The organism is Gordonia sp. NPDC003422, assembly GCF_053588675.1.
Genome location: NZ_JBSFQL010000005.1, coordinates 1 through 113,976, shown reverse-complemented (window position 1 = coordinate 113,976; position 113,976 = coordinate 1). Strand labels below are relative to the sequence as shown.

109 protein-coding genes and 1 pseudogene (1 of these 110 only partly in view) are annotated in these 113,976 nt (G+C 66.6%); 68 read left to right on the top strand and 42 right to left on the bottom strand.

The window, feature by feature from the left end; genetic code table 11:
- The 3 genes in view from cydB to cydC are tightly spaced (at most 10 nt apart) and all read left to right on the top strand, a layout consistent with a single transcriptional unit that may run on beyond the window.
- Positions 1-667 carry the 3' portion of a cytochrome d ubiquinol oxidase subunit II gene (cydB, locus tag ACWDTF_RS06430; protein WP_355273450.1) on the top strand. 416 nt of this gene lie to the left of the window's left edge, so the window shows 667 of its 1,083 coding nt (coding positions 417-1,083); the start codon falls outside the window, past its left edge; its stop codon occupies positions 665-667.
- Between the two features lie 10 nt (positions 668-677).
- Positions 678-2,423: a thiol reductant ABC exporter subunit CydD gene (cydD, locus tag ACWDTF_RS06425; protein WP_355273453.1), complete on the top strand. Its 1,746-nt coding sequence runs from the start codon at positions 678-680 to the stop codon at positions 2,421-2,423.
- Entirely contained in the window at positions 2,405-4,099 is a 1,695-nt protein-coding gene (cydC, locus tag ACWDTF_RS06420; RefSeq protein WP_355273456.1) for a thiol reductant ABC exporter subunit CydC, read from the top strand. Before cydD ends, cydC begins: the two co-directional genes overlap by 19 nt.
- Before the next feature lie 149 nt (positions 4,100-4,248).
- Here cydC and ACWDTF_RS06415 read toward each other — a convergent pair whose 3' ends face one another.
- A complete protein-coding gene (locus ACWDTF_RS06415) occupies positions 4,249-5,742 on the bottom strand; it encodes an aldehyde dehydrogenase (protein ID WP_240862065.1) in 1,494 nt (497 codons plus the stop codon).
- 116 nt (positions 5,743-5,858) lie between these two features.
- Positions 5,859-6,557 (bottom strand): winged helix-turn-helix transcriptional regulator, encoded by a 699-nt coding sequence (locus tag ACWDTF_RS06410; protein WP_240862063.1) that lies wholly within the window; start codon positions 6,555-6,557, stop codon positions 5,859-5,861.
- A 127-nt stretch (positions 6,558-6,684) separates the two neighbouring features.
- Between ACWDTF_RS06410 and ACWDTF_RS06405 the strand changes: the two genes are divergently transcribed.
- Positions 6,685-7,227 carry a universal stress protein gene (locus tag ACWDTF_RS06405; RefSeq protein WP_355273460.1) on the top strand — a complete coding sequence of 181 codons (543 nt, stop codon included), beginning with the start codon at positions 6,685-6,687 and terminating at the stop codon, positions 7,225-7,227.
- Positions 7,228-7,237: 10 nt separating this feature from the next.
- Here ACWDTF_RS06405 and ACWDTF_RS06400 read toward each other — a convergent pair whose 3' ends face one another.
- Together ACWDTF_RS06400 and mhuD are read right to left on the bottom strand one after the other, a co-directional pair.
- Positions 7,238-7,855, bottom strand: coding sequence for an LON peptidase substrate-binding domain-containing protein (locus tag ACWDTF_RS06400; RefSeq protein ID WP_240862060.1), 618 nt, complete (start codon positions 7,853-7,855; stop codon positions 7,238-7,240).
- A 32-nt stretch (positions 7,856-7,887) separates the two neighbouring features.
- A complete protein-coding gene (gene mhuD / locus ACWDTF_RS06395; RefSeq protein ID WP_240862058.1) occupies positions 7,888-8,196 on the bottom strand; it encodes a mycobilin-forming heme oxygenase MhuD in 309 nt (102 codons plus the stop codon).
- A gap of 15 nt (positions 8,197-8,211) precedes the next feature.
- Between mhuD and ACWDTF_RS06390 the strand changes: the two genes are divergently transcribed.
- The gene (locus ACWDTF_RS06390; RefSeq protein ID WP_374247876.1) at positions 8,212-9,078 is read left to right on the top strand and encodes an alpha/beta fold hydrolase; all 867 of its coding nucleotides are present in this window, start codon (positions 8,212-8,214) and stop codon (positions 9,076-9,078) included.
- A gap of 66 nt (positions 9,079-9,144) precedes the next feature.
- Here ACWDTF_RS06390 and ACWDTF_RS06385 read toward each other — a convergent pair whose 3' ends face one another.
- Together ACWDTF_RS06385 and ACWDTF_RS06380 are read right to left on the bottom strand one after the other, a co-directional pair.
- Positions 9,145-10,131 (bottom strand): hypothetical protein, encoded by a 987-nt coding sequence (locus ACWDTF_RS06385; protein ID WP_240862054.1) that lies wholly within the window; start codon positions 10,129-10,131, stop codon positions 9,145-9,147.
- Positions 10,132-10,233: 102 nt separating this feature from the next.
- Entirely contained in the window at positions 10,234-11,136 is a 903-nt protein-coding gene (locus ACWDTF_RS06380; RefSeq protein WP_240862052.1) for an A/G-specific adenine glycosylase, read from the bottom strand.
- On the opposite strand from ACWDTF_RS06380, the gene ACWDTF_RS06375 reads away from it, so the two are divergent.
- Both ACWDTF_RS06375 and ACWDTF_RS06370 read left to right on the top strand, forming a co-directional pair.
- Positions 11,135-11,788: a carbonic anhydrase gene (locus ACWDTF_RS06375; protein ID WP_240862050.1), complete on the top strand. Its 654-nt coding sequence runs from the start codon at positions 11,135-11,137 to the stop codon at positions 11,786-11,788. The genes ACWDTF_RS06380 and ACWDTF_RS06375 overlap by 2 nt on opposite strands.
- Before the next feature lie 128 nt (positions 11,789-11,916).
- Complete coding sequence (locus ACWDTF_RS06370) at positions 11,917-12,675, top strand: hypothetical protein (protein ID WP_240862048.1); 759 nt, start codon at positions 11,917-11,919, stop codon at positions 12,673-12,675.
- A 37-nt stretch (positions 12,676-12,712) separates the two neighbouring features.
- On the opposite strand, the gene disA is transcribed toward ACWDTF_RS06370, so the two are convergent.
- The gene (gene disA / locus ACWDTF_RS06365) at positions 12,713-13,795 is read right to left on the bottom strand and encodes a DNA integrity scanning diadenylate cyclase DisA (RefSeq protein ID WP_240862046.1); all 1,083 of its coding nucleotides are present in this window, start codon (positions 13,793-13,795) and stop codon (positions 12,713-12,715) included.
- 71 nt (positions 13,796-13,866) lie between these two features.
- Between disA and ACWDTF_RS06360 the strand changes: the two genes are divergently transcribed.
- The gene (locus tag ACWDTF_RS06360) at positions 13,867-14,415 is read left to right on the top strand and encodes a PaaI family thioesterase (RefSeq protein WP_240862045.1); all 549 of its coding nucleotides are present in this window, start codon (positions 13,867-13,869) and stop codon (positions 14,413-14,415) included.
- Between the two features lie 295 nt (positions 14,416-14,710).
- On the opposite strand, the gene radA is transcribed toward ACWDTF_RS06360, so the two are convergent.
- Both radA and ACWDTF_RS06350 read right to left on the bottom strand, forming a co-directional pair.
- Positions 14,711-16,090 (bottom strand): DNA repair protein RadA, encoded by a 1,380-nt coding sequence (radA, locus tag ACWDTF_RS06355; protein ID WP_240862762.1) that lies wholly within the window; start codon positions 16,088-16,090, stop codon positions 14,711-14,713.
- 55 nt (positions 16,091-16,145) lie between these two features.
- On the bottom strand, positions 16,146-16,910 hold the full coding sequence (locus ACWDTF_RS06350) for a hypothetical protein (protein ID WP_355273472.1): 765 nt from the start codon (positions 16,908-16,910) through the stop codon (positions 16,146-16,148).
- Positions 16,911-17,216: 306 nt separating this feature from the next.
- Here ACWDTF_RS06350 and ACWDTF_RS06345 point away from each other — a divergent pair, with 306 nt between their 5' ends.
- The 5 genes from ACWDTF_RS06345 to rlmB are packed head-to-tail and all read left to right on the top strand — an operon-like array spanning position 17,217 to position 21,227.
- On the top strand, positions 17,217-17,705 hold the full coding sequence (locus tag ACWDTF_RS06345) for a CarD family transcriptional regulator (protein WP_240862766.1): 489 nt from the start codon (positions 17,217-17,219) through the stop codon (positions 17,703-17,705).
- Positions 17,706-17,709: 4 nt separating this feature from the next.
- On the top strand, positions 17,710-18,399 hold the full coding sequence (ispD, locus tag ACWDTF_RS06340) for a 2-C-methyl-D-erythritol 4-phosphate cytidylyltransferase (RefSeq protein WP_240862767.1): 690 nt from the start codon (positions 17,710-17,712) through the stop codon (positions 18,397-18,399).
- Positions 18,396-18,854 carry a 2-C-methyl-D-erythritol 2,4-cyclodiphosphate synthase gene (ispF, locus tag ACWDTF_RS06335; protein WP_240862769.1) on the top strand — a complete coding sequence of 153 codons (459 nt, stop codon included), beginning with the start codon at positions 18,396-18,398 and terminating at the stop codon, positions 18,852-18,854. Before ispD ends, ispF begins: the two co-directional genes overlap by 4 nt.
- A 22-nt stretch (positions 18,855-18,876) precedes the next feature.
- On the top strand, positions 18,877-20,268 hold the full coding sequence (gene cysS / locus ACWDTF_RS06330) for a cysteine--tRNA ligase (RefSeq protein ID WP_240862771.1): 1,392 nt from the start codon (positions 18,877-18,879) through the stop codon (positions 20,266-20,268).
- Positions 20,268-21,227: a 23S rRNA (guanosine(2251)-2'-O)-methyltransferase RlmB gene (gene rlmB / locus ACWDTF_RS06325; protein WP_240862773.1), complete on the top strand. Its 960-nt coding sequence runs from the start codon at positions 20,268-20,270 to the stop codon at positions 21,225-21,227. Before cysS ends, rlmB begins: the two co-directional genes overlap by 1 nt.
- Positions 21,228-21,233: 6 nt before the next feature.
- Here rlmB and ACWDTF_RS06320 read toward each other — a convergent pair whose 3' ends face one another.
- On the bottom strand, positions 21,234-21,995 hold the full coding sequence (locus ACWDTF_RS06320) for a 5-oxoprolinase subunit PxpA (RefSeq protein WP_449754131.1): 762 nt from the start codon (positions 21,993-21,995) through the stop codon (positions 21,234-21,236).
- A 130-nt stretch (positions 21,996-22,125) separates the two neighbouring features.
- Between ACWDTF_RS06320 and ACWDTF_RS06315 the strand changes: the two genes are divergently transcribed.
- Positions 22,126-23,703: a carboxylesterase/lipase family protein gene (locus ACWDTF_RS06315; protein ID WP_355273480.1), complete on the top strand. Its 1,578-nt coding sequence runs from the start codon at positions 22,126-22,128 to the stop codon at positions 23,701-23,703.
- Positions 23,704-23,709: 6 nt separating this feature from the next.
- On the opposite strand, the gene ACWDTF_RS06310 is transcribed toward ACWDTF_RS06315, so the two are convergent.
- A complete protein-coding gene (locus tag ACWDTF_RS06310) occupies positions 23,710-24,510 on the bottom strand; it encodes an alpha/beta fold hydrolase (RefSeq protein WP_240862779.1) in 801 nt (266 codons plus the stop codon).
- A gap of 236 nt (positions 24,511-24,746) precedes the next feature.
- Here ACWDTF_RS06310 and ACWDTF_RS06305 point away from each other — a divergent pair, with 236 nt between their 5' ends.
- Genes ACWDTF_RS06305 through ACWDTF_RS06290 form a run of 4 tightly spaced genes read left to right on the top strand, consistent with a single transcriptional unit; the run spans position 24,747 to position 31,417 of the window.
- Entirely contained in the window at positions 24,747-26,699 is a 1,953-nt protein-coding gene (locus ACWDTF_RS06305) for a hypothetical protein (RefSeq protein ID WP_449754130.1), read from the top strand.
- Positions 26,700-26,724: 25 nt separating this feature from the next.
- Entirely contained in the window at positions 26,725-28,245 is a 1,521-nt protein-coding gene (locus tag ACWDTF_RS06300; protein ID WP_433258032.1) for a hypothetical protein, read from the top strand.
- Entirely contained in the window at positions 28,242-29,744 is a 1,503-nt protein-coding gene (locus ACWDTF_RS06295) for a glycosyltransferase (RefSeq protein WP_355273488.1), read from the top strand. Before ACWDTF_RS06300 ends, ACWDTF_RS06295 begins: the two co-directional genes overlap by 4 nt.
- Positions 29,741-31,417, top strand: coding sequence for an ArnT family glycosyltransferase (locus ACWDTF_RS06290; RefSeq protein ID WP_449754129.1), 1,677 nt, complete (start codon positions 29,741-29,743; stop codon positions 31,415-31,417). The genes ACWDTF_RS06295 and ACWDTF_RS06290 overlap by 4 nt, the downstream gene beginning before the upstream one ends.
- 19 nt (positions 31,418-31,436) lie before the next feature.
- On the opposite strand, the gene ACWDTF_RS06285 is transcribed toward ACWDTF_RS06290, so the two are convergent.
- Positions 31,437-32,570 (bottom strand): beta-mannosidase, encoded by a 1,134-nt coding sequence (locus tag ACWDTF_RS06285; protein WP_449754128.1) that lies wholly within the window; start codon positions 32,568-32,570, stop codon positions 31,437-31,439.
- A 33-nt stretch (positions 32,571-32,603) separates the two neighbouring features.
- Here ACWDTF_RS06285 and ACWDTF_RS06280 point away from each other — a divergent pair, with 33 nt between their 5' ends.
- On the top strand, positions 32,604-33,098 hold the full coding sequence (locus ACWDTF_RS06280) for a DUF2599 domain-containing protein (RefSeq protein WP_449754127.1): 495 nt from the start codon (positions 32,604-32,606) through the stop codon (positions 33,096-33,098).
- Positions 33,099-33,154: 56 nt separating this feature from the next.
- Here ACWDTF_RS06280 and ACWDTF_RS06275 read toward each other — a convergent pair whose 3' ends face one another.
- Both ACWDTF_RS06275 and ACWDTF_RS06270 read right to left on the bottom strand, forming a co-directional pair.
- Entirely contained in the window at positions 33,155-33,709 is a 555-nt protein-coding gene (locus tag ACWDTF_RS06275; protein ID WP_449754126.1) for a TetR/AcrR family transcriptional regulator, read from the bottom strand.
- Positions 33,706-34,947 (bottom strand): cytochrome P450, encoded by a 1,242-nt coding sequence (locus ACWDTF_RS06270; protein WP_449754125.1) that lies wholly within the window; start codon positions 34,945-34,947, stop codon positions 33,706-33,708. Before ACWDTF_RS06270 ends, ACWDTF_RS06275 begins: the two co-directional genes overlap by 4 nt.
- Before the next feature lie 52 nt (positions 34,948-34,999).
- On the opposite strand from ACWDTF_RS06270, the gene mshA reads away from it, so the two are divergent.
- The 4 genes from mshA (at position 35,000) to ACWDTF_RS06250 (ending at position 39,522) form a co-directional block, all read left to right on the top strand.
- On the top strand, positions 35,000-36,349 hold the full coding sequence (gene mshA, locus ACWDTF_RS06265; protein ID WP_240859504.1) for a D-inositol-3-phosphate glycosyltransferase: 1,350 nt from the start codon (positions 35,000-35,002) through the stop codon (positions 36,347-36,349).
- Positions 36,350-36,353: 4 nt separating this feature from the next.
- Entirely contained in the window at positions 36,354-36,944 is a 591-nt protein-coding gene (locus ACWDTF_RS06260; RefSeq protein ID WP_240859506.1) for a type III secretion system chaperone family protein, read from the top strand.
- Positions 36,945-37,062: 118 nt separating this feature from the next.
- Positions 37,063-38,670 (top strand): 4-coumarate--CoA ligase family protein, encoded by a 1,608-nt coding sequence (locus ACWDTF_RS06255; protein ID WP_240859508.1) that lies wholly within the window; start codon positions 37,063-37,065, stop codon positions 38,668-38,670.
- A gap of 339 nt (positions 38,671-39,009) precedes the next feature.
- On the top strand, positions 39,010-39,522 hold the full coding sequence (locus ACWDTF_RS06250; protein ID WP_355273508.1) for a hypothetical protein: 513 nt from the start codon (positions 39,010-39,012) through the stop codon (positions 39,520-39,522).
- 6 nt (positions 39,523-39,528) lie between these two features.
- Here the strand turns inward: ACWDTF_RS06250 and ACWDTF_RS06245 are convergent, their stop codons facing one another.
- On the bottom strand, positions 39,529-40,950 hold the full coding sequence (locus ACWDTF_RS06245; RefSeq protein ID WP_449754124.1) for an APC family permease: 1,422 nt from the start codon (positions 40,948-40,950) through the stop codon (positions 39,529-39,531).
- Positions 40,951-41,021: 71 nt separating this feature from the next.
- Between ACWDTF_RS06245 and ACWDTF_RS06240 the strand changes: the two genes are divergently transcribed.
- From ACWDTF_RS06240 to ACWDTF_RS06220, 5 genes are all read left to right on the top strand, one after another.
- The gene (locus ACWDTF_RS06240; RefSeq protein ID WP_240859511.1) at positions 41,022-41,666 is read left to right on the top strand and encodes a DUF1361 domain-containing protein; all 645 of its coding nucleotides are present in this window, start codon (positions 41,022-41,024) and stop codon (positions 41,664-41,666) included.
- A gap of 68 nt (positions 41,667-41,734) precedes the next feature.
- Entirely contained in the window at positions 41,735-42,484 is a 750-nt protein-coding gene (locus tag ACWDTF_RS06235) for a phosphoglyceromutase (RefSeq protein WP_240859512.1), read from the top strand.
- A gap of 85 nt (positions 42,485-42,569) precedes the next feature.
- Positions 42,570-42,899: a GNAT family N-acetyltransferase gene (locus tag ACWDTF_RS06230; protein ID WP_240859513.1), complete on the top strand. Its 330-nt coding sequence runs from the start codon at positions 42,570-42,572 to the stop codon at positions 42,897-42,899.
- A 107-nt stretch (positions 42,900-43,006) separates the two neighbouring features.
- Entirely contained in the window at positions 43,007-44,443 is a 1,437-nt protein-coding gene (locus tag ACWDTF_RS06225) for a sensor histidine kinase (protein WP_449754123.1), read from the top strand.
- Positions 44,444-45,130, top strand: a complete 687-nt coding sequence (locus ACWDTF_RS06220) for a response regulator transcription factor (RefSeq protein ID WP_240859515.1) — start codon at positions 44,444-44,446, stop codon at positions 45,128-45,130.
- A 35-nt stretch (positions 45,131-45,165) separates the two neighbouring features.
- On the opposite strand, the gene ACWDTF_RS06215 is transcribed toward ACWDTF_RS06220, so the two are convergent.
- Both ACWDTF_RS06215 and ACWDTF_RS06210 read right to left on the bottom strand, forming a co-directional pair.
- Entirely contained in the window at positions 45,166-46,245 is a 1,080-nt protein-coding gene (locus tag ACWDTF_RS06215) for a hypothetical protein (RefSeq protein WP_355273519.1), read from the bottom strand.
- Positions 46,242-47,081: a hypothetical protein gene (locus tag ACWDTF_RS06210; RefSeq protein ID WP_355273556.1), complete on the bottom strand. Its 840-nt coding sequence runs from the start codon at positions 47,079-47,081 to the stop codon at positions 46,242-46,244. The genes ACWDTF_RS06215 and ACWDTF_RS06210 overlap by 4 nt, the downstream gene beginning before the upstream one ends.
- Before the next feature lie 154 nt (positions 47,082-47,235).
- On the opposite strand from ACWDTF_RS06210, the gene ACWDTF_RS06205 reads away from it, so the two are divergent.
- From ACWDTF_RS06205 to ACWDTF_RS06160, 10 genes are all read left to right on the top strand, one after another.
- Positions 47,236-48,192 (top strand): Ppx/GppA phosphatase family protein, encoded by a 957-nt coding sequence (locus ACWDTF_RS06205; protein ID WP_355273522.1) that lies wholly within the window; start codon positions 47,236-47,238, stop codon positions 48,190-48,192.
- Between the two features lie 62 nt (positions 48,193-48,254).
- Positions 48,255-50,033: a GtrA domain-containing protein gene (locus ACWDTF_RS06200; protein WP_355273524.1), complete on the top strand. Its 1,779-nt coding sequence runs from the start codon at positions 48,255-48,257 to the stop codon at positions 50,031-50,033.
- 88 nt (positions 50,034-50,121) lie between these two features.
- The gene (locus ACWDTF_RS06195) at positions 50,122-51,009 is read left to right on the top strand and encodes a sugar phosphate isomerase/epimerase family protein (protein ID WP_355273527.1); all 888 of its coding nucleotides are present in this window, start codon (positions 50,122-50,124) and stop codon (positions 51,007-51,009) included.
- Positions 51,010-51,072: 63 nt separating this feature from the next.
- Positions 51,073-51,927, top strand: a complete 855-nt coding sequence (locus tag ACWDTF_RS06190) for a thioesterase family protein (protein WP_355273529.1) — start codon at positions 51,073-51,075, stop codon at positions 51,925-51,927.
- A gap of 32 nt (positions 51,928-51,959) precedes the next feature.
- Positions 51,960-52,808 (top strand): pyrroline-5-carboxylate reductase, encoded by an 849-nt coding sequence (proC, locus tag ACWDTF_RS06185; protein WP_355273531.1) that lies wholly within the window; start codon positions 51,960-51,962, stop codon positions 52,806-52,808.
- 210 nt (positions 52,809-53,018) lie between these two features.
- Positions 53,019-53,267, top strand: a complete 249-nt coding sequence (locus ACWDTF_RS06180) for a helix-turn-helix domain-containing protein (RefSeq protein ID WP_240859530.1) — start codon at positions 53,019-53,021, stop codon at positions 53,265-53,267.
- A 191-nt stretch (positions 53,268-53,458) separates the two neighbouring features.
- Positions 53,459-53,560: a 30S ribosomal protein bS22 gene (locus ACWDTF_RS06175; protein WP_003402602.1), complete on the top strand. Its 102-nt coding sequence runs from the start codon at positions 53,459-53,461 to the stop codon at positions 53,558-53,560.
- A gap of 192 nt (positions 53,561-53,752) precedes the next feature.
- The gene (locus tag ACWDTF_RS06170; RefSeq protein WP_240859532.1) at positions 53,753-54,805 is read left to right on the top strand and encodes an NAD-dependent epimerase/dehydratase family protein; all 1,053 of its coding nucleotides are present in this window, start codon (positions 53,753-53,755) and stop codon (positions 54,803-54,805) included.
- A 264-nt stretch (positions 54,806-55,069) separates the two neighbouring features.
- Positions 55,070-56,242, top strand: a complete 1,173-nt coding sequence (locus ACWDTF_RS06165) for a lysophospholipid acyltransferase family protein (protein WP_355273539.1) — start codon at positions 55,070-55,072, stop codon at positions 56,240-56,242.
- A 77-nt stretch (positions 56,243-56,319) separates the two neighbouring features.
- Entirely contained in the window at positions 56,320-57,483 is a 1,164-nt protein-coding gene (locus ACWDTF_RS06160) for a zinc-binding dehydrogenase (RefSeq protein ID WP_240859536.1), read from the top strand.
- Here the strand turns inward: ACWDTF_RS06160 and ACWDTF_RS06155 are convergent, their stop codons facing one another.
- Positions 57,484-58,542, bottom strand: a complete 1,059-nt coding sequence (locus ACWDTF_RS06155; RefSeq protein ID WP_240859703.1) for an HAD family hydrolase — start codon at positions 58,540-58,542, stop codon at positions 57,484-57,486.
- Positions 58,543-58,751: 209 nt separating this feature from the next.
- Between ACWDTF_RS06155 and ACWDTF_RS06150 the strand changes: the two genes are divergently transcribed.
- The 6 genes from ACWDTF_RS06150 to hemB all read left to right on the top strand — a co-directional run bounded on the left by ACWDTF_RS06150 (position 58,752) and on the right by hemB (position 65,021).
- Positions 58,752-59,015, top strand: a complete 264-nt coding sequence (locus ACWDTF_RS06150) for a glutaredoxin family protein (RefSeq protein WP_240859538.1) — start codon at positions 58,752-58,754, stop codon at positions 59,013-59,015.
- A gap of 81 nt (positions 59,016-59,096) precedes the next feature.
- Positions 59,097-59,834 carry a redox-sensing transcriptional repressor Rex gene (locus tag ACWDTF_RS06145; RefSeq protein WP_433259406.1) on the top strand — a complete coding sequence of 246 codons (738 nt, stop codon included), beginning with the start codon at positions 59,097-59,099 and terminating at the stop codon, positions 59,832-59,834.
- Positions 59,831-61,210, top strand: coding sequence for a glutamyl-tRNA reductase (locus tag ACWDTF_RS06140; RefSeq protein ID WP_449754122.1), 1,380 nt, complete (start codon positions 59,831-59,833; stop codon positions 61,208-61,210). The genes ACWDTF_RS06145 and ACWDTF_RS06140 overlap by 4 nt, the downstream gene beginning before the upstream one ends.
- Positions 61,207-62,151: a hydroxymethylbilane synthase gene (gene hemC / locus ACWDTF_RS06135; RefSeq protein WP_355280112.1), complete on the top strand. Its 945-nt coding sequence runs from the start codon at positions 61,207-61,209 to the stop codon at positions 62,149-62,151. Before ACWDTF_RS06140 ends, hemC begins: the two co-directional genes overlap by 4 nt.
- Positions 62,152-62,201: 50 nt before the next feature.
- Complete coding sequence (locus ACWDTF_RS06130) at positions 62,202-63,926, top strand: bifunctional uroporphyrinogen-III C-methyltransferase/uroporphyrinogen-III synthase (RefSeq protein ID WP_240859547.1); 1,725 nt, start codon at positions 62,202-62,204, stop codon at positions 63,924-63,926.
- Positions 63,927-64,043: 117 nt separating this feature from the next.
- Positions 64,044-65,021, top strand: a complete 978-nt coding sequence (gene hemB, locus ACWDTF_RS06125) for a porphobilinogen synthase (protein ID WP_449754121.1) — start codon at positions 64,044-64,046, stop codon at positions 65,019-65,021.
- Positions 65,022-65,189: 168 nt separating this feature from the next.
- On the opposite strand, the gene ACWDTF_RS06120 is transcribed toward hemB, so the two are convergent.
- A complete protein-coding gene (locus ACWDTF_RS06120; protein ID WP_240859551.1) occupies positions 65,190-65,669 on the bottom strand; it encodes a hypothetical protein in 480 nt (159 codons plus the stop codon).
- Between the two features lie 181 nt (positions 65,670-65,850).
- Between ACWDTF_RS06120 and ACWDTF_RS06115 the strand changes: the two genes are divergently transcribed.
- Genes ACWDTF_RS06115 through ACWDTF_RS06105 form a run of 3 tightly spaced genes read left to right on the top strand, consistent with a single transcriptional unit; the run spans position 65,851 to position 67,647 of the window.
- Positions 65,851-66,678: a hypothetical protein gene (locus ACWDTF_RS06115; RefSeq protein ID WP_240859553.1), complete on the top strand. Its 828-nt coding sequence runs from the start codon at positions 65,851-65,853 to the stop codon at positions 66,676-66,678.
- Positions 66,665-67,114 carry a hypothetical protein gene (locus tag ACWDTF_RS06110; protein ID WP_240859555.1) on the top strand — a complete coding sequence of 150 codons (450 nt, stop codon included), beginning with the start codon at positions 66,665-66,667 and terminating at the stop codon, positions 67,112-67,114. Before ACWDTF_RS06115 ends, ACWDTF_RS06110 begins: the two co-directional genes overlap by 14 nt.
- Entirely contained in the window at positions 67,111-67,647 is a 537-nt protein-coding gene (locus tag ACWDTF_RS06105; protein WP_240859558.1) for an EbsA family protein, read from the top strand. The genes ACWDTF_RS06110 and ACWDTF_RS06105 overlap by 4 nt, the downstream gene beginning before the upstream one ends.
- A gap of 100 nt (positions 67,648-67,747) precedes the next feature.
- Here ACWDTF_RS06105 and ACWDTF_RS06100 read toward each other — a convergent pair whose 3' ends face one another.
- Positions 67,748-69,766 (bottom strand): acyl-CoA dehydrogenase family protein, encoded by a 2,019-nt coding sequence (locus ACWDTF_RS06100; RefSeq protein ID WP_374247255.1) that lies wholly within the window; start codon positions 69,764-69,766, stop codon positions 67,748-67,750.
- A 47-nt stretch (positions 69,767-69,813) separates the two neighbouring features.
- Positions 69,814-70,662 (bottom strand): response regulator transcription factor, encoded by an 849-nt coding sequence (locus tag ACWDTF_RS06095; protein WP_355278409.1) that lies wholly within the window; start codon positions 70,660-70,662, stop codon positions 69,814-69,816.
- A gap of 115 nt (positions 70,663-70,777) precedes the next feature.
- Between ACWDTF_RS06095 and ACWDTF_RS06090 the strand changes: the two genes are divergently transcribed.
- On the top strand, positions 70,778-72,466 hold the full coding sequence (locus tag ACWDTF_RS06090) for an AMP-binding protein (protein ID WP_240859564.1): 1,689 nt from the start codon (positions 70,778-70,780) through the stop codon (positions 72,464-72,466).
- Between the two features lie 14 nt (positions 72,467-72,480).
- On the opposite strand, the gene ACWDTF_RS06085 is transcribed toward ACWDTF_RS06090, so the two are convergent.
- Positions 72,481-73,581 carry a hypothetical protein gene (locus tag ACWDTF_RS06085; RefSeq protein WP_449754120.1) on the bottom strand — a complete coding sequence of 367 codons (1,101 nt, stop codon included), beginning with the start codon at positions 73,579-73,581 and terminating at the stop codon, positions 72,481-72,483.
- Positions 73,582-73,747: 166 nt separating this feature from the next.
- On the opposite strand from ACWDTF_RS06085, the gene ACWDTF_RS06080 reads away from it, so the two are divergent.
- Positions 73,748-74,449 carry a TetR family transcriptional regulator gene (locus tag ACWDTF_RS06080; RefSeq protein WP_240859568.1) on the top strand — a complete coding sequence of 234 codons (702 nt, stop codon included), beginning with the start codon at positions 73,748-73,750 and terminating at the stop codon, positions 74,447-74,449.
- Between the two features lie 86 nt (positions 74,450-74,535).
- Complete coding sequence (locus ACWDTF_RS06075) at positions 74,536-75,699, top strand: acyl-CoA dehydrogenase (protein ID WP_240859570.1); 1,164 nt, start codon at positions 74,536-74,538, stop codon at positions 75,697-75,699.
- A gap of 37 nt (positions 75,700-75,736) precedes the next feature.
- Here the strand turns inward: ACWDTF_RS06075 and ACWDTF_RS06070 are convergent, their stop codons facing one another.
- Positions 75,737-76,297, bottom strand: a complete 561-nt coding sequence (locus tag ACWDTF_RS06070; protein WP_449754119.1) for a hypothetical protein — start codon at positions 76,295-76,297, stop codon at positions 75,737-75,739.
- On the opposite strand from ACWDTF_RS06070, the gene ACWDTF_RS06065 reads away from it, so the two are divergent.
- Positions 76,290-76,433: a hypothetical protein gene (locus ACWDTF_RS06065; RefSeq protein WP_449754118.1), complete on the top strand. Its 144-nt coding sequence runs from the start codon at positions 76,290-76,292 to the stop codon at positions 76,431-76,433. The two genes, ACWDTF_RS06070 and ACWDTF_RS06065, sit on opposite strands and share 8 nt — an antisense overlap.
- 428 nt (positions 76,434-76,861) lie before the next feature.
- On the opposite strand, the gene ACWDTF_RS06060 is transcribed toward ACWDTF_RS06065, so the two are convergent.
- Entirely contained in the window at positions 76,862-77,446 is a 585-nt protein-coding gene (locus ACWDTF_RS06060; protein WP_355278418.1) for a YdcF family protein, read from the bottom strand.
- A gap of 75 nt (positions 77,447-77,521) precedes the next feature.
- The gene (locus tag ACWDTF_RS06055) at positions 77,522-79,015 is read right to left on the bottom strand and encodes an NAD-dependent succinate-semialdehyde dehydrogenase (RefSeq protein ID WP_355278420.1); all 1,494 of its coding nucleotides are present in this window, start codon (positions 79,013-79,015) and stop codon (positions 77,522-77,524) included.
- Between the two features lie 66 nt (positions 79,016-79,081).
- On the opposite strand from ACWDTF_RS06055, the pseudogene ACWDTF_RS06050 reads away from it, so the two are divergent.
- The 7 genes and pseudogenes from ACWDTF_RS06050 (at position 79,082) to ccsB (ending at position 86,225) form a co-directional block, all read left to right on the top strand.
- Positions 79,082-79,933: pseudogene (locus tag ACWDTF_RS06050) on the top strand (SGNH/GDSL hydrolase family protein).
- Positions 79,934-79,985: 52 nt separating this feature from the next.
- The gene (gene hemL / locus ACWDTF_RS06045) at positions 79,986-81,320 is read left to right on the top strand and encodes a glutamate-1-semialdehyde 2,1-aminomutase (RefSeq protein ID WP_355278426.1); all 1,335 of its coding nucleotides are present in this window, start codon (positions 79,986-79,988) and stop codon (positions 81,318-81,320) included.
- Complete coding sequence (locus tag ACWDTF_RS06040) at positions 81,320-81,946, top strand: histidine phosphatase family protein (RefSeq protein WP_355278428.1); 627 nt, start codon at positions 81,320-81,322, stop codon at positions 81,944-81,946. Before hemL ends, ACWDTF_RS06040 begins: the two co-directional genes overlap by 1 nt.
- Before the next feature lie 31 nt (positions 81,947-81,977).
- Positions 81,978-82,607 carry a TlpA family protein disulfide reductase gene (locus ACWDTF_RS06035; RefSeq protein WP_240859586.1) on the top strand — a complete coding sequence of 210 codons (630 nt, stop codon included), beginning with the start codon at positions 81,978-81,980 and terminating at the stop codon, positions 82,605-82,607.
- On the top strand, positions 82,604-83,425 hold the full coding sequence (locus ACWDTF_RS06030; RefSeq protein ID WP_240859588.1) for a cytochrome c biogenesis CcdA family protein: 822 nt from the start codon (positions 82,604-82,606) through the stop codon (positions 83,423-83,425). The genes ACWDTF_RS06035 and ACWDTF_RS06030 overlap by 4 nt, the downstream gene beginning before the upstream one ends.
- A complete protein-coding gene (gene resB, locus ACWDTF_RS06025; protein WP_355278432.1) occupies positions 83,422-85,143 on the top strand; it encodes a cytochrome c biogenesis protein ResB in 1,722 nt (573 codons plus the stop codon). Before ACWDTF_RS06030 ends, resB begins: the two co-directional genes overlap by 4 nt.
- Before the next feature lie 44 nt (positions 85,144-85,187).
- Entirely contained in the window at positions 85,188-86,225 is a 1,038-nt protein-coding gene (ccsB, locus tag ACWDTF_RS06020; protein WP_449754164.1) for a c-type cytochrome biogenesis protein CcsB, read from the top strand.
- 196 nt (positions 86,226-86,421) lie between these two features.
- Here the strand turns inward: ccsB and ACWDTF_RS06015 are convergent, their stop codons facing one another.
- The 3 genes from ACWDTF_RS06015 to ACWDTF_RS06005 all read right to left on the bottom strand — a co-directional run bounded on the left by ACWDTF_RS06015 (position 86,422) and on the right by ACWDTF_RS06005 (position 87,472).
- Complete coding sequence (locus ACWDTF_RS06015; RefSeq protein WP_240859591.1) at positions 86,422-86,889, bottom strand: helix-turn-helix domain-containing protein; 468 nt, start codon at positions 86,887-86,889, stop codon at positions 86,422-86,424.
- A gap of 139 nt (positions 86,890-87,028) precedes the next feature.
- Positions 87,029-87,238, bottom strand: a complete 210-nt coding sequence (locus ACWDTF_RS06010) for a hypothetical protein (protein ID WP_240859594.1) — start codon at positions 87,236-87,238, stop codon at positions 87,029-87,031.
- A 57-nt stretch (positions 87,239-87,295) separates the two neighbouring features.
- Positions 87,296-87,472, bottom strand: coding sequence for a BldC family transcriptional regulator (locus ACWDTF_RS06005; RefSeq protein ID WP_240859709.1), 177 nt, complete (start codon positions 87,470-87,472; stop codon positions 87,296-87,298).
- A gap of 220 nt (positions 87,473-87,692) precedes the next feature.
- Between ACWDTF_RS06005 and ACWDTF_RS06000 the strand changes: the two genes are divergently transcribed.
- Positions 87,693-88,022: a DUF4229 domain-containing protein gene (locus ACWDTF_RS06000; protein WP_240859595.1), complete on the top strand. Its 330-nt coding sequence runs from the start codon at positions 87,693-87,695 to the stop codon at positions 88,020-88,022.
- 6 nt (positions 88,023-88,028) lie between these two features.
- Positions 88,029-89,150 (top strand): PLP-dependent cysteine synthase family protein, encoded by a 1,122-nt coding sequence (locus tag ACWDTF_RS05995; protein ID WP_449754117.1) that lies wholly within the window; start codon positions 88,029-88,031, stop codon positions 89,148-89,150.
- 134 nt (positions 89,151-89,284) lie between these two features.
- Here the strand turns inward: ACWDTF_RS05995 and ACWDTF_RS05990 are convergent, their stop codons facing one another.
- The 9 genes from ACWDTF_RS05990 to ACWDTF_RS05950 form a co-directional block, all read right to left on the bottom strand.
- Positions 89,285-90,079, bottom strand: a complete 795-nt coding sequence (locus tag ACWDTF_RS05990; protein ID WP_433258095.1) for an alpha/beta hydrolase — start codon at positions 90,077-90,079, stop codon at positions 89,285-89,287.
- Positions 90,076-90,966, bottom strand: coding sequence for a family 16 glycosylhydrolase (locus tag ACWDTF_RS05985; RefSeq protein WP_433258097.1), 891 nt, complete (start codon positions 90,964-90,966; stop codon positions 90,076-90,078). Before ACWDTF_RS05985 ends, ACWDTF_RS05990 begins: the two co-directional genes overlap by 4 nt.
- On the bottom strand, positions 90,963-92,309 hold the full coding sequence (locus ACWDTF_RS05980; RefSeq protein WP_449754116.1) for a hypothetical protein: 1,347 nt from the start codon (positions 92,307-92,309) through the stop codon (positions 90,963-90,965). Before ACWDTF_RS05980 ends, ACWDTF_RS05985 begins: the two co-directional genes overlap by 4 nt.
- 1 nt (position 92,310) lies before the next feature.
- Positions 92,311-94,407, bottom strand: a complete 2,097-nt coding sequence (locus ACWDTF_RS05975; RefSeq protein ID WP_449754115.1) for a hypothetical protein — start codon at positions 94,405-94,407, stop codon at positions 92,311-92,313.
- A gap of 80 nt (positions 94,408-94,487) precedes the next feature.
- Positions 94,488-95,780, bottom strand: a complete 1,293-nt coding sequence (locus ACWDTF_RS05970) for a glycosyltransferase (protein WP_449754114.1) — start codon at positions 95,778-95,780, stop codon at positions 94,488-94,490.
- The gene (locus ACWDTF_RS05965; RefSeq protein WP_449754113.1) at positions 95,777-97,177 is read right to left on the bottom strand and encodes a polysaccharide pyruvyl transferase family protein; all 1,401 of its coding nucleotides are present in this window, start codon (positions 97,175-97,177) and stop codon (positions 95,777-95,779) included. Before ACWDTF_RS05965 ends, ACWDTF_RS05970 begins: the two co-directional genes overlap by 4 nt.
- 57 nt (positions 97,178-97,234) lie before the next feature.
- Complete coding sequence (locus ACWDTF_RS05960; RefSeq protein WP_449754112.1) at positions 97,235-98,551, bottom strand: lipopolysaccharide biosynthesis protein; 1,317 nt, start codon at positions 98,549-98,551, stop codon at positions 97,235-97,237.
- Complete coding sequence (locus tag ACWDTF_RS05955; protein WP_449754111.1) at positions 98,548-99,774, bottom strand: glycosyltransferase family 4 protein; 1,227 nt, start codon at positions 99,772-99,774, stop codon at positions 98,548-98,550. Before ACWDTF_RS05955 ends, ACWDTF_RS05960 begins: the two co-directional genes overlap by 4 nt.
- 261 nt (positions 99,775-100,035) lie before the next feature.
- The gene (locus ACWDTF_RS05950; RefSeq protein ID WP_449754110.1) at positions 100,036-100,848 is read right to left on the bottom strand and encodes a glycosyltransferase family 2 protein; all 813 of its coding nucleotides are present in this window, start codon (positions 100,846-100,848) and stop codon (positions 100,036-100,038) included.
- 344 nt (positions 100,849-101,192) lie between these two features.
- Between ACWDTF_RS05950 and ACWDTF_RS05945 the strand changes: the two genes are divergently transcribed.
- Genes ACWDTF_RS05945 through ACWDTF_RS05930 form a run of 4 tightly spaced genes read left to right on the top strand, consistent with a single transcriptional unit; the run spans position 101,193 to position 106,302 of the window.
- Positions 101,193-102,257 (top strand): glycosyltransferase family 2 protein, encoded by a 1,065-nt coding sequence (locus ACWDTF_RS05945; RefSeq protein WP_240859622.1) that lies wholly within the window; start codon positions 101,193-101,195, stop codon positions 102,255-102,257.
- 44 nt (positions 102,258-102,301) lie between these two features.
- Positions 102,302-103,087: a glycoside hydrolase family 16 protein gene (locus ACWDTF_RS05940; RefSeq protein WP_449754109.1), complete on the top strand. Its 786-nt coding sequence runs from the start codon at positions 102,302-102,304 to the stop codon at positions 103,085-103,087.
- Positions 103,088-103,777 (top strand): ABC transporter ATP-binding protein, encoded by a 690-nt coding sequence (locus tag ACWDTF_RS05935; RefSeq protein WP_449754108.1) that lies wholly within the window; start codon positions 103,088-103,090, stop codon positions 103,775-103,777.
- On the top strand, positions 103,777-106,302 hold the full coding sequence (locus tag ACWDTF_RS05930) for an FtsX-like permease family protein (RefSeq protein ID WP_449754107.1): 2,526 nt from the start codon (positions 103,777-103,779) through the stop codon (positions 106,300-106,302). The genes ACWDTF_RS05935 and ACWDTF_RS05930 overlap by 1 nt, the downstream gene beginning before the upstream one ends.
- On the opposite strand, the gene ACWDTF_RS05925 is transcribed toward ACWDTF_RS05930, so the two are convergent.
- From ACWDTF_RS05925 to ACWDTF_RS05915, 3 genes are all read right to left on the bottom strand, one after another.
- The gene (locus ACWDTF_RS05925) at positions 106,292-106,561 is read right to left on the bottom strand and encodes a hypothetical protein (RefSeq protein WP_240859630.1); all 270 of its coding nucleotides are present in this window, start codon (positions 106,559-106,561) and stop codon (positions 106,292-106,294) included. The two genes, ACWDTF_RS05930 and ACWDTF_RS05925, sit on opposite strands and share 11 nt — an antisense overlap.
- Positions 106,562-106,802: 241 nt before the next feature.
- Positions 106,803-109,142 (bottom strand): TPR repeat region-containing protein, encoded by a 2,340-nt coding sequence (locus ACWDTF_RS05920; RefSeq protein WP_449754106.1) that lies wholly within the window; start codon positions 109,140-109,142, stop codon positions 106,803-106,805.
- A gap of 1 nt (position 109,143) precedes the next feature.
- Positions 109,144-109,488, bottom strand: a complete 345-nt coding sequence (locus ACWDTF_RS05915; protein WP_240859640.1) for a hypothetical protein — start codon at positions 109,486-109,488, stop codon at positions 109,144-109,146.
- Positions 109,489-109,591: 103 nt separating this feature from the next.
- Between ACWDTF_RS05915 and ACWDTF_RS05910 the strand changes: the two genes are divergently transcribed.
- The 3 genes from ACWDTF_RS05910 to ACWDTF_RS05900 all read left to right on the top strand — a co-directional run bounded on the left by ACWDTF_RS05910 (position 109,592) and on the right by ACWDTF_RS05900 (position 111,346).
- Positions 109,592-110,113: a Uma2 family endonuclease gene (locus tag ACWDTF_RS05910; RefSeq protein ID WP_240859641.1), complete on the top strand. Its 522-nt coding sequence runs from the start codon at positions 109,592-109,594 to the stop codon at positions 110,111-110,113.
- A gap of 88 nt (positions 110,114-110,201) precedes the next feature.
- Complete coding sequence (locus ACWDTF_RS05905; protein ID WP_240859643.1) at positions 110,202-110,462, top strand: helix-turn-helix domain-containing protein; 261 nt, start codon at positions 110,202-110,204, stop codon at positions 110,460-110,462.
- 5 nt (positions 110,463-110,467) lie between these two features.
- Entirely contained in the window at positions 110,468-111,346 is an 879-nt protein-coding gene (locus ACWDTF_RS05900) for a Clp protease N-terminal domain-containing protein (protein WP_240859645.1), read from the top strand.
- Between the two features lie 86 nt (positions 111,347-111,432).
- Here ACWDTF_RS05900 and ACWDTF_RS05895 read toward each other — a convergent pair whose 3' ends face one another.
- Entirely contained in the window at positions 111,433-111,840 is a 408-nt protein-coding gene (locus tag ACWDTF_RS05895) for a hypothetical protein (RefSeq protein ID WP_240859647.1), read from the bottom strand.
- A gap of 88 nt (positions 111,841-111,928) precedes the next feature.
- Positions 111,929-112,798: a 1,4-dihydroxy-2-naphthoate polyprenyltransferase gene (locus ACWDTF_RS05890; protein ID WP_240859656.1), complete on the bottom strand. Its 870-nt coding sequence runs from the start codon at positions 112,796-112,798 to the stop codon at positions 111,929-111,931.
- 355 nt (positions 112,799-113,153) lie between these two features.
- Here ACWDTF_RS05890 and ACWDTF_RS05885 point away from each other — a divergent pair, with 355 nt between their 5' ends.
- On the top strand, positions 113,154-113,843 hold the full coding sequence (locus ACWDTF_RS05885; RefSeq protein WP_449754105.1) for a hypothetical protein: 690 nt from the start codon (positions 113,154-113,156) through the stop codon (positions 113,841-113,843).
- Positions 113,844-113,976 lie beyond the last annotated feature (133 nt).

Below are 113,976 nucleotides of genomic sequence, written 5' to 3'. Positions count from 1 at the left end.
CTCGTGGATTCCGGCCCTGCTCTGGGGAGTGGCCTTCGCCAACGTGATCCGCGGCATCCCCATCGACGAGAAGGCGCAATACACCGGCGGCTTCTTCAACCTGCTCAACCCGTATGCGCTGCTCGGTGGCGCAACCACGCTGCTGGCCTTCCTGACGCACGGCGCAGTGTTCCTGGCGCTCAAGACCAGCGGTGTGCTGCAAGAGGATTCGATGCGCTACGCGTCGCGTCTGGCCATCCCGACCCTGGTGGTCGCGGCGGGCTTCCTGCTGTGGACGCAGTTCGCCTACGGCAACGGCTGGACCTGGATTCCGGTTCTCATCGCCGCGGTCGCCGCGGTGGTCATGGTGTTGGCAACCCAGGTACGACGCGAAGGCATTGCCTTCCTGGCCACCTCGATCGCGATCGCCGGTACCGTTGCCACGCTGTTCTCGGTCCTGTACCCGAATGTGCTGCCGTCCTCCACCAACGAGGCCTGGAACCTCACCATCGACAACACCTCGTCGAGCCACTACACGCTGACCGTGATGACGTGGGCCGCGGTGCTCATCACGCCCGTGGTGATCGGGTATCAGGCGTGGAGCTACTGGGTGTTCCGCAAGCGCATCTCCGTCGAACAGATCCCGGCGCCCACCGGACTCCCGTCGTTGCGGGTGGGCGGCGAATGAGGTTCGTCGAGTGACCAAACGCGCCTCGCGACCGCCGCTGGATCCGCGGTTGCTGCGCTATTCGCCGACGGCACGGACGTATGTCGCGCTGACCGCAGCGTTCGCCATCGCCGAGGTGGTCGCCGTCATCGTGATCGCGGCGATGGTTGCCTCCATCGCCTCCGAACTCATCGTCGACCCCGATGCGCGGTCGCTGTCGGCGCAGACCGGCCATCTGACGGTGCTCGCCGTCGCACTGCTGGCCCGGGCCGCGATGACCTTCGGGCACGATCGCTACGCGCATCGGGCGTCGGCACGCACAATTGCCGAATTGCGTTCGCGAGCACTCGACACGCTGACCGATCCCGACCGCACGACGCCGCGTAACCTGCTGGGCAAACGCGAGCACGCGAGCACCGTCCTGCTCCGCGGTCTCGACGCCATCGGTCCCTACTTGTCCGGATACCTTCCCGCACTGATCATCTCGATGATCGTGACGCCGATCGTGATCGTGGTGATCGCGATCGCCGACCTTCCTTCGGCGCTGATCATCGTCGTCACGCTGCCGCTGATCCCGGTCTTCATGGTGCTCGTCGGGCTCATGACAAGGGACCGGACCGAACGCAAACTGGCCACCATGAGCCGGCTCTCGGCGCAGCTGCTCGATCTGATCACCGGCTTGCCGACCCTGCGTGCACTGGGCCGCGCGCAGGCACCGGCCAAGCAGGTCGCCGAACTCGGTGCGGCACACCGGCGCAGCACGATGTCGTCGCTGCGGGTCGCCTTCCTGTCCGGCGGTGTGCTGGAACTGCTGGCCACCCTGTGTGTGGCACTGGTGGCCGTCGGTATCGGTCTGCGGCTCGTGTACGGCGAGATGAGTTTGTATGCCGGTCTTTTCGCGCTGATCCTGGCTCCGGAGGCGTATCTGCCGTTACGGCGGGTGGGCATGCAGTTCCACAACTCGACCGACGGCATGACCGCCGCGCGCGAGGTGTTCGAACTCATGGAGAGTGCCGTGCCGCGCCCGGGCACCGCCACGCGCACGGTCGCCGTTGCGGGAGCGAAGATCACGCTGCTCGACGTGGGCGTGCACGGCCGCGACGGTTGGGCGCCCTATGGATTGGACGCGGTGGTCGACCCCGGTGTGATCACGCTTTTCACCGGCCCTAACGGTTCCGGCAAGTCGACCGCGCTGGCCACGATCCTGGGACTTGCCGCGCCGGACGAAGGATCGGTCCTCGTGGGTTCGGTTCCGGTTGCCGAACTCGAGCCCGCCGCATTTCATGAGCAGGTCGCCTGGCTACCGCAGCAACCGGTGATCGTACCGGGCAGCGTCGCCGACAATCTCGCGCTGTTCGGTGCACTCGATCCCGACGGTCTCGCAAAGGCCACAGCGGCAACGGGTTTCGACGATGTCCTGGCTGGTCTCGCCGAGGGCTCCGACACCAGGCTGGGCGCCGGGGGAGTCGGCCTGTCGGCCGGGCAGCGGCAACGACTCGCCTTGACGCGTGTGCTCGCCTCGCCGGCGCCACTGCTGTTGCTCGACGAACCGACCGCCCACCTTGACGCTGCCGCTGAGGCGTCGGTGCTTGCCGCACTTGCGGCGCGGGCCCGGGCCGGTGACACCGTGCTCGTCGTCGCACATCGTGACATCGCGCGTGATGTCGCCGACTGTGTGGTCACTTTTCCAGGGGCGAGCGAAGCGACGGGGGATGTCGGGGCGAGCGAAGCGACGGGGGACGATCCGGAGGTGATCTCGTGCGACAAGACCCGCTGATCCGGGCGCTCGGCTTTCTCGGTCTGAAGGGCCGGCCGGTGGTGCGATCGTTGCTGTTGGGTGTCGGCGGAGCGTTGTCGGCGTTGGGATTGGCCGCCTTGTCGGCGTGGTTGATCACCCGGGCCTGGCAGATGCCGCCCGTGCTGTTCTTGTCGGTGGCGATCACCGCCGTTCGTGCGCTCGGAATCTCGCGCGGACTGTTCCGGTATCTCGAGCGTCTTGCCACCCACGACTTGGCCCTCGGTGCGATGGCGTCGGCTCGTGAGCGGGTCTATATCGCCCTGGCGTCGGGTTCGCCGGCCTACTCGGTGACGTTGCGCCGTGGTGACTTGTTGACCCGCACCGGCGACGACATCGATGAGATCGGCAACGCGCTGATTCGCGGCATCATCCCGATCGGCGTCGGGCTCACGACATCGGTTGCGGCGGTGGTCATCATGGCGCTGGTATCGGTGTGGGCGGCGTTGGTGCTCGGTGCCGCACTGATCGTCAGCGGCGTCGTCGCGCCGTGGCTGGCCGCTCGTGGGGCGTCACGCTCGATCGCCGACGCGTCGAGTGCGACCACCCAATCGGCGGAGGCGACCACGACGGCGCTGTGGCACGCACCGGAACTCGTCGTCGCGCGTCGTCGGCCAGTTGTGCTGGATGCGGCGTCCGAGGCCGACCGTGATGCGCTTGCCGCCGCCGACCGCGGGCTGAGGTGGCAGGCGGCTGCGGCCGCGGCGACACCGCTCTCGCTCGGGGCGTCGTTGCTGGCCGCCTGCATGATCGGTATCCACCTGGCCTCGCAGGTGTCGGGGTCCCTCGCCGATGTGTCCTCGGGCCACGGACTCACGCCGATGATCCTAGGTGTGCTGATCTTGTTGCCGCTCTCGGCATTCGAATCGACCGCACCGTTGACGGAGGCGGGGATTCAGATCGAGACCTCGCGGCAGAGCGCGGCACGGGTGATGGCACTCGTCGACGCGGCCGGCACCGACCCCGATGCCGGCGGTGACGCGTCGGTGCATTTCGGCCCGGTTGCTCTCGACCTCGATCGGATGCGTTGGGGCTGGTCGGGTTCCGAGGCGCTTGGCCCGGTGAGCGGACTCGATCGCACCCTGCCTGCGGGGTCGCGCCTGGCCGTGGTCGGGCCGAGCGGATCGGGTAAGTCCACGCTGTTGTTGACGCTCGCCGGTCTGCTGGCTCCGCAGTCGGGTTCTGTGTCGTACTCGGGTTCGGGCGCCGAGTCTGTCGAACCTCGTTCGGCGGCAACCTACTTCGCCGAAGATGCGCACATCTTCTCGACGTCGATCCGGGAGAATCTTCGTGTGGCGCGGGGCGACGCGTCGGAGGGCGAGATGACTTCGGCGCTGGACCGGGTCGGTCTGTGGGCGTGGGTGACGGGACTTCCCGACGGGCTCGACACCGTGCTGGCCGGCGGTTCCGACGCGATCAGCGGTGGTCAGCGCCGCAGGTTGCTGCTCGCCCGTGCGCTGTTGCAGCGGGCGCCGGTGGTGCTCCTCGACGAGCCGACCGAACACCTCGACGCCGACGACGCCGATCCGCTGATGCGGCAGATCCTCGACCCGGCGGACGGGCTGTTCGGCCCCGACCGGACCGTCGTCGTTGTGACACACCAACTTCCGGACGGAACCGGCGCCGATGTCGTGGACCTCGCGGCGGTCGGTGTGTGACCCGAAGATTCCCGGAGTCTTCCACTCCGCCCGCGGAAATCTGTACCTGGGAGATCGGCCGAGCGCACAGTGCATTTGGCCGACCTCCCAGGTACAGCTTTCCTACGGGCGGTGACTCGGCCACCCTCGTCGGATCGGCCGGCTGGAGACTACTTGGGTTCGTAGCCAGCCGGAAGCATCGTCGACTTGTGTTCGAGGAAGGCCTCGAGTCCTTCGGGTCCGCATTCGCGGCCGATGCCGGAGTTCTTGAATCCGCCGAACGGTGACCCGGGATCGATGGCGTAGAAGTTGATTCCGAATGTGCCGGTGCGGATCTTCTCCGAGACCTCGATGCCGCGCTCCACGTCGCTCGTCCAGACGGTTCCGGCGAGCCCGTACTCGGAGTCGTTGGCGATGGCGATGGCCTCGTCGAGGTCGTCGTAGGCGATGACGGAAAGGACCGGCCCGAAGATCTCTTCCTGGGCGATGGTCATGTCGTTGGTGACGCCGGTGAAGATCGTCGGCGTCAGGAAGTAGCCTGCGTCAAGACCTTCCGGACGTTCGCTCTCCAGCGCCGCGGTGGCTCCGGCCTTCTTGCCCGCCTCGATGTAGCCCTCGACGCGGGCGCGCTGTCGGTCGGAGATCAGCGGTCCCAGTTGGGCTTCCGGATCAGAGGGCAGTCCGACCTTCATCAGCTTGGCCGATTCGACCATCGCGGTGACGATCTCGTCCTGGCGACTCCGGGGGACCAGCACGCGGGTCTGGGCGACACAGGCCTGGCCGGTGTTGAACAGACCGAGGAAGGTCAGCATGAAGGCGTTGGCGGCCAGGTCGACGTCGTCGAGCACGATGGCCGCCGACTTGCCACCGAGCTCCAGTGAGCAGCGTTTGAGCGACTCGGCACAGGCTGCGCCGATCGCCTTGCCGGCCGCGGTGGAGCCGGTGAAGGTGATCTTGTCCACCAGCGGATGCGCCACCAAGGCCTGCCCGGTCTCGGTGCCGCCCGGGACCACCGAGATGACCCCTTCGGGCACACCGGCTTCCACGAAGAGTGCGGCGACATAGTTTGCGGTGAGCGGGGTTTCGGGTGCGGGCTTGACCACCACCGAGCAGCCTGCGGCGAGAGCGGCGCCGAGCTTGTTGCAGGTGAGGAAGAGCGGCACATTCCACGCGCAGATCGCGCCGACCACACCAACCGGTTCGCGGGTCACGCGGGTGGTGCCGAACACTCCGTTGCGATACTCCACCCAGTCGTAGTTGCGGGCCGCGTCGGCGTAGGCGCGCAGCACCCCGGTACCCGGCAGTTGCTGCAGCATGCTGACCGCACTCGGCGGCGCACCCATCTCCGACGACACCAATGCCGCGACCTCGTCGTTGCGTTCGTCGAGCAGGTCGGCGACCTTGGCGACGATGTCGGCCCGTTCGGCGGGCGACTTGCTGCGCCACACGCCCGAGTCGAACGCGGCACGGGCGGTGCGGACCGCGGTGTCGACATCGACCTCGTCGGCCAGAGGCACCGAGCCCACGCGCTCACCGGTTGCGGGGGAGAACACCTCGAGCGTCTCGGTGGAGTGTGGGTCGGCCCAGGTGCCGCCGATGTAGAGCTGAGCATGGTCGCCGCCACCGGCGAGAGTGTCGACGCGGGACTCGACGGTTTCGGTCATGAGTTGAGTGCTCCTGTTTGGTCGCGGATCGTGTCGGGTGGGCCTGGTTGCGGCTCGCGGTGTGAACCACCGCACACTCCGATACTAGAACACGTTCTAACTCTGGGGCCAGTGGCTCACGTCTGATCGATCAGTCCGGAGTCGATCGTGATGCGCTCGGGCAGCGCCTCGACCAGCAGTGCGGCGGCCGAAGCGTTGCCGTCGAAGACGATGCGGCCGTCGGTGACGGCTTCGGTGAGCGACAGTCGTCCGGCACTCACGTCGACGATGGTCGCCGCATCCATGGTGATGTCGACGTCGACATCGCCATCCGGGTCGTCGGCGTCGGACTCGGTGACGCTGACCTCGCCATCTCGCAGGCGAATCGTGGCGCTGGAGCCATCGATGTGGAATCGGTAGGTGTACCGGGCATCCCGTGTCACATCCCCGTCGATCAGTTGCGCGATGAAGACGAGTGGCCATTCGGCCCGAAACATGTCGTCAGGCTGCTTGGGTGCGTGCGTCTGGTGGCGAACTCCCCACAGCGCCAACGGCAGCAGCGCCCGAGAGAGCTCGCGGCCCGATTCGGTCAGTTGATAGACCAGCGACGCCGACGGCTTCGGGAGTCGGCGTTTGAGGACCACCTCGGCGTCCTCGAGTTGGCGGAGCCTCGACGCCAGCAGGCTGGTGCCGATGCCGTCGAGGGCCTCGAGCAGGTCCGAGTAGCGCTTCGGTCCGGCCATCAATTCGCGAACGATCAGGAGGGTCCACCGTTCGCCCACGACGTCCAGGCCCATCGCCAAGCCGCAGAACTGTCCATACTGTCGCCGCGTCATGCCTCGGAGTCTACCAATTCATCGATTTCTGAACACATTGCTTCAGAAAAATGCTTGAGTACTTCTAAATCTTATGTTCCTATGGATGAGCAGTGGTTTTCCGTCCGGTCAGATAGGAGTTCCGGCCATGAACAACGAGCGAGTGCCGCGGGTCGTCCTCGGTGTCAGCGGTACCGATGCGTCGGCGAATGCGGTGGCATATGCCTCGATGGTCACCGGTGTGCGCGGTGAGATGATGCTGGTCAGCGCTGTGCGACGCACCCGGCGCAGCGCCTGGTCCCGACGCGAGGAACACGCGTGGGCCGACGCCTTGGGCGCCGACGCCCATCAACTGGCGGACGCATGGCAGATCACGGAGATTGCGCGTGAGGCCCGCGAAGCCGCGCAGGCGCACGGCCCGGTATCCACCCATGAAGTGATCCGGGAGGGCGACCCCTTCACCGTTCTCCGTGATGTCTGCGACGAGATGCGCGCAGATCAGCTGGTGCTCGGTGGAAACGGCGGCCCGTCGCGCCTCGCGCGCCGGCTCGGAAAGCAAAGCGGGGTCGATGTTGTCGTCATCGACAGCGCATCAGGTCTTGTCATCCCGGTGGAGCCGGCCCGAGCGCGTCGAGCGACGGCGACGTGGTCGCCCGTCGGACGCGTGTCGATGGCACCCGAGCGTGCGTGAGGCGGTCGGCCTAGGACCCGAACGCCATGCGCGCCTCGAAACCGTCTGCGGCGTCGGCGAGTATGTCGAGACCGGCGTCCACGTCGCGCGCTTCGAGCAGCCGCTGACGGTCGAGCGGTCCGGTCGGCAGACTGGCGACCCAGCGGTAGAGGGTGGCAACCGGTTCGGTGTCTGCGTCGTTCCCCCCGAACACGTCTTGCAGTTGGGTCGGATCGACGCCGCGGGCGCGCGCGAAGTCACCGACGAGGTCACGGATGCGCATGCCCAGCATGGAGAGACGCGCCCGCTGCCCCGCGTCGAAGACGAAATCGGGGAGAACCTCCACGCGGGCGCGCGGGTAGGGGTCGTCGGACAGCCACTCCAGTACCCGAAAGCGTCGTGCGCCGAAGGCCACGAGCGTCGCCCGGCCGTCCGGAAGCCGATCGACGGAATCGATCTCGGCGAACGTGCCGACATCGTGGCGTACATCACCGCCGCCGACCTCCGACCCCCGCGCAATCAGCACGACGCCGAATCGGGCGGGATCGCCGGCCGCCAGGCAGTCGCCGAGCATCGTTCGGTATCGCGGCTCGAAGATGCGCAGCGGCAGTGGTTCGCCCGGCAACAATGCGGTGCCGAGCGGGAACATCGGCGCGATGAGCGCCGAATCGGATTGGTCTGTCAGGAGCTCGGACGGGCGTCGAGCACGACCTCGAACTCGAGGAGGTCGGCCCCCGACGCGACCGGCTTTGCGCGTTCGCCCGCATGCGCTTCACGGGCCGGGCCCGACGCCCACGCCTGGAAGTCCTCCTCGGATTCCCATTGCGTCACAACGAAGTAGCGCTCATCGCCCTTGACCGGACGGAGCAGCTGAAAGCCCAGGAAGCCCTTGGAGCCGTCCACCGCATGCGCGCGATGGGCGAAACGCTTCTCGAGTTCAGGGCCCGCACCCTCGGGGACGGAGATCGCATTGATTTTCACAACAGCCATGGGTCCAGCTTACTGATGTCGACCGGTTGCAATAGGGTTCTGCCCGTGACAATTCGTCGGGCGTCGGAGTTCGTCGACCTCGGCCTGCGAGATCATGGCGGACCGCTGCCGATCCACGACGCGAGCGGCGCCGTCATCGACACCGGGGTCGGGCCGATCGTGTTGCTGCACGGCCTGATGGGGCGCGGTCGGACGTGGCGCCGGCAGGTCCCGTGGCTGCGCCGATACGGGCGGGTGTTCACCTTCGACGCCGCGTTCCATACCGGTGCCGACGTCGAAATCCCGGACGACCCCGCCGAACTCGCCACCGAACGGTTTGTCGCCGATCTCGCCGAGATCCTCACCTGGATCGACCTCGGTCCGGCGGTGCTCGTCGGGCACTCGATGGGTGCACTGCACGCCTGGTGTGCCGCCGCTGCCTACCCGGAGCTGGTGTCGGCGCTGGTGGTCGAGGACATGGCACCCGATTTCCGCGGTCGCACAACCACCAGCTGGACGCCGTGGTTCGAGAGTTGGCCCGACCGTTTCGCTTCCGTCGATGCGGCGCAGGAGATGTTCGGGCCGGTGGCGGGCCGCTACTTCTACGAGGCGTTCGACGACGGTCGGCTGCACGGCCAGATCCCGGTGTGGGCGGCGATCGCCGAGGAGTGGGGCGGCCGCGACTTCTGGGCGCAGTGGTCGGCCTCGTCGGTGCCTGCGTTGGTGATCGAAGCCGAACACACCGTCACGCCGCCCGGGCAGATGCGCAAGATGTGCGCGGTCCGCGACCGGGCGTCGTATCTGCGGGTACCCGGTGCCGGTCACCTGGTCCACGACGACGCCCCAGAGGTGTATCGCGGTGCGGTGGAGGCGTTTCTGTCCGGGCTGGACCTCAGCAGATAAGCAGAGGTCAGATAACCAGAGAGGCCGACCCGCTGATGCGGGCCGGCCTCGAGTGGACAGGGAATCTCAGGCGGGATCTGGGGGCGCGATGGGCGCACCGTTGAGTCGACGCCAGCAGTGCACGTAGAACAACTGTGCCAACGGAGCCGAGACGATGAGGCCGATGTAGCAGACGATCGCGCCGACCAGGTTGATCGCGTAGGCGACGAGAAGTGCGATCAGCGAGTCACCGACCTTCGTCTTCGCCAGTTCGAACGACGTCTTCATCGCATCGACCGGCGAGAGCTGCTTGTCGATCGTCGCGACGATCGAGAACTGCAGCAGGAAGATGGCGATCAGGCCCGGGATGACGCACAGCACCAGGCCGATCGAGGTGATGATGCCGACCAGGATCGCGGTGAGGATCGTCGGCCCGAAGCGCGTCGGCTTCAGGAACGACGCGGACGTGACGGGTTCACCGTTCGCGACGCGCAGTGCTCCCGAGATGATGCTGATCTGGATGTAGAAGATGCCGACGAGCAGCACCAGATACAGCAGGAACATCAGGAACAGGCCGCCGCCGCCGATGGTGGTGGTCTCGTAGCTGTAGGTGTAGCCGCTGCCGTAGTCCGATGTGTGGGTCTCGGTGGTTCCGAAGATCGCCGTGGCGAACACTGCGAGCAGGGTGACGATCAGGATGAGCGCGAACGCGATGACACCCGGCAGGATCATGGCGCCGACATTGTTCTTGAATTTCCCCCACGCCCAGCTGAAGGCCTCGCCGACGTCGACCTTGGTGGGGTCGGTGCCGAACTGGCCGGCCGGCGGCGGCCCGCCGGGGTAACCACCCTGCGGCTGACCGTACTGGGGTCCGGGCGGCGGCGGAGGCGGCGGAGCCTGGCCGTATTGCGGTTGCGGCGGGGGTGTCTGCCCGTACTGGGGTCCGGGTGGTGGGGGCGGTGGCGGTGTTTGACCGTACTGCGGTGTCTGACCGTAGTCGGGCGGCGGAGTCTGGCCGGGCTGCTGCCCACCGGACGCGGGATTGGGTTCAGGTGGGTAAGGCGGCTGCGTCATGGCTCGGGACATTAGCAACGTTTGCGCCGATGCGGGAGGTATCAAACGGACGACACATGTAAGCCCGCGTGTCGTGTAGGTACCGAGGCACAGAACGGGGGGTCAGAGGGTGCCGGATTCGCCTGCCAGGCAGTAGCGCCCGTCGTCGGTGAGTTCGACGAGACCGTCGACGAGGAGGGAGTCGAGCGCGCGATCGCGCTGCGCTGTGTCCGACGTCCACGCCAGGTCCAGTCGCGCACGTTCGACGGGATCCTCGGTGCCGCGCAAGACGTCGAGGAGCAGCCCGCGCACCTGACGATCGGTCCCGGCGAACTTCTGCGTCTTGCGCGGCGGCCCGGTGTGGGCGGGGCGTCCGCGGCGCACCCAGAGGCAGTCGGGGATCGGGCACCGATCGCATCGGGGGTTGCGCGCCGTGCACACGAGCGCCCCAAGTTCCATCAGCGCGGCCGAGAAGCGCGGCGCCGACTGTGCATACGACCCGTCGTCGGCTCGCGGGAGGAGCGCGTCGGCGTCGGCGAGATCGGCGCGGGCAGGATTGCCCGGATGCTCACGGCCGTGCTCGGCGCGGGCGATCACCCGACGGACATTGGTGTCCACCACCGGAACTGCCTGCCCGAACGCGAAGCAGGCCACCGCACGGGCGGTGTAGTCACCGATCCCGGGCAGCGTCAGCATCGTCTCGACGTCGGCCGGAACCCGGTCGTCGTGTTCGCGGGCAAGCACTTTCGAGCACTCGTGGAGGCGCAGTGCGCGTCGTGGGTAGCCGAGTTTGCCCCACGCGCGCAGGACTTCGCCGGCGGGCGCGGCCGCCATGGCCGACGGGACCGGCCAGCGGCGTACCCAATCGCGCCACGGCTCGATCACCCGCGACACCGGGGTCTGTTGCAGCATGATCTCGCTGATCAGGATGTGCCACGCCGTGCAGTCGGGGTCGCGCCACGGCAGATCACGTTCGTTGAGGTCGAACCAGCCGAGAACCGCGGCAGATGGCAGACTATTGCTCATGGCTGGAGTTACACCGCGACAGGCGTGGCGCATCTTGCGCGAAGGTAATGACCGTTTTGTGGCGGGGGATTCTCAGCATCCCAGCCAGGGTATCGAGGACCGCGCCCGACTCGCGGCGGGCCAGCACCCCAAATCGGTGCTGTTCGGCTGCGCCGACTCCCGGCTCGCCGCGGAGATCATCTTCGACCAGGGTCTCGGCGACATGTTCGTCGTACGTACCGCCGGTCACGTGATGGACTCGGCTGTGCTCGGGTCCATCGAATACGCCGCCGAAGTGCTCGAGGTGCCGCTCATCGTGATCCTCGGCCACGACAGCTGCGGTGCGGTCAAGGCGACCCTCGACGCTCTCGACGAACTGCAGATTCCCGGCGGCTACATCCGGGACGTCGTCGAGCGAGTGACGCCGAGCATCCTCGCCGGTCGCAGCGAAGGTCTGACCCGGGTCGACGAGTTCGAAGCGCGGCACGTGGTGGAGACCGGGCAACTGCTGATGCAGCGCAGCCGGATCATCGCGGACCGCGTTGCGACGGGCAAGCTGGCGATCGTCGGGCTCACCTATCAGCTGAGTGATGGCCAGGTGCAACTGCGCGGCGCCTACGGCGACATCGGCGAGACCACCGTAGGTGTCCTGCGCCAGGTGGAGTCGGCCTGATCGAAGGCCGATACCGACGCATGTCTGGACCTGAACTCTAGACTTTGCGCCATCGGTGACGCTTTCTGTGAGCGACACGCCGACCTTGATCGGCCGAAACGTCCGAATCGGCCGTTAGCGTTGTTTTCGTGATCGAACCCCAGGGCCCACTGCCACCGGAGATCTACTGGCGCCGACGTGTCGTCGCTGCCGGTGGTGGTCTCGTGGTGCTCGCCGTGGTGGTCGGTCTCATCGTCTGGATGACGTCCGGCAACGACGCGGCGAAGAACACCGCCGCAAACGCGCCGCTGTCGTCTGCGGCCGCCACCACACCGCCGGTCGTTCCCTCGGAACCCAGTTCGCAGAACCCCGGTGGGCCGGGCGGCCCGGCTCCGAACGGCGGGAATCCCGCGGGCACGACGACAACACCGCCGACACCTGGCTCGTCGACCGCCGCGGTGCCCACCACCGGTCCGGCAGGACCGGCGCCCGTCGGTGGCCTGTGCCCCGACGAGAGCATCTCGGTGGTGCTGCTGATGGACAAGCCCACCTACACCGTCGGGCAGCGTCCGGTGTTCACGCTGGTGACCACCAACGCCGGTGTGGCGGCATGCACGCGAGACGTCGGCAAGGCATCGCAGAACGTCGTCGTCCGGACACTCGACGGCACGCGCACGCTCTGGACCGCTCGCGATTGCTCGCCGCTGCAGACGGTGAACAACCAGCTGCTTCAGCCGGGCCAGCAGGTCCGCGACACCATCGTGTGGTCGGGCACCACCAGCAACCCCGGATGTGACAAGCCCCGGGTGCAGATCCCGGTCGGCGCGTACAAGGCGGTCGGCAAGATCGGTGAACGGGAGTCCTTCCCGCAGACCTTCAACGTGGTCGCGCCGGCGCAGCAGCCCTGATACATCCGGCCCGCTCGCTACGCTCCCGGCGCCTGATCTAGTCGTAGCGTTCGATGCTGGTCTCGGCCAGACGCGACAGTCCCTCGCGGATGTGGCGGGCCCAGATGCTGCCGATGCCTTCCACCGCCTGCAGGTCGGCCGCACTCGATGCCAGTAGCGTCTGCAGGGTGCCGAAGCTCCGGACCAGACGGTCGATGTGGGCGAACTGCAGTCGCGAGATGCGCGCGAGCATCCGGTAGCCGCGCGGGCTCATCGCGGTGTCCTGCGCGTCGATCGTGGTCGGATAGCCGAACGCGCCCGCCAGCAGCGTGAGGTCCAGCAGATCGGTGTCGCTGAGGTTCTCCACGATCTCCAGGGACTGTCGCACCTCCTCGGTGGTCGCCGGCTCGGGGCTCGCGTAATAGTCGCGGACCAGCAGTTCGCGCATGGTGTCGTTGTCGGAGATCAGTTCCTCGAGCTGCAGGCTTACCTGCCGCCCGTTGACGCCCAGTTCGAGGACGTACTCGTCGATCTCCACCGACACCCGACGCACCATCTCCATGCGCTGGGCGGTCGACATGGCGTCGCGCAGCAGCACGTAGTCTTCGATCTCCGCGCGCGACAACGCCGAGATCACCTCGTCGAGGCGGGTCTTGTACCGCTCGAGGGTGGCCAGTGCGACATTCGCGCGGGACAGGATGGGGTCCGGGCTCTCCACCACGCGTCGAGCGCCGTCGACGTACACCGACACGATCGACATCGACGCGCTCACCGAGATCACCGGATGCCCGGTCTGGATCGCGGTGCGCTCGGCCGCCCGATGCCGCGTTCCGGACTCCTCGGTCGGGATCGACGGGTCGGGGACCAGCTGCACGTTGGCCCGGACGATGCGCTTGCCGTCGGTCGAGAGCACAACGGCGCCATCCATTTTCGCGAGCTCGCGCAGCCGGGTGGGGGCGAACTCCACGTCGAGGTGGAATCCGCCGTCGCAGATCTTCTCGACGTCGGAATCGTGGCCGAGCACGATCAGCGCGCCGGTACCGCCACGCAGGATGCGTTCGAGGCCGTCGCGCAGGCCGGTGCCCGGCGCCACCCGGGCCAGTGTCTCCCGGGCCAGCTCGGATTTGGCGAACTCCGGCATGCGTCGTCCCTGTCTACTCGTCGGCGAACCGCCGTGTGTCGATGCGAGTTACCGCACTAGGGTATCGGGACGTGAACACTCCATTCGTGGTGCCTGCCGACCTGGAACCCCTCGAGCGCCACCCGAAGGCCGTTTCGCCGGGCGAATCGATCGGCCGCCACAACCCCGCGTGCTTCGGCTGCGGACCGGATTCGCCGCGGGGACTGCACCTCGACGTCCGTGCCGGCGAGGGTTTCACGGCGTCGGCGTCGATGCACGTCGAGCCGTGGATGGAAGGCGGTCCCGGCATCATGCACGGCGGACTGGTGAGCAGTGCATTCGACGAGGTGATGGTGAAGGTGCCGATGCTGGTGGACCCTGCGACGGTGACCGCGCACCTCGAGGTGAACTTCCGCGCCCCGATTCCGGTGGGGTCGACGCTGACCGTCGAGGCGACGCTGCTCGGCCGGCAGCGCCGCAAGGTGTACGCCGAGGGCATCGCGCACCTCGGCGACCCCGACCGTCCCGTCGCGTACGGGAAGGCGATGTTCGTGGCCATCAACGCCCGCGAACACTTCGCCGATCACGTCCACAAGAGCCAGATGGACGACGATTTGAAGGATCGGATGTCGCGGCCGTAGTTGTCGGTTCCGCCGCCCTCGTTGACCTGCGGAAATGAGCCAGCGTCCTGCCCGCAAAATCTAGGGGAAGGGTTTCTTCCGCGGGTTTCATAGTCGTCCGCGAGAATTTTCTGGGGGAGGACTCCAAGGTTAGGGGACGAAGTTTCTTCCCCGACTTTTTGTGGGCGCCGGCCCACCCCCCGCCGCCACCGTCGGCTATCTGTACGCCACAGCCCGACCACGTGCACTGTGCATCTGACTCGGCTCCCAGGTACATATTTCCGCAGTTCAGGAGGCCGAAGGCAGTACGTTTCGCTCAGAACGGCGCGTCGACGACTTTGCGCTTCGCGGCGTCCTGCGCTTGTTGAAGGTTGCCGACCTTGGAGATGCGGATGCCGCTCGGCAACTTCTCGTCGGTGCCGACCGGAATGATCGCGTGGGTGAAACCGAGCCGCTTCGCCTCGGCGATCCGGCGCCCGACCGCGGACACCCGGCGCACCTCGCCGGCCAGGCCGACCTCGCCGATGGCGACCGTCGTGTTGGGAATCGGCTTGCCGTCCATGGCGGAACTGACGGCCAGCGCGATGGCGAGATCGCCGGCCGGTTCGGTCACCCGCATCCCGCCGACGGTGGCGACGTAGATCTCGTTCTTGGCGATGGCCTCGATCTTGGCGCGGCTCTGCAGCACGGCCAGCACCATCGCGACCCGGGCCGAGTCGAGCCCCGACACCGCACGCCGCGGCGTGGCCATCTGAGATCCGTTGGCCAGCGACTGTACTTCGCCGACCAGGGGTCGCTTGCCGTCCATGGTGACCAGCGTGGCGGTGCCACTCACCGTCGAATCACGTTGGTGCAAGAAGATTCCGGACGGATCGGTGACCTGGTGGATGCCATCGTCGCGCTGCTCGAAACAGCCCACCTCGTCGGCCGCACCGAACCGATTCTTGATACCGCGCACCATGCGCAGCGTCGAATGCCGGTCGCCTTCGAAGCTCAGCACGACGTCGACGAGATGCTCGAGTGAGCGAGGTCCGGCGACCGCGCCGTCCTTGGTGACGTGCCCGACGAGGATGACGGCGATTCCGCGGTTCTTCGCCAGCGACACCAGAGCCGTTGTGACGGAACGGATCTGGGTTACTCCGCCGGTGACGCCGTCGGCGCCGGTGGCCACGACCGTCTGTACCGAGTCGACGATCATCAGCGACGGTCGGACCGCGTCGACGTGGCCGAGAATGGTCGCGAGATCGGATTCGGCCGCGAGATAGACGTTTTCGTGTACAGCGCCCGTGCGTTCGGCCCGCATACGCACCTGCCCGGCCGACTCCTCGCCGGTGATGTAGAGCGCCGTACGACCTTGCCGGGCCCAGTGTTTGACGGCTTCGAGCAGCAGCGTCGACTTGCCGACGCCCGGCTCGCCGGCGAGGAGGATCACCGATCCGGGAACCACGCCGCGCCCGAGTACGCGGTCGAACTCGCCGATGCCGGTGGCCACCGCGGCCGACGATGCGGAATCGATCTCCGTAATGCGACGGGCGGGACTGCTTGGTGCGACGGCAGCGGTGGTCGAGGTGCTCGACGGCAGTGCCGTCACTTCGTCGACGGAACCCCATTCGCCGCAATCCGGGCACCGGCCAACCCATTTGGCGACTTGATGCCCGCACGCGCTGCAGCGGTAGGTGTTCTTCGGCTTGGCCACAGGTGTCAGGGTAGGCAATCGGACCGACAGTCGGCCGACGTCACGGCCGGGAAGGTCAGTGACCGCCCTCGGGGTGAGCGCCCTCGGTGCTGCTGGGGGAACCGGTCTCATGGCCGCCCTCGTGGTGCTCACCCTCGGCGGCATGCTCGTCGCCGTGGACGTTGTGTTCTTCGGCAGGGACCTCGGCGGAGTACGCCGCACCCTTACGCGCGTACCCGGGGTCGGTGTCGACCGGTGTGAGAACTTCCTTGCTGCCGGCATCAACCCAGGCGCCGTCGGCGTTCTTGATCTCGAAGACGAAAGTGAGATTGGTGGTCAGGCCGGCCGCGACCGACTTACCGGCGCCATTGAGCGTCGCCTTGATCCGGCTCTCCTTGGTCGCACGTTCGGCGACGTCCTCGGTCAGTCCCACGGGACTGCCGGCGCGCAGAGCGATCTCGGGCGTGATCTCGAGCTGCGGCCCGGCGGCGGGCGACAGCGTGACGGTGCCGCCCTGCGGAGCCTTGATCTCCTTGAGCCGGTAGTACTCGGTCGGATTGTTGCTGCTGATGACGAAGGACAGCTCGAACGGCCCACCCGCGGCGAAGACCTCGTCGGCCTTGTCGTTGGGGTAGATGATCTGGACGTTGCGCAGCGTCAGCGACAGGTGATTCGCATTGGCGCCGTTGACGGCCGGAAGTTGATTGGCGGTCTGCGAGGTCTGGCCCGCGCCACACCCGGTGACACCGAGGGCGACGGCGGCGCCGAGCGCTGCGATCGCTGCCGCGAGGCGAGTCCGCGTACGTACCGACCGACGTGCGGATTGTGGAAGCACTGACACCCGTTCCTCCCAGGTCAACGAAGCCAACTGCGCGGGTTGCGAACCCTGCACTACGCAGCGTAGTGGGCGCGGGTCGGAAAAGTCCGCCGGGGTGCCGTTTTGGTCCCGGGAAAGCACTCCGCAAAGCTGTCGTCCACACCGCGAAATGGTGGGTGTTGCGTTGTGGGTCACGGCCTGCTAAGGACAGGCTCACTACCTCGCAAAACGCCGTGGACACCATGCGTTCAGGGCGTTGACCTGCACCGTTGTCTACAGCCCCTCGAACGCCCGTGCTAGACTGGCGATACTCGAAAGGGGCAAGGAACATTGAATTTCAAAGTTGGCGACACCGTCGTTTACCCCCATCACGGTGCTGCCCGGGTCGAAGACATCGTGACCCGGACCATCAAGGGTGAGCAGATCGAATACCTTGTTCTCAAGGTTGCCGACGGTGACATGACCGTTCAGATTCCCTCCACCAAGCTCGAATACGTCGGTGTTCGCGACGTCGTCGGCGCAGAGGGTCTCGACGAGGTTTTCCAGGTGCTCCGCGCTCCGCACACCGAAGAACCCACCAACTGGGCACGCCGATTCAAGGCGAACCAGGAGAAGCTGATCTCGGGCGACATCATCAAGGTCGCCGAGATCGTTCGCGACCTGTGGCGTCGCGAGCAGGACCGCGGCCTGTCCGCGGGTGAGAAGCGCATGCTGACGCGCGCCCGCCGGGTGCTCGTCGACGAGCTGTCGCTGGCACAGAACACCGACGACGAGAAGGCGACCAGCATTCTCGACGAGGTTCTCGCCGCCGCATCCTGACGCGTTGCCGATCAACGTTGGTGTGATCGTCCCGGCGGCCGGATCGGGGACGCGGCTCGGTGAGCCGGTCCCCAAGGCGTTCGTCGACCTCGGCGGTGCGTCGATCTTGGAGACGTGTGTGTCTGGGGTCGTGGCTGCCGATGTGGCCGAGCGGATCGTCGTGGTGGTCCCGTCGGAGTTGGTCGACGAGGCGCGCGATCTGGTGCCCGAGGCGATCGTCGTCGCGGGTGGCGCGCACCGGTCGGACTCGGTCCGGGCGGGACTCGCCGCCGTCGACTCCGACATCGTCCTGGTGCACGACGCGGCTCGTCCGCTCACCCCACCCGCGGTGTTCAACCGTGTCGTGGCGGCGGTGCTCGCCGGTCATCCCGCCGTCGTGCCCGGGCTTCCGGTGGCCGACACGCTCAAGCAGATCGACGTCTCGCCGCCAACCGAGCCGGGCGTCGAACGCGTCGCCCACACCGTCGACCGTGAGCTTCTGCGTGCGATCCAGACACCACAGGGGTTCACCCGTGACGCGCTGGTGCGTGCGCATGCCGACGACTCCGGCCTGGCCACCGACGACGCCGGACTGGCCGAGCGGTGCGGGATCGACGTGCACGTGGTCCCCGGGGACCCGCTCGCCATGAAGATCACCACTGGCTGGGATCTGCGCATCGCGCGGGACATCATCGCCGAGGGAGGACGCTTGTGAGGGTCGGGATCGGGTCGGACGCACACCGCGTCGACGAGGACGCCGACTGCTGGATGGTCGGTCTGCACTTCCCCGACACGCCCGGCTGCGAGGGGCATTCCGACGGTGACGTCGGCGCGCACGCGCTGTGCGACGCTGTGCTCTCGGCGGCCGGTCTCGGCGACGTGGGTTCGGTATTCGGTACCGGTCGCCCGGAATGGGCGGGGGTGTCGGGTGTCGCCATGCTCCAACACGTGCGTCACCTGGTCACCGAGGCCGGGTTGCGCGTCGTCAATGGCGCGGTGCAGGTGATCGGCAATCGGCCCAAGATCGGGCCGCGTCGAGACGAAGCCCAGCGGGTGCTGTCGGAGGCGCTGGGGGCGCCGGTATCGGTGTCGGCGACCACCACAGACGGTCTGGGCATGACCGGTCGGGGTGAGGGTGTGGCCGCGGTGGCAACGGCGCTGGTCGAGTGAACGACCTGTAAGATCGCACGTCGTGACCCTGCGCCTGTTTGACACCGCCACGCGAGAGGTGCGCGACTTCGTGCCGCTGCACCCCGGACAGGCGTCGGTGTACCTGTGTGGCGCGACGGTGCAGGGCGTTCCCCACATCGGGCATGTGCGCAGCGGTATCGCTTTCGACGTGCTCCGACGGTGGCTCGAGTATTCCGGGCTCGACGTGCTCTTCGTCCGGAACGTCACCGACATCGAGGACAAGATCCTGCGCAAGGCCGCCGACGCCGGCCGGCCTTGGTGGGAATGGGCGACGACGCACGAGCGTGCGTTCACGCAGGCCTACGACGCACTTGGCGTACTGCCGCCCTCGGGTGAACCGCGGGCCACCGGGTTCGTGACACAGATGGTCGAGTACATGGAACGGCTCATCGAACGCGGGCATGCGTACGCGGCCGACGGCAACGTCTACTTCGACGTACTGAGCCTGCCCGATTACGGTTCGCTGTCCGGGCACAAGCTCGACGACGTGCATCAGGGCGAGAGCGCGGGCACCGGCAAGCGGGACCCCCGCGACTTCACGCTGTGGAAGGCCGAGAAGCCCGGCGAGCCGTCGTGGCCGACGCCATGGGGCCGCGGCCGGCCGGGCTGGCACCTGGAATGCTCCGCGATGGCCACCGGACTTCTCGGGCCCGAGTTCGACATCCATTGCGGCGGAATGGATCTCATCTTCCCGCACCACGAGAACGAGCTCGCGCAGGCGCATGGCGCGGGTGATCCGTTCGCGCGGTTCTGGATGCACAACGGTTGGGTCACCATGGGCGGCGAGAAGATGAGCAAGTCGCTGGGCAACGTTGTGTCGATCCCGGCCATGCTCGAACGGGTGCGGGCTGTCGAACTGCGCTACTACCTCGGCAGCGCCCACTACCGGTCGATGCTGGAGTACTCCGACGGCGCGCTCACCGAGGCGGCTGCCGGTTACCGTCGTATCGAGTCGTTCGTGGAGCGGGTGGCCGCCCGGGTCGGCGAGGTGACGATCGGCGAGATCGAACCCGAGTTCGCGGCGGCCCTCGACGACGATCTCGGTGTGCCGGCCGCACTTGCCGTGGTGCACAACGCGGTTCGGCAAGGTAACACCGCACTCGAATCCGGGGATGGCGCAACCGCATTGGCGGCCGCGTCGTCGGTGCGGGCGATGACGGGAATCCTCGGGGTGGACCCGCTCGATCCGCTGTGGGCGTCGGATGGCGACGATTCGGCCGCCACCGCGGCGCTCGACGTCCTCGTCCGTGCCGAACTCCAGCGCCGTGCCGATGCGCGGGCCGCCAAGGACTGGTCGACGGCGGACGCCGTTCGCGACCGCCTCGCCGAGGCGGGTGTCGAGGTGACCGACACCCCGGACGGGGCGCAATGGGCTCTCAAGGGTGAAGGCTGATGGCGGGTAATTCCAAACGTAAAGGCGCAGTTCGCAAGTCGGGCTCGAAGAAGGGCCAGACGGTGGGCTCGGGTGGGCAGCGTCGTCGCGGACTCGAGGGTCGGGGTGCCACCCCGAAAGCCGTCGACCGTCCATACCATCCGGCGCACAAACGCGCCAAGGCCGCCACGAAGACGCCCGCCGGGCGCGGTGGGGGGGCGCGGCGCAAGGACGAGGGCGGCCCCGAGTACGTGCTAGGCCGAAACCCCGTGCTGGAGTGTCTGCGTGCCGGGGTGCCCGCGACAGCGCTCTATGTGGCAACAAATTCCGAGCCCGATGATCGGGTCGCGGAGTCGGTCAAGATGGCCGCCGACGCGGGCATATCGATCCTGGAGGTCGGCAAGCCGGAACTGGATCGGTTGTCGGCCAACGGATTACACCAGGGCGTCGCTCTGCAGGTGCCCGAGTATCAATATGCCCATCCCGACGATCTGATGGCGCAGGCGCAATCGAGCGGTGCCCCGGCGCTGCTGGTTGCGCTCGACAACATCACCGACCCGCGCAATCTCGGTGCGGTGATCCGGTCGGTCGCCGCCTTCGGTGGTCAGGGGGTGCTCATCCCGGCCCGTCGAAGTGCCAGCGTCACCGCGGTGGCCTGGCGCACCAGCGCCGGTGCGGCAGCACGACTTCCCGTCGCCCAGGCGACGAATCTGACTCGCACGCTTAAGGATTGGGCCGCTTCGGGCGCGCAGCTGGTGGGGCTCGACGCCGACGGCGACGTCACCCTGGACGACTACGACGGCACCGGTCCGACGGTCATCGTGGTGGGTTCCGAAGGCAAGGGGCTGTCGCGGCTGGTCCGCGAGAGTTGCGATTCGATCCTGTCGATCCCGATGGCCGGCGACGTCGAAAGCCTCAACGCGTCCGTCGCCGCCGGCGTCGTGCTCGCCGAGTTCGCACGCCAACGACGTCAGGCCTGACGCCGGTCAGGAAGCGCTGATCGCGATGTCCGCGTCGGCCAGCGCGGCCCGCACGGCGCGAGCGTGCACGACGGACCCGGGGGTGTCGCCGTGTAAGCAGATTGATTGCGCTGCAACGGATATCGAACTCCCGTCGATCGCGGTGAGCCGACCGTCGAGCGTCAACTCGACCACTCGTTTGGCAATCTCGGCGCTGTCGGAGAGCACTGCGCCCGGCTCGGAACGCGGAACGAGGGTCCCGTCGGGGCGGTAGGCGCGGTCGGCGAAGGCCTCCAGGATGACCGGCAACCCGGCCCGTTCGGCACGGCCGATCACTTCCGCACCTGGCAAACCCATCACCGCGAGTCCGGGACCGGCGGCGGCGATCGCGGTGACCACGGCCTGCGCCTGCTGCTCGTGGTGGACGATCGTGTTGTACAGCGCGCCGTGCGGCTTCACGTATGACACCTTCGCACCCACGGAACGCGCGATCGCCTCGAGGGCTCCGATCTGATAGATGAGGTCGGCGATGAGGTCGCCGGCGTCGATGTCGAGGAAGCGTCGTCCGAATCCGGCGCGGTCGGGGTAGGACGCCTGGGCGCCGATCCGAACACCCGCCGCTGCCGCCGCACGACAGGTCGCGAGGATGTCGCTGGGATTGCCGGCATGGAATCCGCATGCGACGTTGGCGCTGGTGACGATCTCGACCATCGCCGCGTCGTCGCCGACACCTTCGCCGAGGTCGGCGTTGAGGTCGATGCTCGAGACGGATCCCGGTCGGCGACTCATGGGAACAGTCTAGTTTGCGCCCGGTCAACGGTTTGGGACGCCCAGTCAACGATTTGGGACGCACGGTCAACGAGGGAGGGGGCACACGGGGTGGACCACGCAATGGGACGTTTGGTCTACCGTGTGTCTTATGACATTGCTCGATAGCAAGGTGACAACGACCAACGGCATCGTTGCCGGTGCGCGGGGCAAGCGCACACGGCGCGGAACCATCAGCTGGCGAGGGATTCCGTTTGCCGCGCCGCCGGTCGGCGCGAAGCGGTTCCGCGCACCGGAGCCGGCACCGGCGTGGCCGGGGGTGCGGGATTGCACGCAACTCGGCAAGGCCGCGATCCAGGAGAAGCGGTTCACCGCGGTCGCTCCCGGCAAGTTCGCGCCGATGGGTGAGGACTGCCTGTCGCTCAACGTGTTCTCGCCGGAGGAGTCGTCGTCGACGCCGCGACCGGTGATGGTGTTCATCCATGGCGGCGCCTTCATCCTCGGAACCGCGGCCACCCCGCTCTACGACGGTTCGTTCCTGGCCCGGTCGCGCGACGTGATCGTCGTGACCGTCCAGTACCGATTCGGTCCGTTCGGCCTGCTCGACTTCGGGGCCTACGCCACCGACGACCGGCCGTTCGACGTCAACTGCGGGCTCCGCGATCAGGTGGCCGCCCTGGAGTGGGTGCGCGACAACATCGCGGCCTTCGGTGGCGACCCGGCCCAGGTCACCGTCTTCGGTGAGAGCGCAGGCGGGTCGTCGGTGCTCTCGCTTCTGTCCACGCCGGCAGCCGCCGGGCTGTTCTCGCATGCGATCGCCCAGAGCCCCGCCGCCGAGCTGGCCGTGGAACAGAACGAGGCGCGGATCTACGCCGACGAGTACCTGCGCCTCCTGCGCGACCCGCAGCACCGGAGCGCCGGAGTCGAGCGCACCGAAGCGCCCATCGACCCCGAGGAAGCGCAGCGGCTGCTGTCGCGGGCCAACCCGGCCGAACTCCTGCGCGCGGGCGACCGACTGATGAAGTTCACCGTGCAGACCGGTGCGCCCGACCCCATCCCGTTCTGTCCTGTCGTCGACGGTGAGTATTTTCCGCGTTCACCGCTGGCCGCAGCACGCGCGGGCACGACTCTCCCGGTCCCGCTCATCATCGGTACCAATCGTGAAGAGGGCCAGCTCTTCGCCAAGCTGTGGAACGTCATGCCGGATTCCGAGAAGGCACTGATGCGGATCACCGACGACGAAACCCGTCGCGACCTCGCAGCGCTCTACCAGGGTGGCGACCGTGATCTGCTCCGGCTGGCCGGCGACGCCATCTTCTGGGCTCCGATGACCGCGTTCGCCGACGGTCACAGTGCCGTCGCCCCGACCTACGTGTACCGCTACGACTTCGAGCCGGCCGTGCTGCGGACGACGGGCTTCGGCGCGACTCATGCCACCGAACTGTTCGCCGTGTTCGGCGCCTACCGAGCGCCCATGGGCGCAGGACTCGCGGTGGGCTCCTGGAAGTCGACCGGCCGGGTGATCGACGACGTGCAGTCGCGATGGGTCAGCTTCGCCCGGACCGGCGATCCCGGCGTGGGCTGGCCGGCCTACCGCACCGACGATCGCAAGGTGCTCGTGATCAACGATCCCGACCGCGTGGTCACCGACCCCGACGCCCAGCGTCGGGACGCGTGGTCGAAGGCGCACAACCCGGCCGTGCCCGACCAGAGTGAGCGAGTGAGCTGATTCGGGTCAGGGCCGCCACACGGCAGGCGGGTCGGCGGTCAGGAACGACGACACGAGCGGGTTGAACAGCTCAGGTGCCTCGACGGGCAGGATGTGTGTGCCCGGCAGAATCGCGAGCCGACCGTTCGGTAGCGTCCGGGCGAGTTTCAGGCTGTGTTCGAGGCTCACGACGCCGCGGTCGGCGGCAATCACCAGCGTGGGAGCGGTGACCTCGGAGAAGCGTTCGACATCGAAGTCGGGTTCGTCGCCGAGCCACTGCACCAGTTTGTCGAACACGACCGGGAAGTGCGACGGGCCGTCGGGCGACATGGTGTCGTAGTCGGTCCGCAAGAACTCGACGATGTCGGGTCGTCGGCTGCGCACCCGTTCGAGGAACTCGTCGTCGTCGCGTCCCCGGCCGTCGACATAGTTTCCGAAGAGGACCATGCGGTTGACGAGGTCGGGTCGTTCGCGGGCGACGAGCAGAGCCACGACCGCACCGTCGGCCCAGCCGACGAGATGCGCCGGCGCCCCGACCACACCGTCGAGATACTCGATGGTCTGATCGACCAGAGCCGCAAAGGAATACAGGCCGGCGGTGTCTGGGCTGTGGCCGTGACCGCTGCGTTCGGGCACGTAGACCTGCATGCCGTCGGCGAGTAGCCCCGCGATCTGTGCGCCCCAGGTCGACGCCGCTGCGAAGGCCCCGTGCAGCAGGACGGTCGGGGCCCCGTGACGGTCGCCGTCGTGGAAATGCCAGATCACCTGGCCGCCGACCGAGACGTACTCGCCGCCGTCGATTCGATCCCCGACATGCACCTGGGACATCTGTGTTCTCGTCCTACCTTGTCTTGCTTCTGGGGCCGTAAACGATCGATCGCGCAAGCGCCATCGTGTCAGACATTGTCTCGGCAAGGGGAAACAGTTGTGACTCGAATCCGCAACGGCGTCTCGGAAGAGGAATCGCCGCCCCAATAGCCGCGTGCGGGGCTGTTTGCTCCACTAACTTTGGAGGTCGGGGATACGAATGCGCACTACCGGGGGCCTATCCGAAGGGTGGTCTGATGCAGCGGTGGCCGACAGCGCACCTTGCCCGTGTGTTCGTGATCCTGCTGGTCGGCATGCTTATCGGTTCGCCGTTGATTGCGCCGCAACTGTCTCCTCGAGCAGGTGCGGCACCCGGTGATCCGCCACCGCCGATGAGTCTGCGCGACGTCGGGTCGTCGTCGACCATCACGTTCGTGGGGCAGCAGGGGGCGGTCAGTCTGTCGCTGCCGGTCCCGGAGAACCTGACGCCCAGCGAGATCCGCGGCACCGCGCAGCTGCCCGCCTTCGTCACCGGTGGCAGCGTCGACGTGATGCAGGGCGACCGGCTGCTCTCCCGCAATCCGATCCCGTCGACCCCGAACGCGCCGATCACCCTGTCGTTGCGGGGTGTCCGGGTCGACCGCCATGCCGCCGACATCGTGTTGCGCTCCTATCTGCGGGCCGACGGTTTCTGCCAGTTCGACCCCGCCAACGCCTTCCGCATCGTCAACTCGACGCTGACCTACACCGGTCGGGAACAGCGCCCGACGGCGGTTGCCGACTTCCTGCCGCCCGTCTTGCGCAAGCTGACGATCTATGTGCCCGATGACGTGCAGCAGGCGGAAGGTGCTGCCGCGGTGAACCTTGCGACCGCGGTGGTCGCCAATTACGGCTCGGCACCGGTGGCCGTGGAGACGCGCTCGTTGCCGCGGAACAACCTGGTCCCGGCCACCCCCGTCGGACCACTCGAACGTCAAGTGGTGATCAGCACGTCGGCCCCGGCCGGGCTCAGCCTGCGCGACGGGCCCGGCTGGCCGTTCCTGCAGATCGGCGGGCCGGCGCAGGATCTCCTCGCGCAAGTGCAGTTCCTCGGCTCCGACCTCTCGTCGATCGCGATGAGCTCGTCCGCGGTGGCCGGGCCGCTGCGCAATGCGCCGCAGTTGGCGCCGCAGGTGCAGACCCTGGCCGACCTCGGTGTCGGTGATCAGTTGGTGACGTCGAGCGCGTGGCCGACCGTCTCCTTCGGGATCGACCAGACCCGGCTCGGCCGACCGTCGCACAACGTGCGGGTCCAACTGGTCGGCTCCTACAGTTACGGCGGCGACTCTGCCGGTCAGCTCTCGGTTCGGGTCGGCAACCGCGTGATCGACTCCTGGGCCGCCGGCTCGTCGGGCGCCTACAACCGCTGGGTCGACATTCCCGACGGCGTGCTCAGCCGCTTCACCCAGGTCGTCGTCGCCTACACGCGGTCCGGGGTGCCCGAGGCGTGCGGAAACGGCACTCGGGGTTCGCTGAGCCTCGACTCGTCGGGCGAGGTGACCTCCGACGCCGCGGATCCGCCGGTCCCGGCCGGATTCCAGTCGCTCCCACAGTCGTTGATGCCGCGAACCCAGCTCGCCTGGACCAAGGGCGACGTCGGCGACGTGGCGCGCGCGGTGGCGATCATGACCGGGATGCAGCGCATGTCGGCGATCCCGCTCGGCGTCGACGTGGTGTCGATCTCCGACGCCACGGGTGCGCAGTCACCGGCGATCCTGATCGCCGCCGACGGGCAGGGCCTGCCGGATCTGGACCTCCCGGTCACCTCCGACGGCAGCACCATCACCGTGACCAACACGGCGGGGCAGACGTCGCAGGTCACGCTGACGCCGGCCACCCGGTACGGAACATTGCAGGTGGCGCGCGACGACGACCGCACCGTCCTCGTCGCAACCTCCACCGACGACACGGCCGACCTCGACGCGATCCTGGCGTGGCTCGGCGACGATCCGGACCGCTGGGCGGCGATGTCCGGCGACGCGGTGTTGCAGGTCGCCGACCGTGAGCCGGTGTTCGTCACCGTCGACGACGCCGTGCCGCCGTCGGAGTCCTCGGATTCCGGGCTGTCGAAGACGGCGGCCGCGGCGGTGGCGGTGGGTGCCCTGTGCGCTGCGGGAGCGGTGGCGGCGATCATCGTCGTGGGCCGGAGACGGCGAGGGAGACAGGGGTGACGGGAGCAGGGGCGACGGGGTCGCGATGACCGTCACCGAAAAGTCCTTCGCGTCGCATCACCGCCCGACGATCGCGGAGTGGACGAGTGCACATCCGGGCTGGACCGTCGTGATCCGGTGGTCAGTGTTGCTGGCGCTGACCGGGATTGCGTTCTGGAACACGATCGTGGCGATCGTCGAGGAGATGTACGCGCAGACACTCATCGGCTATGTGCCGATTCTCCTTCTCCTGTGCGCCATAGCTGCCATCGGTGTGTCCTGGCGGCGTCATCTCGAGCCGCCGATCTACGACCGCCAGACCGACGTGATTGTCGGGCTCATCGTGCTGTCGCAGGCGATCGTCATCAAATACCTTGTGACTCCGCGTTATTCGCAGGCCTACCTCACTGCCCACATGGATCTGCTGGCACTGTGGGTCTTTGTGCTCGGGGCGGCGATCATGATGTTCGGTCTGCGTCCGGTCGCACGGTATCGGTGGGTGTGGTTGATCTTTCTGGCCATCTGGCCGATCCCGACCCGGGTCATCGTTCTGACGCTGGGTGGCTCGTCGTTTGCCGAGGGCGCCGTCACGGTCCTCTACGCCGCCGGTGCGACAGCGATCGCGGTGGGCCGTACGTGGCGGCGTGCTGCGGCCGGGGCCGCGATGACGATGGCCGTCGGCCTCGTGACGCTCGTCGGCGCGGTCGCGGTCGGCGGCTCGCGCATCTCGATGGTCACCATCCCGGCGTTGGCGGCCGCACTGGCCACGTCGACCGTCATGTACATCGACTACCGCCATCGCGGCGGGCATCCGTGGTCGCCGCTCGGGCGGGATGTGTTGCCGCCGACGCTCAAGCAGGTGGGCCGGCCCGGCGTGGTCGTGGTGCTGGCGGCAGCGTGTCTGGCGTTCATCCCGGTTCCGCCGGTAGGGACGTGGCCGTCCGCGTACATCGCGGGTATGCCGATCGGGCAGCCGCAGGTGATGCCGCCCGGTTGGCGTCAAGAGTCCATCACGCGATATGACTGGGTCACACGACTTTACGGACCCGAGTCGGTTCTGATCAGGCAGGCCGTGGTGCAGTCGCGCGGCGACGTCGCCTACGACAAACAGGGCCGGCCGCGGCGGGTGATGGTCGACAGCGTCGACACCGAACGTCCACTGGCACTTGAGGTGTACCCCTACATCTTTCGCTACGACCTCGTCGGTGACCGCTTCAGTCCGGCGGTGGAGGTGAAGCTTCCCGAGGGGGTGCGGTCGTGGATCTGGACCGTCGTCGACGACGTCCGCTACCTGACCTACACCGTGCTGTCCTGGTGGTGGAACAACGGCGACCGCACCCAGCAGATGATGCTGTGGTCGGTGGACAATCATGAGCCCGACGCTCGATTCCCGGCGCCGGAGATGACCGTTACGGCCAACCTCAACACGATGTTCACGGTGATGTTCCGCGGTAACGCCGTGATCCAGGCGGTCGACCAGCCCACCAAGGACCGTGATCTGCTGGTGTCGCTCGGTACCGCTCTGGTGACCGCGCAGGCCGATGCCGCCGCACGGAGTGCGACATGACCCCACGTGGCGACCTGGCCCGCGTCACTCGACCCCAGCGCGATGTGGCGGAGCTGCTCGCCGACCCCGACTATCGGGCGGCGGCCTTGGAAGACGCGGTCGGCCGGTTACGCGAGGCCGACGTCGATCGGTCGGCGTCGGTGCCGTTCAACCGAATACAGAAGGTGATCGGCGCTGTTCTGGCCACGGTGTCCGTGGTGGCGCTGGTGTTCTTCACGGTCCCCGCGCTCGCGACCTTCGTGTCGATTGCGACCATCGTGTACGTCGTCACCATCCTCGATCGGTTGGTGATCTTTCGTCGTGGTCTGGTCAACGGCGCGATCGGCGTGACCGACGAGCAGGCCCGGTCGCTGGCCGACGACGACCTACCGCCCTATACCGTTCTCGTGCCCGCCTACGGTGAGCCCGAGGTGGTCGGCGATCTGATCGCGGCGGTCGAGTCCATCGAGTATCCGCGCGACAAGCTGCAGGTGTTGTTGCTCCTGGAGGAAGATGACCAACCGACGATCGACGCGGCGCGGGCGGTCGAGGCGGGTGGCCTGGTCACCGTTGTGCTCACACCGCCGGCGCAGCCACGCACCAAGCCCAAGGCGTGCAACTACGGACTGCACTTCGCGACCGGCGACATCGTCACCATCTTCGACGCGGAGGACAAGCCCGACCCGCTCCAATTACGCAGGGCCGTATACGTTTTCACCACCATCGGCGACGACTCCGTGGTGTGTGTGCAGGGCAAGCTCAGCTTCCACAACTCGCGCGACAACATCCTCACCGAATGGTTCACCGCCGACTACGGCATCTGGTTCGGCTTCCTGCTGCCCGGGATGATGGTGAGCCGGGCGCCGATCCCGTTGGGCGGCACGTCGAATCACTTCAAGCGTGACGTGCTCGACCAGATCGGCGCGTGGGACCCGTTCAACGTCACCGAGGATGCCGACCTCGGCGTCCGGATCGCCGACTCGGGCTACCGCACCGCCGTGCTGGATTCGGTGACGCTGGAGGAAGCCAACGTCGATGCGATCAACTGGGTCAGGCAGCGCTCGCGGTGGTACAAGGGGTATCTGCAGACTTGGCTGGTGCACATGCGCCATCCGGTTCGGCTGTGGCGAATACTCGGCGCGATGGCGTGGTTGCGGTTCACGCTGCTGATTGCGGGAACTCCGCTGATCGCGTGCGTCAACATGCTGTTCTGGCTGATCATGCTGTTGTGGATCGCGGGGCAGCCACCGGTGGTCGCCGAGTTGTTCCCGGGCCCGATCTACTACTTGTCGTTGCTGTCGCTGATCTTCGGCAACGGCGCGGTGATCTACATGAATCTCATCGCGATCCGCGAGAACGGTCGCAGTGATCTGGTGGTGTCGGCCCTGCTGGTCCCGGCGTATTGGGTCCTGATGAGTGTGGCCGCGATCAAGGGCGTGTGGCAGATCCTGGTCAATCCGTCGTACTGGGAAAAGACATTTCACGGTTTGTCAGAGTCCAATAAAGGCACGTCCAAATGAGGCGCGCCTCGCGTGGTCCGGGACTGGCCATCTTCGCTGCGACATTCGTGTTGTATCTCGCTGTCGGGGTGTATCTGGCCTCGGGCCTGCATGTGTACGTGGGTGATTCGCTGTCACGGGTGCAGTCTGCACAGAGTGTGCTGTTCAGCCGAGACCCACACCTGGCCGCGATCGGTTTCATCTTCACCCCGCTGACCGCGATCGTGCAGTTGCCGTTGACCGCGCTCACGCCATGGTGGCCGGAGCTCACCACGGAGGCGATCTCGGCGGCGGTGATGTCGGCCGCGTTCATGGCGGGATCGGTGGTCCAGATCTCCGGTGTGGCCCGCGACCGCGGATTGCCCGGGTGGATGGGCGGTCTCATCACCGTCTGCTACGCCATCAACCCGATGATCGTCTTCTACGGCGCCAACGGGATGAGCGAGGCTCCCTATCTGTTCTTCCTCGCGTGGGCATCGCGACGCCTGATCCGCTGGGTCGACACCGACGACGTGCACGAACTCGTTGTCGCCGCAATGGCATTGGGATTCGGGTATCTGACCAGATACGACGGTGGCGCCGCCACGATGGCCGCCGCGCTGCTGGTCGGGTTGGTGTCGTTCCGGCGGGCCGAGAAGGTCGGGACACCGCCCTCGACGCGGTGGTACCGCACCATTCTCGATGTCGGGTTGGTGGTGCTGCCCAGTGCGGTGGCCTTCGTCGGCTGGGCACTGACGAGTTGGCTCATCACCGGAAACGCCTTCGCACAGTTCAGCTCCGAGTACGGCAACGCGAGCATCATCGAGCAGTCCGGGGGAAGCGGCTCGGACACCGCCGAAGCGGCCCTGCGGTTCTCGATGACGGAGCTGGCGATCCTGGCGCCGCTGTTCCCGCTGTTGCTCGTCGCGGTTGTCGTCACCCGGGCGACGCGGCGCCGTCTCTACCCCTTGCTCCCGACGGTGTTGCTGATCGGTGCGGTGCTCGCCTTCCAGATCCTCAGTTACAGTCGCGGTTCCACCTTCGGTTTCCTGCGGTTCTACATCACGGTGATCGCGCTCGCGGCGATCGTGGCCCTGCTCGCGGTGCCGGCCCGTCGGACGGCTCCGGTCCGCCGGCCCGGTGTGTACGCGGCGATGCCGGTGGTCGAGTCCCGGCGACGGCCGGTGACCATCATGGGAATCGCGGCCGTGGTGACCATGCTGGTGGCCATCCCGGTCACCGCGTGGGGAATGACCTCGCCCAAGTATGCGCCGCAGGAGTTCGCCCTGACCGCGGTGGTGGCGCCGCGGCCCGACTCCACCGAGCGCAAACACCTTGACGCCCAACGGGTCCTGCGCTCCTTCTCCACCGAACGGGCGCTGGCGCAGTACCTGGACAGCCTCGACCTCCCAGAGGGCAGCGTGCTGTGCGACACCGTGTACGGATTCGCGGTGGTGGTGGCGTCCACCCGGCCCAAACAGTTTGTGATCCCGTCGGATCAGGATTTCACCACCATCCTCAACGACCCGGCCGCGCATGGTGTCCAGTATCTCCTGTCGGTGCCCAACGAGGGCCGGGGAAGCGCCGACGCCCTCAACATCCGGTACCCGACCCTGTACGACAACGGTTCTCAGATATCGGTGCTCGTTCTCGAAGCCCGCAACGATGGCGCGAATCTCCCTGACTGGCGGATCTATCGAGTGATCCCGCGATGAGCTCGCCTTCTGCGACGCATCACTTCACCGTGTCGGCGACCACTTGCCAAGCCGGGTCGATCGGCCCGATGTCGTAGGTGCACTCCGACGTTCGGGGGTCGGGCACGAATGCCCAGAGCAGGGCGGCCGCTGTCCCGTCGGACCGTTGGCTCGTGATGAGTTGCCGGAACCGTGCCGCCCGCGCGTCGAGCTTCAGGCAGGATCCGGCCTTGATGCCGATTTCGTTGACCACCAGGGGTTTACCGATCTCTCGCGATTGCCGGATGCGGGCGGGCAGGTTGCTGCCGTGCGGGCCCGACTCGTCGACCGCGGACAGGTAGTCGTGGAAGTCGAGGACGTCGACGCCGGGGGAGCGGCCGACGGTCACGTAGTCGCGGCCGGCGGTACCGCACTGGTCGCCGCCGACGAGGCCGGAGAAGATCGGACGATTCGGATCCAGCGTCCGCAACTGCGCGCCCGCGTCGTCGAAGAACTGGCGCAGCACGCGGGCCGCGTTGGCGGGGCATCTGCGCTGCTGCCAGTCGCACGATGCGCCGCACACGCTGGGTTCCGGTTCGCCGACGAGTTCCCAACCGGCGATGGTCTTTTCGCCATGCCACCGGTTGACGGCAGTTTCAAGCCACTTCGAGTACGTCAAATTGCCTGCGCTGGGCGTGGTGCGCCAGCCGGAGACGTACCACGCATGCTCCTTGAAAACCTCGTCCTCACAGGCGCCTTCGCCACTCGTCAGAACCGGAAGCACCATCTGGCCGTGCCGCGCGGCCGCTGTGAACACCGCGTCGAGCGGCGCGAAGTTGAGCAGGCCGGTACGTTTGTCGACCGCGAACGAGGCGTAAAGGTTGAACCGGGTGAGCGACCGCTGCGGGAGTCGGCCGAAATAACTGTCGAGGTCGACTGCCGCACCGCAGCCGCGATTGACCGCCCAGTCGGTGCCGAGTTGGTAGGCGTTGAAACCGGTCGGCCACCACGCTTTTCCGTCGAGCAGAAGGCCCGTGGGGGTGGTCTCGACCCGCGAGGGCCGCTGACCCGTGCTGGTGCTCTCCGGGGCAGTGCGCTTCGAGGTCGACGAGCATGCCGTCATGAGCACGGCGGTGAGCACCGCAACGCCGATCAACACCGATGCCCGGAGCAGGGGGCCGCGACGCGTCGTCACAGCGCAAGACTACGCGCCACTACTGTGCACGGTATGGCGATTTCCTTCGCGCGGTTCGGGTGCGGGGCCGCAGTGGCCGCGGTCCTGCTTGTCGGTGCCATCGGCTGCGGATCGGATGATGGTGACAGGGCGCCGTCGTCGACGGCCCTCCAAAGCACGTCGTCGACGCCGCTGAGCACCTCGATCCCGCCGGCACCGACGAGTACCGTCACCTATCGTCCGCCCTACATCGACCACGTCGAATGGGTACAGACCGATGTCGGTCCGAGTCTGCAGGTGCACCCGACCACGTCGGGCAGGTACACGACCGACGAATCCGCGATGGCGCAGGCGTGGTCGGAGGTCGTGCGCCTCGACGCGTCGGCGAACAGCCCGGGTATGCAGGCGCAGTTCGACTGCCACTGGCGATTCGCACGCATCGTCGACCCGGAGAAGGCGAGCTGGAATCTCGAGCCGCGGCGGCCCGTCGTCGACGAGCAGACCATGATCGACACCCGCTGCAATCCCGGTTTCGCCGAAGAGAACTGACGGTTCCGCAAGTGGTTGCCATCGCGCTCGGAAAGCGAGTGCGATGGCAACCGGAATCAGGTGAGGATCACGGGCAGCACGAAGCGGCGGATGAGGGCTTCCTCGTTGTCGGGGTCCGGGTCGGTGAGCAGCGACACGATGACACGCACGAGCCACTGCGCGCGCAGGGCGCGCTCCGCATCGGTAACGCCCAGGTCCTGCAGGAACGACCCGGCGATCGATTCGATGGCCGGTGACAGCAGGGCAAGTCTGGTCGACGTGCCGGCGGCGTCGGGGGTGAACCAGGCCAGGAGTGCGGGGTCGGCGCGGACCCCGGTCAGCGCCGTGGTGATGGCGGCGGTGAGACGGTCGGCCGGACCGCCGATCTCCCGAATCTGCTCGGCGATCGACTCGGCCACGCGCGTTGCTGCGCGGTCGACGTAGGCGGCGTGCAGTTCCTGTTTGCCGGGGAAGTAGCGGTACAGCGTCGCTCGGGAGCACCCCACCGCTGAGGCGAGGTCGCGCATGGTGACCGATGCGACGCCGCGTGCCGCGAAGAGTTCCTCGGCGACGTCGAGGATGCGCCCGGCCGCGAGTTCGGCGCGCTCGTCGGTCAGCCAGCCGGTACTCATCGACCTGCCGGGTAGAACGGCACAAACGTGGGTCGGCGAACGTAGTTACCTGCTGCCCAACGAATTCCGTCGGAGTCCACAGCGAAACCCGGATACCGTCGGAGCAACTCGGTGAGCGCTGTCCGAGCCTGCATGCGGGCAGCAGCGGCGCCGAGACAGTGGTGATTGCCATGGCTGAAGGTCAGGATGTTTCGGGGTCGGCGGTCGATGTCGAGGACCTCGGCGTCGGGGCCGTAGGCGGCGGGATCACGATTGGCCGCGGCATAGCAGAGCAGGACCTTGCGCCCGGCCGGGATGGTGACGGTCCGCCCGGCGTCCGCGCCCGGCAAGGTCACCTCGCGCGTTGTCGTTCGCGCGAGGTTCTGGACCGGTGAGGTGAGCCGGAGCAACTCGTTCACGGCGTCAGGGATCAGTGTCTCGTCGTCGATGAGGCGGGCGCGCTGATCGGGGTTGCGATGCAGAAGGTCGACGCTGCCGCCGAGCATGCCGGTGGTGGTGTCGTTGCCGCCGGCGACCATCGTGAAGGTGAACGCAAGGATGGACAGGAGACCGGGCGGGTCGTCGGCGAGGCCGGCGGCCACCAGGTGCGAGACGGTGTCGTCGGCCGGATGCTCGCGGCGGTGCTCGATGAGCCCGGTGAAGTAGCCGAGCATGTCCATGGTCGCGGCGCCCGCCTGCGCCTCGGTGCCTGAATTGTCGAAGTTGCCGGTGGTGGCGCCGACTATGGCATCGGTCCAGCCGTCGAACTGCGATCGATCCGACTCCGGTACGCCCAGGTAGTGCGCGACCACCATGCTGGGCAGCGGTTTGAAGAGTTCGCCGACGATGTCGGCGGGTGCCGACCCCGAGTCGTCGATCCGGTCGAGTCGTTCGCGGACGAAGTCGCGGACCTGCGGTTCTAGCGTTGTGACCTGGCGTGGCGTGAATCCGCGCGACACGAGCCGACGGAACTGTGTGTGCACCGGCGGGTCGGTCATCACCATCGGTGGGTTGTCGGCCATCCCGATCGCCTCGAGTTCGCCATAGGCCACCGTGAGTCCGTCCGACGAGGAGAACGTCGCCGGATCCGACGCTGCCGCGATGACATCGGCGTGGCGCGTGAGCACCCAGTAATCGCCATCGTCGACGTGATGGACCGGCGATTGCGACCGGAGCTGTGCGTACATCTCGAAGGGGTCGGCCCAGGTCGTGCCGGACCGCAGCACAAACACGGGCCGATGAGACGTCTGAGTCCTCATGTAGCCAATATGAGACACTTGTCGAAAAGTGTCAATCTTCTATGGTGGAGGGATGACCTCCAGTCCGTTCCCGCGGCGTGTCGCGCTGATCTCGGTGCACACGTCACCGCTGGCGCAACCGGGCACCGGAGATGCCGGCGGGATGAACGTCTACGTCTGGCAGACGGCTCAGCGCCTCGCCCGACGCGGGGTCGAGGTGGAGATCTTCACGCGCGCCACGTCGTCGAGCGACGCGCCGTCGGTCGCGGCGGCTCCCGGGGTGACGGTCCGAAACGTCGTGGCCGGCCCGTTCGAGGGTCTCGACAAACGTGATCTGCCGGCCCAGCTCTGCGCCTTCACCGCCGGCGTCCTGCGTGCCGAGGCCGCGCAGGAGCCCGGCTACTACGATCTGATCCACTCGCACTACTGGCTGTCGGGGCAGGTGGGCTGGTTGGCCCGCGACCGGTGGGGTGTCCCGCTGGTGCACACCGCGCACACGCTGGCGGCGGTCAAGAATGCCTTCCTGGCCGCCGGTGACACCGCCGAGCCGCAGTTGCGGGTGATCGGCGAACAACAGGTGGTCGACGAGGCCGACCGTCTGGTGGCCAACACCGAAACCGAAGCGAGCGAACTGGTTTCGATGTACCGGGCCGACGCCGACCGGATCGACGTGGTGACGCCGGGTGCCGATCTGGACTGCTATATCCCGGGTGACAAACGTGCGGCGCGGTCCGCGCTGGGTCTCGACCACGACGAGGCGATCGTGACGTTCGTCGGCCGGATCCAACCGCTCAAGGCGCCCGACCTGCTGATCGAGGCGGCCGCCCCGCTGATCCGCGGGGCACGCGAGTCGGGCCGACGGTTGCGCGTCCTCATCGTCGGCGGACCGTCGGGCTCGGGACTCGACCGCCCCGGCGCGCTGATCGACCTGGCCGACGCCGTCGGTATCTCCGACGCCGTCACGTTCTTGCCGCCGCAGCGTTCGGCTGCGCTCGCCGATGTGTATAGGGCGTCGGATCTTGTTGCAGTGCCCAGCTATTCGGAGAGCTTCGGTCTGGTGGCCATCGAGGCCCAGGCGTGTGGCACGCCGGTGATCGCTGCCGACGTCGGGGGTCTGTCGGTGGCGGTGTCGGGCGGGGTCACCGGTGTGCTCGTCGACGGACATGCGGTCGGGGACTGGACGAATGCGCTGGAAAAGGCTCTGGCGCAACCGGATCAGCTTGCCGAGATGGGTCGTAGCGCACGTCTGCACGCCGAACAGTTCTCCTGGGATCACACCGTCGACCAGTTGCTGTCGAGCTACTCGGGTGCGATGCAGTCGTTCGCGGCGCGGTCGCCGGCCGCAGCGGCGCCGGTGTCGCGGCAGCGCAGGCCGTGGCGGCGTCGTCGGACCAGGTTGGCACCCACAATCGGACGGAGTTGAATCGGTGTCCCACACGGACGTGGTGGAACTGCTTGAACGAACCCTCGCGGAACGCGATATCCCGTTCAGCCGCAAGAGTTCCGGCGGTTCGGAGTCCGAGCACGTCGTCCTCGAACTCCCCGGTGAACGCAAGCTCAAGACGACCGTTCTGCTGACCGCGAGTCGCCACGGTGTGCGCGTCGAGGCGTTTGTGTGTCGTCGGCCGGACGAGGATCACGAGGCCGTCTACCGGTACCTGCTCAAACGCAACCGCCGGCTCTACGGCGTCGCGTACACCATCGACAACACCGGCGACATCTACCTCGTCGGCCGCATCTCGACCGACGCCCTGGATTCTGATGAGATCGACCGCGTGCTCGGTCAGGTGCTCGAGGCCGCCGACGGCGACTTCAACACCCTGCTCGAGATCGGTTTTCACACGTCGATCCGTCGGGAATGGGCGTGGCGGGTGTCGCGCGGGGAATCGTTGCGCAATCTGCTCGCGTTCGAGCACCTCATCGACAAGGACTCCTTGCCCGAACCCGGTGAGCCCCTTCCCGATCGCTATGTACCCGGTGTGACCGGGCCGGACGAGCCGGGTGCTTCTGCCGACTGAGGCCCCTTCTGCCCACTTCGCGCCTGTGGTAAACCCGACGATACGGACAGAGGTCCACGTCACATAGTGTCAATGACTGTTGATACGATTGCGCGCGAAACCCACCACTGGAGGTGCCATGAGCTTCACGAGTCCCTTTCCCGACGTCGAGATCCCCGAGGTCAGCGTCTACGACTTCCTGTTCGGCTCCATCGACGACGCGGACATGGACCGCGTCGCGCTCGTCGACCCGAAGTCGGGTGACGAGACCACCTACGCGCGGCTGATCGGCCAGATCCACGCGGCCGCGGGTGCGCTTGCGGCGCGGGGGATCGGCGTCGGCGACGTGGTGGGCATCCTCTCGCCCAACATCCCCGCCTTCGCGACCGTGTTCCACGGCATCCTGCGTGCCGGCGGAACCGCGACGACCATCAACGCGCTCTTCACCGCGCCCGAGATCGCCAAGCAGCTCACCGACTCCAAGGCGAAGATGCTGGTCACCGTCTCGCCGATGTTCGAGCAGGCCGCGGCCGCGGCCAAAGAGGTCGGTATCTCCGACGAGAACCTCATCGTGCTCGACGGTGAGGGGCAGAAGGCGACCGGTCACCCGAACGCCGTCGATCTGCTCGCGCCCAATCTGCCGGCACCCGAGGTGAGCTTCGACCCGGCGACGCATGTGGCCGCGCTGCCGTACAGCTCCGGCACCACGGGTAACCCCAAGGGCGTGGCGTTGAGTCACCGGAATCTGGTTGCCAACGTCGCACAGATCACGCCGCTGCAGGGCGCGAGTCCCGACGACGTCGTCATCGCAGTGCTCCCGTTCTTCCACATCTACGGGATGACCGTGCTGCTGAATGCGGCCCTGCACAACAGGTCTCGTCTGGTGATCATGCCGCGGTTCGACCTCGTCGAGTTCCTGGAGAACATGCAGAACCACAAGGTCACCCACGCTTACATCGCGCCGCCGGTCGCGGTGGCACTCGCCAAGCACCCGATCATCGACAACTACGACCTGAGCTCGCTCAAGACGATGCTGTCGGGCGCTGCGCCGCTCGACGACGAACTCGGGCAGGCCGTCGCCAAGCGACTGAACGTGCACATGCTGCAGGGTTACGGCATGAGTGAACTCTCGCCGGTGAGTCACATGATCCCCGACGACACCAAAGGCATGCTGGGACAGGATGATCCGCCGCTGTCGTCGACCGGCTGGGCAGCGCCCAACACCGAGAACAAGATCGTCGACCCGGCCACCGGCGAGGAGATCGAACTCCCGGCGGAGGGGTTATCGGAGCCGGGCGAGCTGTGGGTGAAGGGGCCCAACGTGATGCTTGGTTACCTCAACAACCCGCAGGCCACCGCAGACACCATCGACGCCGACGGGTACCTGCACACCGGCGACCTCGCGCGCGTCGACCCCACCGGCTGCATCTACATCGTCGACCGGCTCAAGGAACTCATCAAGTACAAGGGCTATCAGGTTCCGCCCGCCGAACTCGAGGCGCTGCTGCTGACACACCCGAAGATCGCCGACACCGCGGTCATCGGCGTCATCGAAGAGGAGAGCGGCGAGGAGATCCCGAAGGCGTTCGTCGTCAAGCAGGCCGACGCCGACCTCAGTGAGGACGAGGTCATCGAGTTCGTCGCCGCCAAGGTCGCGCCGCACAAGAAGGTACGTGCGGTCGAGTTCATCGAGGCGATCCCGAAGTCGGCGTCGGGCAAGATCTTGCGAAAGGACTTGCGCCGGTAGCTGGTTCTGGATGCGGCAAGGGTGTCCTCCCGCCGGCTGAGGTGCGAGCCTGCGAGCCTCGAAGCCCCTGGTGAGACGACATTTTCGTCTCACCAGCGCCCTTCGAGGCTCGCTTCGCTCGCACCTCAGGGAGCGGTGGGAGTCGCTTCGCTCGCACCTCAGGGAGCGGTGGGAGTCGCTTCGCTCGCACCTCAGGGAGCGGTGGGAGTCGCTTCGCTCGCACCTCAGGGGGCGGTGGGAGGCTCTCGGCCTGAGCGACTCAAGTTGGCTCCAAGTCCACCTCAAGGACGCTGGGCGATGGTGAACACCGACCGATCCACGCCAGACAGGAGCCCGAGAATGGGAATGTTCGACCGCTTCACCGGAACCAAACGGCCGTCGGCCGATACGCCGCCGCGCAGTGCTACGGAAGTACGCGCTGCGATCCTCGGGATCAACCGCGACACCGCGCCGTTCGTGATCCGCGACGGCGCTGCCGATGGGGTCGATCTCGTCGCCGAGTGGCGCATCGTCGACGCCCGCTGGTACGAGATCTTCGCGAAAGCGGGACTGTCCAAGGCTTTCCAGATCCTCATGCGGCTCGACGAGAACGAACACGAAGTGCGTGCCGTCGACAAGGAATGGGAGGTCGCGTGGCGGGCCGGAGTGCCCGAATTGAGCCTTGCCGCATCGGGATTCCGCGGGCAGAAGACGTCGATCGAGTTCGGGACGGCCTACGCGTTCACCGAGCATCTCGAATACGGGCAGGTGTACAACTATCGCTTCGCGACCAAGGAACTCAAAGAGCCCATCCAACAGGCTGTTCTCGCGAGCGGCTGGACCTATCGCGGAGTCGCCTTCGGCAAGCTCTGAGACGTCTCAGTTCACGTCCTCGAGATGTCCCTCGGGCACGTGGTGACGTTTGTGGTGCCAGTAGGTGAGTGCCCACAGGATGACGCCGAGGAGCAGTAGCCAGCCCGCGATCACGTACTGCTCGGGGTCACGTCCGGTGATCGGCAGGGTGAGGTAGCCGCAGGTGATCGCACCCAACACCGCGACAACGGTATTGGTGCGGAAGTGTGGGTGGTCGACGTGATCGCGACGCAGTACCAGCACCGAGATGTTGACGACGGTGAACACCGCGAGCAGCAGCAGTGCCGTCGTGCCGCCGAGGAGTCCGACGACCGAACTGTCGGGGTCGGCGCTGACATACACGAGCAGGCAGAGCGCGATGACCGTCGTGAAGACGATGGCCGCGAACGGAGTTCGACGCCCCGGGTGCACGTACGCGAGAAACGCCGGCAACACACCCTGTTTGGCCATGCCGTACAGCAGGCGACTGGCCATCATCATGTTGATGAGCGCGGTGTTGGCGACGGCGAACATCGAGATCCACGGCAGCAGATCGGTGATCGGGAAGTCGGGGGCGGCCGCCTGCACGACGTCGACGAGCGGCGTCTCGCTCTCGGCGAGGACACCGACCGGGACGATCGCCACCGCGCAGATCGAGATCAGCACGTAGACAGTCGCGGTGAGCCCGAGGCCGGTGAGCATGACCTTGGGGAAGATCTTGGTGGGTTCCTTGCACTCCTCGGCCATGTTGACCGAGTCCTCGAACCCGACGAGTGCGAAGAACGCCAACGAGGTCGCCGCGGTCACCGCGATGAAGACGTTCTTGTCGCCCTGGGCCTCGAAGGCCACCACCGCATCCCAGTGCTCGGCATTGCCGCCGACGATGAACCAGTAGCCGATGAAGATCACCATCAGCAGACCCGACAACTCGACAAGGGTCAGAACGACATTGGTGCCGACGCCCTCGGCGACGCCGCGGAAGTTGATGAACATGACCAGCAGCAGGAAACCGATCGCGAAGAACAGCAGCGCGGGATTGGTCGCGTCGGGCTTGTCGCCACCACTGAATGCGGTCAGCATGTTCACCGCGAATGCACGCGACGCCGTGGTCGCCGAGGTGATTCCCGAACACATCACCGTGAACAGCACGATGAAGGTGATGAAGTGGATGCCGAAAGCCTTGTGTACGTACAGCGCCGCGCCGGCCGCCTGCGGGTACTTGGTGACGAGTTCCAGGTAGGAGAACGCGGTCAGCGTCGCGACCGCGAACGCGATGAGGAACGGCAGCCATGCCGCGCCGCCGACCTCGCCGGCCACCTGCCCGGTCAGGGCGTACACGCCGGTGCCGAGGATGTCGCCGACGATGAACAGCAGCAACAGCTTCCATCCGAGAACGCGCTTCAGTTCGGGTTGATCGGTGCGCGTCGCACCGGATTCAGTGCTGGTCATTCTCCGACGCTAGTCCCGACCTGTCTGGTTTGCCGGGTTTGTGGCCGGATTGAGTCCGGCAGAATGGTCAGATGACCAACATGCACCGCGTGGTGCTTGCTGCCTCCTTGCTCGCGACAACGGCGCTCACGATCCTGCTCGGCGTCACCGATCCCGCGACACCGCTCTACTATCCGACGCGGTTCCTGATCTGGAATCTCTTCCTCGCCTGGATTCCGGTGGTGTTCGCCGCCGGATTCGCGGTTGTGCGGCAACGATTCTGGCTCATCCCACTGGGGATCGGGTGGCTCGCCTTCCTCCCCAATGCGCCCTACCTCGTCACCGACCTCGTGCACCTCGGCGAGGGCTACGAACTGTGGCGGCATGTGCTGCAGTACGGGTTCGCGGCCTGGACCGGCATCATCCTGGGCGTCGTGTCGATGCTGTTGGTGCACCGTCGCATCGACCGCGAGTTCGGTCGGGTCGCGGGCTGGGCGACGGTCGTCGTGGCCGCCGGTCTCTGTGCGATCGGCATCGTCATCGGACGGTTCCAGCGCTGGAACTCCTGGGACCTCGTCACCCGGCCCGACGCCGTCGCCGCGACCACCCTGCAGTGGGTGCGATCGCCGCTGGCCCACGTGGAGTCGACGGGGGTCGCGCTGGCCGTCGGCGGGTTCTTCGCGCTGGCCTATCTGACCATCTGGGCACTCGCCGCCGCCGCGCCGGTTCGGCGCTAGGGCGTGTCTCCGTAGAACATTCCCCGCTCGCCGGGAGCGTCGTACCGGCATGTGCCAGACTTGCTGCCATGAGCAACGGCACCCTGATCCTGATGCGTCATGGCGAGAGCGAATGGAATGCGTCCAACCAGTTCACCGGGTGGGTGGACGTGGCGCTCACCGAGAAGGGGCAGGCCGAAGCCGTGCGCGCCGGCGAGCTCCTCGTCGAACATGATCTGCTGCCCGACATCCTTTACACCTCGCTGCTGCGTCGGGCCATCCAGACCGCGCAGATCGCGCTCGACAAGGCCGACCGCCATTGGATTCCGGTGAAGCGCGACTGGCGCCTCAACGAGCGTCATTACGGCGCGCTGCAGGGACTCAACAAGGCCGACACCCTCGAGAAGTACGGCAACGAGCAGTTCATGCTGTGGCGTCGCAGCTACGACACCCCGCCGCCGCCCATCGAACCCGACGCCGAATACAGCCAGTCGAGCGATCCGCGCTACGCCGACCTCGACGAGGTGCCGCTGACCGAGTGCCTCAAGGACGTCGTCGCGCGGATGATCCCGTACTTCACCGAGTCCATCGCCACCGACATCCAGGCCGGCAAGACCGTCCTGGTCGCCGCTCACGGCAACTCGCTGCGCGCCTTGGTCAAGTACCTCGACGACATCTCCGACGCCGACATCGCGGGCCTCAACATCCCCACCGGCAATCCGCTGCGCTACGACCTCGACGAGAACCTGAAGCCGCTCAATCCGGGTGGCACGTACCTCGATCCGGAAGCCGCGGCCGCCGGTGCCGCCGCAGTGGCCGCGCAGGGGCAGAAGAAGTAGTCACGCGCTGTTACGGGACGCGTGTGGCGTCCCGTAACACAATCGTCATGGTGCGCTAGGTGTGACGCGCGCTACATTGGATTCCATGGCGGATCTGGGGACCCTGCGAATTGTTCACTCTCCTGCTCAGGAGCGGTACGAGGCCGTACTGACTGCGGATCCGTCCGATCCGATGGCAGGTGATGCGGTCGTCGGCTACGTCGACTACGTCTCCGAGCCGTATCAGGTGGTCCTGACGCACACGGTGATCCGCGAGCAATACAGCGGTCACGGCTACGCGGCCGAGCTGGTGCAGACGGTCCTCGAAGACATCCGGGCCAGTGGCAAGCAGGTCGTGCCGGTCTGCTCGTACGTGCAGCGTTTCATCGAACGACATCCGGAATATGCCGACATGGCGGTATCCGTCCCACAGTGACCCTCTGACAGCTGTTGCGCCGCGCTACCGGCGAACTCCAGATGAACAGCTGCCGAACTTGCCCGGAGGATGTGCGCTCGACGTTTGTCGGGCCGTAAGCTGCGCTTGTGTTCGTTGCATTCGTTGCCGCAGCGGTCGCGATCGTGATCGTGGTCGGCATCGTGGTGGGTCGCGCCCTGGTCCTGCGGAGCGCATCGCGCGATGGCGCCGACCCTGCGCACATCGGTGGCCAGACGCCGCGGCAGGGTGGTGCGCTCGCGGTTCCGCCGGCAGGTGCGGTGCACTCCGACACATCCACTCACGACCGCGCGAGCGCGCCGCGCGCCGTTCCGGAATCCGCCGAGCTGCGGGTCAACGACGTGCCCGCGACCACCCGCGACGGACGCATGACCAAAGCGGGACTGCTCAGTCTCATCGTGCGCAACTCCGAGACCGCGGTCGCGGTGGTCGACGAATTCCGCGACGTGGTGCTCTACAACCACCAGGCCGTCGAACTCGGTCTGGTGCGCGAACGGCTGCTCGCCGACCCGGTGTGGGATGCCGCCAAGGAAGTGCTCGACACCGAGGTCGAATGCCGCTTCGATTTCAGTCCGCCCGCGTCGTCACTGGGCTTCGTCTCCACCGGGCGGTCACGCAAGCCGACGGTCGAATCGGTGCGCTGCCTCGCGCGGCTCGTCGCCGACGACAACGAGCGCTATGCCGTGGTCTACGGCCAGGACGACACCGAGCACATGCGGGTCGAGGCGACGCGGCGTGACTTCGTCGCCAACGTCTCCCATGAACTCAAGACGCCGGTCGGGGCCATCGGATTGCTCGCCGAGGCGATGCTGGAATCGGCCGACGACGCGGAGTCGGTCGAGCACTTCGGCCGACGCGTGGTCGCCGAGACCGCACGCATGGGCAACCTGGTGTCCGAACTCATCGCGTTGTCGCGGTTGCAGGGCGGCGAGACGTCCGAGTTCACCTCCGTCGACGTCGACGCCCTGATCGCCGACGCCATCGACGCCGGCACGATCGCCGCCGAAGCCGCGGCCATCGAACTGCGCACCGACGACCCGATCCACGTCACGATCCGCGGTGACCGTCCGCTGCTGCTGACCGCGCTCAACAACCTCATCGCCAACGCGATCTCGTACTCGGCCGCCGACACCACCGTGTCGATCAGCCGGCGCGTCACCCGCATCGACGGCCGTCCGATGGTGGCCATCGCGGTCACCGACCGCGGCATCGGCATCGCGCCCGACGATCAGCAGCGCGTGTTCGAGCGATTCTTCCGCGTCGATCAGGCGCGGTCGCGGATGACCGGCGGCACCGGCCTCGGACTGGCGATCGTCAAACATGTCGCCGCCAACCACGACGGCGTCATCGATGTGTGGAGCAAGCCCGGCACCGGCTCTACCTTCACCCTGTGCATCCCCGAGGATCTCTCCGACTCGGCCTGGATCGCCGAAGTTCATGACGCTGAGATCCATGACGCCGAGATCCACGATGCTGCAACAACTTCCCCGGATTTCGAGAACCAACCGAAGAAGGAAATCGATTAGGTGACCCACGTTCTGATAGTCGAGGACGAGGAATCGCTGGCGGATCCGCTGGCCTTCCTGCTGCGCAAAGAGGGTTTCGAGGCGAGTGTCATCAACGACGGCGCACAAGCGCTGGCGACATTCGACCGCGTCAGCCCCGACATCGTCCTGCTCGACCTGATGCTGCCCGGCATGTCCGGCACCGAGGTCTGTAAGGCGTTGCGCTCTAAGTCAAGCGTGCCGGTCATCATGGTGACCGCGCGCGACAGCGAGATCGACAAGGTGGTCGGGCTCGAACTCGGCGCCGACGACTATGTGACCAAACCGTATTCGGCCCGCGAACTCATCGCCCGCATCCGCGCGGTGCTGCGTCGGGGCGGAGACTTCGCCGACGAGGACCTCGACATCGGGATACTCGAGGCCGGGCCGGTCCGGATGGACGTCGAACGGCATATCGTCGCGGTGAACGGCGAGCAGATCACGTTGCCGCTCAAGGAGTTCGATCTCCTCGAGTACCTCCTGCGCAACGCGGGACGGGTGCTCACGCGAGGGCAGCTCATCGATCGGGTGTGGGGTGCCGACTACGTCGGCGACACCAAGACGCTCGACGTCCACGTCAAGCGTCTGCGCTCGAAGATCGAACCGGATCCCGCAAATCCCAAGCACCTCATCACGGTTCGCGGACTGGGTTACAAGCTCGAAGCCTGAGCCCTTCGAGGCTCTCGGCTAGCGCCTCGAGCACCTCAGGCAGCGGTGGAGGGCTCAGGAGGTGGGGAGTCGGCGGGCACCCAATCGCCCTGACCGTCACCCTCGTCATGCCAACGGGTGTCTGCACGGATGCGTAGTCCGTCACGGTTGAACCAGAATGTGTCGTCGGGTGCGAAGCCGGCCATCACCGAAGACCCGGCCTGCACCGGTACCGCACGCCCGGCCGTGGCCAAGTATCCGTCGACGGTGAGGTGTAGCGCGTCGTACTCCACCGCGACCCGACGGTAATCCGGAACGAACCAGCGTGAGTCGACGCCGGTCACCCGAAACCAATCGTGTCGGTAGGACGCGGTCAGCTCGAGTGGGTACTCGTCGACCAGCGCCGCCCAGTCCTCGGGTGACGAGATCTCGTAAACCCTTTGTGGCGTGGTGATCTCGATGTTCCACAGTCGTGCCTCGGGCCAGCCGCCACGGTCTTCGATGTAGTGGAGTCCGGCGCAGCCAAGGCCCGGCAGCGCACGTGAGGTGATCCATCTCGGATGGGGCGACGACCACCACCGGCCGCTCATATTCGAGTGGAGGTCAGAATGGTGCTTGTCGGCCGCCCGGCGCCCTTCGGTGGCGATCTCGTCGTTGCGCCAGCGCTCCCACACGTCGATCGACAACTCGACGTCTGCCGGCTCCGGGTTGTACTTGGATTCGACGTGTCTGTTATGCCACTGCACGTACATCTGGTGACCCGACTGCAGCCCGGTGGACCACCAGTCGGTGGCCGGATTGTCCAGTGCGGCAGACAGAATCGGCAGGAATGGCTCGGGTCCGAGTGCAGCGCACAGCTGGTCGATCTCGTCGGGCGGTTGCCAGTACATGGCCGCGTCGACGGACGCACGCAGTGCCTCATGGACGTGCATGGGGTCAAGTTCACGGATCGCGTCGAGGCTCACCGAGCCGAGTTCGGTTGCGCGGTCGGCCAATCGGTGACCGTACTCGGGTGTGAAGTGCCACATCCAGAGCGATTGGCGACCGGTGGGATCGGCTGCCAGCGACGCCCAGTCGTACGCGAGCCGCCGTCCCCGCGGGCCCTGCGCCAGCAGTGCCTCGCGCCCGCTGGTCACGTGGCCTGATCGCCTTCGATCAACTCGTACTTGATGTCGGTCTCCCGGCGAGTGGTCGCGGCTGCGGTGGCCGGGTGAACGGCGATGAGCCCCAACCCGTTACGGCGTCGGCATGCGGCGGCCAGCGCGTCGTAGGCGGGTTTGCCGATCAGCTCTGTGAGTTCGGGGCCGTAGGACTGCCAGACCTGCGTCGCTCCGATGTGGGCGTCGGGCGAGCCGGAGCAGTACCACTGCAGATCGTGGCCGCCCTCGCCCCAGCCACGACGATCGAATTCGGTGATGGTGGTCTTGAGAACCTGGGTGCCGTCGGGCCGCTCGACCCAGTCCTGTTCGCGTCGTACCGGCAACTGCCAGCAGACGTCGGGTTTCACGGTCAGCGGCTCGAGCCCCTTGCGCAGCGCCATCGAATGCAGCGCGCAGCCCGCCCCACCCTCGAAGCCGGGCCGGTTGAGGAAGATGCAGGCGCCCTTGTGTCGTCGGGTCTTGAGCGCCGGCTCGTCGTCGAGGTCGCCCTCCTCGAGGTAGCCGCGGTTGCCCAGCGGGTCCTTGCCCGACCCCTTCTTGTAGAACTGCCAATCCTTCTCGGTGAGCATCGAGACGCCGTGCGCGAGGCGTTTGCGGTCGTCCTTGTCGGACAGGTACGCGCCATGACTGCAGCAGCCGTCGGTCTCGCGGCCCTCGATGATGCCCTGACAGGCAGGCGTGCCGAAGACGCACGTCCAATACGACAGCAGCCACGTGAGGTCCGCGTTGATGACGTGTTCGGAGTTCGCCGGATCGGTGAATTCGTACCATTCGCGCGGAAAGTCGAGGTCGACCTCGGGCGCGGGCTTCATGCGCCGCTGCGTCGGAGCGGGCGTGGTGACAGACACCTTTCCACGGTAACCGCCGAAGCGGTCAACGCGCCCGACGGGAAGCCGGGTTGGGCGCGAGTCGGCCGATATCGCAACCGCCTGCCGATGCGGATTGCGCAAGCACTATTTTGTAATCGTGCGACTTGGTGTTCTCGACGTGGGCAGCAACACTGTTCACCTGCTCGTGGTCGATGCTCATCGCGGCGGCCATCCGACCCCGATGAGTTCGACCAAGGCGGTGCTGCGCCTGGCCGAACAGATCGATTCCGACGGGCGGCTGTCCGATCGCGCCGCGAACAAACTCGTCGAATCGGTGGACGAATTCACCCACATCGCGACGAGCTCCGGATGTCAGCAGATCATGGCGTTCGCGACGTCGGCCGTCCGTGACGCCACCAACTGCGACGACGTGCTCGCCGAGGTCGCCGCCAAGACCGACGTCCGTGTGCAGGTGCTGTCCGGCCGCGACGAAGCGCGACTCACCTCGCTGGCCGTCCGACGCTGGTACGGCTGGAGCGCCGGGCGGGTGCTGGCCCTCGACATCGGCGGCGGGTCGCTGGAGATGTCCAACGGCGTCGACGAGGAGCCCGACGTGGCGCTGTCGCTGCCCCTCGGCGCCGGCCGACTCACCCGCGAGTGGCTGCCCGACGACCCGCCGGACCGTCGTCGGATCGGGGTCCTGCGCGATTGGCTCGACGCCGAACTGCGCGTCCCCGCCAAACAACTCCTCGGGCCCGGACAGCCCGACCTCGCCGTCGCCACATCCAAGACCTTCCGCAGCCTGGCCCGGCTGACCGGCGCCGCGCCGTCGAGCGCGGGGCCGCGTGTGAAGCGTCAGCTCACCGCCAACGGGCTGCGGCAGCTCATCGCCTTCATCTCACGCATGACCCGCGACGACCGGGCCGAGCTGGAAGGCGTGAGCGCTGATCGTGCTGGTCAGCTGGTTGCCGGCGCTCTCGTGGCGGAGGCGGCCATGCGCGCTCTGCAAGTCGATACACTGGAAATCTGTCCGTGGGCGCTGCGGGAGGGAGTCATCCTGCGCCGACTCGACACCGAACCGGCCGACACCGCCGAAGCCGCGGACGCCGGGTGAACATCTCGGCCCGGGACACGTGAACAACGACCGGGTCATCACAGGGAGGACGGAGAGCCAGCATGGCGAACGAAGCGGGGGCCAACGAAGCGGGACCCGATCCCCGGCCCATCTCGGTAGCCGAACTGCTGGCCCGCTCGCAGGGAACCGACGGTGGCGAGACGACCAGCCGTCGGTCGCGGGACCGCGGACGGCGCCGAGTCGGCCGCGAGGGCACCGTGTCGGTGTCCGAACTCACGGGTGAAATTCCGAAGATCACCGACGCCACGCCTGCCCCGGCCCCGCGCACCGCGCGGACCGCCCCGCAGACCCAGCCGACGCAGACCCAGCAGACACCGGCCCAGCAGCCTGCCGCCCAGCAGACACCGTCTCAGCCGACCCCACCGGCACCGGCACCGACACCGTCGGCCCAGTTCACGCCTCCGCAGACTCCGTCCGGTCGGACGGCCCCTCGGACCGGTCCGTTCCCGACGCCCGATGCCGGCGGCACCGCACCGGTCAGTGGGCCGTTCCCGAGGTCGGCCAATCCGGTCGCACGCCGCGGAGCGCCGGATCGTCCCGTGGCCGATCAGGGTTGGGCGCCGAACACTAGCCCGGCCGGCGGGCGGTCGGCCAGCGGCATGCCCGGCTATCGCGGCACCACGCCGCTCTCGACCCGCGACTTCAGCTCCGACGCGGTTGCCCGGAGACTCGCCGAATCCTCGGCCACCACGGACGCCACCGCATCGAATCAGCCGGCATCGAATCAGAATGACGACGCGGTCGACGAGGTCTCGGCGAATGCGGTGACCGGCATCATCCCGGTCGTCGGCGATGAGGACTCCGATCTCACAGTGGTCGACTCCGACGACGTCGTAGCCTACGACCTGTCGACCACCTCGGGATCGGCCGACGCCGATGCTCGGGTGCGTGACGACAGCAAGTTCGGCGAGGTGATGGACGACTTCGAGGCGTACCGCTCGTTCGCCGACGTCGAGGACGAACCTGTCGAGCCGAAACGCAAGCGCGGCTGGTTCGGGCGGAAGCGGAAATCGGACAAGACACCCGATGTCACCGATGGCCGGTCGTCGAGGCGTGCAGCTGCCGGGGCCGCAGGGGTCGCCGCGGCTGCCGCGGGCGCGACCGCCGCCGTGCCCGCGCTCCACGACCGGGAAGACGTCAACACCGAACCCGACAGCGCTACACCCGACACCGACATCGATTCGCCCGCCGCTATCGACACCGCCACGACCGACAGCCCGGCGAGCTTTGTCGACACCGCACCCGTTCCGGAGGAACGCGAGGTCGAACCGGCACCCGAGCCGACCGTCGAACAGCCCCCGACGACCGACACGGGCGCGTGGGCGCAGCCCGCGGTCGACCTGTCGAAGAGCGACGCCGAACCGAGCGACGAATTCGACAAGGGCGAGTTCGACGGGGATGAGTTCGACAGGGACGAGTTCGAGGAGGTCACGCCGGATCGCGCGCCCTATGTCGCGCCTGAGGCCGTCGACACCGCCGCCGAACCGATCGCGGAGACCGAAACGCTCGACGACGATCTGGACCGCGACGAAACCGACCTGGATGAGGACACCGAACCGTCGCCGATGAAGGCATGGCTGATGGTGATCGCCCAGGTCGTCGCCGGCCTGGCGATCGGCGTCGGCCTGTTCTGGGGATTCACCGAGCTCTGGAAGTGGAGCGTGATCTTCGCGCTCGTCCTCGCGGTGCTGGTGATCTTCGGGATCGTGACCTTCGCGCATCTGCTCCGACGCAACCGGGACCTCCCGACGACGCTGCTCGCGCTCGGTGTGGGGCTTCTGGTGACGATCGGCCCGCTGGTGCTCCTGGCGAGTCGCTGATGTATTCGATGTCGCTGATGTATTCGATGTCGCTGATGAAATCGAGGTTGCTGACGGGCCGGGCGTGGACGGCAAATGCGAGCCGGGCGTGATCGAACGGTTGCCTCGGCCGGAGATCCCGATCGGCTTGTCGACGGCGTCGGTCTATCCGCAGAACACCGAAGCGGCCTTCGCCTACGCCTCCGAACTCGGCTACGACGGTGTCGAGCTGATGGTGTGGGGTGAGGCGGTCAGCCAGGACGTCAAACACGTCGAATACCTGTCCGAGCGCTATCAGATGCCGGTCCTGTCGATCCATGCGCCGTGTCTGCTCATCTCGCAGCGCGTGTGGGGACGCGACCCCCTGATAAAGCTGGCGCGTTCGGTGCGTGCAGCCGAGGATCTCGGCGCGCCGACGGTGGTCGTGCATCCGCCGTTCCGCTGGCAGCGGGCCTACACCGCTGCTTTCGACGACACCGTCGCCGAGCTCGAGGCCGACTCCGGGGTGGCCGTCGCGGTGGAGAACATGTTCCCCATGCGCGCCGACCGGCTGTTCGGCGCGGGCGATCGTTCGGTGAACCGCATGACCCGACGCGGCGGCACACCGGGGGTGTCGATGTCGGCCTTCGGCAAGTCGATCGATCCCACCGACGACGGCTACGCGAACTACACCCTCGACTTGTCGCACACGGCGACCGCCGGTGCCGATGCGCTGGCAATGTTCGAGCGGATGGGGTCTGCGCTCAATCACCTGCATCTCGCCGACGGCCTGGGCGCGGCCACCGATGAACACCTGATCCCCGGCGACGGTTCGCAACCGTGCGCCGAGATCTGCCGGCGTCTGGCCGCGAGTGACTTCACCGGTGCGGTGATCCTCGAGGTGCACACCGGATCAGCGCGGACCAAACCCGAACGCAGCGCCCTGCTGGCACGTTCGCTAGATTTTGCGCGGCGACATCTCAAACGCGAGCTGCACACGGGTCGGGCCACATCCTGAACCGCGCGGCCACGTCGATCGCCGATTGAGTAGTGGGGGACAGACGTGGAGACAAGAGAGAACATGACCGACAAGTTGGCAACAGTGCTGACGCTGGACGAGATCAAGCGCGCCGAGCCCGACCGCATCACCTATCGCGCGGTCATCGACCCGGTGTTCACCATCGGACCCAAGGTGCACGGTGGCAGCCTCCAGATGGTGGTCGCCCATGCTGCCCGGGAGGCGCTCACCGCGCTGACCGCGCCTGACGATCCGAAGGCGGAGGCTGCGGCGGAACAGATCCCGGTCGCCATCTCCAGCGACTTCCTGAACGCGCCGGACGCCGCCGAGATCGACCTCGAGGTGACGCTGCGCAAACGCGGCAAGACGGTGACCGTGATCTCGGTGGATGCAGTCCAAACCGACCGCGTCATGGTGTCGTCGTCGATCACCATGGCCCGACCCGACACCGGGCGCTCGCACCACACCGGTGCGTCGGTGCTCGACGGCGTCCCGGTCGAACCCCCGCCGAGTGCACTGGCGCTCGACGGCTCGCCGCTGGCAAGCGTCAATCACCTTGGACCCGTCCTCGACCTGCGCATCGATCCCGCGACGATGCCCTTCGTCGACGGCAAGCAGGGAGAACCGCTGGTGCGTGGCTGGATACAGCCCAAGGGCGTCGCGCCCGACACCGATTTCGCTGTGCTGGTCTGCGACATCTCGATTCCGGTCGTCGCGAATCTCGGCCTGCATGGCTGGGCGCCGACGGTGCAGCTCACCACCTATGTCCGTCGTCATCCGGCGCCGGGCTGGCTGCGGTTTGCCGCGACCACGGTGGAGGTGGGACCCGGGATGTTCGAGGAGGATCACCTCGTGGTGGACTCGACTGGAACGGTCGTCGCGCAGTCGAGGCAGCTCGCGCTCCTCCCGCGGCGCTGAAAACCCGTACCTACAGGAAGGCGGCAATCCCAGTGACCGAACGCATCGCCATCGTCGGCGGCGGAAAGATCGGGGAGGCACTGCTCGCCGGTCTCATCGCATCGGGCACACCGACCAAGAACCTGGTCGTGGCCGAGAAGGCGCCCGACCGCGCCGCCGAGATCGCCGAGGAGTACGGCGTACTGGTGACCGACGTGCGTGCGGCCGCCGAGAGCGCCCAGTACGTGTTCCTCGCCATCAAGCCCGACGACGTCGACGACGCACTGCGCGCACTCGCCGGCGCCGAGGACTCCGGTGAGAATGAGCGCGTGACCGTGACGTTGGTCGCCGGTCTGCCGCTGATCCGCTACGAGAACGCGCTGCAGGCCGGTTCGCCGGTCATCCGCGTCATGCCCAACACCCCCATGCTGGTCAACGAGGCGATGTCGGCGGTGTCGGCCGGACGCTACGTCAGCACCGAGCAGCTGTCGGCAGTGGTCGGGCTACTCGAGACCGTCGGCAAGGTGACGGTGGTCCCGGAGAAGCAGATGGACGCGGTGACGGCGGTCTCGGGGTCGGGGCCCGCCTACGTCTTCCTGCTCGCCGAGGCCATGATCGACGCCGGGGTGGCGCTGGGCCTCACCCGCTCGCAGGCGTCGGAGATGGCCGTGCAGACCATCCGCGGTGCCGGGATCCTGCTCAGCGACGCCGGGGTGTCGCCGGTGGACCTGCGGGCCGCGGTGACCTCGCCGGGCGGAACCACCGCCGAGGCGATCCGGGAATTCGAGGCCGGTGGCCTCCGGCACACCGTCTATCAGGCCACTCGGGCCGCTGCGGCGGCCAGCGCGCGGGGTGCACGTCGAGTCGATGTCGAGGGTTCTGGGGCGTCGAACAGCGCCTGACGCGTGTCCCGACACTCCGAGAATTGTGGTCGACGAGCGGTTAAACCCCAGGATGTTGTGTCGATATGAGATTGACGCAGGATTTCCTGGCAACTCACGTCGCTTTTTTCACATCTGCCACGCTAAGCTCCTCTAAGCACGTGCGTGTCTGATGTCCGCCGGAGGGGAAGCCGGCGGCCGCGACGCGTGCACCGGAGGTATGAGTGATTCATGGCACCTGCAGACACTCCTGGTGACAGGACAGTAGGAAACAGCGGCAGCTCCGTTGGCAACGCGGCGTCGGGGTCGCAGTTCCTCACGGTCGCCGAGGTCGCATCGCTGATGCGGGTCTCCAAAATGACCGTCTACCGGCTCGTGCACAACGGAGAGCTCCCCGCGGTACGCGTGGGTCGCTCCTTCCGTGTGCATGCGAAGGCCGTGCACGACTATCTGGAGACGTCGTACTTCGACGCCGGATAGTGGTGTGGCTCGGTCCTGACCCGGATTTTTCGATAGCGGGACTCGCCCGGTAGGCTTGACGTTTGGTACCTGGTCGAAGACCACTGGATCAGGTGGTCGAAGACCACCGATCGGCCGTTGACGCTTCGGTGAGTCGGCTGCTGACCAGGATCGAGCACACACAACAGCATCAATCGTGAGGAAGCACCCCGATGGGTTCAGTGATCAAGAAGCGCCGCAAGCGCATGTCGAAGAAGAAGCACCGCAAGCTGCTGCGCAGGACCCGGGTGCAGCGCCGCAAACTCGGTAAGTAGGCGCACTCGTCCAAAGGACCCGCTACGGCGGGTCCTTTGTCGTATCGGTGCCGCGTCGGCCTGCGGAAATCTGTACCTGGGAGACCGGCCAGGTGCACAGTGCGTTTCGTCGGGCTGGGGGGTACAGATAACCGACGGGGTGCGACGTCGACTCGCACGGCGCCCACCAGGCCACGCCCGCTAGCCTGAGGTATGCCCGAGCACACCCCGCAACCCCCGCGGACCGTCCTGGTCACCGGTGCGTCGACCTTTCTGGGCGGCTACCTGGTGGCTCGCCTGGCGGCCAATCCGGAGATCGAGCGTGTACTGGCCGTCGATTCCCGGGTGCCGCGCAAGGATCTCCTGCGTCGCATGGGACGCGCCGAATTCCTGCGCCTCGACATCCGGCGGCCGGCCATCGCCAAGGCGCTCGCCAGCTACGACGTCGACACCGTGGTCCATGCCGCGACGTCGATCATGGACAACGCTCCACATTCGGCGGCGATCAAGGAGTTCAACGTCGTCGGCGCCATGCAGGTGTGTGCGGCGTGTCAGCGCACACCGTCGGTGAAGCGGCTCGTGCTGCGCTCGACGGCGATGGTGTACGGCGCGAGCGGGCGAGATCCGTCACACTTCGCCGAGGAGACACCGGCACGCCGGGAGCCCACTCGCGGCTACGGTCGTGACCTACTTGACGTTGAGGGTTATGTTCGCGGACTCGGCCGACGCCGACCCGACATCGACATCACCATCGTGCGCCCGCAGGCGATGCTGGGGCCGCGCATCAACACGCGGATGGGGTCGTATCTGTCGCTGCCGGTGGTGCCGACGGTCATCGGTTATCAGCCGCGTCTGCAGTTCCTCCACGAGGAGGATGCCCTCGCGGCGATGGAGCATGTGACGTTGGCGGGCAAGGTCGGGACGTTCAACGTCTCCGGCGACGGAGTCGTCACGCTGACCCAGGCGATCCGACGCGTCGGGCACATCGAATTGCCTGTTCCGAGCGGTCTTCTGGCACCGATCACCGGTGTTTTCCAAGACCTGCGATCGGCCCGGCTGCGCAGCTCGCAAACCGAGTTCCTGACCTACGGCCGGGTGCTCGACACCACGCGGATGCGCACCGAACTCGGCTTCGTGCCGCGGTACACCACGCTGGACACCCTCGACGATTTCATCGACCGCGGGGGAGTGACACCGGTGATCTCGACCGACGCCTGGCGCGGTCTGGAGCGTCGCGTCATCAACTTCGCACATCAACTTCAGTGAAGTGTGAGTTGTCGTTGCTCGCACATCTCGGCGGGGACGTGCGCAACGTCACTGCAACCTCTAAGCTTGGACGTCAGACTCACACTGCTCGTGGTTACGATGGGTCAATCGTCTCATTGAAATCGCCGACTACGGCGATGGTGAGACTTGTATCGGTCGGGTTCCGGGCACATGCCGCCTCATCGTTGTGGTGTCGGGGTCGATGGATCGAAGGCATGAGCGGCATGGTCACGAACGACACGGTTACGACGAGACAGGGACGGGGTGAGCATCTTGGGTAGTGGTGGCGCGACCGACGCCCGCACGGCCAAGGTCATCCAGCTCTATGCCACACCCGGGGGTGCAGACGCGGCCGGGCGCCGCGGCTCCCGCGACCAGGGACGCCGCCGACATCCGAGTCAACAGTCGGGCACCAAATCCTCAGGAGCGCAACGAGGTTCGTCGGAGGGTCACCCCAACACCGACGGCTTCCGCCAACCACCGGCACAGGTGATGCCCATCAACGACGAGATCTCGCTGCCCGACGAGGCGCTCGGCGTCGAACATCGCGGTCCGTCGAAGTCGTCGCCGCTGTTCAGCCTTGGTGGCATCCGGGGTGCGGTGGCCGACTCGCTGACCGCCACCGCGGGCTTCATCCGCGAGCGGATGGCCGGCGAGTACGAGGTCGACGAGTTCGGGTTCGACCCGCACTTCACCGAGGCCGTCTGGTTCCCGGCGGTGCGCCAGGTGTACGACAAGTGGTTCCGCGTCGAGGTGACCGGCATCGAGAACCTGCCGGTCGAAGGCGGTGCGCTGCTGGTCGCCAACCATGCCGGCACGTTGCCGATCGACGCGATGATGACGTCGCTCGCGGTCCGCGACAACCATCCCACCGGTCGCTACCTGCGGTTGCTGGCCGCCGACATGGCGTTCGAGGCACCGGCGATCAGCGAGGTCGCGCGCAAGGTCGGCGCCACCGTGGCCTGCAACAACGACGCCGACCGACTGCTGCGCGCAGGCGAGCTCACCGCCGTCTGGCCGGAGGGCTACAAGGGCATCGGCAAGCTGTACAAGGACCGCTACAAGCTGCAGCGGTTCGGTCGGGGCGGGTTCGTGACGACGGCGCTGCGCAACGCCGCACCGATCATCCCGGTGTCGATCGTCGGCTCGGAGGAGATCTATCCGATGCTCGCCGACCTCAAGCCGCTCGCCAAGATCCTCGGGCTCCCGTACTTTCCGATCACGCCGATTTTTCCGCTGCTCGGCCCGCTGGGCATGGTGCCGCTGCCGTCGAAGTGGCACATCCACTTCGGCCGGCCGATCGAGACCGGCAGCTATGACGAATCCTCCGCGGACGATCCGATGGTGGTCTTCGACCTCACCGACCACGTCCGCGAAGAGATCCAGCAGACCCTGTTCCGGATGCTCAGTCGCCGCGGGAGTGTCTACCTCGGCTGACCCGAGCTTGCGTTGACCGTGCGTCGTAAATCGTTGACTGGGTACTGCGGCGGTGCGCGGATGGCAGGATTCACAGCATGCGAGCTGTGGTGTGTCGTGCGGGGGAACTGACGGTCGACGAACTGCCCACGCCGGTGCCCGGTCGGGGTGAGGTGCTGCTGCGGGTCACGCGGGCGGGGATCTGCGGTTCCGACCTCCATGCCCGCCATCACTGCGACGCCACTGCCGACGTCACGGCCGAGGTCGGCTACGACGCCTTCATGCGATCGGATCAGGCTGTCGTGATGGGCCACGAGTTCGCCGGGGAGGTCGTCTCCTACGGCGAGGGCTGCCGCAAACGCTGGAAGCCGGGCACCGCCGTGGTGTCGGTGCCGATGATCAAGCACGGCGACGCTCCGCACCTCACCGGATTGTCGGCGTCCGCGCAGGGCGCCTACGCCGACTTCGTCCTGGCCTCCGAGGACATGACGATGCCGGTGCCCGACGGCGTATCCGCCGAGCGGGCCGCGCTGACCGAACCGATGGCCGTCGCCTACCACGCCGTTCGACGCAGCGAGATCGGCAAGCGCGACGTCGCGGTGGTGGTGGGCTGCGGACCGATCGGACTCGCCGTCATCGCGATGCTGAAAGCGGCGGACGTGCGCACCGTGGTCGCCAGCGATCCGTCCGACGGTCGTCGGGCGCTGGCCCGACGCGTCGGCGCCGACATCGTCGTCGACCCCGCCGTCGACTCCCCATGGGACAAGGCCGCCGAACAGGGCGGCTACATCACCACCGCCGGCGATCTCCTCGGTGCGGCGTTCGCGGGCATGCGGACGCTGCGTCGTATCCCGGTGGTGCCGTGGGCGTCGATGTTCCGGATGGCCGATCGCCTCGGCGCCACACCCAAGGGGCCGGTCGTGTTCGAGTGCGTCGGCACCCCCGGGATCATCGAGCACGTGGTGTCCTCGGCGCCGTTCCGGTCGCGCATCGTGGTGGTCGGGGTGTGCATGGAACCCGACACCTTCCGTCCGGCGATGGCGATCAACAAGGAACTCGAGATGCGGTTCGTCTTCGCCTACGACCCCGCCGAGTTCCACCACACGCTGAGCATGATCGCCGACGGGACCCTCGACGTGGGACCGCTGATCACCGCGACCGTCGGCCTCGACGGTGTGTCCGCCGCGTTCGACGCCCTCGGGTCGGCCGAACATCACGCCAAGGTGCTCATCGACCCGACCAGTGAGGTGTCGGCGCTGTGACTAACGCTGCCGGATGACGCGCACGGCCGCCGCCGCCCCGGCGCTCGCTGCTCCGATCGCGAGTGCCGAACCGACCCCGTATTTCGCGGCCTTGCGGGCGGTGCGGAAGTCGTACATCTCCCAGCCGCGAACCTTCGCTACGTCGCGCAGGTCGGCGTCGGGGTTGATCGCGACCGCCGTCCCGACGAGCGACAGCATCGGCACGTCGTTGTGCGAATCGGAGTAGGCGGTGCATCGCTTGAGGTTGAGTCCCTCTCGGATTGCCAACGCGCGCACAGCATGTGCCTTGCCGGGGCCGTGCAGGATGTCGCCGACGAGGCGGCCGGTGAACGTTCCGTCGACACTCTCGGCCACGGTACCGAGTGCGCCGGTGAGGCCGAGGTGGTCGGCGATGGTCTGCGCGAGTTCCACCGGGGTGGCGGTCACCAGCCAAACCTGTTGTCCCGCATCGAGATGTCGCTGCGCGAGGGCGCGGGTGCCCGGCCAGATCTTGTCGGCGATGTACTCGTCGTAGATCTCCTCGCCGAGCGCGGCGAGCTCTGCCGTCGGGCGTCCGGCGATGAACGACAACGCCTTCTCGCGGCCCTCGGCGACGTCGTTCGCGTTCTCCTTGCCGGTGATGCGGAATTTGGCCTGGGTCCAGGCGAAGTCGAGAATGTCGCTGTAGGAGAAGTACTTTCGGGCCGCGAGCCCGCGGGCGAAGTGCACGATCGAGGCACCCTGGACCAGCGTGTTGTCGACGTCGAAGAATGCGGCCGCGGTGAGGTCGCGGGGCGCCTGCGTGGGGTCGGGGCCGGCCGGCGGGCGGTCGCGGAGCGAGTCGACTGCCGCCTGCGCACTCGCCTCACCGGCGAGGGCTTGACGCAGTTCTTGCGCGGTCTGGCGGAAGCGGCCGGTCGCCGCCGATGCCCGTTCGGAGATCCACGCGGTGACCCGACCGGACTCGTCGTCGTCGATCAGGGTGTGCAGTTCGGCATCCTCGGAGAACTCGTCGTCGGCGCCACTGCTCGCAGCCCAGCCCTCCCAGTCCTCCGGCGACGACGATTCCGGAGTGGGCAATTCGGTCTTCTCGGGCTCGGACGGCGGTGGCGGTGTTCGGCCGTTCTCGACACCGGGTTCCACGCCGCCGGGATCGTCGCGCACAACCGACCTCCTTGCCTGACACTGCCTGACGCTGGTGTGGCTCCCACAGTAGTGTGCCCCGCGTCGAGCAGCCGTCAGCGTGCCCAGATCCCGGTCGGTGGGCCGCGAGTGCGACGATGAGATTCATGACGCTCGAACTGCTCACCCGCGCCGGTTGCTCGGCCTGCGTGACCGCGCGCGCCGACCTCGAGCGGGTCTGCGCCGACCTCGGACTCTCCTACACCGAGGTCGACGTCGACACCGCGGCCGAGCAGGGCAATCGCGAGCTGCGCGCGGAGTACGGCGACCGGCTCCCCGTGGTCCTGCTCGACGGCGTCGAACACAGTTACTGGGAGGTCGACGAACAGCGTCTGCGCGCCGATCTCGCAACCGGTAGGGGCAGAATGTGAACCTCTTCACAAGAGGTATAGGCTGACCCTCACCGAGTGGCCGCCACGACCGACCGGCCCGAGATCTTCGAAGCGAGGTGGGTGAGCGTGAGGCGGAGTGACGCATCCGACGACGCGCACCCACCCCCGGCCATCGACACCACCGACATTCCCGCGCCCGCAGTGGCCCGTCTGGCCGCATATCTGCATGTTCTGCGGTCCTTCAGTGAGCGGGGCGTTCTCGTCGCCTCCAGCGGCGAACTGGCGCGTGCGGCGGGGGTCAATTCGTCCATCCTGCGTAAGGACCTGTCGCACGTCGGCGCGAACGGGGTACGTGGCGTCGGTTACGACGTCGGTCGGCTGACCGCCCGCATCTCCATGGCGCTGCACACCGACAGCGTGCACACCGTCGCGCTCGCCGGTGCCGGGCGCCTCGGACACGCACTGCTCGCGCACACCGGCTTCGGTCGTGGGTTCCGCGTCGCGGCACTCTTCGACGACGACCCGCGCCTGCTCGGCACCGCGCTGGTTGCCGGCGGCCCGCGCATCGCGCCGCTCGCCGACATCGAGAGCGTCTGCGGCGCGTCCGACAGCCCTCCGATCGAGGTCGCCGTGGTCGCGACCGCCGACGCCGACGCCCAGCGCACCTTCGACGCCTTCGCGGCGGTCGGCGTCCGGCAGATCCTCAACGTGACCCCGGTGAGCCTGTCGTTGACCGAGTCCGGGGACTCAGATGTCGTCATCCGACAGGTTGATCTAGCCTTGGAACTACAGGTGCTGGCTTTTCAGGCGGGGCGGCGCCAGGCAAGTGTGATGGGTGAAGAGACGGTGACAGCGTGAGTGTTCTGTTGTTCGGGGTGTCGCATCGCAGTGCGCCGGTAGAGGTGCTCGAGCGGCTGGCAGTCTCCGATCACGACCGACCCAAGCTGGTCGACGACCTGTTGTCCTCCCGTGCGATTTCCGAGGCGATGCTGGTCTCGACGTGCAACCGGGTGGAGATCTACGCCGTCGTCGACGCCTTCCACCCCGCGCTCGAAGCGGTCGGTGCCGTACTCGGCGACCACTCCGGCATGACGATCAACGAGATGACCCGGCACGCCTATGTGCGGTACTCCGAGGCCGCCGTCGAGCATCTCTTCACCGTTGCCGCCGGGCTCGATTCGATGGTCGTCGGCGAGCAGCAGATCCTCGGCCAGATCCGCAACGCGTACCTGAACGCCGACGCCAACAAGTCGGCCGGCCGTGTCCTGCACGAGCTCGCGCAGCAGGCGCTGCGGGTCGGCAAGCGCGTGCACACCGAGACCGGTATCGACCGTGCCGGTGCGTCGGTGGTGTCGGTCGCGCTGCACCGTGCCAAGGCCGTCGGGGCACAGATGCGCCGTGCCGTGGTGGTCGGAGCGGGCGCGATGGGTGGTCTGGCGACCGCTCAGCTCGCCCGAGAAGGCGTCACCGACCTCGTCGTGGTCAACCGGACCGTCGACAACGCGGAGCACCTGGCGGGCAACGTGAGGGCCAACCACGGCGTCTCCGTGCGCGGCGTCGGGCTCGACCAGCTGCCGTCGGTGATGGCGACCGCCGACGTCGTGGTCACCTGCACCGGTTCGATCGGCGCGGTCGTGAGCGTGGGCGAGGTCCATTCGGCGCTGGCCACCCGGACATCGAAGTCGCCGCTGGTGATCTGCGACCTCGGGCTCCCGCGCAACGTCGACCCCGCCGCGGCCCGACTGCCCGGCGTGCACATCGTCGACATCGAGGGCCTGCGCGGCGACTCCGAGACCCAGGCCGCCGAGAACGACACCCTGGCCGCCCGCGGGATCGTCGCCGCCGAACTGGCCGACTACCTGACCCACCAGCGCCAGGCCGAGGTCACCCCGACCGTCGCCGCCCTGCGTCAGCGTGCGGCCGACGTCGTGGAGGCCGAGATCCTGCGCCTCGAGACTCGGCTACCCGAGCTCGACGACCCGCAGCGCGACGAGGTCGCCAAGACGGTGCGCCGCGTCGTCGACAAGCTGCTGCACGCCCCGACGGTTCGGGTCAAGCAACTCGCGTCGACCCCCAACGGCGACCACTACGCCGAGGCCCTGCGCGAACTCTTCGAGCTGAAGCCGGGCGCGGCCGAGGCGGTGTCGGCGCCCGACCACCTCGCATCCGACCAGCTCGGCGACTTCTCGTCCGACCCGATCGGAGATCGCCCCATCAACCAGGCAGATAAGTGAGCGAAACGCTCCCGACCCCGATTCGCATCGGCACCCGGGGTTCGCTGCTGGCCACCACCCAGTCACAGACCATCGCCGACGCCCTGACCGCCGCCGGACACCCCGCCGAACTGGTGATCATCCGGACGGCCGGTGACGAATCCGCTGCGCCGGTCGCCGAGATCGGGGTCGGGGTGTTCACCACCGCCATCCGCACTGCGTTGCACAAACACGAGGTCGACGTTGCGGTGCACTCCTACAAGGATCTGCCCACCGCACCCGAGGACGGCCTGGTCATCGCGGCCATCCCGCCCCGCGAAGATCCCAGAGATGCGCTGGTCAGCAGGGATAATCTGGTCCTCGGCGCACTCCCACCCGGGTCGACGGTCGGGACCTCGGCCCCGCGACGGGCGGCGCAGCTTAGAGCATTGGGTCTCGGTTTGGAAATCCGCCCCCTACGAGGCAACCTAGATTCTCGGTTGGGCAAAGTCGCCAGTGGCGAACTCGATGCAGTCGTGGTCGCTCGCGCCGGTCTCGTCCGTATCGGACGTGCCGACGAGGTCACCGAGTCGTTTGATCCGGTGGTCTTGCTACCGGCTCCGGCGCAGGGTGCTTTGGCTGTGGAGTGCCGCTCCGACGATGCCCAACTGGTGAGAGTACTCGCCGAGTTGGACGACGAGTCCACCCGTGCGGCGATCGACGCCGAGCGGGCTGTGCTTGCGGCTCTGGAAGCCGGATGCACCGCCCCGATCGGAGCGATTGCCGAGGTGGTGGAGTCGATCGACGACGACGGGCGCATCTTCGCCGAACTGTCGCTTCGTGCGGCGGTGGCGGCCGAGGACGGATCCGATGTGATCCGGGCTTCGGTGGTGGGACCGGTCGATCGTGCGGCTCAACTCGGTGCGGATCTCGCCGCCGAACTGCTGGAACTGGGAGCGGGCGACCTCGTCGACTCTCCCTAGTTCCAGAAGGAACTGCAGCCCTCGAGGCGAGGGCAGGAGAGTGCGAACGCATGAGCCGTACGACAACCAAGGCACATCCGGGACGAATTTTGCCTGCGCCGGGAGCGAAGCGAGCGGGCAGAATCCTCTTCGTGGGGTCGGGCCCCGGGGATCCCGAGCTGCTCACTGTGCGGGCGCGGACCGTCATAGCGAACGCGACGACGGCCTACATCGACCCGGACGTTCCCGCCGCGGTGGTGAACCTGATCGGCAGCGCACACCGCGAGGAGCCGGCCGCCGACAACCGTCGGGCCAAGTCTCCGCTCCCTGAGGTGCGAGCGGAGCGAGCCTCGAAGGGCGCCGATAGCACCGACACGGAGAACAGCACCGCGCCGGTCGACAGCGACGAGACCACCGACGACGCGGATGCGATCGTCCACCCGGCCCTCGGTGATCCCACCGAGGTCGCCAAGACCCTGGTCGCCGCTGCCAAGGCCGGCGACGACGTGGTCCGTGTGGTCTCCGGCGATCCGCTGACCACCGATTCCGTGCTCACCGAGGTCAACGCCGTCGCCCGCACCTCGATCGCGTTCGAGGTGCTCCCCGGCCTGCCCGCGGCATCCGTGGTGCCCAGCTACGCCGGTATGCCGCTCGGCTCCACCCACACCGAGGCCGACGTGCGCGGCGAGGTCGACTGGGCCGCACTGGCAGCCGCCCCCGGTCCGCTGGTGCTGCACGCGACCTCCGGCCATCTCGCCGAGACCGCGAGCGCGCTGACCGAGCAGGGTCTGGCCGCCCAGACGCCGGTCGCCATCACGATCAACGGCACCACCTGCCAGCAGCGCACCATCGAGGCGACGCTTGCGACGCTCAACGAGCAGGGCAACGCGCTGACCGGTCCGCTGATCCTCACCATCGGCAAGGTCGTCGCCTCGCGCGGCAAGCTGTCGTGGTGGGAGTCGCGGGCGCTCTACGGCTGGACCGTCCTGGTGCCGCGCACCAAGGACCAGGCCGGCGACATGAGTGACCGTCTCGTCAGCCACGGCGCGGTCCCGAAGGAAGTCCCGACCATCGCCGTCGAACCGCCGCGCAGCCCCGCGCAGATGGAAAGGGCCGTCAAGGGTTTGGTCGACGGCCGCTACCAGTGGGTGGTGTTCACCTCCACCAACGCGGTCAAGGCCGTGTGGGAGAAGTTCGCCGAGTTCGGGCTCGACGCCCGGGCGTTCTCCGGCGTCAAGATCGCCTGTGTCGGTGAGGCAACCGCCGAGCGGGTGCGTTCCTTCGGCATCAACCCGGAGCTGGTTCCGTCGGGTGAGCAGAGCTCGCTCGGCCTGCTCGACGAGTTCCCGCCGTACGACGACGTCTTCGACCCGGTGAACCGAATCCTGTTGCCGCGAGCCGACATCGCCACCGAAACCCTCTCCGAAGGCCTGCGTGAACGCGGCTGGGAGATCGACGACGTCACCGCCTACCGCACCGTGCGCGCGGCCCCGCCGCCCGCGCAGACGCGCGAGATGATCAAGACCGGCGGCTTCGACGCGGTGTGCTTCACCTCGAGCTCCACCGTCCGCAACCTGGTCGGTATCGCCGGAAAGCCGCACGCGCGCACCATCGTTGCCTGCATCGGACCCAAGACCGCCGAGACCGCAACCGAATTCGGTCTGCGGGTGGACGTGCAGCCGGAGACGGCGTCGATCCCCGACCTCGTCGACGCACTCGCCGAACACGCCGCGCGTCTGCGTGCCGAAGGCGCACTGCCGCCGCCGCGCAAGAAGTCGCGACGGTCGCGGTCGTAGTAGCCGCTCCCTGAGGTGCGAGGAGCGCTAGCGACGAGACGACCACCGGTCCCTGAGGTGCGAGGAGCGCTAGCGACGAGCCTCGAAGGGCCGGCAACACAACAGCAAGGAGGCGTCATGGCACCGGTGATCCGCCCGCGGCGGTTGCGCACCAGCGCGGCCATGCGTCGACTGGTGGCCGAGACCACCTTGGCGCCAAGGCAACTGGTGTTGCCGATGTTCGTCGCCGACGGCCTCGACGAGCCACGTGAGATCTCGTCGATGCCCGGCGTCGTCCAGCACACCTTCGACTCGCTGCGCAAGGCGGCCGACGAGGCCGTTCGCGCCGGGGTCGGTGGCCTGATGCTCTTCGGGGTGCCCGCGACTGCTGACAAGGACGCCACCGGGACGGGCGCCGACGCCGACGACGGAGTCCTCAACCGCGCGTTGCGCGTCCTCTCCGACGACCTGGGCGACGACACCGTCCTGATGGCCGACACCTGCCTCGACGAGTTCACCGACCACGGGCACTGCGGCGTCGTGGATGCGCGGGGTCGGGTCGACAACGACGCGACCCTGGAACGCTACGTCTCGATGTCGTTGGCGCAGGCGCGAAGTGGTGCGCATCTGCTGGGACCGAGCGGCATGATGGACGGCCAGGTCGGCGCCATCCGCGCCGCGCTCGACGACGCCGGCTTCGCCGACACCGGCATCCTCGCCTATGCGGCCAAGTACGCGTCGGCTTTCTACGGTCCGTTCCGGGAGGCCGTCGGCTCCAGTCTCCAAGGCGATCGTCGGACCTACCAACAGGATTCGGCGAATCGGATCGAGGCCCTGCGCGAGGTGCGGCTCGACCTGGACGAGGGCGCCGACATCGTCATGGTGAAACCGGCGATGAGCTACCTCGACATCGTGCGCGACGTCGCCGAGATCGCCGACGTCCCGGTGGCCGCCTACCAGATCAGCGGCGAGTACTCGATGATCACCGCCGCCGCCGAACGCGGCTGGATCGACCGCGACGCCGCGATCCTCGAGTCACTCACATCGATTCGCCGCGCCGGAGCGTCGATCATCCTCACCTACTGGGCTGCCGAGGTGGCAGCTCGCCTGGGCTGAGCGCAACTTCTTGGGACCGCAACTGAAACGGTCGCCGTGATGTGTCTCCGAGGGCAATATGCCCTCGGTGGCCCCTGAGGAGGACCGTTTTGGACGGCTATCCTCTTCTCGCCGCCGACGACCTTCTTGCTGGCCCATGATCGTCGGCAAGGCCGGCGCCGGCGCCGGTCAGCGCCGTACGAAGGTGAGCAGCGCGCCACCCGCGGCGATCACTAGGCAGCCGACGACCGCGACGTATACGCCTGCCCCCGACGCGGAGATGCCGTCGGGAACCACCGCCAACGACACCAATGCTCCGCTGAGCGCCGACAGGACGGTCACCATCGCGACCGGACGCGTCTCGTCGATCGTCCGCCCGCAGACCAGGCCGACGACGATCGTCACCACCAACACGACCGCCAGCACCGGCAACAGATGCAAGAGACTCAAGTCGACGTCGTACCCGGATTCGCTCGCACCGCCCCACCCGGTGATGGCGACCGACGCGTCGACGTCGGGTCGATACCAGACCAGACCGTAGGAGATGGCGACCAGCAGGGCCCCCGCGGCGGCGACCACAGCACCCGGGGTGCGCCACAGGGGCCGTGCCGATGGGTGGAGAAAGCCGGGCGTGGTTACCTCATCGGACCGACGATCCGTCTGTGTCATGGCCGGTCCCTCGCTCCCTGGTGCTACCCGGATGACCTGGTCGATTGGCCGAGTCAAACACGCGGCGGATCGGCTGTCGACGCGGAGACCGCACCCGGGCGCCAAGACAGACCGAACGAATGACAGTGCGAAGCCGCATCCTCCCAGGTTGCGCACAGGTGCCGTTCATTACCCTGGTGGCATGTCTGCACCGTTCGACCCGACGTCCGGGGGGTCTGCCGGGCCGGGGGACTCCGGTGCGCCGGTTCGTCCGAAGCTGCCCGACTCCATCAAGATCGCGTCCGAATTGTGGATCGTCGTGGTCCTGGGGCAGATCGTCGCGTTCTTCGCCCAGTCCTCGGCACTCGCGAAGTCGATTCGCGACTCGGTGCACGAGGGGTCGGCGGGTGTCCCGGCCGACCAACTCGAATTCATGACGTCGACCGGCTTCATCGTCGCCCTTCTGATCGGGGTGGCCGTGGTGCTCTCCGTGCTGCCGCTCGTCTTTGTCTTCTTCACCCGTCGTGGCCACGGATGGGCGCGGGTGATCGCGTCGGCGATGGGCGTGTACGTCACGGTCGACCTGCTCTTGGCCTTCTTCTCCGACCGCGACCCGGTCTGGTCCATGGTGCCGACGGTGATCAGCGGCGTCGCCGCCATCGGGGCGACGATCCTGTTGATGCGCCCGGAATCGGACAAGTACTGCCGCGCGATGGCCGAGTTCCGCAAACCGCGACCGGTCCTCGGGCCACCGAGTCCGTATCCCTATCCCTATCCGCCGGCCGGGTACTCACCCCAGCCCCCGTACCCACCCCAGTACGGCCCGGGACCTCCGCAACCGCAGGTGCCACCGCAGACACCGCCGTATGGTGACGGAGGACCTGTCACCCGGGACGATCAATCGGCATCCGATCACGACGTGGCCGGCCGCGATAACAGGGCGAGCGAAGCGACGGGGAATTACTCCAGGGCGAGCGAAGCGACGGGGAACCAGACAGACGAAGGACGGCGAGCAAGTGACCAATCCTGATCCGGCACAACGACCCAAACTCGTGGTCTGGGCCTACCGGTGCTGGGTGACCGGCGGTGCGTTGCTGGTTCTGCTCGGTGTCGGTTTCGTCATCCTCGGTGCGGTGTCGTCGATGTCGACGCTGGGACCGGTGGCCGTCGGCGTGCTCGTCGCGATCGTCGGTGTCGCCGACATCCTGATGGGGTCCAAAGCGTTTGTCGGTGATGCGCGTTGGCGGTCGTCGCTGGCCGCGTTGACCCTCGTGGTGGTCGCGATGCTGCTGGTCATCAGCTTCCTCGCGCCGCTTCTCGCGTTCGCACTCCTGGCCGGCATCATTGCGCTGTTCGGGTCGCTGCTCGCGTACCGGCCGGAGTCGGAGTCCTGGTACACCGGCGAGCCGATCCCGGAGCCCGTCAAGAAGAACCTGCAGAAGAAGCCGCGGCGGAAGAGCGCGTGAGCGACGCCGAGCCCGACGATCGGGCCGAGGACGAGAACGAGGACCCGGGGGACGTGCTCTTCTACGAGCCCGGCGGCAGTTGGTGGGTGGTGTCGATCGGCCCGTTGTTGGTGATCGCGGTCCTGGTTCTCGAGATCACCGGACCGGGCAGCGTGCACTGGCCGGTGCTGCTCATCTTCCTGGTGATCCTGGTCGGCTTCTCGATGGTTCAGGTCACCGCCGCCCGACGCCACGTCAGCGTCGAACTCACCGAGACGACACTCCGACAGGGTGCACAAACCATCCGTCTCGACGACATCGCCAAGATCTACCCGCCCAACCACGGCGCGGTGCCCGAGGACTGGGAGAGCGCCCCGGCACTTGGCGAACTGCACGGCGTGCCGCGGCGCCGCAAGGGTGTCGGCGTGAAACTGAAGTCCGGGACGGTGAACCAGGCTTGGGCGCGCAACGTCGATCGCTTTCGCTCCGAACTGAACGATGCGCATACCGCCGTGCGGCTGGGCATTCCGCCCAAGGGGAGTTCCGACGACTGACCCGACGACTTTGGCTGGCTGTCCACTCATCCGTTTGAAGTTGGGTCCGGATTCCGGACCCAACTTCAAGCCGATCGTCCGGCGCCTTGGCGCCGTCGCCTCAGCCGTGCTCGAGCATCGGTGCGGCGAGGAGGCTTTCCGGAATGCCGAAGGCGTCCACCAGGGTTCGGGCGTGTGGTCGGAGTTCCTGGCACAGGGTGTTCACGCCCCGCCGGATCGCCTTGGCCCGCTCCACCGAGATGTGCCGGTGCATGAGGAACCAGCCCATGTCCTCTTCGAGGGCGGAGTAGACGAACAGGTCGCACACCTTGCCGAGGAGCTCAGCCGCCGACCGTGAGTCGCAGTCGTTGATCGCCTCGATAAAGGCCTCGAGCACAACGCGTTCGGTGTGTGCCTGCCCGACCTTCAGCAGATGATCTTGCGCGTTGTTGAACACCTCGAACGCGTCGTTGTCGTCGTCGAGGGCCCTACGCAAACGCTGCGCGCACGTGCGAATGAGGTGATCTTCGCGGTTGCGGAACAACCGGATCTGCGTGCCGCGGTTGGTGAGATTCGACTTCTCGGTGTCCTCGTCGGAACTCTCCAGCAGGGTTTGCACCACCTGCCGGACCGCGGTTTTCTCGACCACCACGTCGCGCGCCATCCCGACCACGAACCGTACCCAGCCGCCCGCCGAAAGTCCCTGCACGTCATCGGAATACGATGACAACAACTCCTTGGCGACGAGCTGCGTCATCACCGTGTTGTCGCCCTCGAACGTGGTGAAAACGTCGATGTCGCCGCGGATGATCGACAGCTGGTTTTCGTCGAGATAGCCCGCTCCACCACAGGCTTCGCGACTGACGTTCACGGCGTTCGACGCATGCCAGGTGGCATACGCCTTCAGCCCGGCGGCGTCGGACTCGAGTTGACGCTGCCGCCCGGCATCCGAATCGTCGGGCGAGTTGCTCTGCACCTCGTGCAACTCGGCCACGATCTCGTTCTGCGCAAACGCGATCGCGTAGGATTTCGCTATGAGCGGCAACAACTTTCGCTGATGGCCGAGGTAGTCCATGACGATGATCTCGTCGGTCTCCTCGGGTGCCTCGAACTGCTTGCGGATCAGGCCGTAGCGCGTCGCCATGGTCAGGGCCTTGCGCCCCGCGGCGCCGGCCGTCGCGGCGACGCTCACGCGTCCGCGGATCAGGGTGCCGAGCATCGTGAAGAAGCGCCGGTTGGGGTTCTCGATCGGCGACGTGTACGTGCCGTCGGCCTCGACATCGGCGTACCGATTGAGCAGATTCTCCGCGGGGATGCGCACGTTGTCGAAGACGATGCGCCCGTTGTCCACACCGGCCAGGCCGCCCTTGTAGCCGCAGTCGCTGGTGGTGATCCCCGGCCGGTCGTTGCCGTCCTCGTCGCGGATCTCGACCACAAAGCAGTGCACGCCTTTGCTTTCCGGCTCCTCACCCGGGCCCGCGGTGATGAGTTGCGCGAACACTGCGGCGTATCGCGCATGCAGGGCGGCGCCGCCGATGTAGTCCTTGCGCGCGGCCGCCTTGGTCGAGTGGATGACGAACTCGCGGGTGTCGCGGTCGTAGGTTGCGGTGGTGTCAAGTGCCTGGACGTTGGAGCCGTGCCCGGTCTCGGTCATGGCGAAGCAGCCGAGAACGTCGAGATCGATGATTCCCTTGACGTAGCGCTCGTGATGCCTTGCGGTGCCCAGGTTTTCGACCGCCCCGCCGAACAGGCCCCATTGCACGCCGGCCTTCACCATCAGCGACAGGTCGGCATAGCCGAGCATCTCGATCGCCGTGATCGACGCGCCGACGTCGCCGGTCCCGCCATGATCCGACGCGAAACCGGCCGACGCGAACCCCTGACCCGACAGTTCCTTCAGTTCTTCGAGCATCCGTGTCCGCGCCTCGTCGAGCGTGCGCGACGGATCGGGGAGCAGATCGGCCCGGTCGGAACGCTCACGCACCATGTCGCGGGTGGACCGCCACCGCCCGTCGAGTGCGTACCGTAGGTTCTCCACCAGTAGGGCGCGTTCGTCGGCCGACAGATCGTCGTCGGGAGAAACCGTGGCTACATCGTTCGGAACGTCGGCGTCGTCGGGTGTGGCGGTTTCGGTAGGCATGCTCATGACCCCACGTTACGTATGGCGTGCCTGCCGCGTGGCAACCTTCAGGGCAGAAGTCCCTGACGTCGTGCTTCGACCACCGCCGCGCGCCGGTTGTGCACGCCGAGCTTCCCCATCAGATTGCGCACGTAGGCCTTGACCGTCTCCGGCGCAAGACCCAGGCGGTCGGCGATCTCACGGTTGGGGCACCCAAGAGACAGGTGCGCCAGAACGTCACGTTCCCGTGCGGACAGTTGGGCGGCGGCGGGATTGGTTTCACCGAGTCCGGCGAGCCGAAGCTCGATCCCGCGCAGCCGCTCGGCGAGGGCGGGGTCGGTGGTCGACTCCGCGATCGACCGCAGCTCCAGATAGCTCTCCACGATGCCCTCGGCGACCGCCGGTGCGACCGTCGGGCCCCGTTGACTCCGATCCTGCTCGATGAGCGCGACGCGGCGGTCGACCTCGTCTCGGATCTCGATCTCCCGCGCCAGCTGCGACGCGGCGTTCACCACGCGGGTGATCGCGGCGTCGCCGATCGGATCCGGGCTGCGCAACCCGCCGTAGAGCAGCGCCCTGGTCCGGCCTGCGACCACGGCCGGGGCGGCGACCAGCGACTGGATGCCTTCGGAGGCCACCTCGACGTCGTACTCGTGGGTGATCTCCGTCGAGTTGGCGTAGTCGACGACGGCGCCGGCACGACGCTCGTCGATGGCACGACCGCCCAGGCCACAGCGTGTGCTGATCACGAGATCGCGCAGGTTGCCCGTGCGGGTCCCGACAAATCCCGACAGGACCAGGTCGCGTCCCCGCACCACCCCACCGAAATGCACCGGAAGTTGCGTCGCCCGTTGTCCGGCCCGCAACGCGGCGCGCATCGCATCTTCGTCGCTGGGCCGCCACACGTCGTCGTGCATGGCGTCACCTCCGTGCCGATCACCCCCATTCGGGGGTAGTGATGCTTCCAGTGTGATCCATACCGTCGGACATGGACAGTTGTGACGGTCAGATCAAGAGCACAGGAGAGCAAGCATGTCGGCCCCTACCACCCAGCCCGCAAACGATGCCGACCGATCGGCTGTGTTCACGACCGGCGACTGGGGACTGGCAAACCGCTCGGAACTGAGTCCGCTGCGCTTCCTCGAACGCTCCGCCGCGGTGTTCGGCGACCGCGAGGCGATCGTCTACGGCGAGCGCACCTACAGCTACGCCGAGTTCGCCGACGAGGTGCAGCGGCTCGCTCGCGTGCTGCGGGCCACGATCGCGCCCGGCGACCGCGTCGCCTACCTGACGCCGAACATCCCCGAGATGCTGATCGCGCACTTCGCCGTGCCGTTGGCCGGTGGGGTGCTCGTCGCGCTGAACTCGCGACTGGCCGGCCCGGAGTTGGTGTACATCCTCAACCATTCCGGGGCCACGGCCCTCTACTTCGACGCCGAGTTCCGCCACACGGTTGCCGCCATCGCCGGTCAGTTGCCGGAGCTCGCCACGGTCATCGAGATCACCGACCCCGAGTTCGGTCCGACGCCGGGCCCCGTCGACGCGTCGGGCATCCCCGGTCTCGTCGCCTACGCGGATCATCTTGCGGCTGCCGACGACCTGGACCCGACACCGCTGCCGTGGACGGTCGGCGACGAGAACACCGTGATCTCGATCAACTACACCTCGGGCACCACCGGAAAACCCAAGGGCGTCATGTACACCCACCGCGGTGCCTACCTCAATTCGTTCGGTGAGACCTTCCACAACCAGTTCACCGGCACCACCCGCTACCTGTGGACGCTGCCGATGTTCCACTGCAACGGCTGGTGTACCCCGTGGGCGGTGACCGCCGCCGCTGGCACCCACATCTGTCTGCGCGCCGTCCGCGCCGACGCCGTGTGGGATGCCATCGACGATCTCGGCGCCACACATATGTGCGGTGCGCCGACCGTGTGCACGACGATCGTCGGATCGCCGCGTGCCCACCGCGTCGACCGGCCGTTGCGCATCACGACGGCCGGGGCGCCGCCGTCGCCGACGGTCATCGGCCATCTCGAGGCGATCGGGATCACCGTCGTCCACGTCTACGGACTGACCGAGGTGTACGGCCCGTACACGATCTGCGAGTACCAGCAGGCGTGGGACGACCTCGCGCCCGACGAGCGGGCCGCCAAACTGTCGCGGCAGGGTGTCGGGATGCTGCAGGCCGAGAATGCGCGCGTCGTCGAACGCGATCGGGTGCCGCTCGTCGATGTTGCGGCCGACGGCGAGACTATGGGCGAGATCGTGCTGCGGGGCAACAACGTGATGGCGGGGTATTTCCAGAATCCGGAGGCCACCGCCGAGGCGTTCGCGGGTGGTTGGTTCCATTCCGGCGATCTCGGCGTCATGCATCCCGACGGCTACATCCAGCTCAAGGACCGTGCCAAGGACATCATCATCTCCGGTGGTGAGAACATCTCGACGGTCGAGGTCGAACAGGCACTGGTGAGCCATGACGCGGTGCTCGACGTCGCCGTCATCGGCGTCCCCGACGAGAAGTGGGGCGAGCGACCGAGAGCGTATGTGCTTGTGCGGCAGGGAGAATCGCTGTCCAAGGACGATCTGATCGCACACGCCCGGCGACTGCTGGCCGGCTACAAGGTTCCGCGCGACATCGTCTTCGCCGAGGATCTGCCACGCACACCCACTGGGAAGGTGCTCAAGTTCGAGCTGCGCCAGGAGGCCACCCAGAGCTGAGTCCGGACAGCGGCTCAGGTGTTGCGGTTCGTTCGTACGTGGTCGACGAAGCCGGGCGGCACCATGTCGGCCGGAATGGTCAGCACTGGTGTGCGGCCGTGACACAGATCGATCGCGGCGCGGGTTTCGCGGATCCTGGTGACGTCGGCGAGCGACACCGACGTCGCCACCGTGCCGTAGGTGGCTTCCACTCGATCGGGTGAGTACCGGACGTACAGTTGTGCCCCCACGGGCATCAGTCGCCGAAGGCGGGCGAACAGTTGCCAATACGAGGTCGCCAGCACACCGACGAAAACGACTGCGCCGATGACCGGAGCGGACACCAGGATTCCCGCGCCTTCGGCATCGTCGATGATCGCCCACGCGACGAGGATCGCCACGGCGACCACGCACAGCACCAGCGACGAACCGGTGAACGTCGCGCGGACGAGGCGCATCGGCAGCCCCCGGTCGGCGACCATCGTCGCCACCGTCGTACCGTCGGCGTCGTTGACGATCCGCGCCGAGCCTGGCCCGTCGACACCGGCGTGTTCGGCACCGGACCCTTGAGCCCCGGCGTCGCCCGGCCGATGAACCGCCCTGATCTCCCGATGCCGTTGCACGATGCCCTCGGCCACCTCGTTTGGGACCAATTCGCGGGGAATGATCAGGACCGGTTGCCCGGCAACGAATGCCACGAGATGGGTTCGGCTCACCCGGATGCGGTCGAGTTCGGACAAGCGCAACCGCGTGTGGATGCCGTCGGCGCCATAACCGATCCAGTCGGCGCCGAACTCCGAGGTGAGCAGCGTGCCGTCGGGAATCAGCGTGCGCACTTGGCGGAGCGTCATCCACCACATCAGGACCAGCATCGGGAGGGTGATGACGCCGCCCACGATGACGCCGAGAACCATGGCCAGCGCCCAGTCGAGCAGGGTGTCGAAACCAGGGGAATTCCCGAGGGCGACGGTGGAAAGACTCAGGATCAAACCCGCCACGACGATGGCCGGAATCAGCCAGCGCGCCCGGCGGGCGACGGTGTGGGTCGCGAGGCGTCGGGCGACCGAACGGTCGGCGATCATCGAGGTCTGGACCCCGCCGTCGGGCAGAATCGAATGGGGATGCGGAACAACCATTTTCGGTGGGCCTCGGCGCACTGGTGAACGCGGCTCGGGACGTGACGAGTCGGCACCCCCGAACCGAACCGCCCGGGTTCGGGCGATACAGCGACTCAGCGTAATGGATGACCGATCTGACCCGTCTTCGACGATGGTCAGGCCGCCGCAGGCAATACTGGGTGACATGGCACCGAGTGACGCGGACTTTCGGACGCTGGTCGTGGCGGAGTCGATTCGGTTGTTCTCCGAGGGCGGCTACGAGTCGACGACGGTCGAGCAGATCGCGGCCGCCGCGGGCATCTCGCGGCGCACGTTCTTTCGGCAGTTCGGGTCCAAGGAAGACGTTATCTTCGCCGATCACGAGGCGCTGTTGACGCAGGTCGACGAGTACCTTGCCGCCGTCGTCGACGATCCGTGGTCGGCCGTGTGCACCGCCGCCGAGCTGGTTTTCGCGCATTTCTCGGGCGATCGGACGCTCGCGCTGCGGCGTCTGCAGGTGGTACAGGAGGTGCCGGCGCTGCGCGATCGCGAGCTCGTTACCACCTACCGCTACCAGCGGTTGTTCGAGGACTTCCTGCGCAACCGCAGGCCCGACGAGCCGCCGGTGCGCGTCGTCGCCTATGTGTCCGCGGTGACCGCGGCCCACAACTACCTGCTCCGACGCATGATCCGCGGCGACGCCGACGCCACCGCCGAACGGCTGCGCAGTGAACTCGCGCGCGTGCGGGCGGCACTCGGTGCCGGTGCGGCCCCGACCGTCGAGACTCCTGCCGACGCGGTGGTCAGCGTCGTCACCTATCCGGCCGGCACCCCCGTCGCCGACATCGCGCGTCGAGTCGCCGAACAACTGGGCGAGGCAGGGCCCGGTAACGGACAATCGGAGTAGGCCACATCAGATTGACATGGCACTGAGTGCCGTGATGAACTGGACTTATCCAACGTTTGGCACGCAGTGCCGTGAGGAGTCGACTCATGGGATTCGGAAATCCTGATTTCAACGTCTTCGAGCTGCCGGAGGAGCACGTCGCGCTGCGCGAGGCTATCCGCGCGCTCTCCGAGAAGGAGATCGAGCCGCACGCCGCCGCTGTCGACGAAGAGGCGCGGTTCCCGCAGGAGGCCCTCGACGCGCTGGTCGCGTCGGGCTTCAACGCGATCCACGTCCCCGACGAGTACGAGGGTCAGGGCGCCGACTCCGTCGCTGCCTGCATCGTCATCGAAGAGGTCGCGCGGGTGTGCGCGTCGTCGTCGTTGATCCCGGCGGTCAACAAGCTCGGGACCATGGGTCTCATCCTGAACGGCTCCGACGAGCTCAAGGCGCAGGTGCTGCCGTCGATCGCGTCGGGCGAGGCGATGGCGTCGTACGCGCTGTCGGAGCGCGAGGCCGGCTCCGACGCCGCGGGCATGAAGACCCGCGCCCGCAAGGACGGCAACAACTGGGTGCTCAACGGCTCCAAGTGCTGGATCACCAACGGCGGCAAGTCATCCTGGTACACCGTCATGGCGGTCACCGACCCGGAGCGCAAGGCCAACGGCATCTCCGCGTTCATGGTGCACAAGGATGATCCCGGCTTCACCGTCGGGCCGCTGGAAAAGAAGCTGGGCATCAAGGGATCTCCGACCGCCGAACTCTACTTCGAGGACTGCACCATCCCCGAGGATCGCATCATCGGCGACGAGGGCACCGGCTTCAAGACCGCGCTGCAGACCCTCGACCACACCCGCCCGACCATCGGCGCGCAGGCCGTCGGCATCGCGCAGGGCGCCCTCGACAAAGCCATCGAATACGTCAAGGACCGCAAGCAGTTCGGCAAGCCGATCAGCACGTTCCAGGGTGTCGAGTTCATGATCGCCGACATGGCGATGAAGGTCGAGGCGGCCCGCCTCATGGTCTACACCTCGGCCGCTCGCGCCGAGCGTGGCGAGAAGAACCTCGGGTTCATCAGCTCGGCGTCGAAGTGCTTCGCCTCCGACGTCGCGATGGAAGTCACCACGGACGCCGTGCAGCTCTTCGGTGGCGCCGGCTACACCCGCGACTTCCCGGTCGAGCGCATGATGCGCGACGCCAAGATCACCCAGATCTACGAGGGCACCAACCAGATCCAGCGCGTCGTCATGTCGCGCGCGTTGCTGCGCTGAGCGTTCGACGCAGAAACCTCACTTCTCGTCAGAAACCTCACCTCTCGTTAGAAACCGTAGTCTCGGAGGCGGTTTCCAGCGAGGGGTGAGGTTTCTCGTTGGTGTCCACGTTCTTCAGCATTGCTGTGATGCGGGCAATCAGCCGTGCGGGCGGATCGACATCCCTCCACTTCCAGTGGATCTGGCGGTAGTTCAACTCGGTGATGGCTTCGGACCTGCCCTTCTCATACAAGAGTCGGTCTCTGCCGTCTTCGCCGTTGTATTTCTTATACCCGTCGCATTCGCCCACAAGACCGTGCTTGCGCCACAGGAAATCGACCCGTGCGATCCACTCACCGAAGATGTTGAACAGATCCACTTGCAGTTCGGGCATCGGCAGGCCGGCGTCGACAAACGTCATGCGGCTCCGTGTTTCCAGAACCGACTCCGCCTTTCCGTTGAGTGAGCCCACGACCCGTCTGGCCGCAGCGACGCCCGACATTCCTTCGAGGAGATCGAGTTCGTCCTCGAGTTCGGTTGTGGTGCAGAGGTCGTTGTGCAACGCGGCGTCGCCGACCGCGATCGCTGCGATCCGGTCGGACGAGCGGGCGATGTCCACGACCACCCGGGCGGGTGAGGACACTGTGATGCCGTCATGGACCACGGTCGATGTAGGGCGACGATCCGAGATGACCTTGACCAGCGACGATGTGCGTGATCGCGGGCGGTTGCTGCGTTCGGTGAACACCACGTGACTGGTATCGAGTCCCCACACCGGCAGTCCGAGGACCGCCGCCGCCGAGACGTCAGCGAGTGCCCGCTCAGTCTTGCCTGAACGGCGGAATACGGCGGAGGCGAGTTCGCGGTGCCGTTGCTCGGGCGTGCCGTCGAGAGCGCTTGTGCAGATGAGGATCCCGGATGCGAGTTGCGTGAGTGTCCCACTGCGAATTGCGGTCCGAATCTCGTGGTCGGCAAAACCCTTCGCCAGGAGTTGGGCGCGTGTGGCTGCGCTGGTGAGAGCATCGATACTGTTCATGCAGGTTTAGACGCACCAGAGTGAGTTTCGGTTGCATGCGGCGTGTCGCGTTTTCAGAAACCGCGTGTCGCGTCAGCCACCTCGCGATCGGCAGCGGTTTCTGACCAGAAATGAGGTTTCTGACCAGAAGTGAGGTTCCGGCGAACCTCAGGCGTACGCCGCCCGAAACTCGATGCGTGCGTGCTGTTTCCGCGCAGCTGCGCGGAAGTCGCCGAGGGCGCGGCCCATGTGGAAGCCGTTGGTGACGATGACCGCACCGTTGGCGCCCATCGCCTTCAGCATGCCGACGGTGTTCGACGCGTTCTGCACGGTGGAGGTCGAACGGCCTTCATTCACCATCTGCCACATGGGAATTCCGCGTCGGATGAGCCCGAGGTTCATGAACTGTGCCTCCGATACCGGCAGCCACCAGGTGTTGCCGCCGGAGACGATCATCCGGTTGAACGGATGCTGTTTGGCCATCCGTGCCGCGACGTTGAGACGACGGTCGAGGATGGCCGGCGTCTGTCCGTAGGTGCCCATCTTGGCGCCGAGTACGACGATGTAGCGCGTGGCGATGCCCTGCCAGAGGAAGATGCTGTTCGGCGTGAGCAGGTCGCTGCTGCCGAGGTCCACGCTCCCGAGATCGGTGCTGACCGGTGCCGCCTTCGCCGGGGCATCGGTGAGTACTCCAGCGCCGGTGACGAGAGCGGTGGAGAGGGCGACTGCGGACACGAGGTTTCGAACACGCATGACGACGAGTGTACGGAAGTTACTGGTGAGGTCAATGTGACCAAAGTGACGATCGGATCAAGGGTCGATAAACCCTCATGTGAGAGCGACGTACTTCACCGAAAGGTACTCTTCGATACCCTCGGAACCGCCTTCGCGTCCGATGCCGGACTGTTTGACGCCGCCGAAAGGTGCTGCCGCGTCGGAGATCACGCCGCGGTTGACACCGACCATCCCGGAGTCGAGTGCCTGCGCGACACGCATGCAGCGGTCGAGTTCGCGGCTGTAGAAGTACGCGGCGAGGCCGTACTCGGTGGAGTTGGCCGCCGCGATCCCGTCGTCCTCGCTCGCGAATGTGCTGATCACCGCGACCGGACCGAAGATCTCACCGCGAGTGACGGGAGCGTAGGGGTCCACCTGGTCGAGAACCGTTGCCGGATAGAAGAATCCGGGGCCATCGGGGCGTTCTCCGCCGGTGCGAACCCGGGCGCCGTCGGCGATCGCTCCCTCGACCGCCTCGGCGACCTTGTCGCGCTGGGAGGCGTTGACGAGCGGTCCGAGCGTGACCCCGTCGACATACCCGGGACCCATGCGCACCGCGGCCATCTTCTCGGTGAGTTTGGTGGTGAACTCGTCGGCGACGCCGGACTGCACGAGAAACCGGTTGGCGGCCGTGCACGCCTCGCCGCCGTTGCGCATCTTGGCCGCGAACGCACCCTCGACCGCTGCGTCGACATCCGCGTCGTCGAACACGAGGAACGGTGCGTTGCCGCCGAGTTCCATCGACGTCCGCTGGATACGTTCGGCAGCCTGCTCCAACAATCCTCGACCAACCGGCGTGGAACCGGTGAAGCTGATCTTGCGGATGCGGTCGTCCTCGATCAGCGCGGTGCTCACGCCGCGACTGTCGCTGGTCGGCAACACCGACAGCACACCCGGCGGAAGGCCCGCCTCCGCGAACGCCTCGGCCAACGCGAGCATGGTCAGCGGCGTCTCGTGCGCGGGTTTGACCAGCATGACGTTGCCCGCGGCCAGCGCCGGCGCGATCTTCCGCGTACCCATCGCCAGCGGAAAATTCCACGGCGTAATGGCCAGACACGGACCGACCGGCGCGTGACTGACCAGAATCCGGCCGTTGCCCGCCGGGGCCTGGGTGAAGCGACCGTTCACCCGGACCGCCTCCTCGGCGAACCAGCGCAAGAATTCGGTGCCGTACTTGGCCTCCGCGGCGCTGTCGGGCAGCGCGCGACCGAGTTCGGCCGTCATGAGCAGCGCGATGTCGTCGGCGCGATCGGTGAGCAGTTCAAAGGTGCGACGCAGGATTTCGCCACGCTCGCGCGGGGCGGTCGCGGCCCAGTCCTGAGCGGCCGCCGCCGCGGCGTCGAGAGCGGCGCGCGCATCCTCGACCCCGGCGTCGGCGACCGACACCAGTGGCTCCTCGGTCGCCGGGTCGTACACCGGGAAGGTCTTGCCCGACGCGGACGGAACCGACTTGCCGCCGATCCACAGGCCGGTGGGGACGCCGTCGAGCACGGCGCCGACGTCGAGAACATCGTTGTTGCTGGTTGCAGAATCACTCGAATCGGCCATGACCCCAGTGTGCCTCCCATCGGTACGGTGGGGCTCGTGATTGCCCGTCGAAACTGGTCGGTCGCAATGGCGGTGCTGGTCAGCGCCGTGTGCGTCCTCGCCAGCTGCAGCACGACCGACAACGCGAGCTCCCCCAGCAGTACGACGAGCGTCATCGACACCACGATCGATCAGGTCAATCTGGGCGACAGTTACAGCGCGGGCACCGGGGTCAGCCCGCTCGCGGCAGGGTCGCCGTTCCTATGTCAGCGGTCGTCGCGGAACTTCGCTCAGATCCTCACCGAGCGGCAGCACTACCGGCTGACCGACGTCAGCTGCGCCGGCGCCGACACCGCGGACTTGGCGAACGCCCAATACGACGGCGTCCCAGCGCAATTCGATGCCGTGACACCCGACACCGACCTGGTCACCATGATGATCGGCGGCAACGACAACGACACGTACTCCGGTTCGATCCGCGCCTGCCGCGACGTCGCGTCCAGCGATCCGTCCGGCTCGCCGTGCCGCGACCGCTACGGCGATTCGCTGGAGAAGCCGATCCTCACCACGACCTATCCGAGCCTGCTGACGGCGCTCCGGCAGGTGCAGCAGAAGGCGCCACACGCCCGGGTCGTCATCGTCGGCTATCCGTAGATTCTTCCGGCGACGGGCGGCTGCTATCCGACCATGCGAGTCGCCGCCGGCGACGTTCCCTACCTGCGTCATCTGCAGGCAACTCTCAACGACGCGATCCGACGCGCGGCCGCCCAGACCGGCGCCACCTACGTCGACATGGAAGCGGTGTCCGAGGGGCACGACGCCTGCGCGGGAAGTCATCGCTGGATCGAGCCGATGACCAGGAGCGGGCCTGGTGCCGTGCACCCGAACGCGCGCGGGCAGCAAGCGATCGCCGACCAGGTTGCCAGGTCGCTGGCCTGAGAAGCACCTGAACGATTTGGGTCACCCGGTGCCGTTTGGAACACTGGAGGCCGTGACCCGCACCGCCCCGACCGCCGAGACGTCAGCCGCTCTGTTCGCGCGCGCCGGGAAGGTCATCCCGGGCGGGGTCAACTCCCCGGTCCGCGCGTTTTCCGCGGTCGGCGGGACACCCCGATTCATCGCCCGCGCGCAGGGCTGCCACCTCTACGACGCCGACGGCGCCGACTACGTTGACCTGGTCTCTTCATGGGGTCCGATGATCCTGGGCCACGCCCATCCGGCGGTCGTCGAGGCCGTAGCGCGCGCGGCGGTCGGTGGCCTGTCCTTCGGCGCCCCGACCGAGGCCGAGGTGGAACTGGCCGAGGAGATCATCGACCGCGTCGACCCCGTGCAACGTGTCCGGCTGGTCAACTCGGGCACCGAGGCCACCATGTCGGCCATCCGCCTCGCACGCGGATTCACCGGCCGCAGCAAGATCATCAAGTTCGCGGGCTGTTATCACGGTCACGCCGACGCCCTGCTCGCCGACGCGGGGTCGGGAGTCGCGACCCTCGGCCTGCCGACGTCGCCGGGCGTCACCGGCGCCACCGCCCACGACACCATCGTCCTGCCTTACAACGACCTGAAAGCCGTCGCCAAGGCCTTCGAGGAGTTCGGCGACGAGATCGCCGCGGTCATCACCGAGGCCGCCGCCGGCAACATGGGTGCGGTCGCGCCGCGTGACGGATTCAACGCCGGCCTGCGTGAACTGACCGCCCGGCACGGGGCGCTACTGATCATCGACGAGGTCATGACCGGATTCCGGGTGAGCCCCGCCGGCTGGTACGGCCTCGAAGGCGTCGCAGGCGACCTCTACACCTTCGGCAAGGTGATGAGCGGCGGGCTACCTGCCGCCGCATTCGGGGGTCGCGCCGACGTCATGGAACGCCTCGCGCCGACCGGTCCCGTCTATCAGGCGGGCACCCTGTCAGGGAACCCAGTGGCCGTGGCCGCCGGACTGGCGACCCTGCGCAACGCCGACGTCGACGTCTACGCCGCCCTCGACGCCAACGCCGACCGACTCGGTGAACTCTTCACCGGCGCCCTCACGTCTGCGGGGGTTTCCCACCGCGTGCAGCGTGCGGGCAGCCTGATCAGTATCTTCTTCACCGACGACCCCGACACCGAGATCGTCGACTACGCGGGCGTCAAGGCCACCGACACCTGGCGGTTCGCGCCGTTCTTCCACGCGCTCCTCGACCGGGGCGTGTACGCACCGCCGAGTGCCTTCGAGGCGTGGTTCGTCTCGGCCGCACTCGGCGACGACGCTTTTTCACGAATCGCCGACGCGCTTCCTGCCGCTGCCGAAGCGGCAGGCGCGGCCCGCCGACCGGGGGAGACCGACTGATGCACACGATCGTCCACATGATGCGCCACGGTGAGGTGCACAATCCCGACGGCATCCTCTACGGACGGCTGCCCGGATTCCGGCTGTCGACCACGGGCCGGGTGCAGGCCCGCAAAGTCGCCGACACCCTCGCCGACCACGACGTCACCGCCGTGTTCGCGTCGCCGCTGCAGCGTGCGCAGGAGACCGCGACACCGATCGCGGCCGCGCACGGACTGCCGATCTTCACCAACGACGACCTCATCGAGGCCGACAACGTCTTCGAGGGACTCAAGGTGTCCGTCGGCGACGGCGCGTTGTCGAAGCCGCGGCACTGGCCCAAGATGCGCGACCCGTTCACCCCGTCGTGGGGCGAGCCGTACATCCAGTTGGCCCACCGCATGCTCGCCGCCGCCAACAAGGCGCGCGACGCGGCCAAGGGCCACGAGGCCATCTGTGTCAGCCATCAGCTGCCCGTGTACACGCTGCGCCGCTTCCTGGAAGGCCAGCGACTCTGGCACGACCCGCGTCGTCGGCAGTGTTCGCTCGCGTCGCTGACCAGCCTGATCTACGAGGACGACGCGCTCGTCGACATCATCTATTCCGAACCGGCCGGGGCATCCGACCCGCTGGTGACCGGGGCCTGACCCGGAACAACAGCGAATGACGGCGGTTAAAGTGAGCAGTGTTCAGACCAGTCGGCGATACCGCCGCGTGGCGATCCTGGCTCTCCTGCTCGCCGCTGTCGTCGGCTTCGCCGGGGCGTGTAGCACCGGCGACGACGCGGTCGCGCAGGGTGACACCTTCCAATTCGTCTCGCCCGGCGGCAAAACCGTCATCACCTACGACCCCGACGACCGCAAGCCGATCGGCCCGGTCTCCGGCGAGGACCTCCTCACCGGGCAGCCACTGTCGATCACCGACCCGCGCTATGCCGGCAAGGTCGTGGTGATCAACGCGTGGGCGTCGTGGTGCGGTCCGTGCCGCGGCGAGTCCGACGACCTCGAGCAGGTCTACGAGCAGTTCAAAGCGCAGGGCGTCGACTTCCTCGGCCTCAACATGCGCGACGACCGGCAGTCCGCGCAGGACTTCGTCGGCGACCGCAAGGTCGGATATCCGTCGATCTACGACTACGCCGGAGCCACCGTCGGCGACCTCGGCATCCCGCTGCCGGTGCTGCCGGTGACCGTGGTCCTCGACCGGCAACACCGGCCGGCCGCGGTCTTCATCAAATCCATCACCGCCGAGGAACTCGGTGCCGCGGTGGCGCGAGTGGTCGCCGAGACCTCGGGTCCGGTGGCCGGATGACCACCCTCGCGCTGATGGCGGCGCAACCGCAGGCCGCGGTGGGGGAGAGCTTCCAGAACACCGTGCTCAGCGGACCGCTGCTCCTTGCGTTGGCCGCCTGCCTGGTGGCCGGCCTGGTCTCGTTCGCCTCGCCGTGCGTCGTGCCGCTCGTCCCGGGCTACCTGTCTTATCTCGCCGGGCTGGTCGGGGCGGAGGCCCCGGCGGTGACGGCCGACGAACCGGCCAAACGTGGACGGCATCGTGTGGCGATGGCGGCGGCAATGTTCGTCGCCGGGTTCACTGCCGTCTTCGTCATCGCTACCGCGAGCGTCTTCGGACTCACCCGCAGCTACGTCATCAATCATGATCTGCTGCAACGGGTTGGCGGAGTCATCACCATCGTGATGGGCCTCGTGTTCATCGGACTGGTCCCGATGATGCAGCGCGACTACCGATTCCATCCGCGACTCGTCTCCAACCTCGTGGGTGCACCACTGCTCGGCGCGGTGTTCGCGCTGGGCTGGACCCCGTGTCTGGGTCCGACGCTGAGCGCGATCGTGGTCACCGCGACCGGTACCGAGGGCGTGACCGCGGCCAAGGGTGTGGCGCTGATCGTCGCCTACTGCGCAGGATTGGGAATCCCGTTCGTGGTCTTGGCCTTTTCGTCGGCGTGGGCATTGCGCAGCATGGGGTGGCTGCGCCGGAATGCGCGCGCCATCCAGGTGTTCGGCGGGATCATGCTGATCCTGGTCGGTATCGCACTGGTGACCGGCCTGTGGGATCAGTTCACCGTCTGGGTTCGTGAGGCCTTCATCACCGACACGGAATTGCCGATATGACCGGCGTCGTCGAAACCACCACGCACGACGCGCCACCGCCGGACGCGCCGAAACCCGCTGCGTCCCGACCACACTGGATCAAGCGCCGCGTGCTGTGGCCGCTGCGCAACCTGTGGCGGTCGCTGACGTCGATGCGCACCGCTCTGGTGCTGCTGTTCCTGTTGGCGCTCGCGGCCATTCCCGGTGCGCTGCTGCCACAACGGGATCTCAACGAGCAGAAGACGGTGCAGTACATCGCCGATCACGGAACGCTCGGCGAGCTGATGGACCGCGTGCAGCTGTTCGAGGTCTTCTCCAGCACCTGGTTCACCGCGATCTATGTGCTGCTGTTCGTGTCGCTGGTGGGCTGCCTGACACCGCGCATGGTCGAACACTTCCACAACCTGCGCGCCAAACCGGTTGCCGCGCCGCGGAATCTGTCGCGGCTGCCGCGGCACGTCGAACACACCGTGGACGGCGACCCCGAGGAGATCGCGGCCCGGATCAACAGCAGGCTGCGCGGCTGGCGACGCACCGTGGTGGTGCGCGAACCGAGTGAGCGCTATCCCGACGGCGTGGTCGAGGTGTCGGCGGAGAAGGGCTACCTCCGCGAATTCGGCAACCTGGTCTTCCATTTCGCGTTGCTGGCCTTGCTGGTCGCGATCGCCGTCGGCAAGGTCTACGGCTACGAGGGCACCCGTACGCTCGTCGCCGACGGTGAGCAGGCGCTGTGCAACAACTCGACCGCCGTCTACGACTCGTTCCGCGCCGGCAGCCTCGTCGACGGAACCGACCTGACACCGTTCTGTTTCCGCATCGACAAGTTCTCCGCGACCTTCCTGCCCAGCGGTCAGCCCGACATGTACGACGCGACGATGCGCTACACCGAAGGGCCGCATCCTGGTCCGCCGTCGACCTGGCAGACCACGTCGGTGCGCGTCAACGAGCCGTTGCGCGTCGCCGGCGACCGCGTGTACGTCCTTGGCAACGGATTCGCCCCGACCTTCACCGTCACCTTCCCCAACGGGAAGAACCGGACCCAGACGGTGCCGTTCATCCCCGACGATCTGACGACCATGATGTCGTCGGGTGCCGTCCGCTTCGACACCCCCGCCGGCATGTACCCCGACGAGGATGTGCGCCGCAAGAACCAGATCGCCATCGAGGGTCTGTTCGCGCCGACCGCCACCTTCCACGGCACGCTGCTGCTCTCGGCGTCGCCCGTCCCCGACGACCCGTACGTCGCCATCCGCATCTACAAGGGCGACACCGGCCTGGACACCGGCCGCCCGCAGAACGCGTACGCACTCGACCAGAAACTCATCGACCAGGGACGCCTCGTCCGGCAGTCGCAGGTGAACCTCGCGTCCGGACAGAGCACCACGCTCGCCGACGGCACCGTCGTCCGCTTCGACGGCTACCAGCGGTGGGTGTCGGTGCAGGTGTCGCACGACCCGGCGCAGAACTGGGTGCTGGTCAGCGCAATCGTCATGCTCGGCGGGCTGTTGGTGTCGTTGCTGATTCGTCGTCGGCGCATCTGGGCGCGACTCGTGCCGGTCGCCGCAGACACTCCCGACGGACAGAGCGGCCGAGCACGACGTACTGTAGTAGAAATTGCCGGCCTGGCCCGCACGGATCAGGCCGGTTGGGGCGAGGGCTTCGACGAGCAGGCGTCGGCCCTGGTCACCGATGATCCGGAGAGCGCGCGCACGTCCCGACGCTCCCGGGGGCGGTTGTAGGCGAGCGGGAGAGGACGGCACTTGTGAGCAGTGCAGTTGAGCACATGGCGGCCACCGTCAACGGCGTACCGGTCGACGAGACGATGGCACGCTACTCCGACCTCCTCTTCGGTACCGCCATCACGATCTACGTGCTGGCCATGGCGATGTTCCTGGTGTCGTTGGCCGCGGTGCGCAGCCGCAAGCTGGCCGACAAGTCGCTGGTGGGCGCGGGTGTCGGCACCACGGAGACCGGCGCGCGCACCCCCGGCAAGCTCGAGCAGGCACCGCGTCGCAGCTTCGGCGACAAGCTCGGCAACATGGCCTACCCGGTCGTCATCGTCGGCCTGCTCGCGCACATCGGTTCCATCGTGGCGCGCGGCCTGGCCACCGACCGCGCCCCCTGGGGCAACATGTACGAGTTCATCTCGCTGACCTGCGCGGCCTGCGTGGTCGCCGGACTCGTGGTGCTGCGCAAACCCGAGCATCGCCCGCTGATCTCGTTCGTCCTGCTGCCGGTCACGCTGCTGATGTTCATCGGCGGCCGCTACCTCTACACCGACGCCGCACCCGTGGTCCCCGCGCTGAAGTCGTACTGGCTGGCCATCCACGTGTCGATCATCTCGATCTCGTCGGGCGTCCTGCTCGTCTCGGGCGTCGCCAGCGTGCTGTACCTGATCAAGATGCGCTGGGGCACACAGACCGCCGACGAGCCATACGACTCGCTGGTCGACGGCACCAGGATGAAAGGCTTCGGGGGAGCGGTTCGACGCGTCGTCGCGCACATCCCCAACGCCGATACCCTCGACCGCCTCGCCTACAAATGCGTCGTCTTCGGCTTCCCGCTGTTCGGTCTGGGCGTCATCTGCGGTGCCATCTGGGCCGAGTCCGCGTGGGGCCGTTTCTGGGGCTGGGACCCCAAGGAGACCGTCTCGTTCATCGCGTGGGTCATCTACGCGGCCTACCTGCACGCCCGCGCGACCGCCGGCTGGCGCAACACCGCCGCCGCCTGGATCAACGTCGCCGGCTTCGTCGCGCTGCTGTTCAACCTGTTCATCATCAACCTGGTCGTCTCGGGCCTGCACTCCTACCAGGGTCTCTGATCGGTCGCCACTTTGCTGGCTGGGGCGGCCTTTTCTGCTGGTTGAGTAGCGGCGAGCGAGCGCAGCGAGTCCGACGCGTATCGAAACCTCGTGAGTCAAGCGTATCGGTGACCACGGATTGCGGACATCTTCGCCTCACCGGGTTTCGATACGGCTCGCCCTATGGGGCTCGCCTACTCAACCAGCAGGAGGGGACTCAGCCAGCAGCTGACGACCCACCCGAATCCCGGTTCTCCACCACCTGCGCCCTGACCATCTTCAGCAGGTCGATCATGACGTCGATGGTGTCCGGGCACAGCGAGTTGAGATCGATCCCCGACAGATGCGTGCCGGTGACGGCGAGCATCTCGACGTAGTCCTGCTGTTGCCGGACGCGGTCGAGGTCTTCGTCGGGGTTGGCAAGAAAGTAGGTGACGCTGACCTCGAACGCCCGCGCGATGGCCTCGACCGTCCGGAACGACGGCGTGCGGGCCTTACCTGTGCGGAGCTGCGAGATGTAGGCGTCGGAGAGCGAGTAGCCGAGGGCGTTGGCCTTCTCGGCGATCTTCTTGCCTGTGTAGCGCACGCCGTTCTCATCACGGCTGTGCTCGAAGAGATGTGCCAGCTTCTCGGCGAAGCTGAGGTCGTCGTCGGACGCGGTTGCACCTGCCCGTCCCGGGTTCACCCTCGTCACCCCCTCGCGTGTCGGAAAATCAACCCTACCCCGAGGTATGGCGGTTGCACGCGATGACATTGCGGGAGGGTGTCGCAGGTGCGGAGTGGGTCAGATGATCAGCTGCCGGGGAGATGAGCTATCGAGGCGATCAGCTGTCATCACCGTCGGATCCGTTGGTGCCGCGGGTCTTGTTGTCGAGGTCGCGAAGGAAGTCTTGATCGTCGTCGGGGCCCAGCGGACCCCGCGTCGTCTTGGGGCCCGACGAGACGCCGCCGGTGCCCTCGCTTTGCGGGCCAAAGGCACGCCACAACAGGAAACCGATGGCGATGACACCGATCAGGGCGAACAGATAAGTCATGGCAACCTCCCGTAACCCAGAGTACGTGAGGGTGTCTCGTAACGCGCCAACTGTCGTTCAGTGAGTGCGGCGATTCAGCAGCGCGACGACGTCCTCTTCACGGAAGCGACGGTGGCCACCGGGGGTGCGGATGGAGCCGAGGATGCCCGAGGTCGCCCAGCGCGCCACGGTCTTGGGGTTGACGTTGAACATCGCTGCGACCTGGCCCGGGGTCAGCGTGTGCTGGCTGGCCATGCCCGGAGTGATGAACGCTGCGGCGGGTGCCGGATTGATGGTGGTCACGGATGTTCCCCTCTGTCAGCCGCACCCGAGTCCTCGGGCGTGATGGTTCATGAATACACGCAAATCGCCCAGGTACTCGAACCGTCAGCAGAAGGTAAAGAACCGGCAAAGAAGCCTGTGACCTGCGGACGCGCGGACCGCGGTCCGGAACGCGCCCAGTAGTCTGGTCGTCGTGAGTGCTGCCGAAGACAAGACCGACACCCCCTCCTCGGGCGAGCGTGCCACCGCCGGGTCGCTGGCCCTCGCGCTGGCCGCCTACACCCTGGCCCGACTCGCGTTGGTCGTGGTGGTGGCGGTTGTGATCGTGCTGGGCGCCCGGCTTGTCGACGTCGATGTGCCGCTCTACGTGGCCGCCGTTTTCGGTGTCCTGATCGCCCTGCCCCTGGGCATGGCCTTGTTCAAGGGACTTCGGCTCAAGGTGAACCGTCAGATCGACGCCATCGACCGGGATCGCAAGAAGCGGCACGACGACCTGCAGTCGCGCCTGCGCGGCAGCAAGTGACGCCTCGTGCAGCCCACCCGTGACATCGACCGTCGCGCCGACCGCTCCTGGGCCGACAACGCCGTCCGCCTCATCGAGGCCGACGCCCGACGCAGCGCCGACACCCACCTGCTGCGCGTCGAACTGCCGGAGTGGTCGCGGTGGCGCGACGGTGACGCCGAGGTCGGCATCGACCTCTACCTCAAGGACGAGAGCACCCACCCCACCGGTTCGCTCAAGCACCGGTTGGCGCGCTCCCTGTTCCTGTACGCAATCTGCAACGGCTGGATCACCGAGGGCACCCCCGTCATCGAGGCGTCGTCGGGGTCGACGGCGGTCAGCGAGGCGTACTTCGCCAAGCTGATCGGCGTTCCGTTCATCGCCGTGATGACGGCCGGGACGTCGCCTGCCAAGACCGCGCTGATCGAACGTGAGGGCGGCCAGTGCCACTTCGTCCAGCGTGCCGGCGAGGTCTATGCGGAGGCGTTGCGCCTGGAGGCAGAACGCGGCGGGCACTTCATCGACCAGTTCACGATGGCCGAACGCGCCACCGACTGGCGTGGCAACAACAACATCGCCGAGTCGATCTTCGCCCAGATGGCCGACGAAGAACATCCGATCCCCACCTGGATCGTGGTGGGCGCCGGCACCGGCGGCACCTCGGCAACCCTGGGCCGCTACCTGCGCTACCGCAGGCATCCGACGTGGCTGTGCGTCGTCGACCCGGAGAACTCGGTGTTCTTGCCCGCCTTCGAATCCGGCGACGGAGCACTGACGTCGGACGCCGGGTCGCGCATCGAGGGCATCGGCCGTCCGCGGGTGGAACCCTCCTTCGTCTCCCAGGTCATCGACCGCATGATCGGTGTGCCCGACGAAGCCTCGATCGCCACCGCCCGCTGCGTCACCAACCGCCTCGGCCGACGCGTCGGCGGCTCCACCGGCACCAACATGTGGGGCGCCTTCTCCCTGGTCGCCGAAATGGTCGCCCAACGACGCACCGGCAGCGTGGTCACCCTATTGTGCGATCCCGGAGATCGTTACAGCACAACCTATTTCGACGACTCCTGGCTGGCCGCCCAAGGCTTCGACCTCGGACCCGCCACCGCCGTGCTCGACGAGTTCTTGGCCACGGGTCGCTGGAGTGGCTGAATCCAACGCTGCCTGAGTCCTACCGCTGCCTGAGGTGCGACGAGCGCTAGCGAGGAGCCTCGAAGGCCTGGTGAGACGACAATGTAACCCCACCAATGTCTTCGAGGCTCGCACCTAGCCAGCGGAATGGGATCTCACCGCGACGCCCCTCCCACAAACGCGAGCGCATCATCGCCCTGGTAGCACGTCGGGTCTGCGTGATCCCCACGGCACTCGACGAGTTCGACGTCGGCCACCTTGCCGAACCTGATCGCGAAGGCGCGGGCGCCTGCGCCAGACGGGACGACGGTGTCGGTGGTGGAGTAGTAGAACCGGAACCGCTTGCCCGCGAACCGCTGTGGGTAGAAGGTGAGGGGATCGGCGCGATCGGGAACCGTACCGCCCCAGGCTGCCTCGATGAAATCCACCCCGCGCAGCGTCGGTGGGATTCCGGTGAGTGGCGAAATCCCGATGAGTCCGTTCACATTTCGATAGGCCGGCTCCGCCATCAGCCGCAAGGCGGCGACGGTGCCCATCGACTCCGACGCGAACTGTAGGCGTGTTGTGCCGTAGCGGGTTCGAGCTGCACCGATGAGTGCGCGGTACTCGCGCAGAGCTGCGTCGTTGCCGAAGGAGTTGCCGCCCGCATTGGCCGACACGATGACCCACCCATTGCGCATGAGCGGCTCCGCGAAGTGTCGCTGTCGTGGGTCGTGGTCGAATTCGGTTCCATCGGAATCCATTCCGTGGAACCAGACCAGGATTCCGGCCGGTTTGAGGTTCTCCTGGCGGTAGGCTCGCATGTTCGGGCCCAGTTCGTCGGTCACGATTCCGGCCGACAGGCCGGCGTCGGCGGAGGGCTTGGCGCCGCAGCCAGACACCAACGCCCACACGGCCAGTAGGATCACCATGACTGAGCCGACTCCGAGACTTCGCGTGGTAGCAGTCATGCGTACATCCTCACCCAGTCGATGGACATCGTTGCGGGCAGGGATGATTCGGCAACGGGTCCAGGCCATTCACCGCCCACCGCCAAGTTCAGGACCAGGAAGAACGGCTCGTCGAGCACCCACACCGACGACGGAGGTAAATCCCTGGGCTGCAACGTCATCACCTTGCGACCGTCGATGCCGTACTCGATCAGGCCCGGCTGGCGGTGGATCCAATATGTGTGGTAGTCGCCGGGGCCCGGGGCAGCGTCTGCGGCGATGTCGGTGTGCTTCTTCCACGGGAGTTTGACGGCGAGATCGGTCTGCGGTCCGAGTGCGCCCACCGAGACCTGGCGGTGCGAGTTCACCTGCTCGACGATGTCGATCTCACCGGCCTCCGGATATCCGACCACGTTCAACGACGAACCGAGCATCCAGATCGCGGGATGTAACCCCTGTCCTTCGGGCAGTCGCGCGCGCACCGCGAGCAGACCGCCGGAGGTGTCGAGTTTGCCGAGGGTGTCGATTCGGGCCGAGGTGATTCGTGTCCCGTCACGGCGCGCGGTGATCGTGAGATTCCCGTGGCCGTCGGTCGCTACATTGGCTGTCGATCCGGTATAGATCTGCCTTTCCTTGTTGCCCCATCCGCCGCCGCCGTTACGGATGTTCCACATGGTCGCCGACGGTGCCAGGCCGGCCGGACCATTGAAGTCGTCCGATGCCACGAGACCGAGATCGCTACGCATCCGCGTGAAGTCATCGGTCTGCTCACGGCCGTGCGCAGCGGCATCCAGCGATGTGCAGACGATGAGGAACGTGACGGCTATGCAACCGAACACGACCCAGGCCGACACGCCTCCGGTGCCTCGCGGATTCTGCAGGAGTGCGTGGAAGTATTTGCGGATCATGGTTCTCCGTGGTCGGCGTGACCCGATTCGAGAAGAGTCACGGGATCGTCGGTGGCCATCCGTAACGCTGTGTCGACGGATTCGGTGCTGTGATGCCGGAGGTTGAATGACGCGGATAGGTCGTAGTGATCGCGCATCTTCGGCATGAGGATGGCGATACCCCGTTCGTCGACTGGTTCGGTCAGGGCGCCGAATACGTGAGCGTCGAATCCGCCGATCCAATGACCGTCCGGCATGGTGTCGAGGCCGAGCAGATGACTGAACGACAGCACGGTGCCCACATCGGGGGTCATCGGCCCGGCCGGGCTTGCGCGAGCGCGCCTGCGTCGCAATGACATCCACTGACCGAAGGAACTCGCCAGCATTGCGGCCAGCGGGCGCCCCGAGGCGATCGCGGCAGACAGCTCGGTCTGTAGTGCATCTGGCGAATATGGCTGCGAGAAAGGAAGATTGATCCCGACGGCTGCGTTTCCGAGGTAGTTGCGGAGTCTCGTGTCGTAGCGTCGACCATCGACGACGACGTGTATGTGTGGCGCCAGCGGTATCTCCGCTGCGCGCATTGCGCGGGTCAACACCGCCATCAGGATCACCGCTCCAGAGCAGTGCGGTGCGTACACGTCGCGCCATCGGCGTATCTCGGTGAGGCGGTCGGCCGACAGCCTCGCAGAACGCGTGCACCACCGCGATTCGTCGGGATCGCCGGTGACTGGTGGTGATTCGTCGACCGGTCGCAGTTCGCCAAGGGGCGGCGCAGAGGGAGGTCGACGAACAGTCGCGCGCGTCAGTCCGACGAGAGCGCGCGGATGAGTGGCGACGTATCGCATCAGTGCGGTCACCAGGTGAGGCTCGATCTCGGGCGCCTGCGCCCACTGTGGGGTGACATCCCGTTTCCAGCTGGTGAGATACAGCCACAGTTGTACTACCATCACTCCGTCGAATACGGCATGCGGAATATCGGTGATGAAATAATCGCCCGCGATGTACACGCGAAGACCACTCGGCGTCGATAGAGACGCATGGAGTAACGCCAGCTTTTCCTGGATCGGTAGGTGGTCCGTACCGGGGAAGTCAACAGACCAATCGCGAACGGCTTGCGCGAGTCGGTTCGGATCGAGTGACCATTCGCAACCCGCGGCAGTACGCACGATGCCCAGGCGGTTGCCGCCCGAGATCCAAGCCATCCTGACCAATTCCGACGACAGGTCGGTGACCGGCGGAGTCGCCACCGGCCCCATCGCGACGATGACGCGTGATTCACCGCGTGCGAGGTCGAGGCGCGTAGGCGTGACACGTCGGACAGCGCTCGACGCCGAGGGCGAGATTCGCGTGCGCGTGCGTGTCATCTCACGGACCTGTCTGCTGAGGTGCGGGACGAGCGATGTCGGCCGATTCCGGCACATAGCGGAAGATGATGGTGTCGGCGTCACCGGGAGCTCGTTGCCAGCGTGGCTCGCGATCGAGGCGGACAACCAGGTTCTCGATCGCTCCCTTGCGGAAGTACCCGAAATAATCACTGTAGATGGAGATCTGGCGAGGCAGGACGAGATAGAAGCCGCCACTGCTCATCCTGCCGAGGTTGTTCATGAACTTGATGTCGTCTTCGGTCGGGAAGCCGCGCGACAGCGAGTTCTTCAGGAACACCAGCGGCCGGTCGTAACCCGGGTTTGCCTCGGCGATTCGTACGTAGTCGCCGCTCGGACGCTCCGGCCAGCCGGCCGGAGCCATTCGGACGATGACCGTCGACGGCTCTGCCTGCGCCAACATCTGTCGGCTCAGGGCGACCTGCGACGGCGTGATGACGTTGTAAGCCCAGCCGCTGTAGTAACCGTGAAGAGCGCCCACGGCAACGGCGCCGAGCAGCACGGTGACGATGCCGGTGCGTATCCGCCGACGAGGCACGGTCGCCGGTAGCGGTCGGCCGGAGAGGTCATCCCGGAACGCAGCGGCGATCGCAGCGCCGATCATGATCGAGCACCCGATCACGGAGTAGAGGTAGACACGGAAGATGGCCTCGCCACCGTAGCTTTGGCCGACCAGCAACAGGATCGGCGAGAAGGCGATCACCGGTAGTGCCCAGTCCGGGCGACCCCGGCGCCACAGGTAGAGGAACGCGATCGCCGCGGCGATCCACACGGCGAACGCGACACCACGATCGACCGCCTCGGTCAGGGTTCGAGCCGGCGAATCGCCCGTGGCACCACCGATGTTGGTTTGCGCGTTCTTGACCGGGTTGGAACCGGTGAAGAGCCCGTACTTGATGACCGACGACAGTCGCGGTCCGACATAACCCAGCCAGGTGGCGGCAAGGGCGAGGACAAGCCACAACGGCCTGACTCGGTTCAACGCTGTGAGGAGCGCCCCGCACGCGAGCACCCACATGGGGGTCAGTTGATGGCTCACCGCGATCACCGCGAAGATGGGAATCGCGAAATAGGCTGGAGCCGTGTGCTTTCGTGCGCCGGCGATCAGTGCGAGGACCGCCACTGCCAGCACGAGGGCGATGGCCTGTGGTGAGTAGTAGTCCTGACCCACCCAGTTGACCAACTCGGCGCAGAGCATTGCCGCTAGTGCGGCGCCCGCGGACAGCCGTAGGGCACGCGCCAAGCTCCAGATACCGGCGGCCAGGAGACAATGGATGACCGGCGCGAACCAGTGGGCGACAGCCACTGGATCGACGCCGGTCGCAGAACTGAACCACGCTGCCCCGGCGAAGAATCCGGGCCAGCGGGTGTAGATGTCGATGTAGGGCGCGGGGAGGGCACCGGTCTGGGCGACATAGTCGACCAGACCGATGTGCTTGTATGTCCACGCATAGATCGGCACGTCGGTGAGCACCGTGACCGGAAGTCGGATGAATGCGATGACTGCCACGACGCAAGCTGCGCCACCTTGGGTGTCGCCCGACCGTAGGCACCACACGAACGCGACGATGGTGAGCACCACCGCGCTGCCGATGAGGAGGCCTCCGGGGGTTGCCAGGAGGCCGTAGAGACCCACTGTCGCCGAAGATGATTGGACCAGTCCGACGATCCAGAGAATGATTGCTCCGGCGAGGGGGAGCAGGTGCCGGTTTCGCAGGGCCGCCAGCGATCGCAAGGAGTCGGCGGCCTCAACGGCCAGCGCTCGGCCACTGGTGCGCATATCGTCGAGAGTCCGTAGACCCATCGCCGCGGAGAGCAGGCATACGGTCGCGAGTGTGATGGTCACTGCGACAGGTGAGTAGCTGCGCAACCACAGTAGTGATGTGGCGAGTCCGATGGAAGCCGCCAACCCGATCGCCGGATACAGCGCCGGTTTGAGGTGTCCTGGCGTGTCGACCCAACGCGTCAGTGCTACGCCCAGGCCGACGGTGAGCATCGGTGCCAGCAGCAGGACTCGTGTCACGTCGCCGAACACGGGGAGTGCGGAGAGCAGCGCGAGGACACCGGTGGTGCCCGCCACCAGGGCCGGGCGTGTTCCGAGTCGTTCGGTGGACGCCGACGATCCGGTGCCGGGGCGGCGCAGAGGCAGGGTCAGCGTGGCTATGACGGCTCTCCTTGATCGGTGCCGGGATGGCCGAAGGTACGGAATGGCTTGGGGTTTCGTCCCTGAGCGCGGGCGGTCAGCAGGGCTCTGGGTCCTGCGATGAGCCCGGAGAGTTCGGCACGTGCCGCACCGGCAACGCTGGGTGTGTGGGATCTGAGGCGTGGCTTGGCACGTCCGTAGAACGACGTGACGAGGTGGACCACAGCAGAGCCGGCGCGCGCAAGCGCAAGCGGAGCCAGGTCTCGATCGAAGGCGACCTTGGTCAGCCACGCACCAAGGCCCAACCCGTATCCGTGTGCCTGCGAGCCGAGCGAGTCGTCGTCGTCGCGATGCTGGTGCCACGTGATCGCGTCGGGTTCGAACACGAGGGTGTGGCCGGCCACGATGGTGCGGACGAACCAGTCGATGTCCTCGCCGCCCTTGGTGGGCGAGCCGGCGCCCAGCGCCTCGTCGAATCCGCCGAGCGCGAACGCAACCGACCGGCGGATCGCGAAGTTGGCTCCCGTTCCGTAGTCGCCGACGCGGAACGGAAAGAGCTTCCCGTGGACGGTGTCGTCCTTGCGGTACTCGCGGCGGTCGATGCTGGCCGACCAGCGGACGCGCTGCTCGAAGGTGCACTGCGCTGCTGTCCTGAGCTGTGCTGCCGGCACCAAACCGGTGACGCAGCCGACCTTCGGATCCAGGAACGGTGCCGCGAGGCAGGTCAGCCAATGCCGGTCGACCACCACGTCGTCATCGGTGAAGGCGACGATGCCGTGGGTGGCCGCCTCCAGACCTCTGTTTCGGGCCGCAGCCAAGCCCGGCACCGACGCGTGGATGACCCGTACCCGCGGATCGGCCAGTGAATCGATATGGCGCCAGGTGTCCAAGGTGGTGGCCGCATTGTCGACAACCACTACTTCGAAGTGCGGATAGTCCATGGCCAGGAGCGATTCCACCGCCCGAGCCGCCGCAGCGGTGCGGTCGCGAGTGCACATCACGACAGAGATGCTCGGCGACTGGTCGGCAAAGGTGTGAGCGGAACGTGCCGGGAGCCGTGACATCTCTCTGCTCATCTCGCGGCCGAGGATCACTCCGTCATCGATCCCCACCTCGATGAAGCCCCGAACGGTGAGTCCGTCCCGGACCAATAGGCGTGCCCGTGGATAGCCCGCGGATTCCATGGCTTTCACGGTGTCGGTGTAGCTCTCGGCGAGCTGCACCTCACCGATCCAGAGCGCGTCGTCGGTCGTTGGCGCGTCCTCGCCGGAAATCACCGGGAAGAGCGTGTCGACCTGTGCATTTGTCATCGTTCACCCTCGTTAGTGTTGGTCTGGTTTGCCTGTCCGGTGTTCTCGGTCGAGGTTCTGGCGGTGCCGAACCACTCACATGCCCGACGCCGCAGCGTGTCTCGATGGGATTCGGCAGTTGCGGTAAGCGCACTCCGTGCCTCGGGCGACGTCATCTGACGGGTCAGCCCGGCAACCATTGCTTCGGCGGTCACCTCGGCAAATGCTCCGACGGCCTCGCCCAGTCCGGATGCCCGCATCACCCCCTCGGACTTCGACGAGAAGTAGGAGATTGCGAAAGTCGGTGTACCCGACATGGTTGCGAGAATTGCCGCGTGCAGACGTACCGCGATCATGCAAGCCGCTTCGCCGTAGAGTGCGGCCAGTTCGGCCGGACTGAGGTCATCGTCGACGTAGCTGGCTGGAACTCCGAGGTCAGCCAACAGGGCGTACAGACGACGTGAAACCGGCCGGTCGTCCTCGATAGTGGTGGGACCGAGCGTATGTGCCACCACGAGAACGTGATCGATGAGACCTCGACTGCGCAACTCGTCTACCGCCGAAGCGATCTCGCCCATCGTGCGTTGGTTTGCCGAATCATCCAGTGATGGGTGCGATCTCATCGCGACCACCGCGACTCGCGACATCTGCGCAGGCAGCGATGACGTGAGGGTGCGTACACGGGTGGTCTGGTCCGCGGTGAGCGCGTACGCCATGTCGGGTGCGAGCTCCGGTTGGCTGAGCCCGATTTCGTGCGCAACGGTCAGCGACTTCTCATCGCGCACCACGATGTGAGCGGCCCCGTGGAGCATCCGGCGGGTAAGCCTGCGCGCAGATGGGCGAGATTCGGGGAATGGTCCGATGGTGTGGCCGAGCAGGATCGTCGGAATACCCATGCGCGCGGCCGCATTGAGTGGTGCTGCGACGGTGAACAGCCGGGCCAGACTCACCAATGGTTGCACCGAGGTGTCGGTGTAGAGGTTGGAACCACCAACGCCGACAACCAGATCCGCGCTCGCGAAGATCCTCTTGTAGCATCGCGGGACTCGTCCGATGGTCGTGGTAGCTGCCGCCGGCGCCAAACGCGAGAACCAGATCGGCACGTCGAGAAGTGGGGTCGCGTGGTTGCGTCCGCGCAACTCGGACGGCATCGGGTTGGGTATGAGCGTGGTGTTCGGTCGGTCACGGGCAACGTGTCGCATGGCCGCGGCGCGCTGGTCTGGATTCTCCGTGAGTCCAACGACGCTCACCTGGGCGTCGGGATAGACATGATCGGCGAGATTCAGCACCCCCGAGGTGATCGCGGAATCGCCCTTGTTGTCGTCGTGCCAGGCATTGACCAACACGATTCGTGGACGGCGGGTCGCGGACAGCGAGGTCTTGCCGTGCTCCGACTCGATCTGCTCGACTTCGGTCACCAAGTCACCGACACCCTTCTGCTCGGTCGATCCCGTTCCGCGATGTGTGCGTTTCAGTCATTGCGAACCCGTACCTGCCACGAATGAGGTTGTGCCACGGGTGAGTCCGATGACACCGGCCAGTCCCAGGACCAGCGAACCGAAGCACGCACCCACCGCTGCGCCGACAGCACCCCACGCGATGATCGACAGCACCAGTACGGGCACGGTCAGCACACTCGCAGCAACATTGGTGACGAGGAGTGTGCGGGTCGCCAGTGATGCCCGTAGAACCGCAGCCCAGATGACGAAGCTGACTCGTAGCATCGATCCGAGACAGAGCACCGCGAGCGTGAGCCAGAGGGTCTCGTGGTCATAGCCGTCGCCAAAGAGACCGAACAGCAGTGGCGCGGCGATCAGAACGAGCACGACGGCGAGTCCGATGACAGCGGCCTCACTGATCCACCACATGCGCCGGATCACGCCATCGGGCCGATCGGACGTGGGCAGATGCTTCGTGAGAGCCATTGCTGCACCCGTTGATACGAAGTCAAGGCCCTGTGCGACAGGGAGCATCAGAGCGAGCATCGCGCCCTGAACCGGTCCCGCCAGCCATGTGGTGAGGAATGGAGCTGCCAGAAGGGCGCCCATCGAGACCAGGCTCGCGGTGCCGTCTCGCAGCGAGAAACTGAGAAGCGCGCCACGTTTGTGGGCGCGCAGCGAATCTTCTGAGGGAAGGTGTCGATTGATGAGCGACGGTGCCATCCACGCCACGACGCTGATGCCGATCACGGCCGCAACCAACGACGAGGTGACCGCGCCCATCGGCAGCGTCAGCATCACCGCGATTGGCAGTGCGCCCGCCTTGAATACGCTGATTCCGAGATTCAGGGCGGGGAGTCGACGAGCTGCTGACAGCGCCGTCAGCACGGTGTCCTTGAAGGCGAAGAAGGCGAGGATCATCGATCCGCCCGTGATGAGCAACATGGCGGGGAACGCGGATTCGCCGATAGTCAGAGCGCCCACAACCCCCGCGATCAGCCCTGCGACAAGCGCAACCACACCGACGACTCCGACTCCCTCAACCAATCGCTCGCGGCGTCCGGTTGCGTCGGAGGCCGGGATCATGGCGGTCAGCGCATTTCCTGGGCCGGACGCGGCGATTGCACCGGCTGTCGTCATGAGTGACAGAACCGCGGTCTCGACGCCGAGTTGATGCGGCGGGATGAGCCGAGCTGCCAGGGTCCAGAACGCGATCCCGGTCAACGCCGACAACGCCGATGTCACTATGAGGGCGACGGAGTCGACCGCCAATGCGGTGGAACCCGATGCGGCCAGCGGAATGCGCTCACGCGCGCGGCTGACCAGATGACCCGCTCCGAGCAGAGGCGTCATGTCCGCCGCCTCCTGAGGACGCGGGGGGTGGTCGCCACTTTCCGGAGCAGACTGGCGTTGGCTGCGGCCTGATCGTCGATCCGATGATGGGCGAGGGCGTGGTCGCGAGCGGCGGCAGCGAACGTCCGACGGGTGTCGGCCGAGCCGAGCAGTGCAGTCACGGCCCGAGTGAGGGCGGCGCGATCGCGAGGCGGGACAACGAATCCGGATTCGTTGTCCCGCAGCGCCTCGTCCACACCGGCGGCGCGGTAGGCGACCACCGGCACTCCGGCCGACTGCGCTTCGATCAGCCCCAGCGGCATACCTTCGACGAGACCGGTGTGGACGAAAAGGTCGGCGGCGGCGAGCAGGTCGGCGATGTCGGTCCGAGCACCCAGGAAGAGGATGGACGGATGTGACAATGCAGTTGCACGAGCGAGCATCGCGGACTCGTATTCGGGATATTCACTGGTCGTTCCGGCCACCACGACCGTTGCCGAATGGCCGACCGCATCGGCGAGCACGATGAGATCCTCGATGTGTTTACTCGGATCGATCCGGGTCGCTGCGAGGATGATGCGCCGGTCCAGCGGGAGACCGAGTTCGGCACGAATTCGCTTGCGCCGCGCGTCGTCGGGGGGAGGGGCGAAATGGTCCGTGTCGACGCCGTTGGCGATCACCGTCACCCGGCTCAGCAGGCGGTCGGCGACTGTGTCTGCGACAGATTGGCTCACGGCGATGGTGTGGTGCGCGCCCGCGATCGCGACATCGCGCAAGCCGGCACCAAGCCCGGGCATCGGTGTCTCGTGCAGTGTCAGAACGGTGCGCACGCCCCAGATGCGACCCGACAGCGCTGCATCGAGGTGAGTCCAGTGCGAGTTTGCGAGCACGACGTCGAATCCGAGGCCTCGCGAGGCGCGGGCGATGCGTCGCGGCGTCGATACGGACCTCCTCGCTTCAGAGGCGCTACAGCGCAGCGTGATTCGACCCTCATCACGAATCGATCGATTGACGGGGAGAGGCAACGCGATCACCGGCAGCGAGTGATCTCGCCAGTATCGGTACTGCTCGAGTTCGGCGGGACAACCCAGGGTCAGTTCGACACCCAGTGCACTCAACCGCGGTGCAAGGCGCAGCAAGTATTTCTGCGCCCCCCACAATCCGGGCCCCTGGTCGAGTACCAGGACCCGGATGACGGACGACGTCGGATCTCGATCCGTCCCGGTGTCGAGTGCAAACGCCACGACCTACTCCAGTCTCTATTCTCACGTGATGACGAAATGCCTTGCACCAGAGATGTGATGCCTATTGGTGCATCCCGGAATGGGCGGAGCGCCCACCGTCGCAGTGCATCGACTACCACACGTTGACTACTGCTCTGATGTTGACCACCGCTCGGCGTCGACCACTGCTCGCCGCCGACCACCGTTCCCTGAGGTGCTCGGAGCGCTAGCGGAGAGCCTCGAAGGGCCTGGCGAGTTGCGTGTGTTGCTCTTTCGGAATGCCTAGGCCGCGCCCGCAACTCCGAGGTTGTCGGCACCTGCGATCGCTCTGCCCAGACGCGCACGGATGTTTGCGACTCGGGTGGGTGCGGCGATGGCCGTTGTCTCGACCGCCACCCTCTCGTCGAAGATGGTTCGCAGAACCCGGATTCCGTCGCTGACTGCGTTCAGATTGCTCTCGCCATGGATGCGGTCGCGCTCGTAGCTGGCGATTTCGGCGATATCCAGTCCGGACCGTGCGACCCTGATGTTCATCAGGGTCTCGACCTCGAATCCGTCACCCCACTGTGGTTCGGTGAGGGCCGGATCAGGCATGTTGATGATCGGTAGGCAATGACGCCAGAAGGCGTTGTAGCCGTAGCAGAGGTCGGTGAAGCGGGCCGAGTAGAGATGGTTGACGATGCCGTTGAGTCCCAGGTTGCCCAAGCGGCGCAAGCGGGTGATGTCGGAGCTACCGCCACGGTAGGTGAAACGGGAACCCTTGGCGAAGTCGGCACCATCGCAGAGCGCTTGGACGAACATCGGGATCTCGGCGGCGTCCGTGGAACCGTCGGCATCGATCATGACGATGATCTCGCCCTTGGCGGCCGCAAAACCGCAGGCCAGGGCATTACCCTTGCCCTTGCGGGTCTGCTGGATCAGGCGTGCGTGTGGCCAGAGCGATCGAGCGACGTCGAGCGTGCCGTCGGTCGACCCGCCGTCGACGACGATGATCTCCGCTATGCCGTCCGGCATGCGTTTGGCAACATATGGAAGGTTCTTCGCCTCGTTCCGAGTCGGCACGATGACGGAGACATCACGATGTGGAAGGCGCATTCCTCATTCCCCCGAAATAGGATGCTGGTTAATAGGCGGTGAACAGCCGATGTCCGCGCGGTGCGGCATCGATGTCGCCGGTGTGTCGGGCGAAATCTCCCACCGCAGTGGCCATCTCACCCGAGGTCAAGAGTGAGGCCTTCCGGGGTTGGGCGCAACTCCGTAAATCGGCGCGATTGTTTTCCCGATTCGGCTCTTCGGGGTGAAGAATTGACGTAATCACTTGGGGGGCAGTTAGTTACGCGTACATGCAATCAAATGCATGTGACCCTCTGCTGTGATTGCTCTCACTTGCAAGCACCTGCAGGTCGATGCCAAGCCGTTCTCGGCGCATACTTAGTCGCATGAGTTCGGGGGCTCTGGGTGGCGCTGACGTCACCGTCATCATCTGTGCGTACACCCATGATCGGTGGAACGACATCTGCGACGCGATCAAATCCGTTGTGCGACAGTCGCTGAAACCGGCAGAGTGTCTGGTGGTCGTAGACCACAATCGGCCGTTGGCCGACGAGTTGACCGCGTTCGTGTGGCGGTGTGATTTCCAATCGATGGTGACGGTGATCCACAGCACCGGGCCGCGCGGCCTGTCCGGGGCTCGGAACTCGGGCGTCGCGCGGGCCACTACGGCCATCGTCGCGTTTCTCGACGACGATGCGGCAGCCGACCGCGAATGGCTGGCCGAACTCGTCGCAGCCTACGATTCGGACGATGTTCGCGGGGTAGGCGGACACGTCCGTCCGCGGTGGCCCGATCGCGTACGTCCGGGCTGGTTCCCTTCGGAGTTCAACTGGGTCGTCGGTTGCAGTTACACCGGTTCGCCGACCGAGGTTGCGGAGGTCCGGAACTTCATCGGCGCCAACATGTCCCTTCGCCGAGACGACGTGATGGCCGCGGAAGGCTTCCATACGGGCCTTGGACGCGTCGGCAAGACTCCACTGGGGTGCGAGGAAACCGAGCTGTGCATCCGCATCCGCCAGCGCAGGCCGGGCGCACGGATGATGCACGTTCCTGCCGCGTCAGTAGGACACCGGGTGAGTGCCGATCGCGTGACGATTCGGTACTTTCTGCGCCGGTGCCACGCGGAGGGGATCTCCAAAGCGGCGGTGTCTGGACTCGTCGGTAGCGCGGACGGATTGCAGAGCGAGCGCCGGTACACCATGTACGTTTTGCCGCGCGGGATTCTCGGTCGATTGAGTCGGGTGGTCGGGACGAGCGCTGGTGTCCGGCAGCGCGTGGATCTTGCAGCGCAGACCGTGGTCTTGGCCGGTGGTCTGCTCACGACGACATTCGGCTACGTCCGTGGACGCACCACTGGGGCGGCGATCCCGGATCGGCTGACCCCTCTACATCTGCGCGTCGTCGGAGATTCGTACAAGGTGACCGACGCTGCCTCCGGAGGATCGAAATGAGTTCATCCGCAGAGTCTTACGGCCTACGTGGGCTCGCCGTCGCAGTGTCGGCGATTGCCTTATCGGCTCTCGTGCCGATTCTTGGCGTGCCTCCGGCCCAAGGTGCGCCGCGCCTGGTTCCGGTGGCGTCAGCTGCGGTGTCAGAGGAGTTCAACGGCGCGGCCGGAGCAGCACCGGATCCCTCGGTCTGGACCTACGACGTCGGCGGTGGCGGTTGGGGCAACGATGAGAAGCAGGTCTATACCAATGATCGCTCCAATTCCCGACTGGACGGACAGGGCCGCCTGGTCATCGAAGCGCGCCGTTCAGGGAACACCTATACCTCAGCCCGTTTGACGACGCGAGGCAAGTTCGCCTTCACGACCGGCCTCATCGAAGCCCGGATCGCGACACCGCGCGGCACCGGCTTGCATCCCGCGTTCTGGCTGCTTGGCACTGACATCGCGACGGTCGGGTACCCGGCATCCGGCGAGATCGACATCATGGAGTTCGTCAACGACGGAGCCAGCTGGCACACCGCTCTGCACGGGCCCACGACGACCGGTGGTCATTGGCAGAAGACGATGGCCGGCGAATTTGCGGGGCAGTCCGACGACTTCCACGTGTATGGCGTGTATCGGTCGCGCGGCATGATCGCGATGCTGATCGATGGCAAGGTGATCAGTGTCTACACTCCCGCGACGCTTCCTGCCAACGGGCGTTGGGTGTTCGACAAACCGATGTATGTCCTGCTCAACCTGGCGGTGGGTGGGCGTTGGCCCGGTCCGGTCAGTCCAGCGACCGACTTTCCGGCACGAATGACCGTCGACTGGGTGCGCTACCATCCGTGAATGTCCGCTGGTGGGGAAGGGCCGCTCGTTGAGGCGGTCGATCTGGTGCGCGAGTACCAGATGGGGGAGCAGACCGTCCGGGCGCTCGACGGCCTGAATCTGAGCATCGACGGTGGTCAGTTCGTCTCCATCGTCGGGCCATCCGGGGCAGGAAAGAGCACGCTCCTGCACATTCTGGGCGCACTGGACACCCCGACGTCGGGCACCATCACCGTCGACGGCGTGGACCTCGGCAGCCTCGACGACGAGTCGGCGTCGGCCTTCCGGCGCACGCGCGTCGGCTTCGTCTTCCAGTTCTTCAACCTGGTCCCGACGATGTCGGCGTGGGAGAACGTCGCGTTGCCGCGTCTGCTCGACAACCGATCGCTGCGCAAGGCCAAGCCGCGGGCCGTCGAGTTGCTCGAACAGGTCGGGCTCGGTGATCGGGTCGACCACCGGCCGTCGGAGTTGTCCGGCGGGCAGATGCAGCGCGTGGCGATCGCGCGGTCGCTGATCATGGACCCGACGATCCTGCTCGCCGACGAGCCGACCGGCAATCTCGACTCCCGCACCGGTGCATCGGTGTTGGACCTCCTCGCCGACGTCGCGCACGACGCACCCGACCGGCTCGTCGTGATGGTCACCCACGACCCCAAGGCGGCCGGCGTCGCCGACCGCACGATCACCGTCGCCGACGGAAAGACCGCCTGATGCGCGGATTCCTCACGGGATTCACGCGCATCCGCGTGCTGAATCTCCGGGAGATCCGCACGCACCGACTCCGCGTCGTGACGTCGTTGTCGGTGGTGATCGTGGCGTCGGCGCTGCTGATCGCGGTGCTGGGCACCTACGGGTCGATGACGCAGTCGGTGCGCGAGTTCAACAATGCCATCACCGGTGCCGCTCAGGTCGAGGTCGCCGCGATCGCCGACTCCGGCGTCGACGCGAACCTGGTCGGCGAGATCAAGCGCGGAGCACCCGACGCCAAGTCGGTGGTCCCGCTGATCCGCAATTCGATTGTGGTCGAGGGTAAATCGATCATCCTGCTCGGCTCGGACCTGCGTGCGACTGCGCTGTCGAGCGATCTGCGCGACGCCGCGGGGACGTCGTCCGGCGCACTCGCCGGAAACCTCGACTCGGGCATAGTCGCGGGTGCGGGTACGGGGCTGCGCAAGGGACAACAGCTGCGCATCAACGACATTGACGTCACCGTGGTGGATGTGGTCGACGGTGCGCAATCGGCGGCACTCAACAACGGCAACTTCGTGTTCGCGTATCTCGGCCTGGCACAACAGCTCACCGGTCTGGACGGTCGCGTCAACTCGATCCTCATCGTCGAACGGCCCGGCGCCGACACCGACCGTCTTCGTGACGAGGTGGAACGGATCGTCGACGGCCGAGCGGTCGTGGTGGACCCGGGTTTCCGTGCCGATCAGGTGGAACAGGCGAGCTCTGTGACACGTGATTCGACGCTGCTGGTCTCGTTGGTGTCCTTGGTGATTGCCGCGTTCCTGGTGTTCAACACGATGAACATGGCAGTCGCGTCGCGACGCAGTTCGCTGGCCATGATTCGTGCTCTCGGGGCGCGGCGGTCCCATCTCGTCGGCGATCTCCTCGGCGAGGCCGCGATCTTCGGCCTCGTCGGTGGCGTGATCGGTGTGCCGCTGGGCATTCTGGCCGGCCGCGCTGCCATCAGCCAGTTGCCCGCACCTTCGGCATCGTCGGCGTTGCCGGAGATTGCCTACCACTTACCCTGGTACGCGCCGGTGATAGCGGTGCTGGCGTGTGTGATCGCCTGTGTCGGTGCGACGACGCTGGCTGCGCGGTCGGTGTTCGCGGTGTCTCCCGTGGAGGCGATGGTGCCCGGCGAGGTCGCCGACGCCCACGCCCGACGCGGACCGGCGGTGATCATCGCGGCCGTGGCCGGGCTCGCGACCCTGATCGGTTCATGGGTGATCGTGCAGGAAGTGCCCGGCCGCCCAGCGATTCTCGCAGGCGCTGTCTATGCGATCGGTGCACTGTTGCTGTGTTTCGCGCTGAGTGCGCCGCTGTGCTGGGTGGTGGTGCGCGTCGCGCGGTGGTTCCGTGGACCCGGCCAGTTGGCGTCGGTGAACACCGAACGCTCGCCGCGGCGGGCCTGGGCGACCCTGATGACCGTGGCCGTCGCGATCGCCGTCGGCATGGGAACCTCTGGCGCACTGGACAATATGATCTCGTCCATCTCGAGCTCCCTCGACGGCCTCGGCGATCCCGACTTCTACGTGTCATCGGCGACGGCCGACGAGGTGCCGGTGGGCCCGATCCTCGCACCGGAGATCAAGGCGCAGGCCGAGCAGATTCCCGGAGTCAACGAGGTGATCGGCGGCCAGTGGGCGACGGTGAACATCGGTCCCGACCGCGCGCTGATCCAGGGCATCGAGCCGGGATCCAAGGCACCGTTCATGCGCAAGGCATCCGCCGACGCGGTGCGTCAGGTACTCGCGGGTGACGGCATCCTGTTGTCGAACGTGTTGGCGCGTGTGCTCGATGCCGGGGTCGGCGACACCGTTCGGTTGGCCACCCCCACCGGCTATCACGAACTGGTGGTGCGCGACACCGTCGACTATGTCTCCATCGGATCGGGGACCGGAGCGATATCCAATGCTTTGATGGCGCAGTGGTTCTCCCGATCCGGCGACACGTACCTGCAGGTGCTGACGGATCCGGATGCCGACGAGGCTGCTATCCGTGGACGTCTCGAACAGATCGCTGTCGCGCATCCAGGCACTGGCGGCAAGCCGGTCAGCGTCTACACCGGTGCGCAAGCGCTCAAGGCGACGCAGGACCAGGTGCAACAAGCAGGAGCGTTCACCATCGCGATCCAGTGGATCGTGGCGGCCGCCGCAGCGGTGGCCCTGTTGAACACTCTGCTGCTGTCGGTGATCGAACGACGACGCGAGCTCGGCGTCCTTCGTGCTATGGGGGCCTCGCGAAAGTTCGTGTCCCGCATGGTGCTGGCCGAAGCGGCTGCCGTGGCGCTGGTCGGATCCGCCCTCGGATTGATCCTCGGCACAGCACTTCACCTGTTGAGCAATCGCATCCTCAGTGCCACAACGGCTCTCGAGGTCATCTACGCACCCAGGCCGACGATCCTGATCTTCGTCGGCGCTGCCGTCGTGCTGTGTCTGGTCGGCGCCCTGGTGCCCGCGATGCGGGCGGCGCGGATGAACATCAGCGAGTCGATCCTCAGCGAGTAGCGGACTTGGCTTGGTGGCCCATCTCCGCACGGATCTGTTCGACGATCTCCCGATCGACCTCCTCGGGCATCTGCTCCCACGAGTTCCGTTGGTGCCATGCGTATCTGGCGTCGGCATAGCGTCGTTGAAATTCGTCCTCGTCGGCCCGATCGGGGTCGAGCTCCGGGAACTCGCGCACGAGATCCTCCCGCGTGGTTCCGGGCGGCGACTTCAGCGCTGCGACGATGAGCGGCGACAACCCCTCGAGTTCGATCGACATGTGACTCCTAGTAGTTGAAGGTATATCTTCGACCCGAAATTTCGCTGCCTGAGGTGCGACGAGCGCTAGCGAGGAGCCTCGAAGGCCTCGTGACGGTCGCTGCATGGCCGCCCAATTGCCCTGTCTCACCAGCCCTTCGAGACTCTCGGCTAGCGCCTCGAGCACCTCAGGGAGCGGAGGTGGGTCGGCGTGCGTTGTTGGAGGCACTCCCGCGAGGAGCCTCGAAGACACCACCCGGTGATCATCCCCCGGGCCCGGCACCAGGATTCCGGTCGTCCGGCGGAAGTGCCGGAATCGTTCCGGGAAGCGGTTGGCTCGGATTGTCCGGCGCTCTGGCACCATCGTTGTACACCTTTTCCCAACCGGATTTGGTCATGTTCTCGCCAATCCATTTCGTGTATTTGCCGCCATGATCGTCATACTGGTCCAACAGCTTCCAGTCGAGGACTCCGTTCTCGTCCAGGCACGCCTCGAATTGCTGGCGAAGTCCTGGGTGTGTGCTCAACACGCCGGCGAAGTACACAAAATTGAACTCATTCGGATCATTGAACGTAGGCTCCGTCTTGTATTCTTTAAGTTCTTTGCCTTCTATTTCATCGGGATTAGGCGGGGGACCGAAGATCGACTGTTCAAGGTCCGGTGGTACGAGCGCATTGATGACGGGGATCGCCGGGTGGGGGATCGCTGAGATCAAGTTCCGGGTCAGAGCTGCCGCTTTCATGTCGTGTTCGTACTCGGCCATTTGTCCCTGGTACGCGCTTTCCTTGAGATGTGCCCACTCGGTGGTCCAGCCCTCCTTCATCGCGGCGCCCAAGAACCCGACCACCTTCCCGAGCTGTGGAGCGTCGTGGGCCCCCGCCTGATATGCGAGGTAGAGCTGCCACTGCGTGCCTGCTCGGTGTGCCATGCCGGCCGCTGTGGGGTCCGAGTTGAGTGTCGAGAAGACACGTTGCAATTCGATCTGCGACAGCTCTCCCGCGCCGTACTTGGGAATGCCGAGATCGTAGAACGTGCCGGCGAAGTCGCCCAGATACGGCGCGAACGATCTGGCCAGAGTCTGAGTGAGGTGCGGGCTCCCGAGACCGAGATCCTGCCCGATGGCGACGTTGGTCTTGTCGCCGAAGTAGTGCCCCAGAGCAGTCGCCGATTCGGCGGCTTCGCGTGCGAGGAACGGATTGTCGCGTGCACCGGCGCTCTCTCCGATCCACGAGAACAGGCTGTCGATCCCGCCGGGCTTGTCGCCCCACTGATACTGGAACAGCGCATCCAGATGATGGTCGGCGTTGTAGTGCGCACCGTCGGGCATGGTGACGTCCATGTTCTGGCCGGTGATGAAGTCGTGGACGGCAGTCGTGTCCTGGCCGGCGAGTTGGAAGGTTCGGTTGAGCAGGTCGGTTGTCTGATCGGCTGTCAGGATGAGGCCCGCTCCTTCGATACTCATCGGCTTCTTGCCGACGGCCCCGGCGATCTCCGAAGCTTGTTTGAAGAGGCCTCGGTCGATGTCGGTGCCGAGTCGGAGCCCGCGATCGCCCTGTTGGAGGAACTCCGTCAGCAACTGGAGCTCTTTGATCCGTGGGACGCGGAGACGGTCGGTAGTTTCCGTGCCGTATTGGCCCGATTGGTGCTGGTGGACTCCCTGAACCAGATTGTCCGTCAACAAACTTCGAATCGATGCGGGCACCACCCGCATCCCACCGCGATCACCGCCGTGCGTTGTCAGCTGTGGTGTGCTGACCATCTGCATGCCGTTGGCGAGGAAGCGTTGGATCTGCCGCTTCTGGTCGCCTGAGCCGAGGCCGACGATATCGGCGACGGATTTGCCGTTGAGGCCGAGCGCCAATGCGCGCAGGAAGTCGTGCTGTCCCTGCGGGATGGCGACCGGTCGTCCGAGCCTTAGTGCCCGGAGTTGTTCGGGTGGCAAGGTGCAGGCTGCCCGGAGTGCTGCCATCTGTTCGGGGGTCAAGGCGCCGCCGCGCAGGAGGGCGTCGACGATCTCTCGTGCCAACCCCGCACTCAAACCCGCAGCGGGCGGCGCCATCTCGCCGAGTCGGGCGAGTGCGGCCCGTATCGCCGCTGCCGTTCGCAAATCTGCGGCACCGAGGTCCGACGCCCACTTCTGCAGTGTGCGTTGCCCATTGCTCGCAATCTGCGCGCGTGCCGCCTTGAGTTTTCGTAGAGCATCGATCGCGATCCGGTCGTCGCCGGCGACCTGCTCCGCCGTCGCGTAGTTGTACGTGTCACGCACCGACCAGTCGCTGTCGACGCGATAACTGTCCGCCTCGTAGGCCGACGCGGTCTGCTTCAGATCCCCGGCCAGATCCGACATCGCCGTATGCCCGCGCATGATGGTCGTGGACAGTGAGGTGAAAGCTGCCGACAACCGGTTCAGCTGCGTGTATTCCCTTGCCGCGCGGTCGGTTGCGACAGCCCGCGCTCCGCCCGACCAGTCGAGTCCGAAGATGGTGTCGCGGGTGGTCCTGGCGTCGTGGGCGGTCGAGGTGGCATAGCTGGAGGCCGCCTTCGCGGCGGGCGGCATGTTCGAGAAGTCCAGGGCGTAGACCTGCTCCTTGGTGAGGGCCACCTCAGCGTCCTCGCGGGGGACGATTCAGATCCCCCAGTGCGGCAAGCCTGTTGGCCGCCGACATATCGGTGCCGGTGTACTCGTCGGCGGCGCGCTCGAGCAACGATTTCCACGCCGACCGTCGTCCACCGATCACCGCGATCGCCGACGCGACGCCATCCATGCACTCGCGTAGCGCAGCACGAGTCTGCAGCCCGTCCAGGCCGGTCCCGGCGAACATGAACTCCTGCCGCGCCCGTGCCGACGTCGGGGGCCACTCCGGTCCTCCGAAGCCCATGGTGACATCGAAATTTCGTGCAGCTGTGCGTAGTTCGGATGGGTCGACCATCACAGGTGTCGGTGTCATTGTGATTCCCCCCGTCTGTCGATGGCTTGAGACTAGCGTCGTATGAGACAGCCTCGGCAGAATTGTCCACAGCCCACGGGCGTTGATGGCTATCCTCGAAAGCATGAACGGACCCCGGCTTCTCTCGCTGGATGATTGGCGTGCGTTGCCGGTCGACGAGGGCGCTCGGAGCGAACTTCAGGAAGGCGTGCACATCCGCTCGCCCCGACCCGGCAAGACGCATGCGCGCGTCATTGCTCGGTTGCTGACCCAACTCGCCTCTCAGCTGCCGGCTGACCTGGAAGCGTTGCCGGAGGTGGAGATCGTCGTCGTTCACCGGCCTCCGCCGACCGTCCGAGTGCCCGACGTCGTGGTCTGCACGGCCACCGCCGACGATGCCGTGGCCGTTACCGATGTCCTCGTGGTCATCGAGGTGATCTCCCCGGGGTCGCGACGGACCGATCGCGTGACCAAGCTCAGCGAGTACGCGGAGGCGGGCATCCGGTTCTATTGGATCGTCGACCCCGCCGATCGCGCGATGACAGCACTCGAGCTGACCCCGGCCGGATACCGCGGCGAGGCGCACGCCGGCACCTATCAGATGGCCGGTCCCGTCGACCTCGTCATCGATCTCGACGCGCTGTAAGACCAGCTCAACACATGCATTCGAAGGACCTCAAACCCGGTCGTCAAGAATTATTGACATCCTCGACCTGTCAAGATAACCTGACATCATGCACGACGACGAGAACAACTCAGATCAGGCCCAAGGCGACCTGACCGGCGCTGCCACGAGTGGTGATCCGGCTGAGGGTCTCGCCGCGGTCCGTGCCTTGCGCACACTGGCCGACCGGTTGGAAGACATCCACGTGGCCAACGCCCGCAGCGCGGGCTGGAGCTGGCAGGCGATCGCGGAGGTACTGCAGATCAGCCGCCAGGCCGTGCATCAGAAACATTCACAACGTGAGGCCCGCGATCGGGCCGAGAAGGAGTAACAACCATGTTTGGTCAGTTCACACGAGACGACAAGATGATGATCGGGTTCGCCGTCCAAGAGGCGAGCGACCTGTCCCACAACCACCTCGGAAACGATCACCTGATCCTCGGGATGCTGTGCAATGCGCGCAGTCCGCTGTTCGCCCTGCTGGGTGAGCAGGGGCTGACGCTGGCCGGCGCGCGGGACGTGGTGCGGGAGTTCCATGCCCAGCAGGATTCCGAGGAGTCCGAGGCCGCCGACGATCAGGCCGCCGAGGAAACCGCCCAGCAGCGGTACGACGAAGACCGAGAAGCCCTGCGCGGCATTGGCATCGACCTCGACAAGCTGCGTTCCGCGGTACGCGATCGCTTCGGCGAAGACCTCAGCGAAGGCTGGGGAGAGCGTGAACCGCGGGGACGCGGACGTCGCAGGGGATCCGACGGCAGTGGACCCGACGGCTGCGGACCCCGCGGTCGTGGACGTGGGCGGCGCGGTCACCACGGACACGGACATGAAGCCCGCGGTGGATTCGGTCCCGGTGGGCCCGGCTTTGGGTCCGGCCCCGGTGGTTTCGGCCCCCGTGGTTTCGGTCAGGGCGGACCGTTCGGCCCGGGGTTCGACGACGAGGCCGGCAACCCCTGGGAAGCCGGACGCGGACGCCGCGGCCCGCGCGGCCGGGGTTCGCGACCACGCTTCGCCAAGGAGACCCGGGAGGCATTTGGCAAGGCAGTGGAGATCGCGCGTGAGCGCGGCGACCGCTCGCTGCGGGCCGAGTACCTGCTGCTCGGCATCATCGATACCGCCGACGCCGCGTCGCGCGCCGTGATCGATTCGGCCACCAACGCCGACGATCTCAAGGCCGCAGTGCTGGCATCGTTGCCGGAGGTCGAGGCCGGGGTGTAGTCATCCGGTCCAACTGAAACGAGAATGGACGCTGCCGTCGGCAGCGTCCATTCTCGTTCGGCTCAATTCATCTGCTCAGATCGAGATCAGTAACGGACCCCCGAAAGACCGACCCACACGGTCTGACCATTGCGAGTGGGCTTGATGCTCTGTGTGACAGCGTGGGAAATGGGGAAGCGCTCCGGCTTGGTCTTCCCGGGCTTCTTCGCGCACCACACCTGAGCGCTGACTTGCTGAGACTTGTTCAGATTGACCTTCGCGTAAACGAGGTCATCGCCCCAGTCGAATTTGCCGCCCGTGGTCCACGTGTTGCCGACAGCGGCGAGAATGGCGAACACCGAGCCGCCGGCCGGGCAGTTGCCCAACCACTTGGGGAACGAAATGTAGATCCAGCCCGTACTTGCCTGTGCGGGTGGCGTCGCCACGGTTGCCCCACCCACAGCTATCGACAACGCGACCAGCATCGCGATTGCAGACCTTCGAATCACACTCACTTGCCCTCCTCGAGTTGAACTCAGTGAGCTGATTCGATCACGCCGCCAGACCGACCCGGTACCGTCGATCGGACGAAATCGGCCGGGCTCAGCCCAACGCCAACGCCACCGCTGTCACCACCGACCACGCCAGCATCGCCTGCCCGGTCGCGCCGAGCGAGGGAATCAGCGCCGGTCCCAGGGCACCCGCACGGACTGGTCGCAGGGCCACCCACACCAGCGGCACCACGAGCAGTCCGACCAACGCCCACCACGTCGCCAACACCAGCACGACGGTCATGACGAACGGCACCAGCAACAGTTCGGTGTAGAGCCGTCGGGTTCCCGCATCACCGAGTCGCACGGCGAGAGTGATCTTGCCCGACTCGCTGTCACTGGGGATGTCGCGCAAGTTGTTCACCACCAACACCGCTGTGGAGAACGACCCGACAGCTACCGCCGAGGCCAAGCCGGCCCAGTCGACCGACCCGACCGTCACGAACTGCGTGCCGAGCACAGCGACCAGCCCGAAGAACACGAAGACCGCGACCTCACCCAGCCCGATGTACCCGTACGGGCGTTTGCCGCCTGTGTAGAACCACGCGCCCGCGATCGCCACGGCGCCGACCGCCACCAGCCACCACGCCGTGGTCACCGCCAGCACCAATCCCGCGACCGCCGCGATCCCGAAGCAGATGAACGCGGCCGACTTCACGGCGCCGGGGCTCGCCGCACCCGACCCGACCAGCCGCATCGGACCCACCCGGTCGTCGTCGGTGCCACGGATGCCGTCGGAGTAGTCGTTCGCGAAGTTCACGCCGACGATCAGCGCCAAGGACACCACCAGTGCGAGCCCGGCCTTCCACCACGAGATGTCGTCTATCCGCAGCGCGGCGCCCACACCGGCGACGACGGGTGCCACGGCATTCGGGAGCGTCCGAGGACGTGCGCCCTGGATCCACTGCGATGCGGTTGCCATTGCATCATCGTGTCACGAGACCGACAGTGATTGGACACTGCCACTGTCGGATTGCAGGTCACGTTCCGCGGACTGACCAACTGTTTGGATGCCGTAATTGGCGCTGGCGTGGTGTCACAGAGGGCACGTGCGTTCAAGCAAGGCTGAATTCTCGCCTATCGGTGGCTCGATCAGACGCAACTGGCGGGCACGTTGGATTGCCGAGCATCAGCCGGAGACGTAATTGGACGCCGACCTTGGTAAAGCATCTACCCCACGGTGGTAAATGCGCTGTAATGGCTCCTAGTAATCGAGGTGGACAGCCTCCGATGAAGATCAGAATCTCGACGCCGTTCGGACAAGAAGGTAGAGGGACATGCTGAAGAATGCGCTTGTGGCGTGCACGGTTTCTCTAATTGCGGTTATTGCATGGGGTATGACCGCTCGTTGGCCAAGCGGCGCAACCGCCTCGGCAATCGCTCTTGGACTGATTACTGTCGGCTTCGTTGGGGCACTGCTCGGACGACGTGTCGCACAGTCCCCGCCTGTTGGAGGTAATCCGATTGATCCCTCCAAAGAGATGGCCTACTGGCTTCTTGGATTCGTGGTCGTGTCGATCGCGGGCGGATTGGTCGCATGCGGCATCTTCGCCCGATGGAAGGCAGAAGCTGTTGTTCCATCTTCAGTCTTGTTGTCGGCGACGCTCGTCGGAGGTCTGCTCGGCTTCATTTTTGGTGTTCCACGATCGAGGTCGCACAGCGCGACAGCGAGTACCAGCCAGGATCTGGCTAGCAAAATCGATGCGAACACGAACCTCGAGAAGATCAGCGATTGGCTGACTACGGTCCTGGTCGGCGTAAGTCTCGTCCAGTTTCGTGCAATCGGAGATTTCATAGTCGATTTCTCGACTTCACTGGCTGCCAACATGGGTACCGAACCTGGTGATGGAACTGCGACATTCGTCGGCGGTGTCATGATCGGAGGATTTGGCGTCGGATTCATTTCGGGTTGGCTGTTCTGCCGCCTGCTGTTGGGTGCCGCGATGAAGAAGGTTGACGAAAGCTAGCTGCTCGCGGAAGGCTTGAAGAGCCAGCATCATATAGTGGCTCTTCGAAGTTGAGCGGGCAATTCCGTTCAGCAGTGGAATTGCTGGATGCTGGCCCGCTGGGCGCGGGTGCAGTGGAATCGTATCCGGCGCC

Coding starts and splice junctions, on each gene's coding strand:
- ACWDTF_RS06380 (WP_240862052.1), bottom strand. CDS start 11,136: ATGAGCAATAGTCTGCCATCTGCCGCGGTTCTCGGCTGGTTCGACCTC.
- ACWDTF_RS06010 (WP_240859594.1), bottom strand. CDS start 87,238: ATGACTTATCTGTTCGCCCTGATCGGTGTCATCGCCATCGGTTTCCTG.
- ACWDTF_RS05970 (WP_449754114.1), bottom strand. CDS start 95,780: ATGACAAATGCACAGGTCGACACGCTCTTCCCGGTGATTTCCGGCGAG.
- ACWDTF_RS06190 (WP_355273529.1), top strand. CDS start 51,073: ATGACCGACAAGTTGGCAACAGTGCTGACGCTGGACGAGATCAAGCGC.
- ACWDTF_RS06320 (WP_449754131.1), bottom strand. CDS start 21,995: ATGAGTCGCCGACCGGGATCCGTCTCGAGCATCGACCTCAACGCCGAC.
- ACWDTF_RS06235 (WP_240859512.1), top strand. CDS start 41,735: ATGAGCAACGGCACCCTGATCCTGATGCGTCATGGCGAGAGCGAATGG.
- ACWDTF_RS06275 (WP_449754126.1), bottom strand. CDS start 33,709: ATGAGTACCGGCTGGCTGACCGACGAGCGCGCCGAACTCGCGGCCGGG.
- ACWDTF_RS06315 (WP_355273480.1), top strand. CDS start 22,126: ATGACATTGCTCGATAGCAAGGTGACAACGACCAACGGCATCGTTGCC.
- ACWDTF_RS06245 (WP_449754124.1), bottom strand. CDS start 40,950: ATGACCAGCACTGAATCCGGTGCGACGCGCACCGATCAACCCGAACTG.
- ACWDTF_RS06180 (WP_240859530.1), top strand. CDS start 53,019: ATGGCACCTGCAGACACTCCTGGTGACAGGACAGTAGGAAACAGCGGC.
- ACWDTF_RS05945 (WP_240859622.1), top strand. CDS start 101,193: ATGAGTTCGGGGGCTCTGGGTGGCGCTGACGTCACCGTCATCATCTGT.
- ACWDTF_RS06090 (WP_240859564.1), top strand. CDS start 70,778: ATGTCGGCCCCTACCACCCAGCCCGCAAACGATGCCGACCGATCGGCT.
- hemB (WP_449754121.1), top strand. CDS start 64,044: ATGGCACCGGTGATCCGCCCGCGGCGGTTGCGCACCAGCGCGGCCATG.
- mshA (WP_240859504.1), top strand. CDS start 35,000: ATGACCTCCAGTCCGTTCCCGCGGCGTGTCGCGCTGATCTCGGTGCAC.
- ACWDTF_RS05935 (WP_449754108.1), top strand. CDS start 103,088: ATGTCCGCTGGTGGGGAAGGGCCGCTCGTTGAGGCGGTCGATCTGGTG.
- ACWDTF_RS06250 (WP_355273508.1), top strand. CDS start 39,010: ATGGGAATGTTCGACCGCTTCACCGGAACCAAACGGCCGTCGGCCGAT.
- ACWDTF_RS06115 (WP_240859553.1), top strand. CDS start 65,851: ATGTCTGCACCGTTCGACCCGACGTCCGGGGGGTCTGCCGGGCCGGGG.
- ACWDTF_RS05950 (WP_449754110.1), bottom strand. CDS start 100,848: ATGCGCCTTCCACATCGTGATGTCTCCGTCATCGTGCCGACTCGGAAC.
- ACWDTF_RS05930 (WP_449754107.1), top strand. CDS start 103,777: ATGCGCGGATTCCTCACGGGATTCACGCGCATCCGCGTGCTGAATCTC.
- ACWDTF_RS06120 (WP_240859551.1), bottom strand. CDS start 65,669: ATGACACAGACGGATCGTCGGTCCGATGAGGTAACCACGCCCGGCTTT.
- ACWDTF_RS06170 (WP_240859532.1), top strand. CDS start 53,753: ATGCCCGAGCACACCCCGCAACCCCCGCGGACCGTCCTGGTCACCGGT.
- ACWDTF_RS06005 (WP_240859709.1), bottom strand. CDS start 87,472: ATGGCCAGCCAGCACACGCTGACCCCGGGCCAGGTCGCAGCGATGTTC.
- ACWDTF_RS06200 (WP_355273524.1), top strand. CDS start 48,255: ATGGCGAACGAAGCGGGGGCCAACGAAGCGGGACCCGATCCCCGGCCC.
- ACWDTF_RS06280 (WP_449754127.1), top strand. CDS start 32,604: ATGGCGATTTCCTTCGCGCGGTTCGGGTGCGGGGCCGCAGTGGCCGCG.
- ACWDTF_RS05905 (WP_240859643.1), top strand. CDS start 110,202: ATGCACGACGACGAGAACAACTCAGATCAGGCCCAAGGCGACCTGACC.
- ACWDTF_RS06375 (WP_240862050.1), top strand. CDS start 11,135: ATGGCTGGAGTTACACCGCGACAGGCGTGGCGCATCTTGCGCGAAGGT.
- ACWDTF_RS06385 (WP_240862054.1), bottom strand. CDS start 10,131: ATGACGCAGCCGCCTTACCCACCTGAACCCAATCCCGCGTCCGGTGGG.
- ACWDTF_RS06080 (WP_240859568.1), top strand. CDS start 73,748: ATGGCACCGAGTGACGCGGACTTTCGGACGCTGGTCGTGGCGGAGTCG.
- ACWDTF_RS06290 (WP_449754129.1), top strand. CDS start 29,741: ATGAGGCGCGCCTCGCGTGGTCCGGGACTGGCCATCTTCGCTGCGACA.
- ACWDTF_RS06230 (WP_240859513.1), top strand. CDS start 42,570: ATGGCGGATCTGGGGACCCTGCGAATTGTTCACTCTCCTGCTCAGGAG.
- ACWDTF_RS06100 (WP_374247255.1), bottom strand. CDS start 69,766: ATGCCTACCGAAACCGCCACACCCGACGACGCCGACGTTCCGAACGAT.
- ACWDTF_RS06055 (WP_355278420.1), bottom strand. CDS start 79,015: ATGGCCGATTCGAGTGATTCTGCAACCAGCAACAACGATGTTCTCGAC.
- ACWDTF_RS06175 (WP_003402602.1), top strand. CDS start 53,459: ATGGGTTCAGTGATCAAGAAGCGCCGCAAGCGCATGTCGAAGAAGAAG.
- resB (WP_355278432.1), top strand. CDS start 83,422: ATGACCGGCGTCGTCGAAACCACCACGCACGACGCGCCACCGCCGGAC.
- ACWDTF_RS06305 (WP_449754130.1), top strand. CDS start 24,747: ATGCAGCGGTGGCCGACAGCGCACCTTGCCCGTGTGTTCGTGATCCTG.
- ACWDTF_RS06210 (WP_355273556.1), bottom strand. CDS start 47,081: ATGAAGCCCGCGCCCGAGGTCGACCTCGACTTTCCGCGCGAATGGTAC.
- ACWDTF_RS06270 (WP_449754125.1), bottom strand. CDS start 34,947: ATGAGGACTCAGACGTCTCATCGGCCCGTGTTTGTGCTGCGGTCCGGC.
- ACWDTF_RS06040 (WP_355278428.1), top strand. CDS start 81,320: ATGCACACGATCGTCCACATGATGCGCCACGGTGAGGTGCACAATCCC.
- ACWDTF_RS05885 (WP_449754105.1), top strand. CDS start 113,154: ATGCTGAAGAATGCGCTTGTGGCGTGCACGGTTTCTCTAATTGCGGTT.
- ACWDTF_RS06030 (WP_240859588.1), top strand. CDS start 82,604: ATGACCACCCTCGCGCTGATGGCGGCGCAACCGCAGGCCGCGGTGGGG.
- ACWDTF_RS05990 (WP_433258095.1), bottom strand. CDS start 90,079: ATGACTGCTACCACGCGAAGTCTCGGAGTCGGCTCAGTCATGGTGATC.
- ACWDTF_RS06130 (WP_240859547.1), top strand. CDS start 62,202: ATGAGCCGTACGACAACCAAGGCACATCCGGGACGAATTTTGCCTGCG.
- ACWDTF_RS05910 (WP_240859641.1), top strand. CDS start 109,592: ATGAACGGACCCCGGCTTCTCTCGCTGGATGATTGGCGTGCGTTGCCG.
- ACWDTF_RS05900 (WP_240859645.1), top strand. CDS start 110,468: ATGTTTGGTCAGTTCACACGAGACGACAAGATGATGATCGGGTTCGCC.
- ACWDTF_RS06415 (WP_240862065.1), bottom strand. CDS start 5,742: ATGACCGAAACCGTCGAGTCCCGCGTCGACACTCTCGCCGGTGGCGGC.
- ACWDTF_RS06085 (WP_449754120.1), bottom strand. CDS start 73,581: ATGGTTGTTCCGCATCCCCATTCGATTCTGCCCGACGGCGGGGTCCAG.
- mhuD (WP_240862058.1), bottom strand. CDS start 8,196: ATGGCTGTTGTGAAAATCAATGCGATCTCCGTCCCCGAGGGTGCGGGC.
- ACWDTF_RS06310 (WP_240862779.1), bottom strand. CDS start 24,510: ATGTCCCAGGTGCATGTCGGGGATCGAATCGACGGCGGCGAGTACGTC.
- ACWDTF_RS05925 (WP_240859630.1), bottom strand. CDS start 106,561: ATGTCGATCGAACTCGAGGGGTTGTCGCCGCTCATCGTCGCAGCGCTG.
- ACWDTF_RS06060 (WP_355278418.1), bottom strand. CDS start 77,446: ATGCGTGTTCGAAACCTCGTGTCCGCAGTCGCCCTCTCCACCGCTCTC.
- ACWDTF_RS06150 (WP_240859538.1), top strand. CDS start 58,752: ATGACGCTCGAACTGCTCACCCGCGCCGGTTGCTCGGCCTGCGTGACC.
- ACWDTF_RS06295 (WP_355273488.1), top strand. CDS start 28,242: ATGACCCCACGTGGCGACCTGGCCCGCGTCACTCGACCCCAGCGCGAT.
- ACWDTF_RS06390 (WP_374247876.1), top strand. CDS start 8,212: ATGTCGACCGGTTGCAATAGGGTTCTGCCCGTGACAATTCGTCGGGCG.
- ACWDTF_RS06095 (WP_355278409.1), bottom strand. CDS start 70,662: ATGCACGACGACGTGTGGCGGCCCAGCGACGAAGATGCGATGCGCGCC.
- ACWDTF_RS05985 (WP_433258097.1), bottom strand. CDS start 90,966: ATGATCCGCAAATACTTCCACGCACTCCTGCAGAATCCGCGAGGCACC.
- ccsB (WP_449754164.1), top strand. CDS start 85,188: ATGGCGGCCACCGTCAACGGCGTACCGGTCGACGAGACGATGGCACGC.
- ACWDTF_RS06410 (WP_240862063.1), bottom strand. CDS start 6,557: ATGACGCGGCGACAGTATGGACAGTTCTGCGGCTTGGCGATGGGCCTG.
- ACWDTF_RS05915 (WP_240859640.1), bottom strand. CDS start 109,488: ATGACACCGACACCTGTGATGGTCGACCCATCCGAACTACGCACAGCT.
- ACWDTF_RS06255 (WP_240859508.1), top strand. CDS start 37,063: ATGAGCTTCACGAGTCCCTTTCCCGACGTCGAGATCCCCGAGGTCAGC.
- ACWDTF_RS06065 (WP_449754118.1), top strand. CDS start 76,290: ATGTCCACGACCACCCGGGCGGGTGAGGACACTGTGATGCCGTCATGG.
- ACWDTF_RS05960 (WP_449754112.1), bottom strand. CDS start 98,551: ATGACGCCTCTGCTCGGAGCGGGTCATCTGGTCAGCCGCGCGCGTGAG.
- ACWDTF_RS06300 (WP_433258032.1), top strand. CDS start 26,725: ATGACCGTCACCGAAAAGTCCTTCGCGTCGCATCACCGCCCGACGATC.
- ACWDTF_RS05890 (WP_240859656.1), bottom strand. CDS start 112,798: ATGGCAACCGCATCGCAGTGGATCCAGGGCGCACGTCCTCGGACGCTC.
- ACWDTF_RS06160 (WP_240859536.1), top strand. CDS start 56,320: ATGCGAGCTGTGGTGTGTCGTGCGGGGGAACTGACGGTCGACGAACTG.
- ACWDTF_RS06075 (WP_240859570.1), top strand. CDS start 74,536: ATGGGATTCGGAAATCCTGATTTCAACGTCTTCGAGCTGCCGGAGGAG.
- ACWDTF_RS06400 (WP_240862060.1), bottom strand. CDS start 7,855: ATGTTCCCGCTCGGCACCGCATTGTTGCCGGGCGAACCACTGCCGCTG.
- rlmB (WP_240862773.1), top strand. CDS start 20,268: ATGGCGGGTAATTCCAAACGTAAAGGCGCAGTTCGCAAGTCGGGCTCG.
- ACWDTF_RS05980 (WP_449754116.1), bottom strand. CDS start 92,309: ATGACACGCACGCGCACGCGAATCTCGCCCTCGGCGTCGAGCGCTGTC.
- ACWDTF_RS06405 (WP_355273460.1), top strand. CDS start 6,685: ATGAACAACGAGCGAGTGCCGCGGGTCGTCCTCGGTGTCAGCGGTACC.
- disA (WP_240862046.1), bottom strand. CDS start 13,795: ATGCCGGAGTTCGCCAAATCCGAGCTGGCCCGGGAGACACTGGCCCGG.
- ACWDTF_RS06240 (WP_240859511.1), top strand. CDS start 41,022: ATGACCAACATGCACCGCGTGGTGCTTGCTGCCTCCTTGCTCGCGACA.